The sequence below is a fragment of the Pradoshia eiseniae genome, from assembly GCF_002946355.1.
Taxonomy (GTDB): domain Bacteria; phylum Bacillota; class Bacilli; order Bacillales; family Pradoshiaceae; genus Pradoshia; species Pradoshia eiseniae.
This window is the reverse complement of sequence record NZ_PKOZ01000001.1, coordinates 403,701-519,043: the sequence shown is the minus strand read 5'-3', so window position 1 is coordinate 519,043 and position 115,343 is coordinate 403,701. Positions and strand designations below refer to the sequence as shown.

The window sequence follows — 115,343 nt, the reverse complement described above, 5'->3', positions numbered from 1 at the left end:
TCTCGAACCCGTTCGAGCCAGGCTAAGTCTTCCGTGAGGCCGCCTTGCGCCTTCAAGGTAATATGAGGCTCCACCCCTGACTTCGCGATCCACCGGTTCTGGAATTGCTCAATCCGCTCCCGATACACATCCGGCGGAACAATGCCGATGAAATATTCCATACCTGCTCCCCTCCATCTTCCTTACCATTCTCTGTCTTTCAACTCTTCCTCTAAAACAAGTCTTAAAAACGGCCATTTCGGGCGCCCATCTAACTCCAGGAAATCCGATACCGACTGTTCATCTGCCGGCACATACACCATGGAGGCGAATTCCGGCGTCAAGTCACGCTCACACAAAGAACGCTCAAACCGGCGATACCGCTCCTGAAATTCGGCTGCCCGCTCTTTAAGCATTATCACATAAACGAGGGAGATATTTCCCCAATAAACGATGTAACGCGGTTCCACCTGGAGCACTAGGCTCGTGTCATTGCCATCGATTCCAATCTCTTCTTCCATCTCCCGAAACAGGCTCCCACGGACATCCACCTTATTTCCCCTGATGTCCCTTCTGTCAATCCCGCCCGCGACGAACTGGACATAGCCCGGATTAGCAGTCTGCCCATTCATCTCTCCCATGACAAATTGGTTATCCGCCGTTAGAATCAGCCCGTTCACCGCTGCCACGCGGCATTTATAGCGATCAGGAAGGCCGCAATGCTTGCAATAGATGAAATGAGCGAAATCTGTCCGCTCCAAGACCACGCTCAGTTCATCTCCTGTCTCCTTCATCTCTTTGATGGAAAAGATATCGCCCCTGTAAAAGGAATGACCGCTTTCTTCAAGGGAGGTCCAATAGGAATCAATAGATTCTTGGATTGATGCCGGGATATGCATTGATTCTTCTGCAACAGTAATATTCAATCTGGCCGGCATTCTACGGATGTTGATGGCACTCATCTCCTTTTACTTCATTCTTCCTGACTATGGATTTCGCTGCCTTGATAGTTTAGTCCTTCTTTTAGTCTCTAAATCGCCGAATTGGATATAGTTAATTCCTTTTGTATCCCTATGCTGCCATAGCAGCAATGGATTCCAATTCGTTACCTGGAGTGGTTTTCGTAATATTCGACCATTACCTTTGATAATGAACTTCCTTGTTTAGTATATTTTAAATAACAAATAATATAATAAACGAGGTGTTCACTATGATAGCTTTCTCTGATTTAAAAAACTCGGATTTACTTCCAGGGGAAATTTACCAAGCGGGTTCAAGTAATAATTATTTTACAGATGAAGTAATCAGTAACATCTTCAAATTTGATAACTTGAAAGGGATTGGCAATCAAGCTGGCATACGACGGACAAAGATAGAGAAAAACAAGCAATTAAAGGCCGAAGATGCTTTTGTAGTAATTCTCAACACACATCAAGATCCAGAATGGCCCAATGAATATAATAAGTCTACGAGAATATTAAAATATTTTGGTGACAACCAAGATCCAAGTAAAGATTATTTAGATACAAAACAGCGTGGAAATTTAGCATTTAAAAAATATTTTTATAGAAGTTATAACTCTAATGAAGAGTATATTGCCCCATTCTTTTATTTTGAAAGAGTGAATTCAAAGGATGTTCGATATATTGGGATTGCAGTCCCATATGTACAAGATTTGGACCATGATTCAGCGTTAAAATTAAAAAAATTCACCAAGAATGGTGAAGAATATTATAATTATGAAGCATTATTTTCAATTCTTGAGGTCCCTGCCCCTAGACAGTGGCTATATGATTTAAAAATAGGAAACACTCACAGTAAATATGCTCCAACTGCTTGGTATGAGTTTTTGGAGAATCGAAACATAATAGAAATAAAAAATGAACAGGATATTGACTTTCAAATAACGATTAAGGATACTCATTCTAATACTGGTTATCGCATGACCGCATACCGGAAAACACAAACAAATTTCAGAGCAAAATTATTAAAACGAGAAAATCGTTGCCAACTTTGCAATCTTTCTTTGGAACCTTTATTGATTGCCAGCCATATTATCCCTTGGGCTGTTGCTGATGAAGCACAAAAAAATGACGTAAATAATGGTTTACTATTATGTATAAATCATGACGCTTTATTTGATAAAGGATATATTAGCTTTGATAAAAACGGAAAAATCATCATCTCTGATGTGTTACCATCTTCCTACCATGAAACTTTAAACATTCAAGATGATATGAAGATTATATTACTCCCTGAACAACAAGAATATATGGAATTTCACAGAAATTCTTTACTAAAGAATAGAATTGAAAATATAGATTAAGATAACTTCAAAAATAATAGAAGAGGAGAAAATATAGCGTTTTGATTTTCTCCTCTCATAATCATTGTAATACCTTTAAATGATATCTTCGCTTGGCATCCAATATTACTCCATCTAATTTATCCACAGTCCCATAAAAATCCCTCTTCAAATCATGCTCCCACACCCGATAAATATGCCAACCATTCCTTTCGTAATAGTCAGTAACTTCCTGATCATGCTCTTTATTCCGATTAAACTTGTTTAACCAGAATAACTGATTCTTATTCGGTAAGGTTCCATGTAGCTCACAGGCATGCCAAAAGCAAGAGTCAATAAAGATGACTACCTTATATTTTTTGATGGCTATATCAGGAGTTCCGTATAATGATTTGACATTTTTCCGAAAACGGTATCCCCTTCTCCAAAGTTCTCGGGAAACTCTATTCTCAAGCTTTGTTCCCTTCCCATGAATGGAGCCCATTATTTTTCTTCTTGTTTCATCTGACATTTGTGTATTCATAAAGAATCACATCACTGTCTGGTTTTACTATCCTATACCCGCTATTTTCCAAAATGACACAAGCCCCTCCATATCATGAAGGGGCTTGTTTTTGTATAATTATCTTTCACTAAACGGAGAGATATTCACAACATAAGGTCTAGAAGGAAGGAGCTTACCATTCCGATCCAACACAGGGCCATATACAATACATTGCCCTTTCTGAAGGTTGGTTAGCTTTGTTTCCCACTCTTTTCTTTCTCTATGGTCTGCCGCTATATTCGCTGCTATCGTAGATATTTCGTTTTCCACAGGCGAGAAGTAAATCTTCACGGCTGAATTTTGCAATCGGCTGATTTGATCTCCAGAGAATCCTTTTGTTGATTGGGTAGCGAACCAACCAGACCAGCCGAATTTCCGGCCTTCTGTTAAGATTTTGGCACTTGGAGAGTTATTGCTGAAATCAAGACGCTGAGATTCATCAAGCACTGCTGGGAATGGAGTCCGTTTATTCCCATGTTGTAGCTTGTAGTACCATAAGTCCCAAAGGATAAATTCAGTGATTAGTTTTTGGACATCAGGCGAATATCCTGTCAGTTGAATGATGAATACCTTTCCTTTTTCTTTCTCAAGGAAGGACCAGTCCATATCCTGACTTGAATCAAATGGATTCTTATCTATGAGCAGATTCATTTGTGAAAGGGCCGTTTTAGCAGGTCCTGATCCATCCTCCTCCAACAATTCACGGAGAATCTCAAAGTTCATCTTTTCATCATAAATGGACATACCTTTCATGACGGCTTGATAGATAGAATTTAGCTGTTGCGGCCCCAGGGTAGTATAGATGGAACCGATGACATTCTTCATTCTTTCTGCAACATCTGAATCATCTTCATCGATAAATAGGTCTTCATCCAATTCTTTCTTGTTCCTCTTAAAAGGATTAATCGGGAACTTCTTCGCAAGGACAATAAATTGCTCCAATCTGTCACCTAAGTTCTCCTTGAATTCCTCCTCGAGCTGGGACTTCTTGAAGCCATCCGTATAGTCAATGATAATACTGGATATATCATGTTTGGCTAACTCCCATAACAGGCATTGAATGAAGTATGTCTTCCCTTGGCCAGACCCTCCAGTGATGAATAGATGGCGATTGGCAAGGTTCTTATGTCCAAATTCCCAATTCACGACCTGATTAGAGCCCTGGATGACTCCAATAGGAACCCTGATATCTTCTAAAGATACTTGGGTTTCTAGGTCACTCGGTTGATTCTCTTCCTCGTTAATAACAACATCCTCTATTTGTTCAATGTAGACATCATCATTTGCACTTTCTACTTCATAAACCTCATCATGGTTATCTACAGATGCCTTATACTCATTTCCCGATTGGTCCTCCGCTACCTCATCATGCTGGATAGACTGATTTTCATCCTCTTCTTTCGTTACAGAATCAGCATAATTATCCTCACTCATATCTACAAGATAAGAATCCTGATAATCTGGGGATACGTATACATGACTATCAGGATGATATTGATTGGCGAGGAGCTTCCTTGGAATAAAATCCATATATCCCGTCTTCATCTTATCTACAATGGTTTCCATTGAAGTAGAAAGCCCGGCATAGGCATCCTCCTCAATAAACATCAGGTTCAGGATTTCATTATTCAATTCAGCGGTACGGAATCCACTGTTATTCCTAAAGTGAAGGACAGCTCCCTTACCTATATAGGCTTCTAAATGCTCTCCAATGGTGAAATCATCATTTAGCAACAATGCCTTCAACTCATGTATTTGATCATATTTTTCTTTTGTCCATAATCCATTGGAATATATCTTTTTCGCATTCGACAGTAGGATTTGAGCGAAGAAATTGCGATAAAATTTCTTTCTAAAGCAATGTTCTCCAGGCTTATCAATGAGAAACTCCTTAAATAATGCTGCTGTCTTCTCAATTTGAATATGAGCTTTGCTTGTCTGAAGTCGGCCTATCTTAACCTCAACAGGATAAAGGTACAGCATCAGTCGCCCTTCCCGCTCCTCAATTCCCATCATTAAAATATCATCACTATGCTTGCCGAATGATTTTAAATTCTTTGTTGAAAAGATTCCATCTCGTTTCGTCAGGTTAACCGCAGCCGCTACGCGAAGAATCTCTTCCAAGGATACTGGTACCCATGTAATTGATGGATGATAAAGATAACACTCCAAATACTTCATCGCTGATACGATGCTTATCTTCTCCCTAGCAAAGTGTCCCTTACTCCCAATGATACGTAATAGCCATTCTCCATTAATCGAATTAAACGCCTTGATGGCTTGATCGATATTATAGTCGGAAATCGTAGATGAGTGGTCATGAATATATTCCTTGATGACCTTTTTATATTGATTTGATTTGTCCGTTACCGTTATAGCGTCATATCGATCTGAGGAGGTATGTTGGTCATTATAGTGGATGACCAACAACTCATTGGTCGAGTCTTGGAAGAAATCCAAATCAACACCAGGTTCAATAAAGGTTACCCAAAAGGATGCCTTATAGAGATTTTTAAGCAACTCTTGGTTATGAGAAGATGTGCTCATCACGATTGATTTATTCTTACTATACGAACTCTTGCCTTCATTTTTCATATTAAAAGCAAGTTCATTATATCCGCTCGCTATCTCAACCAAATAACTAGGCCTTTCAGGTCCATTAAGTAGACCAAAACCCGTACGGTAATCAGACTCACTGGAAATCGCCGCTACAGATGAAAGCAATCCATTAAGCGATATACCCGTATCCATTTGATTCATTGGATGAGATACCTCAATGTCCTGAGTAGGGAGCTTAAAGAAGGAAATATGACTGTAATGGAATTCCATATTGTCCTTTGTCTCATTCTGATAATAGCGTATATTCTCCCTTATTAACCTTAATACGTCAGCGGCATCTAAATCCTTTGAATTAATGTCGATATTGAATTCCTCTTTTAAGTCAGCTGCTGTCTCGATTGCAGACAATAATTCAAAGGAGCTTTGAGAGTCATGACTTCTATAAAGAGCCACCTCGATTGGCAGGATATTATCTGGCCCTACTGTCTCAAGCTGTTCCTTCATGAAGTTGAAGATTCCACGTACCACTTCTTTATCATTGTTAATCTCTACAACGTTTAATAATAATGGAGATTTAGAACTACTCAGGAATAAGTAATCAAAGTGGGTCACGAATTGTTTTATCTTCTCTTCCACAACCTTTGCCAAGAACTCGTTTGCCGTACCGATAGATATTTGCTTCTCCGGCTCATATTCATGCCATTCTGCAAATTTATTCGTTAATGTCGGCCTGTATAGTTCATCATTAGGAGCATAGATAAATGGCAGTAGATTATTCGGATGCAAGCGGTTCAGAATGACATAATCCAACTCTTCGTCCTGAAGTTGCTCTTCCAAGTATAATTGGTAAGCCACATTCAACGGATGAACTGGTGTCAACCATAGTCGTTCATTGTCAATAAAGGTTCCTAGCTTGAACAGATTTAACTGCCTTTCCGTTAACAGAGTGTCTTCTTCAATCATAGCTATATGCTCAGATACATGAGTGATATATGATTTTGCAAGCTTTTTCAGCTCATCATCCATATAACTTAAGCTTGGTAAAAGTTGTTTAGTTGAGAAATAAGCTAAATAGGCCTCATATGCCTGAAGGACATTTTCTGGTAACTCCATATCCGTTATTAGGCTGTCACGTACCATTTGCTTGGCAAAAGAGTTCACCCATTTTTGTTCGATTAACAATTTTGTTTTAAAGTCATCATGTGGATAATACGTCGATGTTTCTTGTCGAATGGTATCATGTTCCAATACGAAGTGAGCTCTTTTTTCACGCTTAAGTTTAGCTACCCGTCTCGCTTCTATTGGGGTTGAGCGTACATCCGAATCTCTTATCTCAAATGGCAAAAAGCTTTGGTGAACTTTCATGTTAAACGCTAAACGATCGTCCTCCCATGCCCCTTGATCCATCTCTAATGCAACGGACACTCCTTCATCCTTTTCTATGGTTTCATAGGCTTCCCTAATTAGATGATGAACGCTAGCTTCACCCGAACCAATGACAAATTCTTCCCCGGTATAATGAAGGAAAATGGATGAATTGGCAGCGACATATTTCACCTCGTACTTTGTTTCTATTCCGGATAATATGTCTGGAGAAAAAGGGACTATGCAAAAATTGAATTCATAGCTGGATTTCGATTCATTATTATGCCTATATTTAATTTGGTGAAACTGTACTTTTCCATCTTCAACTGGTAAGGTTACTTTCAGTTTTCTGCCACTTGTCTCACAATAAGGTTCGCTCTTCTTGTGGATATACTGTTTCTTGAGATGATCATCAAACTCGAATTCCATTTCTACAGATGATTGAAATGGCTCATTGAAGACGATGATATGACGTTTTCTCATTCCTGTCTTCGTTTTAGCATGGGCTCTTTCCCAGAAGTCGACCTCTTTATTTAATTTTTTCGTTTGTGCATCTAGATAGCTTAGGTGGATTTTTTGATTATTATCAAAAGAAGTTTTCACTGGCATTAAATCATTAGTGTACCAATCATCCTTCTTAAGTTTCACAACCATCTTATCATCAAAGTATTTATCTAATTCCGTATCCAATGTTTCATAGTCATGGATTCTTTGAACTAGCTCATACAGCTTAGAATTCTCCTGCAACCTTGCTTGGATTTCCGCTGGTTTAATATAGGTTCCCTTATTTAGCTCAGGATCTGGGAAAAGATTGAGTGTCTTAAAATCAGATTGCTCAATTTTCCCTTTATAGAATAGGGAGATCACCTCGGCATAATCCCATATGGTCGTCTGCACGACAAGGTCTTCCAACTTCTTATCCAGATGAAAGTGGATAATTTCTTTTTCAGCTATTGAGAAAGAATCTCCATCGTTCAATTCATCTTTAATATATTGCGTTACCATCCTGATGTTAAATGGCATCCCTTTGCTTTGCAGGTCTTTACTTCCCCCTTGGATACTATCTAAGGAAAGATGCGACATACTAATTAGAGCTGTATTAACCCCTTCACCAGACTGTTCACTGACTAGATTTCGAATCGTCACTAAATAATCTGGTGTCACTCCATTAATGGTAGCTGCAATAATAACCCGGATACCATGGATATCAAGATAGAAAGTCTCATAGGGAGACCCCTGTTTGTGCTGGTATATAAAAGGGTGGGCAATTTCAGATGATTTAAGAACGGAATAAAAATCCCGAACATTGTCCAATTCATCAAACTGCAAAAAATACCTTTCTCCAGCCTTCACTTTCTCTTGCTTTAAATAATTTATGAGTTTTTTTGCCATATAGTTATAGAATTGGTTTAACATATTGAGCATCTCCACTATCACTTTTTTTCTCAATTAAGTTTAATTTGTTCAACAATTCAATGATTGACTCACGAGAATAACGATCGAAGTATACACCTCGTTTTTCATACTCAATGAATAATTGCTTCAGTGATATCTTTTCATACTTTACAGAAATGGCCGTTAATAGCAATAAGAAATCTTGTGTGACATTCAATGTATGCCCTAAAGAGCCCCGTGTCTTCAAGAAATACAAACGACCGATTTCTGTCAATGCTAGTGCATATCTGCTTTTCGGCCCTTGCATCGATCCTTTTTCATAGGCCTTTACAATTTGATGGTGTAGGATATGCGTGCATTGTTCTAAGGTCGCTGCCTCATCTATTCCCTCAGTTGAACCGATGGCCACATCCGAATACTCCACTATCCATTCATTAAAAGACACTATGATTTCTTTCTGCTCTACTTCATCTAACTCTTTAAATTTATCCATCAACTCTGCATAGTGTAGATTCTTGGTACCCATTAAAATATTTAATTGCTCTAATGTATTGATATGGATTAATAATCTTCGGGCTGATTCAAGGATTGTTTTAAATCCTTTCGTGACTGCAAGCCTGCTTCGATTAGAATTTTCCCAGTCGACATTATAGTATAAAGGTGTAGGAGTTGTCGGTTCCATATTCTCAAACTGATTTAACTTAAGGGTAAATTGGGTTACTGAGTAAAAATAATAATAAGCGATAAAGAGATTAATATGAGAAATAAAAAACTCTCGATTTCCTACAAGGAAGGCCAAATCTTCCTTGAATACCGATTCAACATAGGTAAAAGTAGGGGCATATTTATTACTGGTCTCACCCTTCGGTAATTCAGGCAAATTAGTACAAATTAGTCGTGTTAACACGTGCTCTTTATCCGTCAACGCCATAATACCTCGAAGGTCCTCACTATCTCCCAGCAAGGAATCAACTATATACTGGGCGATATCCTTTTCACCCACAGCTTCCTTATTAGAGGATAGAGAAATATAGTTGAAAATGAGTGGATGGAACATACGCATCGAGGAAGATTGACCAAGGTATGATGCCAGAATTCCTTGTAAGGATGGCTTATCTTCCGTATTGATTTCAACTTTACTGGTTATCTCCTCAATCAAACTTTCAACATCCAAGTTGTCATTGAGCTGACTACCCTCTAACTTACGAAAAACTTCACCCAGTATAGGGTCAAAGCCATTTCCGAACTTGGCTCTTTCGGGATTACGAGTCTGGAATGGGAGGAAATTAGCATGCTTCACTGAATGCTTCAGAGACTTCTTTCCATTGCTATTCTTAACATTCAATGCTGTCCTTAATTCTTTTATTCTGTCCATCTATTCAATTCTCCCTCCTGAATGAATACGTTTCAAAATCAGGATCATATTCAAGTAAGAATGCATGACCATTTTCCGTGTCAGTAATGAGGATCTCCTCCATTTGTCTACCGAACGGAAGGAGATTCTCAATAAATTCGATGAATTTTATAGAATCATCGCGATCCTTCTTATTTAATCGATATCCATTGTTCACACGCACAATCAAGCTATATAACGATAAATCAATCTCAACTTCATGGATTTCTTCAAATGGGTCACAGCGAAATCCTAATACTAACGAGGATGTGAATCTTTCAACTACTTCAAGATTGTTTGTAGGCAAGGCCTTGGGTGCATTCCTCAATTGTAGCCGCTCGGCAATGCGATATTGATGTCCCTCTTCATCGATGTAAAGATAGTTTGTCTTCGGTGCTCCCTTCCAAAGATAAATGGATTTATCTATATCAAAGTATAGATTTTGGAGCATCCTTTTCTGTCCTGTGTTATAGGCATATAAATATTTGGTGTAATTCATATAAACCTTATCTAAAAAGGCATCTTGCAAGGAAGATTCATATAAATAACAAGAACGAATAAATAATTCACTCAATTCTCTTTTAGTGTCCTTATCTAAATAAGCAATATCCTCAATTGACTCAAGATAACTAATCCACTCCTGTGCCGAGGAATCGTGAATTACATTTCGATAGGCGATATAATAACTCCCATTATTATGAAGGTCAATTAGACTTCTATCCACGTCAATAGAACGTTGATGAATTGGATCTTGTCTTGCCATCATTTTTAAGAATGGGGATTTATCAAACCCTTCAAAGACCAGGTTTGGCAGTAAGTTAGGAAGCATGTCCAAAAAGTCCGAAGTCATCATTTCCTCGGTTGTAATAGGGACCAAAATATCATAAATATAATTTAAGAGAATCCTTGATGATAGAATGATTTTATCCTTAATAATTGTTTTGATAATCAGTTTAATAATCTGTTCTTGAACAGTCTTTGATGAAAACATCTCATAATTCACAAGCAAAGTATTGATTTCATTTGTTTGTTTATCTTTTTTATACGCCTGATAGAATGGATTTTGAGCCACTGGATTTGTTATACGAGAGAACAAATCCGAAATATAGCTAGACACAGGTCCATTGGGAGTTAGCTCGTACATATTATAATCACCAAAATTTACAAGGCGAAAGTGAGGATGGTTTTTGGTTACTGAAATGGAGTTGGAATCAAACACATTTGCTTCTACTATATAATTTCTAATTCTCGTAAAATCATTGGTAGCATACTCGGATTCTAAAAAGTTATTTAAAACCCCTAAATTTATCGCAAGGATTAGCTTTTCATTGGAATGTTCAATACGAGAATCAGAAAACGGTTTTAATACCTCTGCTAGCGTATCTAATGAATTCTTCTTAGGATCAAAGCTTTCTGTCGCATCATTGTGTATCTCAAATTGCGCCAACTTTTCAGGGATTGTTGAGGATAAGTGACTTAACAAGTGGGATTTCCCATCCCCTACACTTCCACATACGAAGATAATTTGACTGACAGATGATTCAACTGCTTCATTGATATGTCTCTCCAGAATCTCTTCAAGGGGCCTCTTCACATGCAGATAACGCTTGAATTCACTTAAGCCTTTATATCCTTCCACCGCATCCTGAGATGATTCTCTTAATTTACTTAATTGGTACAGAAGATGCGACCCTTGGATAGTAGACATCTCATTTATCATAACCTCCGTCTGTAATTGTTCGCTTTTTTCTTCCTTAAATTGACCCATGTATTGAGGAACCATCTCTGAGATAATTTGTTTTACTTGCTCTGATAAATCTTGAGGATTATGAGGTTTTGCCTCTTGATATTCTGGTATCTTCGCCTCATAACTCTCGTATACCTCCACATACCACTTTAGGATTTCATATAAATTCCTATGAGCATGCAGACCATCTATAATGGCTATTTTCCCATGTTCGTGCGCAGCCGTATTCCCAAGACGACGGATACGATCAAAGGATTTAAACAATGTCTCATCCAGTACTTCAGTATTACGAAGTGCGGCCAAGGCTTCCACATGTTTCAGGAAACGACTATACTCAATTTTCTCTTTACGAAAAATATCCTCTACAATCAATTCACACAATTTGCGTGCCTTAATCAAGGAAGAATCTATATCAGAAAATAAGGTATTCTCGAATTCCTCAGCAAGAATACCCCATCCGCTTTTATATGGTTCTATAAATTCAAATGCATACTTTTGCAAATCTAGCACCTGCCTATTCTCTAGTAAAATCGACACTATTACAATCTAATAATATTTTACCATATGTACTAATTATGTCATTATAGGATATACATATCTCCATGATTAATAATGAAAATTAAAAAGCAGGCTACCTAAGCCTGCTTTATTAAAACAACTCTAATTGTTGAGGATTCTCTTGGATGGAAACCTGATCTTCCTCTTCAATATCCAATATTCGATTGGCCATTCTTTCAATCAGCCCTACGACTAAGGCATTACCCATACAGAAGTAACGCATCCGATCCGTCATGCCGCTTGTCCAATTATCAGGGAAACCATTCAACCTCTCACACTCTACAGGTGTCAGAAGTCTCAAGCGTCCTGTCTCTGGATCCTCCACGACATGGGTACTTCTGTTAGTCGTCCCCTCGCTAGTGAGCATCGTTCTTCCTGGCCTGTCCAATGGATCAGGAAAAGCCATACCACCCTCAGAAAATACATACTGATGGCCACTTGCAGAGATACGATTGATTTTCTTTGGGCCTTTAAGATATTTAAACTTTTCCAAAGCGGCATCATGAAGATAATATTTTTCATCGACACCTGCTTCCAAAATATCGCCTAATGTAATTGGTTCTTCAACATCAGGGAGAAGTTCCTCTGTATAGATAACCCCATTTCTCATGATTCCTGCATTACGATAATTCATGGAGAAGTTATCTGATACTTCTACTATATCTTCCTTAAGAAGGATTGTTGCCGGGCGATGCTTTTCGGCTATTTCTTCAAGCACGGGAAAAGCGTTGGCGAAAAAGCCCTTCTCATGCAACATGGTCTTACCGTCCACTTTTTCTCTATGCTTGATATAAGGAGTGTCGTTCCGAATCGCGAAGATGAAAATCCTTCTTCGTCTTTGGGCTTGTCCATATTCAGCCGCATTGATGACGCGCCACTCTACGGAATAGTTCTCATCCCTAAAACTCGCCAGCATGATGGAGAAGTCTCGACCTCTCTGTTTAGAAGGGGATTTCAATAACCGATCGACGTTCTCTAGCAAAACATACTTCGGGCGTATTTCTCTGACCAGTCGCATGATTTCCCAGAAGAGAACACCCTTCTTGCCCTGGATTCCCTTCTCTCCAGATAATGACCGGGCAACAGAATAGTCCTGGCACGGAAATCCCCCTACGATGAGATTGATTCCCTTATCCGTAAACTGTTTCTCATCAACGGTCGCAATATCTTCATTAGAATGAGTACCTTTATTATGAAATTGGCGTGCATAACAGTCAAAAGCATCCTGAGCTTTCTTAGATGGTTCCCACTGATTACCCCAAATTACATCAAAACCTTTTGTTGCTTCAAGTCCGAGACGAAACCCTCCGACCCCTGCAAATAACTCTATTGCTTTCATCATAAACCGAACATCCTTTCGGTATTTTTCGTGCATATCTCATATTATAATAAAAATTAGCCAAAAGATCAACTCTAAAATAAAGACAATTTTAATGCTAGATTATTACATTATTCATAAAATAGTTTTATAACAAAGCCTTCTATATTATAGTAATCACGGGAGTTGACCATATTGATTTATTATACAGCAGATGAAGTTTTAGAAAAAGCAAATGAAGCTATTGGTAAAACATTCGGTGAAATCGACAAGACCAATCGATTGAAAAAAGGAAATAAAGGCGGACTCGGTCAAGTCATAGAGGAAAGCCTCTTTGAATACAAAGTTAATTCAGATGCTCGTGCAGACTTCGAGGAAGCTGGAGTGGAACTGAAGGTCACAGCCTTCAAGCGGAATAAGAATGGAACCATCTCAGCCAAAGAACGTCTAGTGCTAAATATCATCAATTATATGGAAGAAGTTAAGACAACTTTTGAAACGTCTAGCTTCTGGAAGAAGAATGAAACCATCTTACTGATGATATATGAATGGCTTCCAAACACGAATCAGAAAGACTTCTATATCTATAAGAATATACTGCACCGATTCTCAGAAGCAGATCTTGAAATCATCAAGAAAGATTGGGAAACCATCATCAATAAAATACGCGCCGGCAAAGCCCACGAACTATCAGAAGGAGACACGAACTACCTAGGCGCATGTCCAAAAGGAGCAAACAAATCCTCCTTAAGAAAACAGCCCTACTCTGACATATTAGCTATGCAGAGGGCTTTTTCACTAAAATCTTCGTACATGACTGCTATCATGCGGAAATATATCTTGCAGGAAGATCTCGTTGGATTCGCTGCTGCGCATGAATTAAAAGAAAAATCATTAGAGGAATTGCTAGAAAACCGTTTCTCTCCATATACAGGGATGACTGTTAAAGAATTAGCAAAAAGACTCAATATTGAATTCAAGCCAAAAGCGAAACATTTCAACGCTAACCTTGTCAGTGCCCTGCTTGGAGTTAAAGGTACTAGACTAGATTCTATAGAAGAGTTCGCTAAGGCGAATATACAGTTTAAAACGGTTCGTTTAGAGCCATCTGGAAAGCCGCAGGAAAGTATGTCATTTGAGCAAATTGATTTCCATCAATGGACAACGGAAACATGGGAAGACAGTTTTATTCGTCATAAATTTTTAGAGACAAAATTCTTGTTCGTTGTTTTCGAATATAAAGAAACAAAAAAGCAAAATCCAAACAGAGACCTATATTTAAAAGGAATAAAGTTATGGAATATGCCCTTGCAGACAATTGATAAGGAAATTAGGCAGGTATGGGATGAAGTTAATAAGGTTATTAAGGAAGGCATACAGATTGAATGTAAGAAAAATGGAACTAAATACGTTGAACATAACAACCTTCCAAAAAGTAATTTCAATGGAGTTGCCCATATAAGGCCTAAAGCTAGGGATGGGCAAGATAAGGTGGAACTTCCAACAGGGGAAAGGATTACGAAGCAGTGTTTTTGGTTGAATAATACTTTTATTGCTGAAATCTTAACACATTAAGCCTTATGGCAAAATTCACATAATAAGCTAGCAATGAGTACACCTCTCTATAAGAGGTACTTAGATACAAATTATATTGATTACGTTTACTCTCTTACTCTTTTTATTAAACTTTAATATTAAATAATGGACATGTCTCCTTTCCACTCAAGGGCAAGGAGACATGTCCATTTACTATGCATAGATTCACGATAACCCATCTATTATCAGAGCTACAATCTGTTATAATAATGTCTTATCTTTTCAACGATGAACCTTCTTCTTTCCTCCAAGAAATGGCTGTAATCGGCTGATTCCATCTCAAAAATTGATTCTGGGATACAGTTCATTTTTAGATTTTCTTTAAGTTCATCCAAGTTATTAATTTCACCAATGCACAATTTCTCTCCATTTATCTGTTGCTTTACCAGCCCCATATACTCTTTAGGTGATTTGGCTCTAATCGCCAAGTTAACCACCTGTTCTGTATAGGCATAGTTTGCTATCTGATTATATTGCCCTCTACTGTTATAACCATTTGACTGCAAGTATTTTTTTGGAAAGACGTGGTGAACATCTCCTCGTTCTTCAATTAACTGTTGTACAGTAATTGATTTCGATAAGAAGGCATTATCTTTATCGTATATTTGAGACATCACAAACAAATTGAAGTACGGGCTGCTTGAGACTGAAGTGTTTAAATTAGTTATCATGATATTCTCCCAAAACGCTTCAGATAGTTCACCAGCTTCTACATTACGTACATATTCAAATGGATTTTCATGCATTGCAAACCGTTTTATATCAAAATCAAACATTGATTCTGGTGATCCTGAATAACGTTCCGTTAGTATAGATGCTACAAGCCATTTTCGTACAATTTGATTGATTAGTGAGTCATTTACATTTTTCTCTCGTAGTAACAAAAATAATGCATAAGCAAAGTTTAAAGCGTTCTGAGAACGAACAATTTTTTGGTTAATAACCCCAGCAGATTTTAATATCATGATGAACCTTTTGAAATTGGTTTCATTAACAAATTTTAATACGCCATCATGTAATTTCTCAAAGGACTCCTCAATTATTTCTTCTCGATATTCCCTCGTATCAAAATCCCTTCCAGATAATAAACTAACTAAGTTAGCTAATTTCCCTCGGAGGAACTTAAATGTAAAAGCGACTCTTAATAAATCTGAATAGCTAGGCTCATAAATATTTGTGTTATAATCTTTAACCCATTTTATTTTGTTAAAATCAGCTGATTGAACATAGTCACTGTCATTATTGATAATATTTTCATAAACAATTGGACTTTTAATTAAATGACAAAAATAATCAATGGTTTTCCGTATTAGTGGACCGTTATATTGATCATTTACCGATATCTTTGACATAGCAAAATCTGCTTGACTAAGATTAACACCCGCTGAATTTATCCTTATAAATATCTCGGTAACCGTCTCTATATCAAGTGTATAGGATAATTCAATTACCCCAATCGAACTATATCTAATACCAATAAGCTTTTGTAAAACTTCATTTAACTTATTATGACTTATATCTGGGTTTTTGGAACAAAAACTATTAATGAAACCAAATGTATCAAAACCATTGTTAAATACATCTGATATATCTGGTATCCACCTTTTATCTTTCATGATTGCCGGATTTTGGACTTCAAAGATTTCATCTATCGGGTTAAATGAAATTATGATTCGTCTTTTACTATATTCTTTCGTCACAATCTCTTTACCTGAAATGGCTGCCATAAGGGCTGTGATTCGTTGCTGGCCATCAATCAAGATTCTTTTACCATGTGAAATAGACCCATCTTTAAGCCGTGCATCAGGATTTTGCCACGTAATTATATAGCCTACTGGATAATCATTATATAAGGAATCTAACAAATCCCTTACTTTTGATGGTTTCCAAACAAATGGGCGTTGAATCTCCGGAATAGCTACAATACCTTGATCTATCCAACTCAATAGCGCATTAACAGTTGTATTATTGACTTGATAGTTTGACAAAGTACCACCAACCTAATCTATATTTATTTATAAAAAAGTCTCCAAATCACCAAAAACACATTTTTATAACCTTAAGTCGCTAAGATTTTATTTATTATACCCAGTGCAATCTTTCTCTAAATGGTACATTATCCTTAATTAACTGTATTTTTTCTCTCAAAATAAACCTGCAATCGATATTCACATATCTCTTTAGTCATATAATAAAGGCTTTCTTTATCGTATTCTTGAATATCCATACTCAATCTCAATTCCGTCCCATCAAGCAGCAACAGCCCATTCGAACTCCCGCTCCACTTCATCATCGGCATCCTCACTATCAGACCTGCTACCTTTCTCTCATCATATTCCCACATAGCTTTCGTCGTCTTGTCACTGAAATCAATCCGTTTGCGATACGGTTTTTCAGTGAGGTAATTATGGAAGAATGGAGCTGCTTCTTCAGCTGTAATAGGATCTGACCAGTGTTTTGGTCCCCTCTCAAGCATCGTCAGCAAGAGAACCATTTTATAGCTTTTCGCCATGCCGGTTTTCTCAACTTCATATAACCAATCCGCATAGGTCTCCACAACTCTTTTCTCATCAGCTGACAATTCATCAGCCCAATCAAGAAAACTGAAGTAGGATGTTTAAAGAGCTTGCTGTCTTCTGAGCCGTGCATGTGCATCTCCAAATAAGTCGGCCTTCTGCCAAGGTCGGCTTTAACTTGGTTATAGCTCTGTAGCAGCAGCTCTTTACGGGGCATTTTCTTCTTGCTCATCTCAATTAGCACATTCTTAGCTTCAAGGTCGAAATCCACCTCACATCCATCAGGTAAGACAGGAATGGTTCTCTTCGCGCCTTTTTGTTTTTCATGGAGGTAGAACAAGGATTGCTTCACGTCAGCATTGCGGTAATTGGCGATCAAGTCGATGATGACACAATGACTTTTCCCTTCCGCCAGTCGGAGGCCGCGGCCGATTTGCTGGGTAAAGACCGTCAAGGATTCGGTCGGTCTCACGAAGAGAAGCGTATCCGCTTCAGGTATGTCTACCCCTTCGTTGAAGAGATTGACTGTCATGATGGCATCAATTTCTCCCTTCTTTAGCTGCGAGATTGCCTTTTCTCGCAGACCGGGAGCAGATTGTGAATGAAGGCTGACAGTCCGATGTCCCTTCTGATTGAAATAATCGGAAAGGAAGTCTGCCTGCAGAATGCTTGAACAAAAGACAAGCGTCCTCGTTTGCTTGCGTGCCTCCCAAGCAGTGAGTATTTTCTTCGCAAGACTCATTTTCAACTGTGCCGCAGCTAACTCGTCCGCATCATATCTTGTACCGAGCCATCTGATGGTTGAATAATCCGTCTCATCATACACCCCATAATAAGAGAACGGGGCAAGCCATTTCTTATTGACCGCCTCGATAAATTCGATTCGATAGGCGACATTCCCCTCGCAAATAGCATAAATATCTCGGTAATCGTTTCGGTCAGGTGTGGCTGTAATCCCTAACAAAAACTCTGGATTGAAATGCTCCAGCACCTTTTGATAGGAATTGGCAGCTGCATGGTGAAATTCATCTACGATAATCAAATCAAAGGCATCTGGAGAGAATCTCTCCAGATGGGTTTTCCTGCTCAATGTTTGAATGGAGGCAAAAATGATATCTGCTGAAGGATTTTTTTCCTTGCCATTATAGATGCCTGTGCTCATATTCGGTAAAACACGCTTGAAGGATTTTTCTGACTGATGCAATATCTCTTCTAAATGGGCGATGAATAAGATGCGCTTAAAGGATTTTGCAAAGAATGCGGCCAAATAGGTTTTACCAAGTCCAGTAGCCATAACGACCATTGCCTTGTTATACCCTTCTTCCCTGCTGTTTTGCAGTTCTTCTAGCGCTGGCACTTGGGCAAATCTAGGCTGTATGATGCCATAATCAGTTTGTTTTTCAATGACCTTCCCTGGAATGCCAGCTTTCTCTTCATCAGATATGGTAAGATGAATCTCCTCTTGCTTTGTCCACTTGTTATGCAAGACAGGATACTTATGATGGAAGCTCTCGTATTCTTTTCGATAGCCCTCTATCGTGACCGCATTTACCGGAATGGTAGACTCATGATGGAAGATGGAGAAGTACTCCATTAAAGCCTGTTCAAAGATTTCAACACCTTCTTTATCCTTCACTTCAACATTCCACTCGATTCCTGACGTCAACGCCGAATTCGACATATTGGAGCTGCCTACATACAGGATATTCGTTGAATCTGATTCCAGCAGATAGGCCTTTGGATGAAAAGATACGCCATTACTTTTCCATAGGCGGATTTCGATGTTCTTATGAATGTCATACAAAAGCTGCAGGGCGTCTGGCTGGGTGATGAACAAATAATCACCCGTGCAGATTTTAATCTCCGTCCCCTGCTTAGCAGCCTCTTTAAGAATGGGTTCAAGCAACTTTACCCCTGATTTCATTACAAATGACGTCAGGATATAACAGGATTTAGCTCCCTTGATATTCTCCTTCAAGTGATGGAGCAAATCATGCGTTATTAACTGAACCTTAGTCATCCTCGACCTCGATCAAGAATACTCTTTCATCAAAGCCCCCGCGTTTCTTCGCTTTCTGCCGCCGCACTTCCTCCACCTTATTGAAATCCGCTCCATGAACCTTGCTTAATGCATGGATAATTTCCAATAGATCAGCCAATTCCTCAATAGCACTCTCTTCATCCTTGGCATCCAGATATTCCTGCAGCTCTTCCTTGCTTTTGATGCGCAGCTCTTTCACGTATTCTTCTTCATCCAAGATTCTTGTTGTGAATGCTTTCCCTGTTCCTTCTATTATATTTGGTATTAAGTCACGTACTAGCTTGTTATGTACTGGCATGTAAATGGTACTCCCTTCGAAATATAACTATATAGATTTTATCATTTCCTTTGCTTAATTAGGATACAAGTTCAACATCTTTCTACATAAAGTCTTTCACTAGTTCATTTTATGAGGATGGCTTATTTAGACAAAAAAAAGCAGACACTCCCTTAAATAAAAGTTCATGTCTGCCGTAAAAGGTCCAGTATCTATCAAAGAGTCTTTCATTTTTATCATAAGATACACATCAGTCACTGTAGTACTAAAGAATCTAAGCATTAGAAATCAACATTAATCCAATAAGAAATAGTAAAACATGTACTGTATACATACCTAATGTAACAAACAAGGAGATTTTTGTCTTACTTATCCTCTTAATGATTATTTCTGTAAAAAATAATACAAAAACCGCTATCTCAGACAAGATGGTTAAATTCCAGCCTTCCTGCGCGATAATTACTAAGCTAGTAATAAAGACAGGCAAATGGTAGTTGGCTATTTTTAATATCCAGGTAACAGTACCCCCCCATTCCCTTCCAATCAAGTCTGTGAGGATCATTAATGGTACACAGAAAAACAAGGTCATCCCTAGAATGACAAAGTAAAAAACCATATAGAATATAACAAAGGACATTGTATTCATAGGTGTAAAAAACGTGAAAATCCACGTATTTAGTAAACTAGAGATCAGAACTACAACAATGACTTTTCCCCAGTAGGTTTTATTAAACATAACCACCCCTCCAACTTACAGCATTCTGCCAGCTTTCCAAATATATGTCCGGATAATCGCTCTAAAGTAAATAGCAAGTATCTGAGAAAGTATCTTTTCTATTCAATACGTGTAAGTGATTCGAGTAAAGTATAGATGAACCCGAACTTTGGTAACTTTCTTAATTATGAATTGGCATTAGCAGAAATTCCAGTTTATTGTAAAATACTTTTAATTTCAACAGAATTCTCCACACTGAATCATCTCTCTGATTCTTCAACTATCCCAAATAAAAAAACAGCCTCCCAAATAGGCGGCCTTCTATGAAGATTGCCTATTCCAGGAAGCTGTAATAAGAAGTGATTTCTTATGACTTCTATATATCTTGTTATTGGGCGATAGATTCCTCATCCACATCGCCAGTAAGCATATGCTCCTTCCAATCCCCATGCGGGATATAGACAGCACTGCGATCAAAGAGTTCATCCTTATCCTTGTTGTAGAAATAAACAAAGCAAGGTTCTTTTTCGTTTGTCTCTAGGTTTTCGGCTTCGAGGACGACTTTATGGTATTCGTTCTCTGGGTTGCCCTCACTGATGAAGCCTTCCATTTCATCCATGGCGCGCATTGTTTCCTCATAGGTTTCTTCATTCAGAACCATGATCTCACCCATGACGGTGTCCTTGCCGAACATGATGGCTGGGTAGCCTTTGTAGGGCATATGGTACAGCTTCATGTTAGTGAGCCTGGCCGGTGCCTTTTCGGCGACATTGCCTTTGAGGTATTTCTCGTAGTTGAAGAAGCCTTCTCTCAGAGATCCGTAGACAAAGAGGTTGATGCGTTTCATCAGCAGATTTCTCCGCCGATCGCTTCGATGTCCTTGTCATAGATGACGCATGCCTCGATTGCGAGCTCTAGTCCGCGCACGATTTCCTCAAGGGACATAAACGGTGTGTTCTTCTTGTCCATTACTTGGGAAGTCATGTAAGGGATGTGGATGAATCCGCCTTTCATGTTCGGGTATTTCTTGTCGATCATGTAGAGGATTCCGTACATGACATGGTTGCACACGAATGTGCCGGCTGTGTTGGACAGGGTCGCTGGCATTTGATTTTCGTTCATATGCTTGACCATCGCCTTCACTGGCAGATTAGAGAAGTAAGCCGCTTGACCGTCTTCCTGAATGACGGCATCGATTGGCTGATTGCCTTCATTGTCCTTGATGCGGTAGTCATCGATGTTGATGGCAACGCGCTCAGGGGTGATATCGAATCTTCCGCCCGCTTGGCCGATTGAGATGACAATGTCAGGGCTGTGCTCTTCGATGGCACGCTCGATTGCTTGGACGGATTTCGTTTGCACGGTCGGGATGATGACCTTGATGATTTCAGCGCCACGGATGTTATCGCTGACTCGTTTAACGGCTTCTTCAGCTGGGTTGACGGGCTCTCCGCCGAATGCATCAAAGCCTGTAAGTAATACTTTCATCGTCTTGTCTCCTTTATACGCTTACTATCTTAAAATCCCCAGAAGTACATGAGGACGATATGAGCGGCCAAAAGCATCAGCGCGATTGGCGCTTGTGCCTTGATGACACCGTTCTTGTCTTTCATCTCTAGTAACGCTGCAGGGAGCATGTTGAAGTTCGCTGCCATTGGCGTTAGCAATGTACCGCAATATCCTGCTGTCAATGCAAGCGTACCGCAGATGATTGGGTCCCCGCCGACAGCAAATACGAAAGGCGCACCGATACCAACTGTGATGACAGCAAATGCAGCGAAGGCATTCCCCATGATCATCGTGAACAAGGCCATACCGACACAGTAGGTAATAACACCGATCAACGCGTTACCTGACGGGATAACATTCGAGATAATGGAAGCGATTTTATCGCCTACACCCGCGCTCGTGAATAATACACCCAAGGATGCCAATAATTGAGGCAGGATAGCGAATGAACCGATTGATTGATACGTTCTGTTTGTATCCTCAAGCAATTCCTTCGGTTTTGCTTTCGTAATCACAAATGCGATGATTAATGCACATATAGCGGAAATTCCGATTGCGACCGTTCCCGAAAAAGGAGTGAACTGGGCAACCAGCATCGCGATGATCGCGATAGATAAGGAAGGAATGAAGATTTTTAATCCTAGTTTCTCTGCCTTAAGCGTTGTAAATGTTTCATCCAATTGCTTCAATGTACCGATATTGATTTGCTTCGTTGCGGATAGGATCGCGATGATCACGACCAATATACCGACTATCATACTTGGAATATAGTTGCCTGCCATGAAGATGACAGCGAGGATTCCCCAGAATAGGGCCGTTCCAATTCTCGTTTTATGTTGTTTATCCTTTAACGTAAACACCATGGTAATTCCCATGAATAAACCAATCATAATATAAAATATTTCTAATAATAGATTAGACAGTTGTGTGATGTCCATTATTGCTCACCTCTTGCATTCTTGCGATTATCCGCGTATTTGGATTGCATTCTCTTATCCAATAGCGTATTTTGAATGGTCCAAAGGATAAAGGCGATGATGGCTACTGGAAAAGCCACTTTCGACACTTGAAGTGTGTCAACCGGCATTCCCATTCCCTCTAAGGTAGAGGCAATCAGCAATACACCGGCATTGGCGATAAAGACGTTTTGAGCAAAGAAGTTCCCGACATTATCAGATGCCGCTGAATAAGCTTTGATTTTTTCGATATCTTTCTCTTCCACTTTGTCACCGTACTTAGCAACGATTGCCCCTTCTGCCATTGGGCTTACGAGCGGGCGAACGAATTGCGGATGTCCGCCTAGTGTCACACCCATACCGATTGTCGTTTCACGAATGAGTGTATATCCGCTGAGAAGCTTCCCTGCAGATAGTTTGCTAGCTTTCTTGATAAGCATAACCGCTTTCTCTTTCAAGCCGTAACGCTCGCACAATCCAATGACCGGAATGGTGATCAAGAATAGGCAGGTTACGCGATTGGCTACGAATGCCTCTCCTAGCGTAGTGAGGATTTCAGCAATATTCATATTTGCGACTAATCCAGTCGAAATACCAGCTACAACGACTACTGCGATTGTATCCAGCTTCATTGCGAATCCAATGATGATAATAAGGATTCCGATTAATTCCATCTGAGTTATCTCTCCATTTCTAACTATTTTGTTATTTTAAGATAATTTTTATTTATTATACAACCGATGTTTTTAAATGGGAATGGCTAAAAATTGTCAATCTGGAATAAGCAAGGAATTTTATGTTTGTAAAAAGCAGATAATGCCCGTCCTTATTGGGATAGAGGTATTTTTCCAGCATTTTCAACCGCATGAAAATTTATGGTTGTCAAGTTTTTTTACGGATAAAACATGCATAACTATGCAGAAGATTGATAAAAACCGGGGGCTCAATTAAGATGGAAATACTATTTTTGCATAATAAAAAGAACTCATATTTCTTGAGTCCTTTACCCATTTGATACTGTGTTCCGGTTCACGAGCGCACCAATCGGGTTGATGAGCATCGCACCGATCCCCTGGATGACCGTCTTGACAATCACCTGTCCGACAATCGCGGCGGGAACCGCCTCCCATGGCAGCACTCCGGCTCCAATCGGGCTTAAGCCAATGATGACAAAAATCGCTGAATCGAGAAGTCCGCCGACGATTCCGCTATAAAACACGCGCCAGCTCATCGGAAGCCTTAGACGTGTATAAATTTCCGTGTCGGTTGTTTCCGCCACCGCAAAAGAGATGGCTGAAGCGAGGACGATGATGAGCGTGTCGCCTAGCGAATAAGAAACAATTGCAGACATCAGAAGTGCCAAAGCGATGAAATAATACGTCTTCCTCCTGCCATATTTGTTTTGGACAAGATCACGCAGGATAAACGTTGCCCCGATAAGAAACGTCCCCATCGGCACGATGAAAATGCCCATCATCAATGGCGCAAATGCTGCGGTCACGACATTGGCCGTGGTAATCGATAGCAAGTACAATAGAACTCTCATGTTTTCCCCCTCTTCTGTCTTTCCAATCATTTACTTTATCATTATATTACAAATTTATCCATGTTAAACTTTCATTTAATCGCTTCATTTGTTTATCATATATGAGCATAAGTTCAGTAGATACCTGCTTCATCTATTACAACAAGGTATGAAGGTTGTTCAAATGACAATGCTGAGTACAGGCAGATGATTGGGCAAAAGCACAGGATACCATTGAAAAATTGGATTAAGATGGTGTCTGTGCAACTGGTTATGCTTATGAGGGAACTTGCATCCCCCTGAGCCTTTCATGGAATGGCGGTCCGCCTATCAACTCCCTTTCATCCCATCAAAAAAGCCGATTCGTCTGCTGAATCGACAAATCGGCTTTCTATCTCTATTTATAGTAGTTTCCCCCCAGGCTTGGATAAGCGCCTGTTCTTCATTCCTTCTATCATTTTGCGCTGGATGCGCAAATACTCCTGCAGCTCGTCCTCTGTCAGTTCCTCAAATAATTCGAGGTAGATCTCCCGGCCGAGCTTTTGCGCTTCCGCTAAAGCCAGGCTTCCTTTATCCGTGATCTGCAAATAGACCGTTCGCCTGTCTTCTGGACTATACTGCCGTCTGGCAAGTCCATGATTGACGAGCTTGTTGGATATATGGGTCACCGCTCCCTTCGTATAGCGGAGCATCTCAGCCAGCTCACTCGCCCTGAGAGGTCCTCTCGATTGGAGCTCTGCAAGCACGAGGATGGCCGATACACCGACCGGATACGAGAACTGGGAGGTGAACCGGACGATATGCTCATTCGAGATGAGCTCGATTGAGTGGATCAAGTCAAATAGATTATCCCGCTCCATCTTCTGCCCTCTTAGCGAAGCTTCGTGGCTCCGCCGTCCACCATAATCGTTTGCCCAGTGATATACTGTGAATCAGCGCTCGCAAGGAAAACAGCGACACGGCCGATATCCTCTTCTACATCACCGAAGCGGCCGAGCGGAATTTTATTGACGACAGCTTGGTAGTATTCCGGCTGTGCTTTCGCCCAAGCCCTAACGCCCTCTGAATCAGCAATTGGGCTGATAATGTTGACATTAATGCCGTATTGTCCCCACTCATTGGCGGCCACACGCGTAATGCCGCGAATCGCTTCTTTTGCCGCCGCATAGGCTGCTTGCGTGACATCGCCATTGATACCCGCGCCAGAGGCGAAGTTAATGATATTGCCTTTCGTTTCTTTCAAATACGGAAGGGCTGCCTGCATTAAATAGAAGGTTGGGTAGAAGCCTGTTCCGAATGAAAGATCAAGATCCTCCTGTGTCGTATCTTCAATTAATTTTTGCTTACATGCATGCGCATTGTTCACTAGAACATCGAGCTTCCCGTATTTCTCGACAACCGTTTGGATGATGTTCGGCAATTTGTCGCGCTCAAGCAAGTTGGCTTGAACAAAGGATGATTCAGGAGAGATTTCCTGCAATAGTTTCTCACTCTTTTTCCCCGCTTCTTCATTCACATCGACAATTGCTAGTACAGCGCCTTCCTTTGCCATGGCTTTCGCCATGCCAAGTCCGATTCCTCCTGCACCGCCAGTGATGATGATGATTTTGCCGTCTAATTTTCCCATTGTAAACTCCCCTTTATATCATTATCTAACTATATTTTAACAGTAAACTATTTATCTGGAAACTAAAACGCTTACACATCCTCAAATAAAAAGAAAATGATGGCATCCTCGTGTGGATGCGCGTCATTCCTCTTACAATATATCGAGCCAGATTTTGACGGCTGTTGCCGCAATCAGCAAGGCTAAAATCATTTGAAGCATTTTCGTGTTCATGTTCTTCGAAACCTTTGCCCCGAGCGGAGCGGCTAATACGCTCGCGATAATCATGATCAGCGCCGGCCAATAATCGACTTGCCCTGTGAGCAGCTTGCCTGCTGTTCCCCCAATCGATGAGATGAACGTAACGGCAAGGCTTGTCGCGATGGTCATTCTTGTCGGAATCCCGAGGACGGTGAGCATGATCGGAACGAGCATGAATCCGCCTGCTGCGCCAACAATGCCGGAGCCAATCCCGACGACTAAGGCAAGAACCGCCGCAAGCGGCTTATTGAATGTCACTGCATCAAGCGGGATGTCATCAACCTTCTTCTTAGGAATGAACATCATCACAGCTGCAATGACAGCAAGCACACCGTAAACGATGTTCACGCCTTGTTCAGACAGGAACGATGATCCGTAGCTTCCGATGAAGCTCCCGATTAAGATGGAGACCCCCATATAAGCAATCAGTGATTTATTTAAATATCCGCCCTTCCGGAAAGCCCAGACGCCGGCAATGGAGGCGAACAGGACCTGTACCGCACTGATGCCGGATACCTCATGTGCCGAGAAGGCGGCCAGCCCGAATAATGGCGGGATGTATAAGAGCATAGGGTATTTGATGATGGAACCGCCGACCCCAAGCATACCTGAGACAAACGATCCGATAAAACCGATTAGAAAGATGACGACGATAAACGTCAAATCCATCTCCATTCCTCCTTTTTAGGAAAGACAGCGGGCTTCGAACAATGTTCGAAGACCCGCCTCATCCATTACGCTTTTTGAATATAGAATTTAAGGACGCCGTCTTCTTCTTTTTGATCAAGAATAGTGTGGCCAGCAGATCCTGCCCATGCTTTGAAGTCATTAAGGGCACCCTTATCAGTTGCTAGTACTTCCAATACCTCGCCTGAGTTAATCATTTCGATTGTCTTTTTTGTTCTTACGATTGGCATTGGGCAAGCCAAGCCTTTAGCATCTAATGTTTTTGTGATATTCATGATTCATTCTCCTTTATGGTTAAATTAATTTTATCGGTTGATTAGCGTACGGCACAGCGGTTCGGGCCGATTTCCATTTCGGTTTGCTCGTCATTATCAGGCGTGATTTTGCCCATATTGACTTGGCGGATTTGCTGATAAGCATTTGGCTGCGGAGGCAGGTTCTCTGTAACTGTCTTGCGGAACTCTTCCTCGTCCGTAATATTCAAGCCGTGGTTTTCTGCGAACAAATCTCCTAAGCGCTTAGCAACAGAGCCATTCTCATTCAGCTCGTCGATGATCATGAAATGTGCCGGAAGCACAATCAGGTCATCAGCCAATTCGCGGTAGCGCTTGTAGAGCGTGACGCGTAGGTCAGACACCCAATCCTCCGCTAGGCCAGCCAAGTCCGGTCTTCCGATGGAGTCGATGAAGAGGATATCCCCTGTCAGCAAGTAGCTTGAATCGATCACGAAGGATGTTGAGCCAATCGTGTGTCCAGGAGAATACAAGGCTCCCACTTCAATCTTGGAATCACCAAGGTTTACCGTGAGCCCGTCTTCAAGCGCTGTGTACTCGAATACGACCTCTTCTGCATCCTTAGGCGGCAGGTAGTAAGTCGCGCCGGTTTGCGCCGCGATATGGCGTCCACCAGAAATATGGTCTGCATGCAAATGCGTATCAAATACATGCTTGATCTCTACGCCCTTTTCTTTGGCGAAATCAACGAAAATATCTGCGAAACGGATCGCATCGATGATGGCTGCTTCTCCGCCAGAGATGGCCATATAAGAGAGACATCCTTTACCAAGACGGACAAACTGATACAATTCTCCGCCATTCTTCAAGTCGCCAACCTTAACCGGCTCAAGGTACATGCTCCATGATTTCATGCCGCCTACAAGGTACGCTGCATCACGTCCTGCCTCAGAGAGCATATCCGCTACCATGATGGATGAGCCTTCTTTCGCACAGACAACGAGAAGCTCTTTGTCTGCCGGAATTTGCGGAAGGATCTCTTCTACACCGTCAAGCAAATCAAAGTATGGTATATTTAGATACTCAAATTGATGGCCGTCAATTTTCCAATCCTCGAATGCGTCCTTGTTACGAACGTCCAGGATGAATAATTTCTTATCTTCGATTACGTAGCGAGCAACATCTGCCGCTGTCCACTTAGATACTGTCATATTACCATTACCCCCGTAGGTATATTATTGTTTTTTTGAAAGGAGGGCATGGATTTACCCTCCGTATTTGGTGATTATTCTGTTTCCTTCACAACTGGGCCGTTCCAATCCTTCATGCCAGGCAGGACATTATACACCTTTTTGAATCCCTTAGCTGCAAGCTTTTGGGCGGCTAAATCACTGCGTTTGCCGGTGCGGCAAATCACGTAGATCTCTTGTTCCGGATCCAGCTCGTCAAGACGTGCCTCTAAGTCACCCATTGGGATGGACTTCGCATTCTCGATATGGCCGAATGCATATTCCGCCTCTTCACGAACATCCAGGATGAGGCCGTCTTTATTCAAGATTTCCTCAGTAGATATGGTTGGCTCAAAGGATTTCTCTGCCACGTCTCCATCCGAGCACTTACGGATGTAATGATAGAGAACGCCGCCTTCCTCGTTCGTGCCGATATATTGATGGCCGGTTGATTGCGCCCATGCCGCAAGATCGGCCTTTGATCCTTTGTCAGTCGCTTGAATCTCAAGGACTTGACCTTCCTCAATATCCTTGATTGCTTTCCTCGTTTTGACGATAGGCATTGGGCATGCCAAGCCTTTTGCGTCTAATTGTACATCTGCTTTTATTGCCATTCATGATCCTCCTATACACCATAGGGTATATTTTTGATTAAAAATTTTTTAGATGGTTTCTCCTTCCCATGACATCATTCCGCCTGTCATGTTGATGACCTTATAGCCCTTCTCTTCCAAATAGGCTGTTGCCCTCCCGCTGCGTGCTCCAGAACGGCAAATCATGATATATTCCGTATTCTTGTCGAGTTCACCAATCCGCTCTTCCAATTCACCTAGGGGAATATGCGTAATCCCTTTGATATGGCCCTCTTCCACCTCGAACTGTTCACGCACATCTATCATATGAAGGGTTTCCCCTGCTTCTAGTTTTTGCTGTACTTCTTTTGCTGTCATTGCTGTCATATCCATCATCCTCTCCAGCTATTCATGCCGCCGCGCACATTGGTGACATTGGCATATCCTAATTTCTTCAATTGCTTGCAGGCTGTCTGGCTTCTCATGCCGCTTTGGCAAATGACGATGATTTCCTTATCACGCGGAAGCTTGGAAAAATCGCTGCCAAGCGGGATATTCTTAAATCCGCGAATGTTCCGCCCTTTGAATTCGCCTTGTGTACGTACATCGAGGAAGAATGCATTCTTATCATTCAACCGATCTTTAAGCTCTGCGGTCGTAATCGCATTGACTCCCTTTGCGCCCCTCATTCTGAGGATATAAAAGATAACAAGTGCGGCCGCCACAACAATCCACTCCATAGGCTCCTCCTTAGATGAACAGGTTTACCGCGCCATTCTCGGCATCCGCCAAGTATGCGGCAACGCCTGCATATTGAACGCCATCAAGCAATTCTTCCTTCTGCAGTCCCAAAAGGTCCATTGTCATCGTACAAGAGACGAGATTGATTTCTTGCTCCTGTGCCATTTCAATGAGCTGAGTCAATGTGAGTGCATTATGTTTCTTCATGACATGCTTGATCATCTTCGGACCCATGCCGGCCATGTTCATATTGGATAAGGCAAGCTTTTCTGCGCCACGCGGCATCATTTTGCCGAACATACCCTCCAAGAAGCCTTTCTTCACTTCAATTGACTCCTGCTTGCGCAAAGCGTTAATTCCCCAGAATGTGTGGAAGATCGTTACCTTATGATCATAGGCAGCCGCTCCGTTTGCAATAATATAGGCAGCCATCGCCTTGTCATAATCTCCGCTGAATAAAATAATATTGGTTGATTTCTGTTCCATGTTTCCTCCTTGAAATAACTAAAATACTTATACCCCTATGGGTACTAAAATAAACAAAAAAATTAAGATTGTCAAACTATCGACTCTTTACTAATAATTTGACTGCCTCAGCAATCGACTCATTCACCTGATCCTCGTTGCCATCGGCTGCCCGTACGCATTCTACCAAGTTCTCGCTGACGATCAGCCCAATTGCACGCTCGACTCCAGAACGGACGGCTGACAGCTGTGTAATCACATCTTGACAATCCTTTCCTTCCTCCATCATGCGCTGAATCCCGCGAAGCTGCCCCTCCATCCTGCTTAGACGATTCTTAACTTTATCATCATAGGTCATGGATAGTTGCCCTCCCTCCGTGTTCGTTTGTTAGAGCTATCATATACCCCTTAGGGTAATGCGGTCAATTGAAATGCTCAATCCTTTTTACACTAATAAGAGAGACTGTCGCCAGGTACATTCCGCGTTTACTTTAAACTTTGCGGCAAGCATTTTTTCCGTAAAATTGTCCAATCTGACAAAATATCGGGAGAATCATGCCGAAAAAACGGCAATCATGCCTTCCCGAGATTCGCAAAGCACGATAGAATCTCATCTTTTCGTTTGGCACGATACTTGCAATCTATAAAGGTGAAATCTACTTTTAGGAGGAATGATTAGTATGAAAGCAGCTGTTGTCAATGAATTTAAGAATAAGCTCGAAATCAAGGAAGTTCCAAAACCGACGCTTGAATTTGGGGAAGTATTAGTAAAGATTGAAGCATGTGGGGTCTGCCATACAGATTTGCATGCCGCACATGGAGATTGGCCGGTAAAGCCGAAGCTCCCTTTAATTCCGGGGCATGAAGGAGTCGGCATCGTCGAAGAAGTAGCCGATGGGGTAACCTCCGTCAAGGTCGGTGACCGGGTCGGGATTCCTTGGCTATATTCAGCGTGCGGGGAATGCGAGTATTGTCTGACAGGCAGGGAAACCTTATGTCCAGACCAATTGAACGGCGGGTATTCGGTTGACGGGGGATATGCGGAATATTGCAAGGCGCCTGCGGCATATGTGGCCAAAATTCCAGACGGTTTAGACCCTGTTGAAGTTGCCCCGATTCTTTGCGCTGGTGTGACAACCTATAAAGCATTGAAGGTATCTGAAGCTAAGCCTGGCGATTGGGTCGCCATCTATGGGATCGGCGGACTCGGCCATGTCGCACTTCAATACGCCAAGGCAATGGGCTTTAATGTCGTCGCGGTTGATATTGCCGATGAAAAGCTCGAGCTCGCCAAGCGTTTAGGCTCCGATATCACGATCAATGGCAAAAACACCGACCCTGCCCAGGCAATCATGGAGCAGGTCGGCGGCGTACAAGCGGCCGTCAGCGTTGCGGTAACCAAAGCGGCATTCGAACAAGCCTATCAATCCGTCAAGCGCGGCGGAACACTCGTTGTCGTCGGGCTGCCGCACGATGACCTGCCAATTCCTATTTTCAACACGGTCTTGAACGGTGTAACGGTCCGCGGTTCCATTGTCGGCACACGAAAAGATATGCAGGAGGCACTTGATTTTGCAGCTCAAGGCAAAGTAAAAACCATCATTGAATCCGCTCCGATGGATTCCGTCAACGAAGTATTTGATAAGATGGAAAAAGGCCAAATCAATGGCCGTATTGTTCTGACAATGTAAAGATAAGATGGATTGAATCATTGGGGCGCGGCTTTTTGGCCGTGCCCTAATTTTTTTCACTCAGCAAATAACGAAGCTGCCGAGTCGAGATCTTCAATTTATCAGCTGCCGCTTTACGATTGCCCATGGTTTCATTGATGGTTTTGGAGACAAAGGCTTTCCCGACCTCTACCTCAAGTGCTTTTACATGCAAAAGCACATCCTCTAAGTTGACCTCACAATCGTGATCCCATAAGCGGAGCATTTCTTCTGTCCATTCTTCCAGATAGGACTCCAAAACAGAGCCCTCGCATTTATCAGTAGATATGACGGACGGTTCCGGTGAGTGAAGCCGTATTTTCTCCGGCAAGTAATGGGGCGTAATCATAGCCGTCTCATCCTCGGCTAAGGTGACGGCCCGCTTGACGACATTGGCCAGCTCTCGAATATTACCCGGCCAAGGATATTTCATCAGCTGCTCAATTGCTTCATCTGAGAAGGACAGGGATGTATTATGCTGCTTGAGAAAATGCTTTAAAAATAGAGGAATATCCTGCTTTCTTTCCCTAAGGGGAGGAATCGTCAGCTTGACGACATCCAGGCGATAGAGCAGGTCTTCCCTGAAGGTATTTGCTTTGACGGCCGCAGCCAAATCCGCATGAGAGGCAGCAATGATGCGCGTATTCGTTCTTCTGAGCGCTTCATCCCCTATTCTCCTATACTCCCCTGTTTCAATGGTCCTAAGGAGCTTCACCTGTGTCGCCGGAGAGGCTTCGGCAATTTCATCCAAAAACAGCGTTCCTCTATCAGCGATTTCAAAAACACCCTTGCGTTCCTTAAACGCGCCTGTAAACGCCCCTTTTTCATGCCCGAATAATTCACTCTCCAATAAGGACACCGATAAAGCACCGCAGTTTATGGCGATGAAAGGATAGTTCGAGCGATGGCTCGCATGATGGATGAACCTGGCAAGCACATCTTTCCCGCTCCCCGTTTCCCCTTCAATCAGCACATTCAGGCTCTTTTTCGCAATCTTGTGAGCCAAGGTAAGCAAATGATGCATATCCTCGCATTCTCCGACCATTATTCCGAGCTCATCAGCGAGAAGGCTGATTTCATGAGCATACGGCGCATGATGATGATTCAATAAATGATCAAGCAGGGCCTCTAGTTCATCAATGCTGTCAAAAGGCTTCTCAATATAATCATTAGCTCCAAGTTTGATCGCCTCTACCGCGGTTTTGACGGTACTGTAACCGGTCATGATAATCGCTATGCAGTGAGGCACTGCTTGCTTTAGCTGTTTCAGAATATCCAGGCCGCTCGCATCAGGCAGCTTAACATCAATCAGCGCCAAGTCAGCGTCCAACTCAGGCAGCAGCCGCTCGAAGTCTTGCCCGCTCTCGCATAGTGTCACTCGATAGCCCTTTTGGGATAATAAATATGATAAGAAATGTCTGATTTCCGGCTCGTCATCAATGATTACGATTTCTTTCATCCTATCTCCTTTCCGCTTGATTTTTCGGCAATCTTAGCATGAAGGTACTTCCTTCCCCTTCCAGGCTCGTCATTTCAATCAACCCTCCATGTGCCTGGGCAATGCCAAGGCTGACGGATAAGCCAAGCCCCGTTCCCTGCCCGGCAGGCTTCGTTGTGAAAAATGGGTGAAAGACCTCTGATTGATGACTTGCACTAATGCCGACCCCCGTATCGGAGACGGTCAGCTGCACCCATTCATGATTATGGCTCGTTTTAATCAGGATTTGTTTCTCCCGAACGATGTCGGGCTCAAGTGCATCCTTGGCATTCAGTAGGAAATTGAGAACGATTTGTCCCAATTGCTGCAGACTGCCGTTGATCCTTGGCAGCGATTCATCCTTCTTTACAGCAATAGTGATGTTTTGCATCTCAATCTGGTATCCGACAAGGCTCACGACCTGGTCAACTGCCTCATTCAATGAGCATTCCTGGAAGAGATACTCCTCTTGCCTGGAGAAGGTGAGCAGATTCTGAACGATATTCCTGCATCGCTTCCCGCAATTCGTGATACCGACTAATAGATTGTGAGCGGCAGGTTCGAGCTTAGCATCCCTCACCAAGATTTGAGAGTTTCCGAGAATCGCCGTCAGCGGATTGTTGAGCTCATGAGCGACACCTGCCGCAAGTTCGCCAATGGCGGCAAGTTTACCAGAATGGATCAGCTGAGATTCTATCCGCTTTTTCTCTGATACATCCTTCATATATAGAATAAAGCCATACATTTGCTGTTCTTCATTAAAGACCGGATTGGAGAAGGTTTCAAAAATCCGGTGATCAGACAGCCGGATTTCACGATGAGAGGCCTGCTTCGTCTGAAGGCTTTCGCTTAAGAGTGCTGAGATGTCTTTAGCTTCATGGAACACTTCGTCTATTTTCTTCCCGACAAGCTGGTTGCCATAGGAGCGAAAATACTGGATGGCCTGTTCGTTCACCTTAACGATGTCGCCTTCTAAATCCACGACAAAAATCATATCGACCACAGCACGAAAGGTGTCCTCCCATTCCTTCTTCCTGCTTAATACTTCATTGTACAAACGGACATTTTCCAGGCAGACAGCAAACTGATCCGCTAATTGCTGGAGAAATGTAAGGTCAGATTCATCATAGCTGAGAATGCCTAGACTGCCGATGCTGACGATTCCCGTGATTATCCCTTTGCTATGGAGGGGGAAAAGAAGCGCACTTTGAATCCCATTTACTCTGAAAATCTGATTCTCGATATATTCATTTTCGGCTGCCTCTTGAGGAACCTTGTGATAATGCATTTTTCCCTTCTCGATTACCTGCCAATATAAGGAGTGTTCCTTGCTTAAGGTAACATTCCGCGGCAAATAGCCAAGTTTCTTTGGGTACACATTTGATAGGATTAATTCTTCACCATTCCGAACCGAGAGGCTGATTCGGTCAAAGGGAAAGATGGTTATGAGCTTGTCCATGATATTCTTCAGCATATCATCCATGGACATTTCCACATTTAAGTTCTTCATCACTTCATGAATAATCTCTAGCTGCATGTTCTTCTTCTGCAATTGGGCTACTGTATTTTTCAGCTCCGTATAGTAACTGCGCTTTGATGACTGTACACCTGTCAGCCGTTCAATCATGATTTGTCTCTCTAACACTGAATCACTCCTTATAAAGCCCGCCGAAACAAGTTCTTCACATCCTGCAGGGTAATATCGCGCGGGTTCGTGATCATGCATGCATCCTCAAGCGCGATTTGGCTCATCTCCTCAATCATGTCTCCATTCCATCCCATATCCGATAATCGCTGCGGTGCACCGATATCATGCGAAAGCTTTTTCACAAATTCAATAGCTTTCTCTCCTGCTTCAACCTGTGTCAGCCCTTCTGTGGCAATTCCACATAATTCAGCAATTTCTTTATATTTTCTCGGGACGGCCAAAAAATTGAATTCCATCACATACGGAAGCAGAGCCGCATTCACCTCTCCATGAAACAGCGGAAATCGTCCGCCTATCGCATGAGACATCGCATGTACCGCTCCTAATATCGCATTGGAGAAAGCCAGTCCTGCCTGCAGGCTCGCCATGGCCATTTGGGCTTTGGCCTCTTCATTCATGGTGGAAGCGACAGATGGACGGAGATAATTCGCTGTCAGATAGATGGCATTCTTCGCTTGTACATCGGTCAGAGGCGTGGCGGCAATGCTGACATAGGCTTCAATCGCATGGGTCAGGACATCCAAGCCGGTAGACGCCGTCAATTGCGGACTTTTCGTGGTGAGTGTGTGAGGGTCTATGATAGCGATATCAGGGACAAGGGACTTCGATACGATGGTCATCTTTTTCTTCCGCTCGGAATCGACAATGACAGAGAACTGGGAGACCTCCGAGCCGGAACCAGCAGTCGTTGAGATCATGACAAGTGGAGGCAATGGCTCCATGATCTTATCGACCCCTTCAAAATCATGGATACTCCCTCCGTTTGTGACAAGAACAGCAATCGCTTTCGCCGTATCAATCGCACTCCCGCCGCCAACCCCTATGACCGCATCACACTCATTCTCAACATAAACCCTGCTCCCTGCCGCCACCTCGTAATCCTTAGGATTTGTCGTCAAGTCAAAGAAAACCGAAGTTCTCAGGCCTGCTTTTTGACAGCTATCCAAGACAATATCGAGCCACCCGGCATGCAGCACCCCCTTATCGCTCACAATGAGCACTCGCTTCGCACCGAGCCTCGAGCAGCTCTCGCCGACCTGGTGAATAGCTCCGTTGCCAAAAATGACCTCAGGCATGACAAACTTATTAATCTTCATCACACTGCCCCCTTTTATGCTATTACATTCGGCAAACGCTGGTTGTTTTCCTTGCTTTTTGACGAGTTTCCTACTAACAAGGACATTATTCGGTATTTTCAGTAAATTAAACATACCCTTGCACAAATTACCTGTTAAAATGACATGAAGGACTTGTTTATTAGTCAATAAGAAAGGGGCGAAATCATGTCTTACAGTAATCTGACCGAGTTTCTGCTCTCAAAAGCAGACATCCAGCCAGCTTCTTCAATTTTGGACGTGGGATGCGGCACTGGGCGTGAATTGATCAAAATGGGCGAATTAGCTGGTGACAAGGCCAAATTAGTTGGAGTGGATAAAGCAGAACGGTGCATCGAACAGGCTAAAGCTGCAGTGAAGAAGGATGAGCGATATACGTTTATGGCCGCTGATTTAGCCCAGCAGCTCCCTTTCGAGGACGATACCTTTGACCTTATTTTCTCAAAGGATGTACTGGAGTGCATCGTAGATAAAAGGGGCTTCCTTGAAGAGATCCACCGAGTCTTAAAACCTGGCGGACAAATCGTCATGGCTCATTATGATTTCGATACCCAGGTATTTGACGGAAGCAATAAAGCCTTGGTCAGAAAGATGGTACAGGCCTACAGCGATTGGGAGCAAGCTTGGATGGATGATAGTGATGGCTGGATTGGCAGAAGGCTTTGGCGATATATCCATGGTACAGGCTTATTTTCCGGCAGCATGGATTCCTTTGTTTTAATCGAGACAACCTATAAGCCGGGGTATTTCGGCTATAACCGTGTGCAGGATTTTCAAGATATGATTGAAAAAGGCTTTATTTCAGAGGATGACTATGGAACTTTCAAAACAGAGATTGAAGAGTTAGCGGGGAAAGATCAATATCTTTATAGTATCAATAGTTATGTCTATTCCGGAACGGGTAAAAGATAAAAATAAAACCTACAATATTGGAGAGGAACATTGCCATGAAAACGATACTCGTGCTAGGCGGTACACGTTTCTTCGGTCGCAAATTAGTCGAACGCCTAATAGAAGACGGAAATAAGGTTAGCATTTTGACAAGAGGCCAATCGGGCAATCCCTTTGGAGACAAAGTCGAGCATCTGATTGCCGACCGCTCAAACAAAGAAGAATTGGCTCAAGCTGTTGAAGGACGGAAGTTTGACATCGTCTATGATAATATTTGTTACTCCCCGATAGATGCATATGAGTTTTGTGAGATTTTTAACGGCAAAATCAATAAACTTGTATTCACCTCCACTCTCTCAACCTATGAAATGGACGGGAAAGAAAAGAGCGAGGAGGATTTTGACCCGTATCATTACGAAATACAGATGGGCGATAAGCTTGAATTCACTTATGGGGAAGGAAAGCGTCAGGCTGAAACCGTGTTTTTCAAATACGCCAAGTTCCCGGTTGTCGCGGTCCGTTTCCCAATCGTGATGGGAGAGGATGATTATACACGCCGGCTGCATTTCCATATTGAGCGCATAGCCAATCGAGAGCCTATCGGGTTTGTCAATATGGAGGCAGAAATGTCCTACATCCAGGCGACAGAGGCAGCTGAATTCCTGAGATGGGCTGGTATGCCTGACATCGAAGGCCCGATCAATGCCACGGCGAACGGGAAAATCTCCTTAAACAAGCTCGTTCAGCTAATCGAAAAAGCGACTGGGGAAAAGGCCAGGATATCCCTCTTAGGAAATGATGAAATCCGCTCCCCCTATGCCATCCCGGCCTCCTGGTATATGACGAATGAAAAAGCGGTCAATCATGGCTTCCGCTTCAGTCATCTGGATGAGTGGCTAGAACCGTTAATCCATACGATTGCGAATCAGGGAAAATAAGTGAAAAGAGGGCCATCCGTCTCCGGACAGCCCTCTTTCTAATTTTCTATTACGCCTGCGGATTCAATTCAAGCTCAACATTGATTTTGATATCCTTGCCAACCAATACGCCGCCGGTTTCGAGCGCTGCGTTCCAGGTTAATCCGAAATCTTCGCGGTTAAGCGTTGTTTCCCCTTCAAAGCCGTATACTTCCACACCCCATGGGTTTGTTCCTTTTCCATTGTAGGTAACATCAAATGTGACCGGCTTTGTCACATCTTTGATTGTCAAATCACCTGTCACCTCATAGTCAGAACCTGATCCTGTTACAGATGTGGATTGGAATGTAATTTTCTCGTAGTTCTCTGCATCAAAGAAGTCTGGTGATTTCAAATGGTTGTCGCGGTCCTCGCTTTTCGTGTTGATGCTTGCGACATCAATCGTGAAAGCAATTTTCGCTGTTGTTAAGTCAGCAAGGTCTGCTGCCTCGACTTCCGCCGTATAGTTCTCGAAGCTCCCTTTGACCTTAGATACCATCATGTGTTTTACCTGAAAACCGATGTGTGAATGTGAATTGTCAACTGTGTATTTTGCCATTTTTCTTCTCCCCTTTGTTTTTTATCTCGAATTTGAGATATATAAGAATAAAAGAATTCTTCATTCGTTTATTCTGTTTGTTAATCATTTATATAGCTAACTATAATCCTCTTTTATCTCGAAGTCAAGATATTTTAATTCAAATTTTTATTTCATCATGATAATCGCACCAAAACTGAATCATAACAGTCAGGCAGACGGCCGGACAGCCTTATAAAACACCCCCATTCTCTATGAAACTTTTGCCTCCCCGACCTTTTTCAATGGATAGAAAAGAAATCTTTTCATTCTCGCGTAATGAAGAAGGTCCGGTTCGTTCATAGATGGATTGTCAGGAAGAAAGGCTAGCATCGTATTCTGATATATTTCTGCCTTCACATCTGATACTTTCCAGGCATCATGATGAATATCCCCTCTGAGAATATATTTCCCGTAATAGCTATACATGCAATACCGTTCAAGGAGCCAGAAGTCAATTGTGTCCGGCCACAGCTCTGTCATCCTCTCTGCGCGCTCATAGCTTGCCTCAAATTGATAGGCATCTTTCGCACCTGTCCGCACGCTCTTCATGTAAAACTCATGATTCCTTTGCTTAAATTCCATGGAAGCTAATTTATACGGAAGGGCCGATGCCGCCCTTGCCCCAAGCACATTTGCGAGACTATTGGCATCAAGGCTAAAGAAATAAATACCTGGCACCCCCTTGTAGACAACATAGGTACGCACATTAAGCTCAATATAGGTACTAATCCCAGGAAGCGACGGCATTTTCCGAACCCTGCTTCCCGTTATTCTTAACGGAATGATGCTAATCCAGGCTTTCCCGTTAAATGTATCAATTTCAAGCTCCTTCGGTACATGGGCACGAAGGATGTGAGGATCTATTGAATAATGCAAGAAGAGCAAATCATTCCAAACCTGGGTCATCACCCATGGCCTTCGCGGCAGCGGATATGGACGCTGATCCGTCTCTTTAAATGAATACATCTTAAGCATTCCTCCATTCTCGTTCCTAATCCTCCTACCCTTCTCCTTTATTTGAAAACCATGATGCAGAAAAATACCTCCTCCCTTATGCAAGCGCATTCACTCGAAGTATAGTAAAATAAATATGCACACCTAATCCAGGTGCCTGCTTACATATCATGGCTTGGAGAATGGACTTTACGCTAGCAAACTACTAAGTTCGTACTCATGTCACGCTTTATTAATAATCAGCTAGGAGGAATGAGCATGAAAAAACAAAGCCTTGGCAAAAGTGAATTAATGGTGCCATCAATCGCAGTTGGATGCATGAGAATCGATGCGATGGAAGATCGCCAATTAGATTCATACCTTGCCTTTTGTCTGGAAAACGGGCTGAACTTCTTTGACCATGCTGATATTTACGGCAAAGGGTTATGTGAAACGAAGTTTGGACAAGCGGTAAAACGTATGGGAATTCAACGAGAAGACCTCATTCTGCAATCAAAATGCGGCATCGTACCAGGGATTATGTATGATTTTTCGAAAGAGCATATCCTCAAGTCCGTTGATGACATTCTTAAACGTCTTGGTACCGAATACTTAGACGTTCTCGTTCTTCACCGTCCAGATGCATTGGCAGAGCCAGAAGAAGTAGCAGAGGCATTCAATAGCTTGGAGGATTCCGGTAAAGTGCGGCATTTCGGCGTCTCCAACCATAAGCCGATGCAAATCGAATTATTGAAGAAGGCTGTGAAGCAGCCCCTCCTCGTCAACCAGCTGCAATTAAGCCTTCCCTTCTCCACCATGATTGCCAATGGGCTGGAAGTGAATATGCAGACAGACGGCGCGGTCGACCGCGATGGCAGCGTACTGGATTATAGCAGGCTAAATGATATGACGATTCAGGCTTGGTCACCATTCCAGTACGGTTTCTTTGAAGGGGTCTTTATCGGCAATCAGGATAAATTCCCTGAACTGAATCAAACGCTCACTGAGCTAGCTGAGAAATATGATACAACGCCTACCGCGATAGCGACTGCCTGGATTTTGAGACATCCAGCTAAGATCCAGATGATTGCCGGCACGACCAACCAAGGACGGATGGAAGAGATCGTGAACGGAAGCGAGATTCAACTCAGCCGTGAGGAATGGTATCGCCTCTATATGAGCAGCGGTCATATCCTTCCTTAAGATGAATAAAGAAACAGGAGATGATTAAATGTTAGAGAAAACATCCGCTTTACGTTTATATAATAGCATTGAAATTCCTTGCATCGGCTTTGGTACATGGCAGACACCTGATGGCGAGACAGCTGTCACGTCTGTGAAAGCTGCCATTGAAGCCGGTTATCGCCATATTGACACAGCAGCTGCCTACGGCAATGAGGAAAGCGTCGGCAAAGCCATCCGAGAATCCGGCATCCCGCGCGCAGAGCTCTTTATCACAAGCAAGGTATGGAACACAGACCGCGGCTATGAAAGCACGCTCCAAGCATTCGAGAAGACACTTGAGAAATTAGGCACCGATTACCTCGACCTTTATTTGATTCACTGGCCGGCTAATCCGACCCAATTTGAAGACTGGGCACATATTAACCTTGAAACATGGCGCGCCATGACCGATTTATATAAGGCTGGGCGCATCCGCGCAATTGGGGTATCGAACTTTTTGCCAAAGCATCTTGCACCATTGATGGAGACAGAAGTGAAGCCAATGGTGAACCAGATTGAGTACCACCCTGGCCAAATGCAGGAGGAAACTGTTAGCTATTGCAAGGAAAACGGCATCCTCATCGAGGCATGGAGCCCGCTCGGCACCGGCAAAATGCTGTCCAATGAAACACTGATGGCTATTGCCGAGAAGTACAATAAATCGGTAGCCCATCTGTGTATCCGCTGGTGCATGCAAAATGGAACCCTCCCGCTTCCAAAGTCCATCACCCCTTCCCGAATCGCGGATAATCTAGAGGTATTTGACTTTGAGATTTCTGAAGAAGATATGAAAACGATTAATCAAATGGAGTACTTTGGCGGTTCTGGATTGAATCCGGATACGATTGATTTTTGATTCCAATATAGAAAAAGGATGCAGCGGCCTTAAGCCAACGCATCCTTTTCTATAGCTTACTTGGTTTTTATCCCTTCTATTCAGTCACCTGACGTATAATGACAGTTCATATTCATTATTTATCAGGCTTGATATAAGGTACGATTTGCGCAGTAGCACCAACAGAAGCCCCACGAATAAAACCCTCATTTTCTAATGGTTTAAAGCTTTCTGTCTTGCCAGTGAGCATTACTCCCAATATTTCCACATCATTAAAAGATTTACTCTTATTAATCTTTAAAAACTCTTGAATAGTTTCATCATCGCCATCGACATCATATTTTTCCAGGTTAGCAATAAAGTTCTCATATCCCGATGCCGGTTCATCCGTTGAATCAGCAAACCCGTATACCGGCATACCCGAAGGCCCGTGGCTTTCATCTCCAATGGACGAAGTCATATAGAACCATACGACGTTTACATTAGCGGGCAATTTATTTCTGATTTCGCCAAAAGTATAAGGCTGATCAAATGATATCGCCACTTCCGCGACATGATTCTTTAACTCTGAAAGTCCTTTAAGCTCGTTCGGAACATCTTCATAATATTTTTGAATCAAGGGGTGATAAAAAGTGGCAGCTTTAGTTTTGGTTTGTTTGTCATACTCATAAAATTCTCTATCAGACCAATGAAAGCCAGGGACTAACTCGTTATGATCAATCTTTACCCCAAACCAATTATATGAACTTGTGAGCGTGCTCCATCGAACTAGATAGCCATTAATATTTTTCGAGCGATTTGTCACAATATTTCCGCCGAACATAGACGAATTACTCGTCACTTGTGAGTCAATTTGAATATTCGGCTCCATAATAGCGTTATGAAGAAATAAAATGTCATGGAGCTTAAAAGTGCTTTTGGCAGCAAAGTAATTGCCAACCCTATTAAAGATAAATAATAAGACCATCAAGATAATAATCGAAGTTATGATCATTACTAACAATTGTTTGAATTTCGCCTTTCTTAAGGCTTTTTTCAGTGAAATGTCCATCTTTGCTTCCCTCCTACTTTGGAATGAATCGATTTACGCGCACGATATAATCTTTGTTTTACACTGATTGTTTGAATATCGAGAAGAAGTGCAATTTCCTCATAAGAAAAATCATAGTAATACTTCAAGAAGAAAATTTCTCTGTACTCTTTTTTTACATCTTTTAAGAGTGATAATATCTCATTTTTATGGAAAATTGCCTCGAGCTCGAAATCTGGCTGTGAAAGTTTTGCATATATTTTCTCCGTCAAATGGATATTTTTCTGCTCTTTCTTCCGCTTCACATCAATGTATTGGTTAAGTGATACTCTAAAAAACCATGGACGTAGATTATTCTCTGTTAAATCATCCAAAAGGGTATACACCTTGTAGAACGTATTTTGAATAATATCTTCCGCATCTTCTTTTTTTGCTCCTTTCGCCAATAATAACTTATACACTTCCTCTCCTAAATTGATAAGATAGGAGGCAAATACATCATCTTTTTTCATCTTTCAACCCTCCTGCACTTATACAACGAATGAGCAAAATAAAATGTATACACGTAAAACAAAAACATCTATCATTCCTATTAAAAAACGAGCTAAGAGTATAACCTCTCAGCTCGTTTTTATATTTGTTTCCTGATCCATTGGAGAATCCCCTAACTTGGCGACATAATCCATTAAAAAATGAATAAGGATGAGCGGTAAAATTGAATTCAATCCAATGTATATACAAGAGAAAAATATCCCGATAATGGATGTCCGAATTACGCCAGTGAATCCCTGGTAAGTATGTGCCAGCCCAAACAGCATGGAGGATAAAAGGATGACTAGCCAGATAGATAAATCGGGAAATAAAGTTGAGAAAGCAAAAATCAGAAACCCTCTATAGATGATCTCCTCCGTGACGCCGGCGGTTAGCGAGACATAATCCCATAACTTCTTTTCCTTATTCGTGACCGGAAGAATATCTGCATATGGAGCCGCATTTAATTCTTTTTCTTTCGCTTCGATAAATTTCATTCTCAGCTTGCTGCTGAAACGGTAGCCAATTAAATAATAGGAGAAAATCAACATATATATGACTGCTGCGATGATAATCGTATAGGTAAACTCTGTTCCTAACGTATCTAGATTGATGTTTGGCAGCGCAATGCCGATATCCATTAAATTCATCCCCGTCAAAGAAACTAATAGGAAGATGAAAAGAGTCGGCAGCCAAAGACCAATCATGATGTTTTTGTAATAATTTAATCTCGCATCCGCTTTTTCTTTCACATCATGCTTAAACCGTTGATACCCGAAATAGCCGATAATAGGCTCATATATAATAGTGAAAATGATGAGTAACCAGAGTCCTAAAAACATAGCATCCCCCGCCCTTACCTTAAATTTCTACATCGTGCTAGAAACGCAATATAGTTAATAGTTTACAAAGGTTGTTATCCCATACGGTGAAAGATATTTGCGATGACTAATCTTCTCAACCCGCTTTTTTTGGACTTAACTGATAAAGCCCATTAAAAGTCTGGTATATGTACTTCCCAATATTGATTTCAATCGGTTCAGGATGCTCGAGCAATCGTTGCTTGTCTTCATCAAAATCATTTTGGCTCGGAACATAATAGATTTCGAGTACCTCGCCTAATTCCATATACTTTTCTATGCATGCTAAATACAATCTGTGTCCAACCCCCTCTGCCTCATAAACATAAGGCATGGAAAATAAGCCCTTCATCTTTTCTTCTCCTAATCATCAATCTCTTGAACAGAGAAAAAGATTATGTCCTCTTCTCGATTAAATGCATGGCGGTTAATGTATTCTTCTATTTCATCGGGAATGTTAAATGGCTTAGATGAGGGCAAGATTGTAATCTCGGACATTTATGTCTTCCCTTCCTTTTATGAATAAAGCTTCTTAACTGATGATCAGCAAATTCAACTATTACTCAGAAGGAATTATCCTGTTTCATTGAGCCTTTAAGGAGAAAACTGATGATTATTAAAATAATCCCTACTATGCCCCCGATAAATTCTGCTATATAAAAATCTCCATCACGCACAAACCGAATCAAAAATCCCCCGCCCAAAATCATAGTGGTGCTAATCCCAAAGGAGAGCAGCCAATTTTTCAAATGATCATCTCCTAGCTAATATTCATTGATAGTGCAAATTTAAATAAATTCCCATTCCTCTCTCAGTAATCCCATTCTAATAGAATCATAATACTCATTATTATAGTAACGGCATTTCCTTAGTCTCGCTTCCATTTGCATGCCTAATTTCTCCCCAACCTTTATCATTCGATGATTTCCTGACCAGGTTGTGAATCCCACTCGCACTAAAGGCAACGTGTTAAACAAATGGGTAATCCAAAGCTTTAACGCTTTCGTGCCATAACCGTCGCTCCAATAATCCGGGTCATAAATGCCAATGCCCATTTCCAACCAATTTGACGGTTTATGCTCCCAATAATAACTGACGGTTCCAATTAACTTCCCATCTACCTCAATTCCCCAAATATTATCTTGATTGACGATTGTCTTCTTTTTATCCATGTATTCTTTATAGGAAAGTGATTGATGCTCGAAATAAGGGGCATCCCATTTTTTCCATTCAGGATTCTCCTCCTTATAGGTTAGTTCCCATAATGAATATAAATCTTCTTCTCCTATTGGGCGGATAACCAGCTCTTTGTCCTTATACATAGGCATAAATTAGCCTCCTTTATCCTGCTGTACAGGACGGATATACACATAGCTTGAAAAAAATATGTTTTCAGTTCATACATCTCTTATTTTACCATTTTATTGTATTATTTTTCTTTTTATATACAATTCTTTCTAAAAAAATGAGAGGCAGCTTTCACTGCCTCCCTGTTCTGCTAGATGCCATCCTTGGTTTGAGAATACTGGAAAACTACCGTAATTTCACGCTATAAAACCTCATTGCTTTTGGGATGCCTTGTATCTCAAAAACGCCATTCATTATTAAATGTCTGACTCTATACTCAATATAAAGATCACCAATGTATTGATTCAAATTCCCGATAGCTTCTCCAATTACGCGGGCTGACTTTAAAAATCCTTTAACCGGTTGTTCATTATGTAATCTTCGGGCAATATCAATGATATCGTCATCATAATAGTCTTCATCCACATGTTGTATTTCTCCTTTTTCCCATATTCTAAGAACCTCTTGTTCACCAGATCTCTTTCCCCATTCAGCCTCGAACCTTTTACGTTCCATTGAGGACAAAGAATGTGCCATCCTATTATCCTCATAAATCATTCTCAACTTCTCGGGTATAATTTCACCCGTATGTAAAGGATAGTGTTCGATATCTGGTCTATTAACCATTTTTTTATAACTTGCTGTTGTCTTCATTAAAATAATATGATTTGTTTGTTCTCTTAATAAATATAAAACAAATCTTAGGGCCGTTTGTTCGTGAGAGTTATCTCCTGTCCAAATGTAAATTGGTATATTTGGGTCAATAGATTGGATCTTTAAGATTGTCTGAGTAAAATGATCTTGGTACTTATCAATATATTCCTCATCTAAATTGATGTGATTTCGGAGCCATTCTGCCCTGTTAATCAGACCTGTCTCCTCGTGCAATCTCCAAATTGGACCAATCGAAAATAAATCCGAAAAATGGATAATCTCTTCACTGTCTTGTAATTTCATATCTTTTAAGACCATTCTCAAACTACCTGAAGCCGAATCACCAAAAACAATATGGGCAGCCTTATAATCTTTTTCATCCATATTAACTGTTTGCGCAGATTTATAGTTCAAGAAATCCTTATAAATCTTTTTCAAATTTTGGGTTAATTCCTCCTCCGGCATATTTGACTCTTCAACCATATTGATATTAAGCAGGATATGAAATAAAAGTGACTTCACTTCCTCTTCACTTGATCTTTCTACTAAACCCTTTAATTCATCAAACAATTCAGTTAGCTCCCTTTTAGTTGACCAGCCCTTTCGCCGCATAGAAAGAACCGCCCCATTTATTAGATATAATTCCCTACCAATGCTTTTTGATTTTCTTAATGATCCACCCTAACATGGCTATAAGAATGATGATTATACTGTTGTATAGCAAGATGGTAGCAAGGTGAAATCCGTAAAAAAAAAAGCAAATCCATCCTCTATGACCGCCACAGCCCAAAAGCCTTCAATCGCCCCGAATACACCAGCCAATATTAGGATAGCTAAAGCTGCCAAGTATAGATTTCCACTCTTTTTGAAGATGAGAAACCCTATCAAATTGGCTGTAACGGTAAAGAAGATGATAAGGATAATGAAGAAATCCATTTACACACCTCTTTTAAAATTAAGGTATTCCAGTCTTGCTCAAAAGCTGCCTTCTTTCGCTACGCCTGACTCAAAATTCAACTTCTTCTATAATAGAGCTTCCTTCCGTATTCTCCGCATCAAGCCATTTCCATTGCTCATGCAATCTTACTCTTCCATCAGGCAGGATTTCAGGGGTTGAAACACACTCCCCGCCCCTAATCTCATTCCGGCGATTGATGTGATTGTACCTGAATTGCAGGCAGCCATCTTCCATGATGAGGCCGATTAACATCCCCTGCACGATATTTCCCCCATGATAGGTAGCTGAAATGATATGATTGGTTTGTTTATATTCAAAAACAGTCTGTGAGGATACTTCTCCATTTGCTGTGTTTTCTGCAGAAACAAAGGTTCGTCCGTTATAATTAATCACTATTCTTTTCCCTCCTGCATACTTCATAAAAATTCAGCCATAAAATAATCTAGGGTTGATGTTAAGTCTATAAACTTCGATATGGAATCATTAAGCCTCACCCTGTTTCCACCCATTCATCCCTTCTCCTTCCCCAAGGAAAAACCTGCAAATAGCGTTCCGCCGTATGGCTGTAAAATATCTTCAACTAATTGTATGATTTTCTTTTTCTCGCCTGTCTGGTAAAAATGATCAAACGCATTCACAAATCGATTGGCAAATGATTCATCATACTGCTTTAATGAGCGTACGACCCACTTTGAGGAACCAATCCATTGACTGTTTATCCTAAGAACAAATTCACTTGCCAATTCAGCTAATGTATTGGCGATAAATAGCTCTTCCTCCCGATTAGTACTCCCCCGAAAATCATCAAGTGCATCTGTTAGAAAATAGCGCTTTATCCGAATTGTTTCTGCTGTCCATTTTGAAGGACCTCCATTCAGCAGCTCCCAAGCCTCTTTCTTGATTGGACTGATGGTTTTTTCCCCTTTCAGGATGATACCCTCAGCGACCATTCTAGGCAATGTAGGTCTTGCCCTTTGACAATCCTTTTCAAAGTACTCCTTATAGGAGGTTAGATTATGGACAAAAAGTTCAATCGGCCATTCAAAGTCTACTAATGACTCCCGGTAAGATGAAGACATAACATTGTCAAATATGATGATATCTAAATCAGATGTTTCGGTTGCTTCTCCTCTCACGACACTTCCTGCTAATATCGCCCCTTGGCAATCAGGGAAATACTTTTTCCAAAACTCATTTGCCGCTTCGATTGGCTGCATTCTGTGCACTTCCCGCATGCTCCACCTCTTCTTAACCAATTTGCTTTTATGTTATTTCGATAGAGGATTGCGTAAAACCTCTTTTCACCAAATAAAAACAGCCACCATTAAGCAACTAGTGGCTGTACAAAATATCTTAGGTTCCCATAATCTCATAAATAATCAAGCGTATTAACGATCAGTATCAGCCCAACGATGCACATGACCCATGAAAGGACTGAATTCGAGCTGCTTGACAGTTTATTGTGAAGATTAACCAAGATTGGCGTTATCCATTTCTTAAACAGCTTATTGCCCAAAAAGAGAACGATAGCTGGCAGGATCATCATCATATTATATGCTGCAAGCAAGGGTAACCACTGAATCATGGGCATATCGTTTGTGATAAATAATCCTATAGCAGCAAAGTATGGCAAGGCAGTACCAGCCTCTATCAGAAACGTTAGCACCCCGATCATTACCATTGAGGCAATGCTATGTGTCCGTGGGATGGGAATCGCACTTTTTTTGTTGGTGGTGATAAAGAAGCTAGCCACAAATAGAATCATTCCAATAACAAAAATAATCCAGCTGAATAGTTTGTTTTGAAACAGGCTTGAGAAGGTATCCATAATGTAGGTGAGCCCTAGCATCATGGATAGCCCTAAGGAGAAATACAAAATAAATACAGTGAATACAAAGGCAAACAATCTTGCGGTTACATTTTGGCTATCCGTCAATAACAAATATAGCGTTACACCAATAATGGCCGGACTTAACGTATCCAATAACGCTAATCCGCTCAAATAAAGCAACAGCTCTGCTCCCATTTATTCCTCCCGTGTTTTCGTATTCTCACTGTTTTTCCGTCTGGTAATAATCATAGGCTTTCTCCATAAACGTAAGAACCTCTTGATCGATGGGATAAAGGCTATACTTTTCTGACTCCTCTGGTGACATCCTTATATCCCAGAGTTTGTCTAAAAAGGCCTCCTCCTCACTGAAATCCTCCTCTATTTTGTCGCTCATTCTGCTAATGATAGTTTGTATGCGTGAATTACGATAGCCCAGGTGCATATACTTTTTTAGCTGCCCTATTAGAGCGATCCACTCTAATGAATCCGGATCAGTACTAGCCATATTTGGAAGCTTATCTAAAACTTCTTTATTATTCATTTCCAATTTATTAAGGTCATAGGTTAACATATCTCGTGAATCTTTCGTAAATAAACTTATAATATTCTTGATTTTATATTCTTCTCCCTCAATGGCTATGCCATTGATCAATTCTCTTAAATGAACCTCTAGCTTTGAGAGGCGATTCTTTTCACTCAATACATAGGATAGCTGCTTCATGAGACTGATTGACCAATCCCATTGCTCGTCCTCTAACATACTTTTGATTTCACTTAATGGGAACCCTATCTTCTTCAAGAATTGGATTTGCTGCAGTTTTTTCAACTCATTGTTCGAATATAATCGATGGCCGCCCTCCGTTTTGGAGGCAGGCTTAAGCAGGTCAATCTGGTCATAATATCGTAGAGTCCTAACAGACACTCCGCTAATCTTTTTCATTTCATTAATATGCAACAATAGAATTCCTACTTCCTTATTCTTTATTGGAATTTGTGAATAATAGAGACTTACATACGTAACCAATCCCCAATCCGATTAATACCCCTGGAATAGCCTTGTCAAAAAGAAGTCCAATTCCTGCACCAATGATGACGCATCCATAAATGATCATATCCCCTAATTTCAATGTTAACTCTCCTCCTGTAAATGCCCTTATATAACATGATTACTCACAGTATAAAAGATGACGTAAGGTCACTTTCAAGTCATTTCCAAATACTTCATCATAAGATTTGCAAGTGACCTTACGTCATCCTTTATTGTTAAATGGAAGGAGGCTAGGTTAATGAGTAAACATATATTCTTCGTTTTTTCTTTCTTTATCATGATTATCATTACAGGCTGTTCCCCTGTTCAGGAGAACGTAATCGGCCATACAGAGTCAATTGAAGGTGTGCGGGAAATTGTTATCGATTTTGCCAGTACTGATGTGACTTTCCAGCCAAGCGATGAAGGTGAACTAGAAGCTTATCTAACTGTTTATGATGACGGCCCCGGTGTAATTGCGGATCGGTCCTCACGACAATTATCAATTTCTTTAGGCAGTGATATGACGCGCTTATTAAACCTCGAAAAAAAACCGGCTTTAGAGGTTAGAATTCCGCGCCAATTTAGAGGCAAAGTCATTCTGGATGGAGCTTCGGGTAATGTTTCTGGACATAACCTTGACCATCATCAACTTGATATACGTTCCAGCAGCGGAAATGTTAATCTTCATTTTAGCGAATTAAATAATAAAGTTGAAATCAAAACCACAAGCGGAAACGCCTCTGTTGTATTTGATGAAGAACAGCCCAATGTTAATTTAGCGATTGATACAAACAGCGGGAGGCAATCAATCAACCTCTCTTTAGATAAACAATCACAATCAAAAAAAGGATTACATGGCTCCGCCGGGGACGCCGGCAATAAAATGATAATTCAAACTAAATCCGGAAACATACAGATAAATGAGTGAAAACTTGGATGTTTCATTTGCCCTCATACCAAAAGTTCCAGGTTGAATCCTTCTCTCATGCATATACAAAAAACGCTTGGGTAATCCCAAGCGTTTACATACTTAATTTATCTTTTAATAATAACCTTCTCGCCATTCAAGTCGAACCCTTGAACCGCTTCTTTGCTCGCAACCTGGAAGTCGCCAACAATAGTGTGCTTCAAAGCAAATGATGATAGAGCAAAATCCAATGTCTCTTGCAGACTGTAGGAATTCGCAAGACCGAATAATGCTCCGGCAACAAATGAATCGCCTGTTCCGATTCGATCAAGGACATTGACTCTAACCGGGCCAAGTTTATGATGCTCCGTAGCAGTGATGACTGCACAGCTTAAATTCTGGACATTATCATCAAGAATCTCGCGTTCAGTCGTAAAGATTTGGTCGAAGTTATATTCCTTTTGAAGCTCCTTGAGCAATTCGATCTTCTCATCAAAGGATTTTACCTTTCTTTTCTCTTGGCGAAGAGTGAGAACATCCATGTAGCTGCCGAAGCAAACATTTACGTAAGGCAGGATTTCAATGAATGCTTCTCTAGCTTCTTCAATACTCCATAGTTTTGCACGGTAATTGAAATCAAAGCTTACTTTGATTCCTTTTTGGCGGGCCAATTTCACAAGTGCCATTGTTGTTTCACGCGCTTGTTTGCTCACGCCTAAGCTGATTCCGCTGACATGCAGCCATTTCGCTTGTCCAAGCATCTCTTCAAGCTGATAATCATTAGGCACAGCATCGACAAATGCTGAATTTTGACGGTCATAGGTAACCTCTGTCGGACGGATGGAGTGCCCTTCCTCCACGAAATAAAGGCCCATTTTATGACCCTGCTGAATCACATAATCCGTATTAACTCCAAATTGACGCAATTGCATAATCGCTGCCAATCCAATGTTATTATCCGGAACACAGGTAGCATAAGACGTTTTTTCGCCCCAATTGCTTAAAGCGACTGCGATATTCGCCTCAGAGCCGCCGTAAACCATGTTCAATTGGCTGGCCTGAATAAATAATTGATGATTGGAGGGAGTAAGACGCAACAGCATTTCTCCAAACAACATGATTGACTTCATCATTACACCATCTTTCGAATTTGTCCAAAGAACGACTAGATCAAGAATCTAGCCGCTCTTCGATAAAGGTATATCAGGTTCGTGCAGTCTGCACACTGCTATTAGGCTTTTTTGATTTTTGTCAGCTCTTTGTTTAGCATGAACAGCAATTGTTCTGAGAATATCTCTGGTGCCAAGCTAGCCAGCATGTCGATTTGCATGCCTTCTGCCATACCATACATTGGATGCTCTTCTGAGAAGCCATTTAGGTATTTTTGCAATACTGCTTTTGCTTCTGGGTTCGCAAATAGTTCCCCAAATGTGCAGCGTGTAGAGTACACATCATCTGTGATTTCCAGCTCTTCAATTTCAACCTCGCCCATGTCTTCAGGCATTTCGAACCAGTTATCTACTACTCCGCCAGCCTCAGTCTCAGGAAGGACATAGCTTGGGTTAGCTTCTTCTACTTTATTGAAGAATGCTGTGTCTTCTACATCGCCAGATACAGCTCTTACTTCATTCAAACCTGGCTGCAGCGCAACATTTTCAAAGATGAAGACTTTATCCTCGCCTTTTTGTGTCGCTACTTCTGTTCCGTTCACATAAAGCGTTACTTCATCACAGTTGGAATAGATTTTCACCGTGATTGCCTCATCCGCACGGTCAATATAGCGTTTGCTTGTGATATGAAGAACTTTTTCTTCTGACCAGTTTGCTTTGTACATGAAGAAAGCATCTTTCTTAATTTTGCGGTCATAAGTGATTAAGCCTTTGTTGTTTCTTCCCTTTACGCCGCCTTCATCACGGATGTTCGCACCGAAGTCAAACATGTTCCATACATATGTTGACCAAAGGAATGGGCGCTCAGAGAAGATTTTCCACACTTTTTCGTGGTATAGTGCATGATATTCTTCTGTGTAGTCTTTTACCTTTGCATCATCTGTGTGATATTCGATAATTCCTTCTGCACCGTATTCAGAAATACCTAAAGGAACAGTAGGGTTTGTTGCATGGTACCCATCAATCCAAGGACCAAAATCTTCTGCTTCCCCTTGGTACCAGCCATAATATTTATTGTATCCAATAATATCAGTCATATAGTTATACTCATCATTATCTGGTACAAACATAACGTTCGCTTGTGTTGTTAAGCGTGTTGGATCTTCTTTTTTCGTTAATTCAGCAAGCTCTCTTACTAACTTTCTAACTTCTGGACGGTTACCGCCGATTTGGATCTCATTTTGCACGCCCCAGAACATAATGCATGGGTGGTTGAAGTTTTGTCTGATCAACTCGATCATTTGCTGTTTCGCGTTGATACCTTCTAGTTCAGTTTTAGACATAATTGAGATGAACGGAATTTCAGCCCATACAACCATACCCTCTTGGTCACAGAGATCATAGAAATATTGGTCATGCTGGTAGTGAGCCAGACGGATAGAAGTCGCGCCAACCTCTTTGATCAATTCCATATCTTCTTTATGTTCTTTCTTCGTAATTGCCCAGCCCATGTCTTTTCTATCTTGGTGACGAGAAACACCATTTAGGCGTAAAGGCTGTCCATTAAGGATGAATCCTTTGTCCGGGTCCACTTCGAAGTATCTTACACCGAATGGAATGGAAATTTCATCAATTGTGTCATTGAAGCTTGTTAAGCTCACGTTTGCTTTATACATGTAAGCATTTTTTCTGCCGTTCCAAAGAGTTGGGTTTTTAATAACAGCAGGCATTTCTACTTCTTTATTTTCACCAGCTGCAAGAACAACATCTTTCGCTGCATAAGCAACCACATTACCTTCAGCGTCAAATAGATCTGCCCAAAGGCGTACTTTCTTTTCTGTGTCAAGCTCGTTGACGAGTTTGGATTTAATCGTCAAAGCTGCCTTCTCTTCGTTTACTTCGTCCTGGATGATGTAAATACCTTGTGAACCGTAATCCATCAAGTCAAAGTGAACATGGTTTGTGATAACCAAGTTAACGTCACGATAGATACCGCCATAGAATGTAAAGTCAGCCATTTGCGGATATACATCTTCCACAACTGTGTTATCCACTTTTACCGCTACTGTGTTTGCTTTTCCAAACTCAACCACATCTGTAATATCAAAACGGAAAGTAGAATATCCGCCGCGGTGCTGTCCCATATGGTGACCGTTTACATATACGTCCGTAATGCTGTTAGAGCCGTTGAACTCAATGTATACACGGTTTCCTTGCTCTAGTGTATCAACCATTACTTCCTTGCGGTACCAGCACGCACCTTTGTGGAAATCGAACCCATTCGCTCCATCAATCGCATTCCAAGTATGCGGAACACTCACAGTTTCCCAGCTAGTATCATCAAAGCTTTTATTGTAAGCGTTAACTTCATCTTGTTTAATAAATTTCCATGAATCATTGATGTTTACGATCTTTCTCATGATTTACTCTCCTTAGGAAATAAAATTATTAAAATAATAATTTGTGAAAAAATGAGCAAATAAAATTTGTGTTTTCTTTCACAAATTGATAATCCTAGTATAGTATAGATTCCTAAATATTAATCGCACATTTTTGCTTATAGTAGTATAATTATTGCATCTTTTACGATAAACTAAATAAAAAACAAAAAGAGATGATGAAATGTTAGCAGCAGACCGCCTAAAGGACTTAAACAAAATCTGTCAAATCGTCTTTTCCATTAGCAAGATTGACGTAAGATATATTAATGAGGAAGATACGGCGCTTATCCAGAAGGTTAAGCAAAATATCCCCGCTGTCTTGCAGAACTTCGAGGATGATTTTAGACAAATAAACGATTATCTTAAAAGACATCCTACAAATTCTTTTTACTACTATATAAATTGTTTTCGACAGCAATATATCGCTGTCGGTATTTGGAATCAAACAACTTACAATGGCTTCATAATGGCCGGTCCTTTTTTATCAAGCGTACCCGGAACAGATTTTTTAAGCAGTATTATTTCAGAAAACAAAATACCAATTAGTGAACAAACAGCCCTGCAGGAATTTTATGAATCCCTTTCGGTCGTTCATAATAGTGCCAGTAATAGTATTGGTGAATTACTGGTTAATTTATGCTCGAATATCTTCATTGAGGCAAAATTAATTACCTCAGATCCGCCGCCATCCTCGCAAAGTAAGGAATCCATTAAAACCCTCATCGATGAAAATAAACACATCATTGAAACGGTTTATCGCCAAGAGCAGGAATTCATGCAAGCCATTATGACTGGCGACAAGGAGAAGATCCAAAATATTAAAGTTAATATCCATGATACTTATTTAGAAAACCGAGTACCTGAAAGCCCAATCCGAGCTTCAAAAAATTTGATACTTGTAGTGAACACGCTCTGCCGTGTAGCGGCCAAATATGGCGGTGTTCATCCTGTCTATATACATGAAATATCCGATAAATATGCCATCTTAATTGAGCGTGCACCAAATATGCCTCATTTAAACAAGGTGGTCGAAGTCATGCTGGATGAGTATTGTGATCTCGTAAAGGAATATTCCACTCTCCATTATAGTGAGCTGGTCAAAAAAGCCGTTGATTATATCCGCTTAAATATTGACAGCCCCTTAACCTTGCATGGAATAGCTGATGCCATTCATGCCAACCCTTCGCATCTATCCAGAAAGTTCAAGCAGGAGACCGGACAAAGCGTCATCGACTTCATTAATCACAAACGCGTAGAATCGGCGAAGATCTATCTCCATAACAAGCAAAATTCCATTACTGATGTTGCCTTTATCGTGGGGTTTAATGACGTCAATTATTTCAGTCGCGTGTTTAAGAAGTTTACTTCCATGACCCCTTCTCAATATATGAAACAGCATAAACGGAAAAATGATGGTGAATGATAAAAAATATCGCAAAAAGGATGCAAGGCCTATTTAGCCTTGCATCCTTCCTCATTCAAGACCGCAAATTGTTTTCGCCGATACACACTTAGCACAACCCCTATTAAGAAAGCATTAAATATCGTCGGCACCCCGCCATAGCTGATAAACGGCAAGGACATGGAGATAATCGGAACAAGCCCGAATATCATGGCGATATTGTAGAAGAATTGCAAGGAGAAGAGAGCCACAGCTCCCACTACGAGCAATTTTGCATATTGGCTTTTCACTCCAACAGTCATGGCGCCCATGCGTATCACAAACAGGAGCAAAACAATCATGACTGTAATGGACGCTGCATATCCAAAATGGGAGGTCAGGCCAACCAATGCATAATCAGTGTGCAGATCTGGTATTGGGTTCACTTGTTTAACAGTCTCACCGAACCAGCTAGCCTCAAGCATTCTCTCACGTAATTGCACATACATATATCCAGCTCCATTAGCATATTGCTTAGGATCAATAAATGCCTCCACACGCTGAATTTGATATTGCCTCCCAAGAAGATACAAGGAAGCAATCCCTGCCGTTCCTAGAGTGAATATTCCTGCAGTTAAAGAGAAAACGATTCTTTTGCTCAAATGGCTCCACCAAAGCATAATCATGACCATCATTCCATAGATAAATGTGATTGACAGGTTCGGAATCATTAGGAACAGATAAAGAGAATAGATAAACAGCAAGATAAGCTTCCAAGCTTTTATTCTTTTATCCCGAAAAAATTGCGCCCAGGCCAGGAAAAAGAATGGCAATGCTGCCCAACAGTCTAATGCTCCTAACCCTGGTAGATAAAATTTTGGCTCTCCGTTAGAGAATGTGTTAGGAAACCATCGCAGACCATACAAAATGGCCGTTCCCATTAAGAAAAATGCCCAGCCCCATTTTTGCAGCTTCCGGTAATCGAAAAACATGATACCAACAGCTAATGCTAATCCTGCTAACCCAAAAATACTCTTCTTCTGTAAAAATGAATCGCGCATTTCTCCATATGCTACAGCATCCAACGCCAAGATAGGAAGAATCCCTAAAGCCATCACAGCCGCTAAAAGAGAGAGCAGCAGCCAATCGACCTTTGGCCGGTGAAGCTTGTTCATTTTCACACCAAGCTTCTGCGGGTCACCCATTTGCTTAACGGCCTTCTCCTCCGCCTCTATTTCCGTCATTCCTTTATCCATCCAATACTTTTTGGTTTCCTTCAGATGATAATTCAATTCTTTTTCAACATGGATACGCGCTTCCCTTGAACGTATTTGCCCGGTAACAACAGCTAAGAACCGTTCCTTATACTTCATATCGCTCACCCCTCTGACTGTTCCTTGAAGGAAAAGCGGGCACGCGAAGCCCGTTTACTCGTTTTTTCAAGAACACGTCTCCCTTTATCTGTCAGTCGATAATATTTTTCTCCAGAAGAGCCCCAGGACGATGCAATAATACCCCTGTGCTCCTGTTCATGCAGAAGGCTATATAAAGAGCCTTCGTCGTCTTCATATTTTCGTATGCCTCTTGCTTGCAGCAGCCCAGTCAATTCAAAGCCTGTTCGTTCCTTGGCAAGCAGCTCAAGCAGACTAGTGAGAACATCCTGTTCGCTAATCGCTTCTTTCGCGATAGAATCATGAATGCGTTTCTTCATCATGCTTGTGAACTCAAGCTCTTGCATATATGTATTCTCCATCGCCTTCTTAAGTCCCCTCAGCCGTTTCTCCATTCACTGATCCCTCCTAAGCTTTTCTTTAGGATTGCTTTCCCGCGGCGCATCCTTGTCTTCACAGTATTCTCCTTCAAAGAAAGGACCTCTGCGACTTCCCTTATGGGCCTGTCTTCAAAATAATGAAGGTAAATTACTTCCCGGTAATTGACGGGCAGGTGCATGACTGCCTGCGCTAAGCGGGCGTCCTCATCTTGCTGAATGACGGTATGCTCTGTGCTTTGCGGGCTTTCACGTGAATAGAGCATTTCATCGCTTGTTGGGATGACATGATTGTTGTACCAGCTTTTCAAATAATCTTTGCAATGATTGATGGCAATTCGCCAAAGCCATGTCCTTACCTTTGCTTTTCCTTTATATGTATGCAGTGCTTTATAGCATTTCACGAAAATCTCCTGTGTGAGATCCTCAGCGAGATCGCGGTTATTGACATAGGAGTAAGCCAGCTGCAGAATCTCCTGCCCATATTGATGCATCAATTCATCAATGAGCACATCCCTATCTTCTCCGGCAATCCGCTCAATTGTTAGTTCCTCCACCATTTCCCCTCCCTCACATATATTGACGAGGCATTTGCCTGTTTGGTTTTAATTTCAAATAAAAAACAGCCGTTTCCATATAGAAAGCGGCCGCGCACGTCCTCCCTTTAGTTTGCGTATGGCGGAGCCGTTCCTTTTCCGCTCTTAACGGCTACTGAATCACGTTCCACTTCATAGGTCCAAATCCACGAACCCTTTTCAAGCCCTTTGTCCCATCTCTCCGTAAACGTAAGGATATATTTTTCATTACCGATTTCTTTAACAGATGTTTCTCGCTCGACACGATACCCGCCAATTATCCCTTGCCATATGCCAGCCTTTTTTGGGAAATCTTCAATAACCGAATCTTCTCCATCTGCAGCAAATTCAATAGCATCTTCCACTGTGAATGGCGGCATAGGCTCTGATACAAGCTGAAAATAGCCCCACATCAATCCGCCTGCCACGATTGGGGAAAGAAAGAGGAGCTTTATACTCAACGAATCATTCGCTCTCGCCCACATCCATCGATCAATGAAAGCATATAAGACAGCCACTGCCAACCCTATGACTGCCAAACTCGGTTCCTGAAAAAGAAAACCAAATAATAAACCAAAAAGACCATGATATAAAACATACAGCCAACTATGCTTAATAACCCCTTTCTTTTGCGCATATTCGATAGCGCCAGACACTAGATTCCCATATATCAGGACAACCGTACCCATATACATTGCGTAGAGGAATGTCCAGCCTAAAAAGTTCACTCCTAATTGATAGGAAGGTTCTCCGTTGGTTGGAGAAGACATATACCAATACGCTAAAATCATAGAGGTTATCATGGTCGCGAAAAAGGTCGCTGTCATTTTCCGCACGATTATACTTTCAACTTTCATTTTGTATCCCTTTCTTTATATGAAAATATCATTTTAAATTAGTAATAAGTGCCCTTAATCGGGCGTGACTGTATTTGACTCCTGCTGGTTCTTGAGCATTTTGGATATATGAAAGAATCCGTACATGCAAATAAGACCAATACTTCCGGTAATCACTCTCTTCGTTATGATGGACTTGCCGTAGGCATCGACTCCATGCTGGAGGATTAGCCATGCATCAATCCCAGCTTTCAAAAGGGATTGGATCACAAAACCATAGGTGATTAGCTTAAATACGTATAATATCTTCGGCTGATAGTAGCTCTCCTTTAACATCTGCCTGTCATAGCCCTGCATCTCCGTAAGATCGAGTGCAAAGAGCAAGGATGTGGGCTTGTTAATAAAGTTAGTCACAAGGAAAAAGACAGCGAGCCCGAGGGAATAGTACACATTGTTCCACATCATTTGCAGGGCAGAGCCTGAAAGCACATCAATGAGTGTTCCAATCATTAGCGTGCCAATCATGACAAGACCAAAGAAATTAATCCTCTTATATTCTATGAATCTCAAAATACTGTAAATAATGCCGGGTACCGTTGAAATAAGCATCGCATAATATTCATCGATGCGATCATTCAGCACGTTCCAAATGACAAGAGGGAATATGAGATAACAAATCAAGTCCCATAGAACTACTTTATTCTTCACGCGGTTTAGCTCCTTTCTAACGAACTTCCATATATTTTTGTTAAAATTGATTAAATATTCAAACAAAATGCGATATAATACATTCTAATCCTTACATATTTAAGGCTTTCTTAGCCAGAAAGGCGGCATATACATGGTGAACTTCTATCTCTTTGTCCTCATGTGCATTTTCCTGATTATTTTGCCTGGGCCCGATACGGCTGTCGCGACCAAAAACACGCTTAGCCACGGAAGAAGCGCTGGCTTTAAAACGGCCGTTGGCACTTGCTGCGCCTTAATGATTCATACTTCCGCCGCCGTGTTAGGTCTTTCCGCCATTATCGTGAAATCCGCTTTTCTTTTTTCTGTCTTCAAATACGTCGGAGCCATTTATTTGATATACCTAGGGGCCAAGACTTTATGGTCTCTTTGGAAGCGAGAAGAGGCAATGGTCACAGAAACGCAGCCTAAGGTACAATTCGAAAAAGCATCCTATTTCAAGCAAGGATTCTTAACCAATATCCTCAATCCGAAAGTGGCTGTCTTCTTCCTGACCTTCCTGCCGCAATTCGTTGAATCAGGCAGCAATACCCTACTTCCATTCCTGCTCATGGGAATCACCTATACCGTGTTGACGGCCGTTTGGTTCCTTCTATATGTTTATTTGATCAATCAAATCAGCGTCTTCATGAAGAAACCGAAAGCACAGGCGATGATTGAAGGAATTACTGGCACAATCCTGATTGGATTTGGGATTAAGCTAGCACTAGAGAAGGCGCAACACTAAAAGATTTATCCTTATCAGCTCAGAGCGAATCACTCTGAGCTTCTTTCATTTTCATCCTGCTTTTCAGGAAATCAATTTTTCTGCTATCTTTATGATTGTTTTGATCTGCTCGATAGCTATCCTTAGAAGATGCCTCATAAACTTTTATGTATTGCGGAATATTTAATAGGTAAAAATTAACCCCTCTATCCTGATAGATCTCTAACTCCTTTAATTCGACTCCAGCGAAGCTTGGCAACGTATCAATAATGCCAAATTCTACGCACAAGCCCTTATTAGAGAATGCATGCTCATGCAAATCAATGAGCGTATATCCCAATGACTCCATGACATCCATGATTTCCTCCCATTCGAAGATAGACTCCTCAGGCGGGACTTCCCATCCCCTTTTGTCGCCAGGCACATGAATATCTATATCCTCTGCATCCCAGCTTCTATCTGTGACTACTTCCAAACCTACGGAACCCATTAACAATGGAATAATGCCAATTTCATTTAGTTTTTTCGTGATTCTAAGAAACTCTTCATATTTTAGGTGCGCCATTGTCCATCATATCCCCGCTTTTTAATCAATGTCCAAATTATACCATGAAATAAATGGGAGATTTTCTTTTTCTATAAAAAAGCGGCTGATCTCTATTAAGACCAGCCACCTAAAACGAAATCATCCACGATGCGGCACTCGCTTCATCAAATATTCCACAAACTCATCATCCCTCACAAGCCATGCAGCATGCGTGCGTTTCAAATACCGCTCCCCCTCATCAAGGCTTTTGAAACGAATCTCGAGCACCTTATCATTATGGTCAATTCTCCATTCGCTTCCCTTCGGATAAAGGAGGTAGGTATCATTTTTGCTGCCATGATAAAGGGTGCCGAAAGAGGATTGCTTCACATTATAATGATTCCGTTTTGCATCCTCTCGCAAATGGGCAAGCGGAAAGGTTTTGGCCACATACTCCTTATAGGCCTCCTCTGTCAGCGAACAACCAGCAGCCTTTGCATGGCCGCCTCCCCCATGCTTGGCCGCAATCTCAGACACATCAATATCATCATGGATTGTGCGGAAGGAAATCCTTCTTCCGCCCATATTCATGATAGCAATATAATCAAGATGAGCAAATTCCTTACCGAGCTCGCTCCCCAGTTCTGACAGATAGGATTCCGCGTAAACAACCCCTGCAACCTGACCGCTTACCTCCGTTTGCACAACCTCACGTTTCTTCCGGCGAAGATAGCGTTCCATTTTGTCATATTCCATCCCTAATACCTTTTCTTCAAAATCATCGAAACTGAAGAGTTCACCACCTTGCAGCCTCTCTACCATTCTCTCCTCAAATTCATCAATCGAGGTTAAATAAAGAAGCGAATTCAAACGGTGCGCCCGCTCGTTCTCATTCTTCTCCCACTCCCATGTATCATATTGCCGGATAAGCTCTACGAAATCTGTTAACCCTTCTGCTGGCTGTAAAAATTCACGACGTATGAGATAATCATAGAAAAGCGATGTCGCACTCGTCCCCTTTCCCTCCTCATCAATTGAGAGGACGAATCCCCATTCATACTCATTCAGATGCTCAGCTGTCTTATGATGGTCAATCAGCTGAACCATTCCCTTACTCGCAAACCGCTCCTGCAGCTTCTTCTCGTTCTCTTCATTCGGAGACATATCGGTAATAAACAAATATGTATCCGAATCCTCTTCAAGGAAGGATTCAATCTCTCGATTCAGGCTGGCAATCGAATTGTAGCGCACTTTCACCCTATCCCCGAAGGCAATCCTCGCCAAAATGCCGCAGCCAACACCATCCAAATCATTATGCGTCAGTAGTTTATACATTGTGTTCACCTCATTGGTAGTATATGTTTTGGGGATAAAATTACTCTTTTGTGGGCTCTTCTTTCACTCATCCTTTACCCGCTTTGCCCGGTGTTAGGGTGGGGCTTTCTCTGGCGATGTCCACCCTTTGACCACCCTTTCCCCCTTTACATGCGGTTAGGGTGGGCTTTCTCTGACGATTCCCACCCTTGGTCCACCCTTTACCCCCTTTGCCTGGGATTAGGGTGGGCCTTCTCTGACGATTCCCACCCTTTGCCCACCCTTTACCCACTTTGCATGGGATTAGGGTGGGTTTTCTCTGATCTGCCGCCCGCCCAAATCCTCCTATCATGATAAAATAAAAACAATAATCAAAAAGGAGAATCAGCTATGTATCCAATCTGGCCAAAAACAGTCGATATGCGTGGTGAAACGCCAACACTTGTTCCATATTTCGCACCCCAAAACCCAACCCGGTCAGCCATCATTATTTGCCCTGGCGGCGGGTACCGAATGCGGGCCTGGCATGAGGGAGAGCCTGTGGCACGGTGGCTGAATACGCTTGGCATCACAGCGTTTGTCCTCCATTACCGAGTAGCTCCGGCTAAGCATCCGGAGCCCCTATCCGATGCGCAGCGGGCGATCCGTTATGTTCGCCATCATGCAGATGAGTGGGGGCTTGACCGTGAAAAGATTGGCATCCTTGGCTTTTCAGCCGGCGGTCATCTAGCAGCCAGTCTCTCCAACCTGCATGATTATCCAGCCTATCAGAAAATCGATGCAATTGATGAAGAGTCATCCCGACCGGATATCGCGATTCTCTGTTATCCGGTCATCACAATGCTTGAGCATACCCATGCCGGTTCTCTTCTCTGTTTGCTAGGGGATGAACCGAATCAAGAGAAACGCGAACTTCTGTCGCTGGAGAACCATATCAGCAAACAAACACCGCCGACCTTCCTTTGGCATACAGCAGATGACCAATCTGTTCCTGTAATCAACAGCCTGATGTATGCAACCGCATTGAGTATGGCTCATGTTCCGTATGAGCTCCATATATTCGAGCATGGACGTCATGGGCTCGGTCTTGCAGAGGAGGAACCAGACGCGGCCAAATGGAATAGACTCTGCGCAAGCTGGCTTCAAAGGCAAGGCTATGGTAAAAGATAAGACAATGTCATCCCCAAAATTTCTCACATCTTTTTAATCATTATGTTACAATTTAACAGTCTGATAATTCAGATAAAAAACGAACTATCTTTATATAGGGGGTAGATATTATGACAAATAGCAGAAATGTTTGCATAAAAATCGAAACGGGGATTTCGACTAAGTAACTATGTTGTTTCCCCATATATTGAAAGGGGATAATAATTTGAATCAAACATTATTAATCATTGATGCTCAACAGGAATTAATCGATGGAAATCAAGAAGAAAGTGAAGTCTTCAATAAAGAGCAGCTTATCAGAAATATTAACCTACTGATTAAACAAGCAAGGGAGTTTGATATCCCAGTTGTATTTGTCAGAGATTCAGATGTTGCTGATGGCAAAGGAGCAGGCTTTCAAGTTCATGATCAAATTAAGGTCCCTGCTGATGCTTTATTTTTTGATAAAGCCGCAACGAATTGCTTCCATGGAACAGGGCTTCTAAATCATTTGAAGTCTCAAGAAATAGGCCATATTGTTATTGCGGGTTGTAAAACACAGCATTGTATTGATAGTGCTGTCAGAACTGCAACCATCAATGGTTTCGATGTTACATTAGCCGGTGATGCCCATTCTACAGAAAACAGTGATTCTTTAAGGGCAGAACAAATTATTAATCACCATAACGAAACTCTTCATGGCCATTACAATGTGGAGCACTTTTCACTGGTCAGGAATACAACGGAAGACTTGTTTCATCCGCTTCATGACTCATACAGAGAATGATCATTAATAAACGAGGAGAAAACTATATATGACATTGGAAATGAGAAAAAAATGTGAGAGTTGCACCTCATTGTTAAATGATCATTCAATCGCATATATTTGTACCTATGAATGTACATTTTGTAAGCCTTGTACAGAAGCTATGAAACAAATATGCCGTAACTGCGGCGGTGAACTAGTTAGAAGACCGAGAAAACAATAAAATAGGTTCAATCACTTTAAGATAAGCAGGTGAATTTTCCTGCTTATTTTTCATTGCGATGTATTGCCCAAAAAAGACTGAAGACTTCGTCTCCAGTCCAGTCGATTACCCTCTTCCTCCTTGGAAGCTCGGGTACAGCGTCATACCGCCATCGGCATAAAGCGATAATCCTGTCACATAGCTTGCTTCATCAGAGGCGAGCCAGACGGCACAAGCCGCGATTTGCTCTGGGTTTCCAATCTTGCCAAGCGGAATCATGTCCTCCACTTGTTTTCTTTGTTCAGGGTCATCGAACTTCTCAGCATTGATTGGGGTTTTAATGGCACCCGGGCAAATACTATTGACCCTGATGCCATGCGGGGCATATTCCATCGCCAATGTTTCAGTCATCAGCTTCACGCCGCCCTTGCTTGCTGCATAGTGAACGAATTGCGGCCAAGGAATCCGGTCATGCACAGACGACATATTGATGATCGAGCCTTTAATATTGTTTTCTACCATGTATTTGAGTGCTTCACGGCTTCCGAGGAAAGCGCCCGTCAGATTGATATCAATGACCTTCTGCCAATCCTCCAAGGATAATTGATGAGATTCTACTTGATTTTCCATTCCGGCGTTATTGATCATGACATCTAGGCTGCCGAATGTCTCCACGGCAAAGTCTATCATTTTCTTAACGTCCTCTTCGTTCGAGACATCGCCTTGAACAGCCGCGGCATCACCGCCGTATGATTTTATCGTATCAATGATGGCGTTGTAGTCATGCTTATCTGAGTGATAATTGATGACAACCTTGGCTTGTTCTTTCCCAAACCGCTCCGCCATTCCTCTGCCAAGACCTGATGCGGCACCTGTGATCAAGACTACTTTATCTTTTAAACTATCATACATCCTCTATTCCTCCTTCATTATTCTTTCGTGAATCCAAGCATGACTCCGCCAGCGATGACAAGCGCACATCCGATGATGATAAACGTCAGCTGCTTTTTCGATTTCTTCTCGCCAAGAAGGAAGATGCCCCCCAATGTGGAGATGACTATTCCCATTTGTGAGAAAGAGAAACCTATCGCGACGCCGACTAGCGGATTGGCAAGCAAAAGACCAATATTCCCGATTGCCCACATAATCCCGGCCAGCACATTGCGGACCATATACTTATTGAACGGATTATCCTTGATGGAGAGCAGAAGTGTGGCAATGAACATCCCGACCCCCTGCGGCAGGATAGCTGCCCATCCATCAATGTCATACCAGCGGACAATGACGACATAGAGGACAAATCCAACCGTTGATATGCCAAGGAACATGGCCCCTTTTTTCTTGCTGCCTTCCTCTGAATCCTTCCCTTGGCCCACACCGGTCATGATAATACCGGCGATGATGGCGGCAATCGCCAACAGCCCAAGAATAATCGTCATTGTGCCGGACCATTCCTTGAAAATGACAACCCCGAAGAAGGTTGTCCCGAGTAATTGAAGACCGGTAGATATCGGTACTGTCTTCGATACACCCATATTCTGAACGCTATTAAATTGATTGAGCTGTCCGATCGCCCAGCCCGCCCCGGAAATCAACCCAACAATCCATACCGTCATGCTCATCTCCGGCTGCTGGATGAAATACATGACGAGACCGAATAGAAGCGAACCCGTCGTAATCCCTAATGTCTGGGATTTCGGATCACCTCCCAGTTTTTCACTGACAAGCACCAGGCTTCCCCACGCAAGCGCGGGCAATAGTGCGTATAAGATTCCTTCCATGTGCAATACCTCTCTCAACTTTTATCAATTCTAGAAAAAAATGCGGTATTATCCGCGAATAGTATTCCATTCCCTTATACGTGATAAAGGAAACATGTAAGACACTTAGCCTCTAATAGTCGGAATTAAATGGTAAAATAAATCTCTAATAGATTGTTTAAAGAAAGGATGCTGAATCATGAAGAATTGGGAAGAGGAATACAAGAATAGCGAATTATTATGGGGTCTAAACCCCAACAGCACACTAACTCAGTATGCGGAACTCGTTCCCGCTGGCGGCAAGGTGCTGGACATTGGAATCGGGGAAGGAAGAAATGCTTTCTTTTTTGCGCAAAAAGGGTTTTCAGTGGAAGGTATTGATCTATCAGAAACTGCGATTGAACGTTGCTCAGCCCTTTCAAAAAAACATCATTTGGATGTCGTCGCCAAGGTGGCTGATATTACGACATTTGATATTGAGCCTAATCATTATTCTTTCATCATCCTCTCCAATGTTCTCAACTTTTTTCCTGAGGAAGAGATTGCGCCAATCATCGACAAGGTCAAGAAGGGATTGGTCAAGGATGGCTTGGTCTATGTGAATGCATTTGATATCAATGAACCAAGCAGGAAAAAGGCAATCGACAAGTATAAGCGATTAGGCAGAAACTCATTTTTTGATGCAACGAATAATATGTTCCTTCATTACTTTACGAAAGATGAATTTGAAGGATTATTCCCCACATATAGAACCATTAAGACTGGTCATTCATACGCAATGGACCTGAGCCATGGTGAGCCTCATTACCATAGTACACTCGAACTATTAGCTCAAAAACAATGAATTAGTAAGACAACATAGATACAGCAGAATTAAGCAATACTATGTCGAATACAGAATAAATGTAATAGGCCTTTTTCCTTATTTTACCTAAACGTAATATCGAATCTCTCTAAAACTATTTATAATCAGAATGTAGGCCATGAATATGGTCATATTGAATCAAAGGGGAGCGGTATATGAGATTTCGATTGAAATTCTATCGTATGTTAGCCATCGTCACGATGATTGTAGCTCTTGGCGGAACATTAATCGTGCCTGCTGCAGGTGCAAGCACAGCAGACCGGCAAAGTGATGCTCGTTTCATTCAGGAACTGGGCATTTCACAAAAGAGCGCCAAAAAACAGAGTTCCATCAGCCGTGAAGACGCTGCGAGCTTGATGGCCATTGCCTTAAAGCTCGATAACAAGAAGGCGCCAAACGCCGGATTTCAGGATGTGCCAAAAGCATCCGAAAAAGCGGTGAACAGCTTAGTTCATGCCGGCATCATCGAAAAGAATGGCAATAAATTCGGCAGCAAAAATGCGCTAACACGCGGAGAACTTGCTGTCTGGATTGCCAAGGCTTTCAACTTGAAGGGCAGCACAGATACTGATTTCACCGATGTACCAGCAAAATATAAAGAATTGATTGGTTCTATTGTGCTATATGACATTGCAGATGGAATCTCTGAAACAGAATTTGGTTACAGCCAAAGGGTAACCTTATCTGAATTCATCACGATGCTTCAATCAGCTATTAAATCTCCTGACTATCAACTGCGTGTCCTTCATGTAAATGACACACACGCCAATATCGAAAACACACCGCGCCAGATCAGCGCAATCTATGAGCACCGTAAAGGCAATACGAATAATCTCCTGCTCCATGCAGGTGACGTATTCTCCGGTACTCTATATTTCAACGAATTCAAAGGACTTGCTGACCTTGAATTAATGAACCTTGTCGGGTTTGATGCCATGACATTCGGCAATCATGAATTTGACCTTGGTTCAGAGGCTTTAGCACCGTTTGTGCAAAAAGCCGAGTTCCCATTCGTGAGCTCAAACGTTGATTTCAGTGCCGATGCACTCATGAAGGACCTCCAATCGAGCACATATACGAAAAAGGCTAAGGATGGAAAAATCTATGACGGCATCATCAAAACGATCAACGGCGAAAAAGTTGGTATTTTTGGCTTAACAACAGCTGAGACGGCGAGCATCTCTAGCCCAGGTGATGTGAAATTTGAAGATTATATCGCTTCAGCAAAAGCCTCTGTAAAAGCCTTCAAGAAGCAGGGCGTTGATAAGATCATCGCGCTCACCCATATCGGCTATAATGATGGCGGCGGGGACAATGACCTTGAGCTTGCCAATCAAGTTGATGGCATCGACGTCATTGTCGGGGGCCACTCTCATACACAGCTTGCTGAGCCTGTCGTAGTCGAAAAGTATAAAGAACCAACCGTTATCGTCCAAGCGAATGAATATTCCAAGTTCCTCGGCGAGCTTGATGTCAGCTTTGACAAAAAAGGAAAGGTCATCGCCTATGACGGTGAACTGATTGAAATTGACGCAAAAAACGAAGATGGGTCCTTTATCTTCGCAGATGACCCAGAAGCAGCTCAAATTCTTGGCAAGTACAAGCCTATCGTTGATGCCAAGAAAAAGCAGGTCGTCGGGTCGACAACGGTTGACCTAATCGGGGGCAACCCTGCGGCAAGAACAGGCGAGACAAACCTCGGCAACTTAATCGCTGACGGTATGCTTGCCAAGGCAAAAACGATTAACCCGAACACCGTGATTGCTCTTCAAAACGGCGGCGGTGTCCGTACAACTCTACAGGCAGGTCCAATCACTTTAGCTGACGTGATGACCGTTTTGCCATTCAGCAATGCACTGGCGATTATGGAAATTACCGGTTCAGAGCTAAAAACAGCGCTTGAACACAGTGTGAATGCCGCACCTAGCGCAAGCGGCGGCTTCCTGCAAGTAGCAGGCATGCGCTTTACGTATGACAGTTCTAAAGCATCAGGCAGTCGTGTCCAATCAGTCGAGGTACTGCAAAATGGCGAATACACAGCCCTTTCTGACACGGCAACCTATTATGCAGCCACAAATATCTTCACAGCAAAAGGCGGCGATGGCTACGCAGTCTTCGCAGATATTTATGCAGATGGCCGTGTAAGTGAACCTGGATTCGTCGATTGGGAGATTTTCTCTGATTACATTCAATCCTTCCCGGACCAAACCGTTTCACCAAGCGTGGAAGGACGAATCACTGATGCAGCAAAACCATAATAAGCTTTGAAAATTGAGCTGACCCTAAAAAAAGCACTGCATAGCAGGCTTTTAGGGTCAGCTTTTTTTGGGGCTTTTCTGCTTCGTGTAGTGAGCTGTTATTATGCTCTTTCTCTATTGAGTTATTTACCTAAATATCCCCATGATTATACTACTGTCTGATTTGTAGCAATTCTTATTTCAATACCTTCAATGTAAAGTAGATCACCGGAAATAAGGTAAAGAAGTTGTTTATAATTTTTTGACTCCATATGTTAGGAAACCATATATTCTCCATGCCAACTTATTAAATGCAATTTAGCGGTTTATGATAAAATATCATTATATCGTAATAATATTCTGATAATTGGAGGTATTTTCACTATGGAACAATATCTGAAAGTATATGATGCCTTACATAAGGTAAATATTCCATATGAGATTGTTGAACATCCTCCTGCTTTGACAACAGAAGAAGCAGATAACTATATTGTTGGAAAAGAGGGAGTACGCACGAAAACACTTTTTCTTACTAACAAAAAAAAGACCGCGTATTATTTAGTTATTATGGATGATGCAAAGCGTCTTGATATGGAATACCTCGCAGAAATTCTTAATGAAAAACGAATTAGCTTCGGATCACCAGAAAGGTTAATGAAAAAAATGGGGCTGCCTCCTGGTGTAGTTTCCATTTTTGGATTGCTAAATAATGATGAACAAGATATAAAGGTCTATTTAGATAAAGAGATGCTCTCAGAAAGATTGATGAGCTTTCACGCAAATGACAACACTAAAACTATCTTTATATCCACTGAGGATATGTATAAATTTATAACTTCAATTGGTTATGAGTACAATATTGTTGAACTCTAAAAAACCAGCATTTTGAATGTTTCCACTTAAACTATCAGGGCAATTACGGAAGATGACCGGCTGTCAACTTAACAGCCAGTCATCTTCAATTTTTCAATAAATCAAGAATATCCATTGGTTCCTTCAATATAAAGTCTGCTGATTCAAACCCTTCTATCTTTTTGGCTCCCCAGAAGGCTAAGGCAAACTTCACGCCTGCGCTATGAGCACATTGCAAATCATAGATGGAATCCCCAATGTATATGGCCTCATCCTTTTCAGCCTCCAATTCTTCCAAACAAACCAATAACGGTTCCGGATGCGGTTTATGTTTAACAGTGTCTGTTGCACAGATAATACTTTCGAAATAGCTGCTGATTTCAAAGAGCTCAAACCCATCCATTAATTCTTGTCTTGTTTTAGACGTGACAATACCTGTTCTAAGCGGGCTTTCTGATAGTGTATGTAAGACCTCTTTTATATCTTTAAATAGCTGCACTTCTTTTAGGAATGCTAATTCAGCCTTGGACCACTTCATATGCACGCGCTCAATATCCTGGACATTAAGTCTTCGCAGTGTTTCTTTTCCTGGTATTCCTAAAGCAAATTTCAAATCCTCTGACTGATACTCTCTTCCTTCTTCCTTTAAAACTTGCTGCAAGGATTTTAATATAGCACTCTCAGTATCTAGTATGGTTCCATCTACATCAAAGATGATATATTTAATCATTCCTCATCTCTCCTTAGTGTCCCTTCAATACAAATTCTTCACAGTCTCTTCCTATGTGATATTGCCCGACCAAATGAGTATTGGTTAAACATATACTATTCTCCTTCCAATACATCCCCAATTTCCATTAAACGTTGATTAAGCTCATCCCAATCATACATATTAGATAAACCATCCCTAATTGCTCCGGAAATCATCATGCCTGAAATGAGAATACATATAGCTAAAATGACAATGGCAGCTGGCAAAGATAATTTATTCACATAACTCCCCCTTTAACAGATTCCCCCATTAATATTACTCTCACAAGAACCAAACAGAACCTTCTTTCAGTGAAAAAACCATAGGGAATTCAGAACATTGTTAGGTGATAAATTGACTTATTTTACACTCTTTGTCAGCTGCCTGATTGCTCCTAAATGATAAGCAGCATGAGCTAATGCCCCTAGGACAACGGTGACCTCGGACGAAGATAGCTCTTGCTTGGCATTAATAAAGTCTGTCATCTTCCTGTATTCAAGATGAAGGTCTTTCATTATTCGCTTCCATTCATGCTCCCCAACGGCAGCGATTTCCCAGCTCTCATCCCAATTGAATTCCAGCTTCTTCCCTTCCAATGTTTGATTACATGCCCATAAGTGATAACGTGTATGATCTGTATGCGCAGCTATTGTCACCCCGCCAACCAATATGGAAGCTTCTTCAGCCCTCAAGGAATCAAGGGTGCCAAATAATCCGCTCCCTGGCTTTGATTCTGTGAATAAGCTTCTATTTCCTTTCGGCCCGTCAAAAGTTTCGCTAAATAGAATTTTGATTTCTTCATTCATCCGTTCATCAACCTTTCTTTTATACTCCAATTTACGATTGAAGGAGCCTTTTTTTAAGATACATTTCGATAATCGGATATTCATCCCCTGCTTCTTTTTGTTCCTTCTCGTTAAGATTATAAAAAAAGACCGAGCATGCTCAGCCGCTAATATACACCATAGAGTATTCCTTGCACTCCATGGCGTAAAGTTACCATTTTTTCTAACTGTCATTATTATTGTAAAGGTTAAATACAAGCCGATTAAACCAGAGCTGTTCATAAAAACCAATGACATATCCCAAAAAATATAACCATCCAGTGCCATGAATGGGATGCATCCTTGTTTAACTCATTTTCCCTTCTCCTCTTTCATCCAGATTGACTAGCCTTAGCCCAACTCTTCACTTAGCGGGCATCGCTTGGCATCGTCACATCCTTTACTACTGAAATAGTCCAAGTAATAATTGTCGTGCTATCTCTTACTCCATTGTCACTGATTTTCTCTAAAATGGCCTGAATGCTGGCAGTTCCTGCCTTGTCGAATACAGACTCATAAACGCTTGAAGGATGGACAAACGGTTCATTCGGGCATTCAATCAGTCCATCTGTCGTTAAGAACAGGCGGTTTTCACCCTTCCTCAGTTCCCTGACACCGATACTATAGCAAGGGACCTCAGTTGCGAATGTATTCACCTGGCCTATCCATTCATAGAATTGACGTTGGTTCAGCTGGTACTGTCCGAGCGCAGCCAGGTCTGGATGGAAGAGGCAGAGGATGCAGTCACCGACGGAGAACCACCAAACATACTTATCTCTTCTCACCACGATCAAGCAGGCTGTCTCGCCTTGGACTCGTTGACATCTGGATAAGAATTCAGTTGATTGAAACATGCTGAGTATTTTCTCTTCCACCCTTTTAAAGCTTTGTTGAATAGCCTGCATGGATAATAGCTGGCTGATTTGCCCTTTTTCTTGATTGAATAAATCAATGATGATTTCAGCACTATCCGCCGTATTATGTGCATCTAATAACAGCGTAAATTCCCAATCTTCCTTTCTGTTCACCCAAACGAGGCAGCCGTCTTCATTTTTATGCTGTCCTGCGCTAGAATTGCCGCCAAAGCGTCCGATGACCACATGATCGGCTGTATGTACATGAATCCGATCGACAAAATGTTCTTCGCTTCCCACCCAGTTGAATTCATTACTGCTCATAGTGATGATTCTCGAGGTATGTCTTTAGGCGATGGCATAGTGCGACCACCTCATCATTGGTTCCCATCGGCGCTTCTTCCCAATCATATACATCCATTGCGCCCCAATAGTTTAGAGGTGTATTCGGATATCGCGCGACCAAGTGCATATGTAGATGCGGCACCGAGTTCCCTGAGACAAGTGAGTAAATATGCTCAGCTCCCTCTGACTCCTTCAAAGCCTTGCTTATCCTCGCCATCATGACACCGAATGCCTCGGCTTCATGAACAGACATCTCTGCTAACGTGGGTACATGCCTCTTCAAATCAATCATGATATGGCCTAAGTAATTCGGTTTGCCGTCCCGGTCAATATGGCCGACATAAATGAACTCATCTTCGTATATAACTGCTACGGCCGTAGCAATGTTCCCCGCATGCTTCTCACATATAAAACAGTTTGGCATCAGTATCACCTCTTCTATGTTTGCAAAAATCTTACCATATAAATGGGGAATATTCTGTATTTTTATGACAAAAAGAGAGCACGTCGTTTATGACGTGCTCTCTAATTTAATGATGATGGTGATGATGGTGTCCAGCCTCACCCTTCGCCTTGCAAAGCAGGGAATCGTCATGGAGATGGGAGGATGTTTCAAGCTGAATGGTAACATGCTGAATACCGATATGACCGAGATTATGTTCAATATCCTGGAGCAATTTTTCGCTTTCGACAATGGTTAAATTGCTGTCAACAACCGCGTGACAGGACAACGCATTATAACCGCTCGTTATGGACCAAATGTGAAGGTCATGGATTCCTTGGATTTCCTTTTTCTCTTTAATCGTTTGGATCACGCTCTCGACATCCACATTCTCCGGGGTGCCCTCCATCAAGACATGAAGGCTGGATTTCGTGACATAATAACCGCTTCGCAGTACAAGCACTGCGACGATGACACTTGCAAGCGGGTCAGCCCATCCCCATCCGAAGAACATCATGAGAAGCGCTGCCGCAATTGCACCGACAGAACCGAGCATATCGCTTAACACGTGCAAGAAGGCTCCGCGCATATTCAAATTATCTTCCGTGTCTCCTCCTCGTACCATCCACCATGCCACGAAAATATTGACCAAGAGCCCAATGATACTGATCGCAAGCATCCCGGAAGTAGCAACCTCAGGCGGATTGGCAAATCGCTCAATCGCCTCGTAAAAAATATAGAACGCAATCAAGATTAATGTCACACCATTTAAGACAGCTGCCAGTATCTCAAACCGTTTATACCCATATGTCTTGCTTTGGCTCGGTGTTTTTTCTCCTAATATAAATGCCAGAAGAGCAATTCCAAGGGAAACTGAATCACTGAGCATATGGCCGGCATCTGATAGCAAGGCTAAGCTATTGGTCAAATATCCGCCAACTGCTTCGACAAGCATGAACGCCGTTATAATGATAAAGGATACGAGCAGCACCTTTTTATTCGCTGAATGTGCATGAGAATGGCCATGATCATGTGCCATACATATCTCCTCCTCGATGTTCTTAATGATGGGCAGCGTGTTCAATTGCCTGCATTAAAAGATGCATGATGTGATCATCATCCTTTGAATAATATAGCGTCGTGCCCTCTCTTCTGAATTTGACTAACCGGAGCTGTTTCAAGAAACGCAATTGGTGGGATACCGTTGATTGGCTTAGATTTAGTTTCTCCGCGATTTCGGTTACGGAATGCTCTTCTGTGCACAGTAAATTCAATATCCGAATTCTCGTCGGGTCACTCAATGCCTTAAAGGTTTGTGAAACAAGGAATAGCGTCTCTTCATCTAAATCCTCGTATCGATTCTTTTCATCCATCACCGTAGTTTACACCTCCACCCCATTACTATGTATATGTGAGTATATGAGTATGTGTTCATATATTAATTATATATTTTATCTCTAGATCCCACAAACAATCCCTTACGTTTTTATTCAATGGAAGTATATTTCAACCTAAAAATCACTTCTCGTCGTACAAAGAATTAGCATAAGCATTAATTTTGCAAATATTGATACACAATGTATATAATAAAAACATCATCTTACGGGGTATTAGCTTAGCTGGTAGAGCAGTTGACTCTTAATCATCAGGTCGTAGGTTCGAGTCCTACATACCCCATACATATGAAATCGCCAGCTCTTCAAAAGAAGCCGGCGATTTTTTTATGGCAACTAATAAGGAATTGTCTCTTAATTTATATAGCGAAATAGTTAGCGGATATAAACAGTTTACCCTTCATTTCCCTGGAAATATCTTCAAGCCTATGACTATCATATATCGGCATAATTCTTCCTTTTTCGAGCCAATTCAATCTCATTTATTACTTTCCGTAAAATTGATAGGCCTTAATCAGGTTGGCTCTAATTCCGTTTACGCCTTTCCAGTCAGCATAGTCCTTAGGATTCTCTAATCGAACGAAGAAATCCTCTGCTTCTTCCTCCCTTTCATGCGCCTCTTTTGCTTTCTCTGTCAGGAAGACTAAATACCCCTGCAAGGTTTTAACCAAAGAAAGATCACTCACCCGCCCGTGCCCAGGCACAAAGGTCTCAATCATCATTTGGTTGACTCTTTGAAGAATGACTTGGAACTGTTCCGGGTCAACGATTGGCAAGTGCAGCTTCTCTGTCAGCAAATCGCCCATGAAAGCTATTTTTTCATCTGGTATATACATGAATGTATCACTAGGGGTATGACCTCCTCCAAAACAGAGCAGCTCCACCTGCCGCTGGCTCCCTCTGATGATAAGTTTTTCCTCAAAAATCAAGGACGGGAGAACAATTTCCAGTTCAGGCAGATCATCCAATACTTTGGCCATCTCCTCATATTGATTCATCAGACTCTGTTTGATGATATCATCCTTGGCTGAAGCTATTTTCCCCTTTATGTCAGAAAGATATTGCCGCATCTCTTTCACTTCGCTATTGAAGTCATCCATTTTATGCTTTTCAGCACATAATCTGAGCGTCTCTGACGTCGCTATGATGGCTGCATCCTTGAATGCCTGATTGCCAAATACATGGTCACCATGGTAATGGCTATTCACGAGGTATTGGACGTTTTTACCGGTTATGTCTTCCGCCTGTCTCCTCAGCTCTTTCCCAGCAGTAGGGGTTCCGAATGAATCAAATACAAGCACTGAATCACCTAAATTGACGATGCCAGCATTGCTCCATGCACCTTGTCCAGGTTTGGCCATTGCGGCATAGATTCCATCACCTATAGCATATAGGTTGAAATAATCTGTCTCCCTTAATAAGCTTCCCATCCCTCACCCACCTATTATCAGTCTCTTTACAGGTATAATTATCCATAACTGTATATTCAAAATCTAGTGCAGAATGGTAAAATAAAATTATTCTCTGCTTTATCAGTGCCCTGATTTTAGTACCAATCCTATACGGAATCCGCCCAGCGATCATCTTGAATTTTATGTACGGACTTATTATGCCGCCACTCAGCCTAATTACGTCGATGCTTTTCCCCCTGATAGGTATCCAGTCTGGCCGTGCCGGCAGGCGGCTGCTTATCCTAATTGGTTTTTCAAGGTTTTGAAGGAGGATTTTCTATTGAAACAAAAGCTTGGTTATGTTCTCATGATTCTTATACTCGTGCTTGGCATCTGGTTGTTCGTAAGCGGAAAGCCAGCAGAATGGTTTTATTTTTTAATGGTGGCCGTATTGTTAATAACGGTCCTTTTCTTTACGAGAAAGAATCCGTTCGATAAATTAACCAAAACCCACAAGTTTTTCATAAGTGTCTTATCCGTCTTTATCGTGCTCCTAGGCTATGAGCTAAATCATTCCCCCTACTATTTACTATTCATTTTCTTGCCTGCATGTTTCATTTTCTATGCCTGGGAGGAGCGCCTTTATGAGAAGGAAATAACAAAAGCCGTGGAGAAGGCCTTTTCCGAAAAGAGACGAGAGGATATCCAGTTGGCTCTGGAGCTGTTATCCTACGAGAATCGTTATTTGCGATTCGAGAATGGACCTATCTGGTTTAATGAGCTTCAAAAAATGACTAAAGAGTGATGTACAGTGAATAAAAGGCTTTTCTATCTATTGGGGATTATTAGTTCAATGATTTTAGGCTTGCTATCGAGAAAGGCTGGTGACACATTCCCTGCCTTCCTTGCAGACCATGCTGGTGATGCACTATGGGCGATGATGATTTACTTCGGTTTCAGATTCCTGCTTCCGAATAAGCCGCTCGGATTATCACTTTTTTTAAGTGCCTGCTTTTGCTTTTCCATTGAATGGAGCCAAATTTATCAAGCAGACTGGATCAACTCCATCAGAAACACGGCTCTCGGTGCGCTTGTTCTAGGAAGAGGGTTTTTGGCAATCGATCTTATTCGGTATACAGGCGGGATTCTTCTGGCAGGTCTGGTTGACTGGACGATAATTTTCAAAAGAAATGAGGAGAACGATGGAATTCAGAAAAGCAGTCCCCGCTGACCTTAAACAAATCATGGAGATTATCAAGGATGCACAGGGCTATTTGAAGGAACTTGGCATTGACCAATGGCAAAATCAATATCCATCCGAGGAAACCATTCTCACCGATATGCACAACGGTCACGGCTATGTCCTCTTAGATGAAGGGAACATCATTGCAACGGTTGCAATCTCGTTTGATGGAGAGCCAACATACGAGCCTATTTATGACGGAGCCTGGCTCACTAATGAGGACTATGCTGTCATCCACCGCCTCGCTGTTGGAAAAGACAACAAAGGAAAAGGCATTTCAAATGATATCATGAAGCTTACAGAAGAACTGTGCAAAGAACGTGGCATTCCTAGCATCAAGATTGATACCCATGAACAAAATCTCGGCATGCAGCACATTCTCAGGAAAAACGGGTATACCTACTGCGGTGTGATTTATGTGGAGGATGGGACAAAGCGATTGGCTTATGAGAAATTACTAACTTAAAATGACACTTGTGTTTTCCGTGACATGCTCACGCTGTTTCATCCCGACCATGGCAGCAAGAATGCCGTCTGTATGAATGATGCCGGAAAGGATAGTCTTTGCATCATCCCTTACTAGCGCCCTTCCAGCCTGTAGCGGCGCACTCACGGTTATATAGAGGCCAAGTTCCGTTGCAGCCTCCAAGGCTGTGAGCCATTTGCCTTTTACCTGCTGATTTTTCATCTGAGCAGCTGCCAATCTACCTGGACTATAAGGCAATTGGATAAAGGCGCAATGGTGACCATCCCCTCCGGCTTCCCTCGCACAGGCCACCAGCTTTTCAAGAGACAAGTAGCCTTCTGCAGCTGGCGAGCTAATCAGCCCGTCCCATGTAGCAATTCCATAAAACCTGATATGCCCCTGTCTCACTTGTTCTTCAAGCCTCCCAAACAATCTCACAAGCTGCCGGTAGAATTCTCGTTCACCAAGCGGGATGAGTGAATACTCCGGGTTATGAACATAGTAAATATCGATGGTCTCCAAATTCAAATGCTTTCGGCTTTCCCCAATCGCGAAATCAAAATAGGAGGGGCTTAACACATGCCTATGATGCCGAAAAGAATGGATATCCTCAGGATGGATAATCTCTCTTTTCAGCAAAATGTTCTGAAGATAATCCTTCGGCACAAGGCCGGCATCAATATCCCCTGGTAAAATGCCTGCTTTCGTGGAAATCACAAGCTCTTCCCTTCTTAATACGGCAACATCCACAATAGCCTTCATCAAACAGATCCCAATATCCCGCTCCGAGCGCATCCCGCGATAATTCAGGGCAGTGTCGATCATATTTATGCCCTTGTTAAAAGCATGCATAATTGCCTCTTGGTACCGAAGCGAATCCTCCCCATTCATTTCCCCAAGATGGGTACCAAGCGCAAGCGGAGAAACAAAAAAGGATGCCGTTTTTCTAAACAAAATGCCTCTTCTCTGAAGAAATGCTTTCGAATCCTCTTCCTGTGCATGACCTGGAATCATCTGAGCCATCACCAGCCCCTCCTCTTCAGCAAAGAGGTTATATGTGCAAGATGATGCTTCCCATGCCATGCATACATTCCGATGTTTTTATAAAGCAATACTTCCCCTAATTCCGGATGAGTGAATGTTCTCTGTAAATCGTTTAGATTTAAATTTCGCAATAGGTCAGCCCAGTGATTATGTAACCCTTCTAAAACCAGCAGAGAGCCTTCAACAGGGAATGAATAATCAGTCAATTCAGCCCATGCCGTTTCATCGTACGTTTTTACGAGAGGGCTGTCCTCCGTTAACGCTAGCTTCAAGCGTATGTAAGCATTCATATGGCTATCGGCCAGGTGATGAATGACCTGACGAACTGTCCATCCATTCGGCCGATAAGCTGTATCAAGCTGATTCTCATCTAAATCTTTGACAGCCTCCTGCAATAAGCCAGGTAACTCTTCAATCTCCCGAATCCACTTACTAATCACCTCCCTGCTTAATTCCCCTTCATATTGAAACGTGCCGATTGGATATCGCAAGTCCATCTTTCATCCCCCTAGAAAACTAGTTATTATGAAACAAGGCTTTTGAAAAACCAGTACTCTTTTGTTCATAGCCCATTTGGGCATAGAATCTATGGGCCGCTAATCGTACTGAGCGGTTGCCGCTGTTAAGGCCAATGGCGATAGCCCCCTGTTCTATAGCCCATCTTTCGGTTTCTAGCAGCAGCTTTTCGCCAATTCCTCTTCTTCGGTAGTGTGAATCCACCACAAATGCGACAATTCGCACATAAAATCCATTATATTCATAGAACAGGCCCTTACATAATCCAGCCATTCCCTGCACTTTTCCATCTAATTCAGCTACAAGAGTATGATAATGACTGTCTTCCTCTATATTAGTATATCTGCTCTCCATCTCTTCTGTGGTCGTCGGATATCCTAATTGCTCCATCAAACCGGCTAATTGCGGGATATCTTTCTTGCTTGCCGGCCGTATTTTTATATGATTCTCCATTTCTCATTGCCTCCTATAAGCTGCTGCCCTTATGAATGGATCGCCGACAAACTCCAAACTGTCCATACTAAATCACCATAAGAGGAACAACAGAATAAAAAACAGCAAAAAGGATTGCTGCAAATACAATCATGATACCTTGACCGATTAAGAATGTATTCAGCATCCCTTTCCCTTTGCTTCGGGAATATACTTCAACTAATGATAGAACAAGCGGAACACATACTATTGAAAAACAAATGCCGGCGCTTAAGCAAACCAATATCCATTGGACAAATCTCGGTAACCCTGTTTCATATAAAATCACCGGCATAACAAATAAGGGAATTCCGCCCCAGAAACCAACCGTGATGGTCAATAGCATGATGGTGACCAAAAATGGCATGATAATTGATTTCATATACTGAAAATAGCAGGACATCTGACTCCTCCAAGACTTATGACTTAAAGCACTTAGCTATATAACCATTCCACTTAAATGAGGAAAAGTCCTTCTGCCTAAATCTAAAAAGGGAATATTACATGTTTTGTCGAATGATTATCTTAATAAGTTATGGGGGTGCCTTATGGGGGAAATTCACTATCGAAAGAATAAAAAAATCACCGCAAATCAGCTGGCAGAGGTATTCAGGGCTTCCGATATCCGCAGACCTGTTGAGGATAAGCCAAGACTTGAAAAGATGCTTAAGCATGCGGATATTCTGGTTACGGCCTGGGACGGGGAAAAGTTAATTGGAGTAGCAAGGGCGCTGACCGATTACAGCTATTGCTGCTATTTATCTGATCTGGCAGTGGATCAAGGGTATCAGCATAAAGGCATCGGCAAACAGCTTGTCAATGAGGTAGAAATGGAAATTGGCGAAGAAGCTGCCCTTATCCTGCTTGCCTCCCCAACCGCTATGGATTATTATCCGAAAATCGGCTTTAATCAAATTGAAAACGGCTATATGATTCCAAGAAAACGCTAAGAGGCTGACCCAAAGAATCGTTGAATCAACGACCTTTGGAGTCAGCCTCTTTTTCTTTGATTTATATTTCATAGTTTTGAGAAAAAAAGCTCTCATCATGCCTCCCTATGTGGTGATCTCCTCTTGATTTGAAGATGGTGCCATCCTTCATTACACTAAAAATCACTCACCACACCTCCATCAATGCTCATTCCTTCGATTGAGCATTTTTTGTCATCCAACTTGTATCATCTTTGTATAATCTTTTAAGCAAATTATTTTACAAGCATTCTGAAATCAATTAGGATATGTAACAAATGTCGATTCATTCAAAATATATGTACGAAAGGAGATGGAACTCGTGGAATTACCGTCTTTGCATGGCCATTACTACATTCAGCAGGTAGCTGATATTACAGGGCTTTCCAAACAGTTGATCCGCAAATGGGAAACAAGATATGAGCTGATCCATCCACAAAGGTTGGACAATGGCTATCGGGTATACAGCGAGATGGATGTGAATGTTCTATTGCATGTAAAAGCGCTTGTTGACCAAGGGCAATCTGTCAAACAGGCTTCCGAAGCTGTGAAAGCCGAACAACAATCCCATTCATTAGAACGTATGACGAGGAATTTGGATACCACTGAATTCGTAGAGATGAATGATTTCGTACTGCGATTGCTCGAAAAAGGTGCGAATTGTGATGAGCAAGAAGTCAATTACCTTCTGCAGCAGGCACATCATCATTATGGGTTGGAACACTTTTTGGATGATGTCATTATACCTTTTATGAGAGAAGTCGGTAATCGCTGGGAAAGCGGACAGTGGGATGCCTATCAGGAATCACTTGTCAGTTTTGCCGTTCGAGATTACCTGATTCAGATTCGTCGAAATTTCAAATATAAGGAGGACGCTCCACTCGTCCTGGGCGCATGCCTTCCCTATGAGCTTCATGAGATGCCAGTTCATTTGCTGCTGCTGCATGCGATGCTAAAGGGGTGGAAAACGATTCTGCTTGGGTCTTCACCCGCTCCAGGTTCGATTGAATTATTTGTTGAAAAAGCAAAGCCTAGGATTGTACTGCTGTCAGTGTCCACAACATTGCCATTTGAGAACGATCCGGAGCAACTGATTCGATTAGATCAGTTTGCCAAGACACATCCGGAAACAGCGTTTTATATAGGGGGACCCGGCATCCATATGTATGAAGGTATTGAACTACAATCAATCTCCATCAAAAACAGGCTGAATGACATAGATGCCTTTTCATCCCCTTTTAGGATGAATACATGAAGTTTTGCGAACATTTGGGCGCTGACGAATACAGCTAGAGCTGAATATAGATACTGCTCATTGCCCTACCGTTTTCAACATCAATCAGGCAGAGAAAAATTAGGCTCGAACATGGCAGATCAAGGGGGATAATCATGAGAGTTTTAGCAGAAAAGCAACTAAATCAAATTGAAAATGAAGTGTTGTACAACGCCCATTTGGCTGGGGCGATGGAAGTAATCAAATATAAACATGAACTGAACGCCATGAATGTGTTTCCTGTTGCGGATGGAGATACTGGTACAAATCTGGCGATCACCATGAGTGGAATCATAAAAAAAACCAAGTATTTGTCCACTGTCCGGGATACGTTTCATTCAATGGCTGATGCCGCCTTGGAATCCGCCAGAGGCAATTCTGGAACAATCTTCTCTCAATATATTACCGGGTTCAGCAACAGCCTTCCTGCTACTGATTCCGTGACACTCGATGAAATGGCAGAGAGTATACAAGCAGGTGTACAGGCGGCTTATGAGTCGATTCAGAATCCGGTTGAAGGCACGATGATGACTGTTATGAAAGACTGGTCGCAGACCATCCAAAAGAAAAAAACAATATCCGATGATATTATCGCCGTGTTGACGGAAGCCCTGCACGAAGCGCTCAAATCATTGAACCGGACTCCAAGCCAGCTGGCTGTACTAAGAGAGAATGGTGTTGTGGACTCAGGAGCGAGAGGATTCACCCTCTTTCTCCTTGGATTTATGCGTTATTTACAGACAGGAGAACAGAACGAATCCCTTTTGACAGAGGAAGATCTAGGATGGGAAGACGTCTTTGAACACGCTCACTCTGATGAATCTTCACATTTAACCTATCGTTATTGTACAGAAGCTTTGATTGAAGGCGACATGATTGATTTGCCGAAACTAAAGGGGGAACTGGAACGATTCGGAGATTCAATCGTGGCAGCAGGGACAAATAAGAAAGTGAAGCTCCATATCCATACAGACATGCCAGCCTCCTGCTTTCGTGTCCTTCGGAAATATGGCAACCTTGTTGAGCAGAAAGCCGAGGATATGGTCATTCAGCATATGGTCGCCCATAAACGAAAGTACCCGATTGCACTCATAACCGACACAATTGCTGATATCCCGAGAACGTTTTTAGATGAGTTTCAAATCCATCATTTCCCTTTGAACCTACAGGTTGGCGGCAACACCTATCTCGACCGCATCACGATTCAGGCTGATGATGTATTTCAATTGTTAAAAGAACAGGAATATGACATTTCCTCTTCTCAACCAACCAAAAAAAGTATTGAAGGGTTGTATTCCTTTTTATCCAGCTATTATGAATCCATCATCGTCATCACCGTATCGAAAGCGATGAGCGGAACCTACTCAGCCTTCCAGAAAGCCGCTGACATCTTCAAAGAAAAGGATACGACAATCTCAGTCATCGATTCGAAACGCAATTCCGCTGCTCAGGGATTAATCGTCATGAAAGCTGCCGAGGCGATTGCTGATGGACTGTCTCACGATGAGATCATAGATGTTATAAAAGAAACAATCGAAAAGAGCTCAATTCTAGTATCTGTTGATAACCTGAAAGGGATGATTTCTTCCGGCCGCATCAGCAAGACAGCTGGAGCGATTGGAAGCATTGTTAATTTGAAGCCGATTGTCTCAATCGATGAAGACGGGAACGGCATTCTGCTTGGGAAAGCCTTCAGCACAAAAAACAATACGAAACAAATCTTGCATATGGTGAAGGAAATTCATGAAAAAGACGGAATCGAACGGTACGCGATTGTTCATGGAGATGGATCGGACCGAATCAAAGACTTCAAAAGCAGCCTAACAAGCATCATCGGTCATCCCCCTTCCTATATCGAAGAAGTTTCTTCTATTGTCGCCAGCAGTGCAGGCAACAATACAATTGCGGTCGCTTTTCTGAAGAAATAGGCATTTTCCGTTTAGGATGATTCTAAGGAATAGGAATAATGCCAAATAAAAAAATTAGCTAAGACGGGGTCTATTTAAGGAGGAACATTCATGGAAAGTATTTATCTGTATGCTGCGTTCATTGTCACCATTTATTTTTTACTCTTCTTCATCCTTGGCCAATTGCTGCATGATAATTCGATTGTCGATATTGGCTGGGGTTCTGGTTTCGTTTTTTTAGCTGTCCTTTTAGCGGTTCGGGATGGTTTTGAAAGCATAGAAGGTCTCGTCGTTCTTACTTTAACAGTTTTATGGGGAGGACGATTGACGATTTATTTATTTAATCGTAATAAAGGGAAACCGGAAGATTACCGCTACGTCAATCTTCGGAAAAGATGGGGTCACAAGTGGGCACGTCTGAAAGCATTCTTGAATGTATATGCCCTTCAAGGTGTAATGCTATATCTGATTTCCCTGCCTATCATCCACATTTTTGATAAAGGGGAAACAGAGCTACTCCTCCTTGATTACATCGGCATTGGCATTTGGGTGATCGGCTACTTTTTTGAAGTCGTCGGTGACAGGCAACTCAAGCAATTCAAAAGCAAGCCTGAAAATAAAGGGAAAATTATCCAATCTGGATTGTGGAAGTATACACGCCACCCAAATTACTTCGGTGAGGCAACGATGTGGTGGGGCATATTTCTAGTGGCCCTCTCCCCTTCCGGATTATTCACGATCATCAGCCCAATCGTCATCACATTATTACTGTTATTCGTGTCCGGTGTTCCTTTACTCGAAAAAAAATATAAAGGTCGTCCTGATTTCGAAGCATATAAAAAAGTGACGCCAAAGTTCTTCCCCTGGTTCCCGAAAAAAAGCGAACATACATGATCGAGTGTGAGTCAGCACCAGACAGCTGTTGGGATTAATTCTAAGATACAGCACAGATTTCTACATTGCTGTATCTTAGTTACCGCCAGATTTTTTCTCCTAACATTCAACTATATGTGTTAGCAATCATTCTTGATTAGCTCCTCATAACGGCCGTTCCACCTTGGTCAGCATCACCTTTGGTCATGCTAACTCTAGTTAAGTTCTTCTAGTTTTCTTTAATGTTCGTCCATGCAAAGCTCACTAGAAAAGCCCCAAAGCTGCGATTGGCACTTTGGGGACACTCTCTATGTATTTTATTGACGCGAGCTAATGAACTCAATTACGCGGTCAAGCTCCATATCCTTTTTCGAATTCAAGCGCAAGGCAACCCTCTCGTCAAAGACTAGCCCTTTTGTCACCTCATTCGGCACGATGACGCACGGGATATTGGCACGGATTGCTGCAAGCGATCCGTTCGCGGAATCCTCAAAGACAATTGCCTCACCCGGTTCAATGTCAAAGTGACTTAGCACCTTCTCATACAGCTCAGGGTCTGGTTTCACGTTTTTCACGTCATCAGATGTACAGATAACATCAAATAACGCGACGTCCAATCCGATCACAGCGAGGTATTTCTCAATCCATTTCCTTGATGAGCTGGAGGCAATCGCGATTTTAAGCCCTAGTTCCTTCCCTCTCTCAATATATTCTTTCACACCCTCCCTCACTGTTTCTCCTTCTACGATTTTCTCAAATAAGGCGGCATACTCAGCCATAAGATCATTTTTCATTAATTGGGGATGAGCACCTGTCAATGTTTCATATGGGTCATATGTGGAGATGGTGCCGACAATCCTCAGCCACTCATCTTTCGGAAATTCCACTCCGTATTTCTCATAAAGCTGCTCAAATGATTTCAGCTCACAGGTTTCCGTATCAAAAATCAATCCATCAAAATCAAAAATTATCGCTTTTGTCGTCATGTCTTCCTTCCCCTCTAATTGATGTCGCCCAAGTAGAATGGACCTTTCTTTGTGTTGGAGAGAATGGTGCCGAGCTTCTTCGGATAAAAAGGGATCTGTTCCAGCTTGTTTAATGAAATCCATTCGACACCAACCTGATAATCATCTGGACGGGCTGGCTGGTCTTGGTCATTCCATGGAGAAGCAAGGTCGCACGCAAAGAAAAACTCCACCTGATGTACCCGGTGGTCAAAGAAGGCATGCTCATGATTCTTCCCGATATATTCCCGAATATGAAGCAGCTCTCCGACCACGACCTCCTGCCCGATTTCCTCGATGCATTCCCGTTTCACAGCCTCCTCCAACGTCTCACCGTGTTCTTGACCGCCTCCCGGGAATAAGTAGAAAATTTCTTGCTCATGCTGATTCTTTGTCAGCAACACACTACCGTCCTTTATAATGACCGCTTTCGCCGAGTTTCGCACTGGCATATGTATCTCATCCCCTCTTCAAATTGACCGTCCCCACCCGAAAAACTGTTCCTCTTCTTCATGATGCAAAATCAAGATTTTCTCTGTCAAGCCATACGTAAATATATTACCAAAATATAGTATAATACCTGTATATTAGATTGATAAATGGGAGGTAATCATGATTGAAATTAAACTAGCTGACTTAACCCATGTAAAAGGCATTCAGGATGTGTGCTCTCGAGGCTACCGTGCAACATATCCCGGCCTGCGTTCTAAGGACTATATCGAGAAGGTCATTGAAGAGTTTTACAATCAGGAGAGAATCACAAAAGAGGTAACGGAGCATTCCCGGCACTGGGGCGGGTACTTCGTTGCGGTCGAAAATGGACAGGTGATCGGTGCTGCAGGAGGCGGTATGGAGAGTGACACACTCGGTGAACTGTATGTCCTCTATCTGGATCCAAACCGGCGCGGCGAAGGAATTGGCACTCTCCTCCTAGATGCCGTCACAGCCCAGCAGAAGGAATGGGGAGCGACCGAACAGCGCGTGGCTGTCGCCAAGGACAATCAAAAAGCCATCCCCTTCTATGAGGCACGCGGTTTCCGCTTTCTATCAGAGAAGGAAAGCTACTTCAGCGCTAAACAAGAAGGGTATGTAACTCTGCATTATATAAGGCAGATTTAAGGGTTACCTTTTTATCCTCTCAAGAATCCGCCTTCCGAGTGAATGACCTGACCGGTAATCCATCCGCCCTCCTCACTTGCTAAAAACCCAATCAGCTTGGCTATATCGCTTGGCTGACCGATCCGCCCCATCGGAAATTTGGGCAATAGATGCTGCCTGATGCCCTCATTCATCCAGGTGGAATCCGTCGCTCCCGGGTTAACCGCGTTCACAGTTATGCCAATAGGTGCGAGCTCTGCTGAAAGTGATTTCGTAAAGGCAGAAATGGCGCCTTTTGTGGCTGCGTAAGCAAGCTCGCCTGGCATCGGGCCCAAATCTTGACCTGATGTCAGGTTAATGATTCTACCAGATTCTGCTCCTGATGCTTCAAAACGGCGGGCAAACTCCACGGAAAGAAGAAATGTTGCCCTCATGTTCACTTGATAATGTTCATCTAAAATTCTCGCATCCAATTCCCTATATCCATCCCGGACGGAATGCGCGGCGTTATTGACCAATATGGACGGTAGGCCTATCGTTAACTGGGCGGCATCTAGAATCTGAAAGGCGGCATCCGCTTCAGATAAATCAATTTCCGCACTTCCGCTATTTATGCCTGCCCGTTTCAATTCATGATGGAATTCCTCTATCCAATCCGGTTCTGCCTTCCAATGCGTAAAGAACAGGTCAAATCCCTTGCCTGCCAGCTGGCGGCAAATGGCTGTCCCGATATCCCTTCGATTACTCGCACCTGTGACAAGAGCGACTTTATGGTTACTTTGTGTCAAATTTGTTACCTCCCCGTTTCTTAATTAGCAAGCTATCAGTCTTGCTGTTAGACATTCCCACTTGGCATCTGCTACGATTATTTTGATTTGTCTAAAATCTACATACAAAGTAAAAATATGTCAAGAGGAGATTCGTATGATTAGAAAAATAGCTGGCATCCTTGCCTTAGCCTTCCTTTTGTTTGCTAACGAAGCATGGGCCCATACAGCCCTGAAGGAATCTGCTCCTGCAGCAGGCGGGGAAGTGACAGAGCCTATCCAAGAGCTTACCCTGATTTATTCCACGAAGATTGAAGAGAATAGCAGTTTCACCGTTACGGGATCAGATGGCAATACAGAACAAATCGAGACAGTCTACCTTGACCAGGACACGGTCACCATCGCGATGGCTGAACCTTTGGCCAATGACACGTATAAGATCGCATGGGACATCATTGGCGCCGATGGGCATCCAATCCAGGATTCCATTGAATTCACAGTGAATGTGCCAGTGAATGAGGAAACCGAGCAGGAGACAGACCGGACAGAAGAAGCGACACCAGAATCAGAAGTGACTGATAATGAAAATGTCGAGGCTGATGATGACTCTGTGATTGTTCCTGTTGTCATCGGTATCGTCGCCATCATCTTAGCCGCCAGTCTTTGGTTCATGTTTAGAAGGAAGAAGTAAGCATGCTGTTCTTCGTTATCATCAGTCAAGCCCTGCTCTACATCTGCTTTGCGATTTTAATGGGGAGCCTCATTCTCCTGCTTATCCCCGCTGCCTATCGCCCTGAAATTCGTATCCGTAAAGCGTGGCTCTTGGCTGCATCCGCCGGCATTGCGTTCCTATCATTCATACCGGTCTGGCAAATCATCGCCTACTTATATGATGGAATTAACCTGGGCTCAATCGTGCAGTCCGTTCTGTTCACCTTTGAAGCAGGAAAGTCATGGTTATTGACTTACTTCATCGCGACATTCCTGTTTTTATTTCTTGTCTGGTTTGATTATGACAAGAAACCGGCCTATGCCTGGGTCGGAATTATGATGACGCTGGTACTGATCATTGCGATGGGATGGTCAAGCCATGCCAGCTCCTATGACCAGATTGTCGGCTTCCTGAGTCATACGGCACATGTTACTGCTGTCAGCATTTGGGCAGGAATCCTGCTTGTGGTCAGCTGGTTTTCGAAAAATCATGCCAACTGGGACAAGTTCCTCACCTGGTTCACACCGGCAGCCGTCATATGTGTCGTGGTTACCACGGTATCAGGTATTGTATTAATGAATTTTGCCATCGAATTCAAGGATTATGTAAACAGCTGGATGCTGCCATACGGACAGTCCTTGCTGCTGAAGCATTTATTAATTATCCCGTTAATCATCTATGCCTTTATCAATAGCATGCTGATGAAAAGGAAAGTGAAATTGGCGCCAGAATGGAATCCGCGCCCATGGGCAAAGGCAGAGAGTATTATTATTCTGCTAATCTTCACGGCAACCGCGGCCTTAGGACAGCAGGCACCTCCGCATGAGGTCATAATCACGGAAAATGTCGTATCTAATCTGTTCCTTCTATTCTATCAGGGCACGTTCCAAGCCAATCTCATCATCCATTGGGCACCTGGCGCTACAAGCATCGCCCTCTTCCTGCTGGCGATTGTGTTCGCTGTGCTAATGGTCATTGCCTATTTAAGAAAGCTCCCTCCCCTCAGCACCTTTTTAATGGGGATGATGGTTGTTTTATCCGGATACTTCGGATTGATTTGGAGCCTGCAGTCATAATGAAGACGAACAAATCGTTCGTCTTTTTTTGTCCTGTTATTGTAGTAACTCACCTTCATTTTAAGAGGCAGGAGCCGGTAATTCATCAACCCTTATACGAAGCAGGCTATACGGCTTTTGCCTAAGGTCTCTTCCATAATGAAATCTTGCCTGCCGGTGCAATTGGTTCACGATGACATACAGATATTGATCCGGACCAATGGATAATGTATCCGCCCATAAGATCCTCGGGTCATGAGCGATAGTTACGATCCGGCCATCCGGCTCTATCTTTCGAATACTATTATTCTCATAATCCCCCGCATAAATCGCTCCCTTTGCATCGGTAATCATGCCGTCAGACGCGCCTTTTTCTCCCCAATACTCCACATGATAGCTTAGCTCTTCATCTGGTATCGTTCTATCTCGCAGAGCTTTCGTAGATATCGAATAGAGATGGCGGCTCGTCAATGGACAATAAAACAATTTCTTTCCATCAGGAGAAATGGCTATTCCATCCGCCGACATGCTTAACGGGGAAGTGGAACCATCTTCCCGCCGGTTCATCAAAACCTTCCCCTCCACTTTCGGCAAAAAATATGGGTCAGGTGTGGTGGATGGAGCTCCATTTAACCGTCTAAAGGCAGCCCCGCTGTCCAAATCCACGACAATGATGGCCCCTGGGCCTTCAGACGCTGAATCCGTGATATAGGCAAATCCCGCTTTGCCAACTCGAAAATCAAAGCGGACATCATTCAAGTAGGTTGTTGGCAGTACCACATCCTCCGCGAAAGTATATACTTTACTGATTGTATTCATTTCCAAATCTACTGCGACAAGTTTAGCTCCCCCTATTTTAGGCGGCGAAAAATTGGGAGATGCGGTATCTAAAACCCACAGGGTGCCTAGCCCATCCGCAACAACGCTTTGGACACTGATGAAGGAAGCGGCCATATCTCCCTGTCCATCCAAATTGACCTCTATATTGGGGTAAGCCTGTAATCGGTCATCCACAAGCTCTGCGACCGTATACGGAACGTCGTCTCCCCATTTCGGAAAACAAACGAAGATACGGCCTGTTTCTGAAACCGTTAAACCAGTAGGCATAGCACCATAAAATTCATATACGAGCTCTAACTGACCAAAGTATTTTTCTAACGGTAACACGGGCAAACACATCCTCCTCAATAAGTCATATGTCACCTATATATGATAAAAGTCTTTCCTAGTGCCTGTTTTCAGACGTTCTAATGTTTCCAGCCAATAAAAAAAGAAGCTTAAAAGGAATTTATCCCCTTCAAGCTTCACTTCTGATTAATACAGCAAATATTTCGACCGAACCTTCAAGAATCCTTTCAAATCCCTATCCCATTTCTGTTTGATTTGCTTGACTGATTTGCCCGCTTCAATATCATCACGAACCCAGCCATTTCCTATGAGTGAGTCGAAAAAGGAAATGCCCTTGCTGTCCTCTGCCCGGAATTCAAAATCATCCGGATACAGGTCATGAACCGTCTTCACGATATGGAGTCCGGTCTCTAGCGGTACGAAATCATCATAATCTGTGATATGCACCTCAACTCCATGGCTCAAAACTCCGCTATGCTTCGAGAAAGTCGGCGTGAAGGAGGCAGCGCGGAATTCAACACCCTTCAGCTTCAGCTTGTTTAGCTCTCTTGCAAGCTCAGCACCGTTTATGAACGGGGCTCCGAGTAATTCGAAAGGCTTCGTCGTACCGCGTCCCTCAGATAAATTCGTCCCTTCAATCAGCCCGGTTCCAGGGTAGGCGTATGCTGTATCAAGTGTTGGCATGTTCGGAGATGGGAGGACCCACTCTAATCCTGTATCCTCATAATTCATATACCTTTTCCAATTCTTCATCTTGACTACAGTGAGATCTGCTCCGATTTCAAACTCCTTATTAAACAGCTTAGCCAGTTCACCGACAGTCATCCCATGCCTGAGCGGGATCTCATATTGGCCGATAAAGGATGCATACTCTGGCGCTTCAAGAATCGGTCCCTCTACCTTCAAGCCGCCGATTGGATTCGGGCGGTCAAGGACGATGAATGGGATTCCCTTTTCCTTTGCTGCTTCCATTGCCAGGGCCATTGTGTATATATACGTATAGAAGCGTGTGCCAACATCCTGAATGTCAAACACGAGCACATCAACGTTCTCAAGCATTTCAGGCGTTGGTTTCCTTGTTTTTCCGTAAAGGCTGTAAACAGGAAGTCCTGTTTCTTCATCAATATAGAAATCTACATAGCTTCCCGCCTGGGCATCACCCCTCACCCCGTGCTCCGGGCCATATAAAGCGGTGAGGTTGATATCCTTGTCATTATAAAAACGGTCAACGATGCTGTTTAAGTCTTGGTCGACTCCGGTCGGATTAGTAATGAGGCCGACTCGTTTTCCTTTTAGCAGCTTTTTCTCACTGCTCAAGACAACATCCACGCCGAGCTTTAGTTCCTTTGATTTATGCTTCCCCTTGTGGCCTGCTTGTACGAAAGAGATGGTCGATAAAATCAGGACAAATGTGAATAGAAGAGCGACACTTTTCTTCAGCATATAAAGCCTCCTTCAAAATGGATTAATAGGATAAGCCGTGACCAAATGGGTAAAGGATTTCACCTTGTCCAGCTGGGATTGTGACTGGCAGCTTCCCGCTCGGATTGATTTCACCGAATATGGCTGCAGCGGTCGCGTTGAAGCTTGCGGTACGGAACCCATATTGGGCAATATAGGCATCCACCTCTGGATAGGACATGATGTCATATGGGTTTCGGATGGCGACCGCAATTGCTGGTGCCTCATAGTTCGCAATCAGGTCATTGATTCGCTGCATTTGCGGATGGCTTGGCAATCTTTGTGCCACATTCGATGTATGGCTGCCGATGATGATATAGTCCGCTTCGCGAAGCTGCTCTTTCTGTGGCTCTGTCAACTGATAATCCGCTGGCAGATTGATGACACTTGTGTTCGTATGCTTGCTCTTTATGGCATTGAATAAGTCTTGGTTATAAGTCGCTCCGATGACAACAAGCTTTGCTGAATCCTCCAGGCCACTTAATGGAAGGACATCATCATTTTTGACAAGCGTGATGGATTTTTCAGCTGCTGTTTTTTCGATTGCTTTATGTTCCGGGGAACCAACGGTTTGAACGGCCTTCGCGATTCGTTCTTCAAGCGGTTCAGGTGATTCTTCCTTGAAGATGCCGCGCTTGATTTTCAAGGAAAGAATCCGTTTCACCGAGGCATCAATTCGTTTTTCCTTAATTTCTCCACTAGCGATGGCCTCAAGCAAGCCCGCCCTCGAAGCCTCAAGACCAACCGGCATGAGCACGATATCTGTTCCAGCCTTAACGGACATGATAGCCGCGTCAACGGTTCCGTAATGCTCAGTGATGGCGCCCATATTCATGGCATCCGTGACAATCAATCCGTCATAGTTCATTTCCTCCCTGATTAGCCCGGTCAGTATTCGATGAGACAGTGTAGCAGGCAAGGAGATTTCCTCTCCTGTCTTCTTCGAAATCACCTTTGTTTCATCGATTTTAGGGAAGGTAATATGGGCTGACATGATGGCATCGACACCCGCATTCATCGCCTGCTGGAATGGATAGAGCTCCACTTCCCTTAAGCGGTCCATCTCATAGGGAACTTCTGGCAGTCCTACATGGGAATCAACCGCTGTATCACCGTGCCCCGGAAAATGCTTCGCTGTTGCAATCGTGCCAGCTCCTTGCATCCCTTCAATATAGGCTGTACCAAGCTCCGCAGTCAGCTCGGGGTTTTCGCTGAAGGAGCGGACGCCAATGACTGGGTTGTCTGGATTATTGTTGACATCTAGTGTTGGAGCGAAGTTCGTGTTGATGCCGAGTGAAGCCAGTTCCTCTCCGATAGCGCGTGCTACGTCTTTCGTAATTTCAGCGGAGCGAGTCGCGCCAAGCGCCATATTTCCAGGCATGTCTGTACCTGATTGAAGCCTTGTCACGATTCCTCCCTCTTGGTCGATGGAGACAAACATCCCGTACTTTTCTGACGCCTGCTGATAGGCATCTACCAGTCTGGCGGTTTGCTCAGTCGTGACCACATTCTCGCGGAAAAGGATAACACCGCCCAAGTCGAAATCCTTAATTTGCTGTTCGATTTCCGGAAGCATCTCCGTTACATTTTGGCCGTTCCAATTCCGATAATCAGGCATAAGCATTTGCCCGAGTTTCTCTTCCACCGACATCTTGCTGATGGCATAATCAGCGATTTTATAGCGCTTATGCTTCATTGTGCGGAAGGACGCTTTTCCCCTTTTATCGACTACTAAAAAGGCAGTATCGATTTTCTTGCCTGATATAGAGAGAATTGGTGCAATCCCAGATTTCCCCGTCAGCGTCAATTCTCCATCGGAGGATATCCTTGCTACCTTTTTATTAGCCGCAGACCATTTCACATCATCGGTCTTGGTAAAATGACCGTCCTTATATACCTTAATCGCTTCCATCTGTACCGTTTTTCCACTTATCGTTTTATCAGCTTCAGGCAGATTTTGATAAATGACCACATCACGCACATCATCCTGCGGTTTTGGCGGTTTCTTCTTGGATGGACTGCTGAAACCGGCTGTCACGATTACGCTTATCGCAAGTAATAGCAAAAACCATTTTCTTTTCCTCAATATAAGCCCTCCCCATTTAATCTTTTCTTCGTTCAAATCCATCAGCTTCAAATTTCAGCTTCTTCTTGCCGTGCTTTGTCTTTAAGCTGGCATCCTGTACATACCAGCCGCGCCCATTCACGCTTGCGTCCGTCTTATAAGAAAAACGAATGAATTTCGTGCCGGCAGGAATCAAAGCTTTCTCCTTATCCCAATCATCACTCTTTCCGGTGAAGCTTCTAATGCTCGTAAACGTCTTTCCATCCTCAGATATTTCCACATCCCCCGAATCACTTCCATCTTCAATCCGGAACCACGTGCTAAAGCTTAAAGATGCTTCTTCTTTTATGTCTACTTTGGCCGTCAGCGTGTTGTTCAATTGGTCGCCATAGCCGGCAAACCATGTCTCGCTTCCTTTCTTGACGTGAACAGGGATGCTGTCCCCGACCACTCTGGCGAAGCTTCGTCTTACGGGGTTAATGGAAGGCGTGTTGCGGGTCGGATGCACCCGGTTGGTAAGAACAATCGCGATGGTCTGATTGGCGGGACTCATCACTAATGCCGTTCCTGTGTAACCCGTATGACCGGCAGAGAAAGTATCAGCGAGCGAATCCATATACCAGCCTTGATTCAATTCGAATCCGAGTCCATGGTCATCCCCTGGGAAAGCTGTATTGTAGTTCTTCATGATTAAGTCAATTGTCTTCTTCTTCAGGATGCGTACCTTTCCATATTTGCCGTCATTTAGATAGGCATGGGCGAGAATGGCCAAATCCTTGGCTGTGGAGAAAACACCGGCATGTCCGGCCACACCTTCAAGCGACCAGGCATTCTCGTCATGGACCTCCCCCCAGACAAGCCCGCGGCCAATATTTGGCTGGTATTCAGTGGCAGCAATTCGTTTCTTTAATTGGGCGGGCGGATTATACATCGTGTCTTTCATGCCAAGCGGGTCTGTGATGGCTCTCTTGACAAACTCATCCTGTCTGAGACCGCTCCATGTCTCAACCAGCGCTCCTAGCGTAATCATATTTAAGTCACTGTAAAGATAAGTTGTCCCCGGCTCATTGATCAATCCGTGACTGAGAACAGATTGGATGCGGCTTTCGCGTGTTCCCTCTTCCGCATATAAAGCTTTTCCGGCAGCGAATCCAGACGTATGAGTCAAAAGCTGCCTGATGGTGATATCCTCCTTGCCCTTTGCTGCGAATTCAGGCAGATGCATCGCAACGGGATCATCCAGCTGAAAATGCCCATGCTCATAAAGCATCATGACCGCAGTCGTTGTAAAAAGCTTGCTGATAGATGCTACATCAAATATTGTATCCGTTTTCATTTTGACAGGCTGCTCCATCTCGGTGAACTTATCATCCGTATAAACAGCCGCATAGCCATAGGCATCTCTTTGAACGATATGGCCGCTTCGTGCGACAAAGGTGACGGCGCCTGGGGTTAAGCCGCTCTCGATGTATTGCCCGATTGCCCCGTCAATATCATTAAGGGCAGACTGTTTCATGCCGGCCATTCTGGCATTCGACGGTATAAGAATCGGGAGCACACGGCCTGGCTCATCCCAATAATGGGCCGACTCGGAATGACCTTTCGCATTTGTCATCATTTGACCTCCGGACGGGATAAATACCGAAACAGCAATAAGCGTACTCAGCACAATAGGGGTTCTTTTTTTCATATCGTTCCTCCTCTTATTTAGATGACAAAACGAAAGAAATGAAGTTGATGAATATTTGACTCAAGGGGAAGGGTCTCCGGGGAAGTTCTGGGTGGATTCCTCTATTTTCAGAATACCCTTATTTTACTAATATTTCCATCTGACATAAGTACTTGTTTGTCTCGCAAGCTTTAGGTCAAACTTATGTTTTTCATCAACAAAGGACAATCTTCTACAAAATACCCCCATCCTTAATGCTTACGTGTCACTTGCATCATCCTCTTCCCATTCTATGCCTCAACCTATGTCCGCTTTGATACTGCATAAAATGACAATTTGCTATAATGATATTGTAAAGGGGGATCCATATGCTGCATCACATTGAAATCAATGTAAGTAATTTGAAGAAATCTGCAGAATTTTGGGGATGGTTCTTACATGAGCTGGGATATACTCCATTTCAAACATGGGATAAAGGATTCAGCTATAAGGAAGGGAATGCCTACATCGTGTTTGTGCAAACCGAGGACAGATTCATGGATATCCCGTACCACCGAGGAGGCACCGGTCTCAATCATCTCGCCTTTCATGCTGAATCTAAGGATCAGGTAGATGAAATGACGAGAAAACTAAAGGCGAGGAGCATCCCGATTCTATATGAGGACAAGCATCCATATGCAGGCGGGCCTGAGCATTATGCTGTTTTTTTCGAGGATCCGGATAGGGTGAAGGTGGAATTGGTCGCTGAATAATGAATGACTGCCCCGCTTTATTGCGAACGACAGTCATCTTTTTTATTATTGACTCTTCTCACTCTGAATCAATAAATAGACCATAGAGCCCCAAAAGAGGATTTCAGACATTCGAAATATGTTTACCAAACTATCATTCATTTCCCCATAACCAAATAGGATATGAGCAAAAGTGCCGATGCCACCCAATATCATCAGAATCAACGCAATAAGCAAGTTTATCACACTTTCTCCACTAGAGTTAAAATCCTGCAATGACAGTCTTGAGCAAAAGGTTTCTTGGGTGCAATCGATTTAACATCATTAACCTCAAAAGGTGGCTATCGAATAGATTGTATAGATGTATCTGTTTGGATATTCGCGTTTCTTTCTTTTAATTCACTTATGAACGCAGTTTTATTTTCCGGAGAAATAGAGACGAAATCATATTTACCATAATAAATCTCTATCTTGTGCATTGACAAAGCCGGGGCTGTAAAGGGATTTTTTGTTTCCCTTATCCGGTAGATTTCGTCCATTAGAATTTCCTTCTTAAAGGGGCCGGATCGTATGATGAGTGAATTCCCTTCAATCCTGTATCCAGTTTTGGACCAAATCCATATTAAAACCAACCCGATTGGAAATAAGACCATGATTTTTATCCATTGCTTATCCAGGAAATCAGGGGTCATCCATACGCCAAAATCAGGTAAGAAAACAGGCGGGATCATAAAAAACCCAGCACATAGCCAGATAATTATCGTCATCCACCAATCTTTCTTTGATGGGAAATACATCTTGTCACTTCCTTTTATGGATAATGTTTTTCTTGCAGACCTAATCTAGTCAAAATCAATTAAAATGTTATCAGTACTTATATACATGAGGGCAAATACAGCAAGCATCCAGTAAAAGAATCTAAAAGATAGCGCCATTTCTCTGATCTACTCTCTCCTTCCACTACTATATTCGAAACGTTTTCAGGAATTGCATAAATTCAATTGTCTTCGCATCTCTATCCTTCATAATGGCATATGTACCGGCACTCGGCAGATTGGTTAATGCATGACATGGGACCTCCATGACGCTTCCCTCTAAGAGTTCCCTTCTGACGGTTGAGGCTGGCAGAAAGGAGACACCGAGCCCTTCGATAATAAATCGCTTCGTTATATGAATCTGTGATACTCTCATCATCTTCACCCTAGGATATCTCAAACGGATTTGCTTCTTTAATCCCTCCCAGTATACCGGGTGATTATCCGTGAGAAGAAGGTTCTCGGTGAGGATTTCCTCCTCATCAGGCAATGGCCCCCTTTCAGCGTCCATGCCATCATGCCGGGCAATCAAGAGTACAGGGTCGTTGTAGAGCGTTTCGTAATGGACCTCCGAATGATTCGGAACGAGACAGGATAAACCGATATCCACCTGATCATCAGATACCTCACCTTCTATATCCACAGAATCGGTCACTTTTACCGAGACTTCCATCTCCGGGTGCTTGATCATGTATTTCTTCAGCACATAGGGAAGAATCGTATCGGCAACCAAGGGAGAGATGGCGATTGCAAGCTTTGATGTGTAACGCTGCCGAAAGGCTTGCATATCATTCATCCCTTGCTCACAGTCATCAAGAATTCGCTTTGCATGGATGATGAATCTCCTCCCCTCCCTCGTCAGCTTCACCCGTTGGCGTTCCCGGTCAAAAAGCTTAACCCCAAGCTCCTGTTCCAAATGATGAATATGGACCGTTACTGAAGGCTGGGATATATACAAAAGCTCGGCTGTCTTTCTGAAATTCCCGCATTCAGCCGCTGTCAGGAAAGTTTGAAGCCAGGTGAGCTCCATTTATCCACCCCCATTAATAAAAAATACTAATCAATTCAATTAAATTTATTTAATATTCCTAATAATAAGAATTATATACAATTACTGTAAATACAGAAAGGGGTAGATGAAATGAAATATCCAGGATTAAAAGGTGTCATTGCCGCTGAGACGGAAATCAGCCATATTGACGGGGTTAGGGGAGAATTATGGTACAGGGGCTATGATGTGCGTGACATCCTCGAAGGCGCAACCTTTGAACAGATCGCCTATCTCCTTTGGAACGGTCGCTTTCCTAACGAGGAGCAGCTGGCCTGCTTGACAGCTTCATTGAAGGAGGCAAGGGAATTGGCGCCTTATATGAAAAGTATCCTTGAACAATTGCCAGAAAACATGAACATGATGGAGGTTTTGCGCACCGTCATGTCTGCTGAAGGAATATCAGATTACCAATGGAAACCTACTTCTTTACAAGCAATCCGGCTGACTGCGATTGTCCCTGTCATCATCGCCTATCGTAGTAGATTGATAGAGAATAAGGAACCAATCCTTCCTGAACAGTCTTTCAGCCATGTAGAAAATTATTTGTACATGCTGAATGGAACCATACCGACGCAAGCCCAAGTAAACGCCCTGGAATCCTATATGGTCTTAACGATGGAGCATGGGATGAACGCCTCGACCTTCGCAGCAAGGGTCACCTCCTCAACCGAATCCGATATGGTCTCCGGCATCACCTCTGCCATCGGTACGATGAAGGGACCCTTGCATGGCGGAGCGCCGATGGGTGTCATCGAGCTGCTTGAGGAAATTCAGGAGGCAGGCAATCTGCGTGCCGTTCTGCAGAAAAAGCTAGCGCAGGGAGAAAAGCTGATGGGCTTTGGCCATCGGGTCTATCAAACACTTGATCCAAGAGCCCTGGCACTTAAGGAACGCCTGCTCCCGTTTGCGGGAGGCGACCCATGGCTTGACCTCGCCATCGAGGTCGAGGAAGCAGCCATTGAGATGTTAAAGGAATGGAAGCCAAACAGAGCCCTATACACGAATGTCGAATTTTACGCCGCTGCCATCATGAAGGCGATAGACATGGACCCAGAGCTCTTTACCCCAACCTTCACCGCAAGCCGCATGGTCGGCTGGACCGCCCACATCTTAGAACAGGCCCAAAACAATACCATCTTCAGACCGGAAGCACACTTTATTGGTACACCGCGAAAGTTGCCTCAAGAATGATAAGTATGCTATTTCCTTTATATTGAGATAAGAACATCAAAAAAGAAGATGACATGCTCAGGTATGTGTCTTTTTAGCAGGCACCATAAAGAAGTATACAAGCAAATATTTTAATAACTTAAAAGATATATCGTATAATGATAGCCATATCTAAATATGAATAAGGGAAGTCCCCATTACAAATAAGCCTAGATTGTTTGGACTTATCGGATATGGGGCTTTTATTATAAAATGAGGTGTTTACGATAATCTATAAAGCCTTAGCTGATAGTGTCGAGATTAAAATGAATGGACCCAGACCAAATTTAATCAATTATAGCCAGGATCTAACACTTATTGGGACAGGCAGGAGTGCTTATGTATTCAAAATAAAAGAGAAAGCCTTGGCCTTAAAAGTATACTTTCCTCAAAAAGAGAAAATTGCTGTTGAGGAAGCGATGATTTACCGTAAATTGCAGCATATAGAGTACTATCCGACATTATATGATAGTGGTAAAAATTATATTGTCATTGATTATATTGAGGGCCATACATTGTTCCAGTGCTTAGAAAGAGGTATTTTTGTACCAAAAAAGAGATTTCAAGAAGTAAGTGAAGCTTTAGAAATGGTGAAGGAAGTCGGTTTAAATCCTGCTGATATTCATCTTAAAAACATCATTCTTACTTCAAGCCACGAGGTAAAAGTAATTGACGTTGCCCGATTCATGCAGCAGGAACAAGATAATCAGTGGAAGGATCTAGAGCGTGCCTATCATCAAGTGTACTCGAAATTTTATTTCCCTAAAAAAATTCCTACGTTCATTCTCAATTTTATTTCATTCATTTATAAAAAAAGATTTCTTCCAAAACCAATACGAGTTTTACTTGATCCTACTGAATAGAAATTGTATGCCCGGTACAATCTAAGCCAGAGGGGAATAAATCATATGAGACCGTAATCAAATTGCCTTAAAGACATCCTGAATACACATGGTTTTTGGATGGAATGCGCGGAAAAGGATACTATTAAATGAGTTTGGCCCCGACCGTCTTTTCGTAAAATTCTATCGGCCCTGCCTGCTCAATCACTGCATAGGCATAACCCCGTTCAGCCATATCCAGTAAACTTCTATGCAGCAATTCCTTTCCGGCCGAGCTTAACCGCTTTCGGCTAGAGGTTCCCATCGGACCAAACATCCCCTTTTTCTCCATATCAAAACAGGCAAAGCCGATGATTTCCCCTTTCTCTTCGGCTAGGAATACAGGAAGCTGACCTCTCGCTTGAAGATGGTCTATCCTTTTGATCCAGCGGTCTCCAAACTCAGCTTGTATGAATCGTTTCAACTCCGGCATATCCGCATACACCGCTCTGCGGATTGAATTTTTATAACTCAAATCCTCTTTCCTCTTAACAACTGCCAGTTGGACGATCATATCCCTCGGCACGCAAGCTATTTGGATGATGGCTTCTTTCATCTCCTTGGTCAACATATCATTCACCACATTATCTATTTCTACTATACTCTCAATAAGATGTCCCTCATTGATAAGTGTTTGGCGATAGTATTTTCTTTTCTCATCTGCTTTTTCAAATATGTTTTGGATATCCACAGACCCTTGATGATGCTTTTTGAATTGGCGAAGATAATCAGGTCCTAATTGGCTCTGCAAATAGAGGTGTATTTCTCCGCAAACGCCCGTAGACTCCCTGCAAGCTGCCATAAACAAATGATGCGGACAGATAACCCCATCATCATATTCAGCAGCTAGTTGAAGGATTCGGTTTCCTCTATTAGTAAAATGATAGTTATCTAGTTCCAAGCTGTTTGCCTCCTAATTCCTTATATTAATAGCCCCCTGATATTCTGGTCATCAGGGTCTGACCGCACTGTTTATATCCATTTCTTTAGATTAATGTCCCGAAGAAAAAACGGACAAATTAACTACCTGTCCGCTTAATCATTCTCTATAAAATCACAATTTCCTTCAGTTTACTTATATGTTCTTTCCTATTATCACTCTCACACAAGGCGGAAATGACCGCCACTCCATCCGCTCCAGCTTTCAATGGAATATAGGCATTGCTAGCCGTGATGCCGCCAATCGCTACAATCGGCAAATCCGGAAACAAAACTTTAGTTTCAGCGATCAGGGCAGTCCCTGCAGGTGGCGGGGCATTTTCCTTCGACTGTGTTCCAAAGACCGGACCAATCCCGACATAATCAGCCTTTGCGTGATAGGCAATCTCCGCCTCATCTCTGGAATGCACGGATACGCCTAGCCATCTCGAACCAATTCGTTCACGGATTTTCTCCACTCTGCCATCCTCCTGACCGATATGAAGACCATCGGTATCCAGCTTCAGCGCAAGCTCGACATCATCATTGACGATGAACGGCACGCCATATCGTTGGCAAAGACGCTGGCATTCTCTTGCCAGGGATTCATATTCCGCACCCTTTTTAGCGCCTCTGCCCTTCTCCCTGAACTGGAACATCGTGATACCGCCCTTCAAGGCGTCCTCTAAAACGTTAAGAAGGTTGGATTCCTTAACATTGACTGATCCCATTACAAAATAGATCTGCAGCTGTTCATGCTTCAACGATTTCCACCTCACATTTCTCCTGATTTAGCTTGTAGGCAAAATGATTCGTCGGGCCATTACCGCTTCCGAGCCCAAGTTCCTGTTCAATCGCCTGCTGGATGAAGTGCTTTGCTTCGAGAATGGATTCCCCTACGGTCCTTCCTTGCCCTAAAAACGCTGTGATTGCTGCCGAAAAGGTGCAGCCTGTCCCATGAGTATGCCTCGTTCTGACTCGCTTTGTCGTCATCTTAAAGGAACGGCCATTGGCAAAATAAACGGCGTCCGTCGCAAAATCCGGGTTATCCATATGCCCGCCCTTTATGACGACGCAACCTGCCCCTAGCTCAAGCAAATGCTCTGCCGCCTTTTCGACTTGACTGTCATGGCGGATGGACATCCCCGTCAAAACCTCGGCTTCGGGTATGTTTGGCGTAATGACCGTACTAAGCGGAATCAAATGATCCCGCAAGTCACGCACAGCCTCCATCCCGAGCAATTGTGCCCCTCCCTTTGCGACCATGACCGGGTCCACAACAAGCTGCAAGTCTCTCTTTCTCAGAATCTCCGCTATCTCTTGAATGATTTCACCGGAGGCAAGCATCCCGGTCTTGACTGCTCGCACAGGCAAATCATTTAAGACTGCCTCCGCCTGCGACCGGACAAATTGCGGAGTCGTTGTCAAAATATCATGAACACCCATCGTGTTTTGAGCGGTTAAAGCTGTAATGACGGAAGTACCAAACACCCCCAGCTCTTGGAACGTTTTCAAGTCAGCCTGAATCCCTGCACCGCCGCCAGAATCAGATCCGGCAATTGTCATCACTACATTCATGCTTCCCCCCTCCCGCTCGCATGGACAAATAATCGATCCAAAAAGGCAGCTTGAAAAGAAGCTGGATAAGGACTTGTTTGATAGGCTTCCTCACTTGCTTTTTTATACAGGAACAGTCCTTCAGCAAGCCTGTCTAATCGATGACTGTCACATGATGCCAGGATGGCTGTGCAAACAGAGCTGAGTAAGCACCCGCTGCCCGTGACTTGAGTAATCATCTCATGTCCGCCCTCTACCCAGCGTTCTCGTTCACCGTCCGTGAGATAATCCTTCTCTCCGGTCACAATAACTAGGCATCCATGTTCCAATGCTACCTTTTTTGCCTCCCTTTCCAGATGAATGGCTCCCGTGCCGCTGTCCACTCCCTTTTGCTCCCACTCAGCTCCCACGAGTGCAGCGAGCTCGCCAAGATTACAGCGAATGGCATCAATATGAACCTCTTGAAGTAACTCTCTTACTGCTTCCTTCCTATACGTGGCAGCCCCGACAGCGACCGGGTCAAGCAGTACAGGCATTCCCCTCTTATTGGCAGCCTTGCCCGCTTTCAGCATCGCCCGCCTCATCTGCGGATTAAGGGTGCCGATATTGATGGAAAGCGCCGATGCCACTTCGACAATCTCCTCCACCTCATCCGGTCCATCCGCCATAACCGGTGATGCCCCAATCGCAAGCAGTCCATTTGCCTGGAGATTGGCCGCTACATAATTCGTGATGCAATGAATGAGTGGATTCCTATCCCGGACTTGTGTGAATACAGTTGTTCCTTCAAATAAATAGTTCATCTTCTCTCCTCCATTTTGTCGATGGACGCAAGAAAGAAAAAGCCCCTCTATCTCACTAGCAAGAATAGAAGGGCCTAGCATCAGAATCGCTTCTGATGTTTATTGCTCCCTACGCCAGTATTAACTAAGACAGGTTCTAAGGGTCAGGTTTTAACCTTCTCAACTCCATAAGAGTCCCCCCGCAATCAAATTATTTAGTTTTAGGAAACAAATAAAGCTCTCCAAATAATAGATGGAGAGCTAAAATATACACAAATTAAGGCGTGTTATACTTTGCTCCCTACGCTAGTGTTAACTAAGTCAGGTTCTAAGGGTCAGGTTCTACCTTCTCAACTCCTAAGAGTCCCCCTGCAAATCATTTGATTGGTTTTACCTTATCAAAATCTTGTATCTTTTTCAATAATATATGGAAAATAAAAAACATATTGATTAATTATTTTACATAGTTTACCATATAGTTAAATTATTTTTAACCGAATAAAAATATATAACAGAGGAGCGAAAAAATGAAACCCATGTTAACCTTGACGGATTTCAGCCAAATCAAAGCCCTATCCGATCCTTTTCGGGCAGAGATTATGATGCGTCTCATGGAAAAACCTTATACAGGCCAGCAATTATCCGAGCATTTCGGCATGTCACGAGCCAAGATTCATTATCATATTAAGGACTTAGAAAAAAACGGGTTAATTGAAATCGTATATACCGAGGAAAAGAACGGAATCATCCAGAAGTTCTATCAATCAGTCGCCGCCGGATTTATACCGGCCGATCAACTATTACCATATAAAGAGGTTAGCGAATCTGCCAGGCAGTTAATCTTACAAATGAATGAACGATCTAAAAAACATATCCTGTCTGCTCCCGAGGAATCCTTTATCATGGATAAAGCTTCAGAAGACCCTTCCGAATGGAATTTTGTCGGTTCACTTTGGGAATTCACTGCAACAAGGGTGCAATTTCAAGCATGGGTTAAAAAATACCATAATTTGATGAACGAATTAACTAGCTTGGCAAAGGACGCTGAAAAGAATCCTGACAGTAAGGTGTACTTTGTTTCCACTACTGCCCTGCAGATTGATGAGCCATCCATGGATCGATATAAGGAGAAAGAAAAGAATCAAGATTGATTCTTTTTTTATCACCAACAGTCAGTTTTTATTTAACCGATTAAATAATTTTTAAGGAGATTAAATATGAATTTCTTCCGAGCAAACAAAAACTTTTCCTGGCTTTTATTAGGTAGAATCATTACGAATATTGGGGACAGCCTATATTACATAGCCGCCACATGGCTAGTCTATGACCTTGGCGGAAGCGCTTTTTATTCTGGTTTAGCGGGTTTCTTGATTTTATTTCCCAAAGTTCTTCAATTTTTATTCGGTCCCTTCATTGATAGGTGGCACCCCAAGAAAATCCTCACTTGTACTCAGTTGTTACAATGTATCCTTCTGCTCATGATCCCTTGCGCTTATTTTTTCAATCTATTAACCATACAGTTTTTGCTCATCATCATGCCCCTTATCGCTATCATCGAACAGTTCTCTTATCCAACTCAGAATAAACTCTTGCCTTTAGTGCTCAAGAAAGAGGACTTACTAAAAGGCAATACCTATTTTTCGTTTGCTTATCAAGGAATCGATCTTATCTTTAACGCCTTTGCGGGCATACTTGTAGCTTTGATTGGTGCCATCTCTTTATTCTTGGTCGACTCCATCACTTTTGCCACCTGCGCAATGATATTTAGTCTTTTAAAACTTTCTCATCTTCCAATAGACAATACACCTGTGAAACATTCGTATCATACATACATAAAAGAATTATCAGAAGGCCTGTCACTCGTATTCAAGGCATTGCTTCCTCTTTTGGCAGGAGCAATAGCTATCAACTTTACTATCGGTGCAACTTATGCCCTTTTACCGTCCTTTGCAGAAGAAAAAGGGGGCGCTCATATATACGGATATTATTTAACAAGTATCTCTGCTGGATTATTGCTTGGTGCATGGGCTGTACAGAAACTAGGAAAATTTAAAGTTGGAAGGTTAACCATATACGGGTATTTCTTAACTACATGTTTATGGGTTTTCTCTGCTCTTGTCCCTAATACTATTCTCAGCGTATTGTTATTTGGACTTGCATGGATACCAATCGGATACCTAAACATCTTCTTTGGGACGCTTAATCAAATTATTATTCCAAATGAACTGCTTGGACGAGTTACCTCAGCAAGCTATAGTCTTAGTGCCCTATCTTTACCCTTCGGATCATTGATAGGTGGTTTTTTCACGACAGCGGTTAATAACGAGATAATGTTTATGTTAACGGGAGCAGGCAGCCTAATAGCAGGTTTAATCTGGTTAATGAATGCCAGACTAAGAAACCTGCCTGAAGCAAGTAAAATTAATCATGAAACATTCCCGATTGGCGAGTACCCAAAAGAAATACAAGCAAGAGAAACCAACTAATTGAAGTAAAAGGAGCTGCATATAGATAGTAAATCATGCACACTAATATGAGACGGACATTTTATGCCCGTCTCTTGGGACATTAAATAAACCCATAATAAGAACGCTGACTATTCGCATCATGCGCCCAGCGAATGAGCGTCATGAAATCAAATACAGGCAACTGCACTGCTTGCTGGACATGAAAAGCGTAAGGGGGCAGGTCGCTGCATTCTAAGAGGATAGCTCCAATCTCTGGGTGTTTTTCTGTAATCTCAACTGCTTTCTGCACGACTTCAGCTCGCAGCCTCTCATTATGAAAGGCGCTTGCGCCGTTAGTAATGGTCGAAAACTCTTCTCCCTTGCTTAAGTCTCCAATGATTAAGTTCGACTCATCCGTTATCCCGCAGCTTTTTAGCAGTGAGTTGGTCAATCCTTTTTCATAGGCGGTCAGGATGCCAATCTTTTGCCCAGGCTTTAAGCCAATTTGAATCATATTCAGCTGCACCAGGCTGGATAGATAAACAGGGATATCAAGGGCACTCGCTGTTTGAGCTTGGAAATTCCCGAAAAAACCGCACGCACTTGATATGACCTTCGCCCCTTCACTTTGCAGCTGCAAGGCCGCCTCGATGATGCCCTTTTCCAAAGCCGGATCTCCATTCAATAGGCGCTGACCCGTACAGCCAGGAACTAATTTATAATGGACTGGAAATGGATAACTGGAATAATTGGCCACATTCCCTGGAATGACCGGATAATTATTTTCATCTGTATAGAGGATTCCAACCGAAAAACCCGTTATATTGCGGCCTTTTTTCTGCTCAATCTGCCCTGAATGGGTCTCTGGGCCGATATATCCATATTTCATTTATATTCTCCCCCTTTCATGTAAGGGTTAGTTTTTGATAAAGAGGGTTATTTATTCAAACCAGCAAATTAAAAAGGACCCCTATCAAATCAGGGGTCCTTCAACTATTATTTAAATTCTCGAAATCTCCTCCGAAACCACTCGTACAATCAGTCCAAGCTCATCCTCACTCACGCAAAGCGGCGGCGCCAAGGTCAGTACATTATTGTATCCTGCGACCGTTGCTCCATTCTTCCCGATCAACACACCTTTTTTCTTGCAGCCGCCAATGATTTGATTGACTAGACTGACATCGAGGGGCTCCTTTGTTTCTTTATCCTGAACAAGCTCTATTCCGATAAGCAAACCCTTACCGCGAATATTGCCGACATTGGAATGTTCACCGATTGCTTTTTCAAGGCTTTCCTTTAATTGGAGACCTAGCTTTTTAGAGCGTTCATACATGCCCTCTTGTTCCAAGATTTCAAGATTCTTCAAAGCGAGCGCACAAGCGGCAGGGTTTCCGCCGAATGTATTAACATGCCGGAAATAATCATATTCATCTGACCCTTTGAATGCTTCGTAAATTTCTTTCTTAACAGCCGTCGCTGACAATGGAAGATAAGCGCTCGTGATTCCCTTCGCCATCGTGATGATATCAGGCTTCGCTCCGTAATTCATAAAGCCGAATGGTTCTCCGGTCCGACCGAAGCCGCAGATTACCTCATCAACGATCAGCAAAGCGCCGTGCTTCTCGCACACTTCCTTGACACCGGCCATATAGCCGTCAGGGGGCATAAGTACTCCTCCGCCTGTAATGATCGGCTCCATGATAACTCCAGCAATCGTTTCGCCAAGCTCCCATGTCATGACCCGATCCATTTCCTGAACCGATTGTAAATCAACAGGCTTACTGTCCTGCTTCTCCGGCGAACGGTAGGAATCAGGCGGAGCCACATGGATGAAGCCTGGTGCGAGCGGCTCATATTTGTATTTTCGCTGTGCCTGACCTGTTGCGGCCAGCGCTCCCATGGAATTGCCATGATAGGAACGATAGCGCGAGATGAATTTATAACGGCCATGCTCACCCCTTTGCTGATGATATTGCCGCGCAATTTTGAAGGCTGCCTCATTCGCCTCAGATCCACTGTTGGAGAAGAAGATAACATAATCTCCCCCAAGCATCTCATTTAGCTTCTCAGCTAGAGCAATCGCCGGTCCATGGCTTTGACTGAGGGGGAAATACGACAATCGTTTCAGCTGCTCGTAGGCAGCTTCCGCCAATTCCTCCCGTCCATACCCGACATTCACACACCATAGACCTGACATCGCATCAAGCAGCCGGTTTCCGTCAGCATCCGTTACCCAGCAGCCCTTTGCCTCATCTGCAATAACGGTGGCTTCCGGGCTGTACGGTTTCATCGAGTGCCATACATAGTCACGGTCCTTTGCCAGCAAGCCAGCCTCTTCCTTCACCTCTGTCATCTCTTTTCCCCCTTCCCTTAATAATCAAATCGTGACGTGATCATTTTCTTGCGCGTGTAAAAGTTGACCCCGTCCTTGCCGTTCACATGGAGGTCACCATAGAAGGAATCCTTCCAGCCGGAGAATGGGAAGAAGGCCATTGTCGCCGGCACCCCGACATTAATGCCAAGCATGCCTGCATCTGCCTCCTCACGGAATTGCCTAACCGCCTTGGCATCCTTTGTATAAATCGTTGCCCCATTTCCATAGCGTGATTTGCGGATGAATTCCAATCCTTCATCAAGCGTCTCTGCTCGAAGCAGGCTCAAAATCGGCCCAAACATTTCCTCCTTGGCGACGGTCATCTCTGGCTTCACATGATCAAAGATAGTTGGACCCATGAAATATCCTTCCTTCAAGTCATCGGTCCCTTTTCTACCATCACAGATGAGCTTAGCTCCTTCTTCCAAACCGCTTTCAATATAGTTGAGCAACTTTTCCTTCTGTGACTCCCTGATCACCGGCGTTAATAAAACCTCATCATCCATACCGTTGCCGACAATCAGATTGTCTGCCTGCTTTTTCAGCTCCTTGACGAACTCATCCCCATCACCGACAACCACGACAGCACTGCAAGCCATACAGCGCTGACCAGCACTTCCGAACGCTGAACTGATAATATTTCCGGCAGCTTTCTTTAAGTCAGCATCCGGCATGACAATATGATGATTTTTTGCACCTGATAGAGCTTGTACACGCTTTCCATTTGCAGCGGCACGGCTGTACACATATTTCGCAACAGGCTGGGAGCCGACGAAGGAAATGGCCTTCACATCTTCATGGTCCAGAAGGCCATTTACGACATCATGCGCTCCATGCACAACATTTAAGACACCACGCGGGGCACCTGCCTCCGTGAACAGTTCAGCCAGCCGATTTGCGAGCATCGGCGTCCGTTCAGATGGCTTCAAGATAAAGGTGTTACCGCAAGCGATGGCAAGCGGGAACATCCAAAGCGGAACCATCATCGGAAAATTAAATGGCGCAATCCCGCCGACCACCCCATGCGGATAGCGGAACATCTCCGAATCAATTTCCTCAGCAATGTTGGACAAGGTTTCCCCCATCATTAAGGTAGGCGCGCCTGCGGCAAATTCTACGCATTCAATTCCCCTTTGTACCTCCCCATATGCTTCCTTGTACGCTTTGCCATTTTCGGCTACGACAAGTTTAGCCAGCTCTTCATGATGCTCCGTCAATAAATAATGGTATTTATAGAGAATTCGCGCCCGTTTGGGAACCGGTACATGCCTCCATTCCTTGAAGGCTTCCTTCGCAGCAGCCACCGCTTTTTCGACATCTTCAGTATTTGAGATTGGTACCTTTGCAATCACCTCGCCTGTCGCAGGGTTCGGCACGTCGATGGAATTCGTCGCGATTGGCTCCACCCATTCTCCATTTATATAATTCTTCAAAACTTTCGTTTCTTGTTTAATCATTGACATTGCGCTCCCTCCTAGTCTCTCTATTACGAACATCTGGCCAGTCTTATGAGATTAGTAATCCGGTTCCAACATGACTTTTACTTGCCTTTCAGTCTTTTAAGCATGATTTGGGTTCAATGACCTCTGCGAAGATAATGACTGATAGTCAGTTTGCTTGCAGCTCCATAACCGCTTCAAGCAAAACGTTCACACCATTCTCGCATTCTTCCCAGGAAGTCTGTTCTACTTCCGTGTGGCTCTTCCCATTTTCACTAGGCACGAAAACCATCGCAGTCGGGATGTAGGATGCTATGAACTGGGCGTCATGACCCGCTCCGCTTACCATTTGTTTAGAGGAGACTCCAAGCGTTTGCGCAGCTTTTTCAAGCGTATCGCATAGCTTGTCATCAAACATCACCGTATCCCGCCCCCACAGTTTATTAATCTCCACCTTACAGTCATGCCCGCTAAAGCTTTCATGTACCTGTTTAATAACTTCTTCGACCTTTGCCATCACAGCAGGGTCCTTATGCCTCGCCTCGAGCGAAAAAATGACAGAATCGGGGATGACTGTATGAATATTCGGATGGACATTCATTCTTCCCATCGTATACACAAGTTCAGCATCAAGCTCTCCTAATTGCTCCCTGATGGCAGTAATGATGTCATTGGCGGTAAATAAGGCATCCTTTCGCATTGTCATTGGTGTGGTACCAGCATGGTCAGCCTCTCCCTTAATGGTCCATTCGTAACAAACCATGCCAACCACGCAGCCGACGATTCCAATCGATATAGATTCCAGCTCTAGGATCGGCCCTTGCTCAATATGAAGCTCCAAAAATGCCTTCCCTTCTTTCAGGCGCTCACTTTCTTCACCATCATAGCCAATCTTCTTCAGTGCTTCCCCAAAGGTTATGCCATTCACATCCTTCTTTTGAAACATGACCTCCTTATCAAACTTTCCGGATAAGATGCCAGAAGCCATCATGGAAGGCTCAAAACGAGCCCCTTCCTCATTTGTGAAATTGACTATTATAATAGGGAAGCGAGGTTTCAGGTCGTTTTCTACAATTGTCCTGACGACCTCAAGCCCTGCCGCTACACCGAGCACCCCGTCAAATCGTCCGCCCCTCTTCACGGAGTCGAGATGGGATCCAATCAGAATAGGCGGGCCGCCTTCTGTTCCCTCTAATGTGGCGTACATATTTCCAAGATCATCATAGGTCACCGAAAGTCCAAGCTCTTCACAGCTTTCCCGCAAGTACTCACGGGCCATCCGATCTTCCTCGGTTAGGGATAGGCGGCTAACCCCGTTATTTTCCGTCTTTCCGAATTCCGCGAACTTCTCCAATGTCTCTCTTAGTCTCTTTCCATTGATTAATAGCTTTTGTCCTTCCAATCTAGGTCACGCTCCTATCGATTATGATAAAGGCATTATTTCTGTAAAGTTTTGCTTTGCGCCTGGCTCTCAATCAATTTGACCGAGAAATACTTTCTGGCATCCGGATTGGTGATGTGAAGAATATGCTTTTCATACGCTGCTCCATCATCCTCTCCTTTAGTGAATTCCACATATGCCCCGTCCAAGTTCTCGACCACACGCTGAATCGTGAATCCTTGTGCAAGGAACGAATTAATTTGCTTACGTTCATCCACATACTGTGCGTAATCTGACATATTGCTGCCTCCTGTCTCTTTTACTCAGATATTGCTTTCGCCTCAGGGGTTGGTACGAGCTCTCCCTCACTGATTTCCCAATCCCTTCCAGCTGTAATTCCAAGATATTTCTCATCACTCGGGTCTTCAATTTCTGCTTGCGGATACATTTTAAACCACCAATATTTCGCGAGCACATAATAGAGGAACGCTCCGCATGCGAATCCGACAAGGGAAGAATAAGCTGAAAGTATATTCGCGATTGCCCCGCCGACAATCCAAGCAATGAACCCTGCTAAATTAATCCCTTTCCAATATTTAAATTGGCCTTCTAATTCATAGAGATCTGTTACATGGACACGCCTTTTGCGGAGTAAATAATAATCAGCAAATAAAATACCGACAATCGCCGTCAGGATGCCTCCAATGATGAGAAGGGCAGAATTCAGGACATCAAACAAGCTCCAGGGCTGGGCCACAATTCCAATGATGCCGGCAATTATTACCCCGACCCAAAACGGGACTTTCGGTCCGCCGACATTGGAGAATATCGTGGCAGCCGGAATGACGTTAGCAGATGTGTTGGTCGACCATTGCGCGAGAACAATCATCAGCAGTAGAATGCCCAAGACAATTCCACTGGCCGATTCCTGCAAGGCCACAATCGGGTCAGACGTTCCGACAGCCATGTAAGAAACCGCTCCGATAACAATCATGAGCGTATTAAAAATCGGCATAACCACAATGCTCCCTAGAAGCTGTGTCTTATTGCGCTTGAACCAATTCCTCTCATGCCTGGGAGCCTTGAAGAATCTGGACAATGAAGGCATATCTGCAGCAAGGGTTGCCCAAAAGCCCATATTGGCCATGACAACAATCATGAACGCCGTGAAGGCAGATCCTCCTGCAGCCGGACTTTCCACCCATGACCAGATGTCTTTTCCCTCCGCCCCAGCCTTATCAGCGAGGGTGATGTACATCCAGCAGGATATCAGGATGATAATCGGAGCAGCAAGGTCTGCGAAGCGTTCGATAGACTTGATTCCCATTGCTGTATTGATCAATTGAAATGCCGTAAATAACAGGAAGCATAGAATCCAGTTATCAAAGCCGAACAAGAGGTTCAGCACCGCATTAATGGCTGTTGACCCAAAATAGGTGTTGATGCCGAACCAGCATGATGCCGTAACTCCTCGGACAATGGATGGAATATGCGTTCCGATAGTTCCAAAGGGTGCTCTCATATAAACCGGAAAAGACAGTCCATGTTCCACGCCAATATCCCCAATGATTGTCATTAAAATCCCAATGGCGACAGACCCGATAACGGTTGCCAGAATAACTGTTCCAAGCGGCAGCTGGATAATACCTCCTCCGCCAATCGCAAACGCGGCAAGCACAATCGCCATCCCGACCCAGATGACCGCAAAGCCAAATGGCCCGATCTTTCGATTCTCATAACTAATAGGTAATAAATCTGGAGACTTCAAATAATTTGGCTTCTTTTCCATTAAGACACCCATCCTTTATTCATTTTTTATTTTGAGGGAACAGCGTCCTCCTTCTTAATAAGCGCTTCGTTATAGTTCGCCCGCTTGATGTACTGGCCTCTGCCGGGCTCTGCGACAAATTCCTTATCCTTGATGACGTAATCCCCGCGTGACAGCACGGTGACCGGCTCCCCTTTTACCTTCATTCCTTCAAATGGATTGTAGTCAACCGCCATATGGTGGGTTTTCGCGGAAAGCACCCTTTCTACATTTGGGTCAAACAAGACAATATCGGCATCTGCTCCAACAGCGATGGTGCCTTTCTTCGGATAGAGTCCAAATAGCTTCGCTGCCTTTGTGGAGACGAGGTCGACGAATTGATTAAGGCTGATTCTTCCTTTATCGACTCCCTCCGAGTAGAGAATGCTCACGCGATCCTCGATAAGCGGCCCTCCATTCGGGATTTTCGAGAAATCATCCTTGCCAAGGTCCTTTTGTCCGTTAAAGTCAAAGGAGCATTGATCAGAGCCAATCGTTTGCAGCTGACCGGACTTGAGCGCATTCCAGAGGCTTTCCTGGTTCCATTTCTCTCGAAGCGGCGGTGACCAGACATATTTTGCCCCTTCAAAGTTCGGCTTTTCTAAATATGATTGATCGAGAACCAAGTATTGCGGGCATGTCTCGCCCCAAATATCGATTCCCTTCGAGCGAGCCTCAGCAATCCTCTTCGCTGCGTCTTCACAGGAAACATGGACCACATACAGCTGTGAATCGGCCAAGCCCGTCAATGTTGCCGCTCTCCCTGTCGCCTCACCTTCTGCTTCAGGCGGCCTTGTCAGGGCATGGAAGATTGGCTCCGTATTCCCTTCCTCTAGCGCCTTTTTCACCAAATAATCAATAACATCGCCATTTTCTGCATGGACCATAACAAGAGCCCCCAGCTCCTTCGCTGTAATTAGCGTCTTGAACAATGTCTCATCATCTGCCTGGAATTGGTTTTTATAGGCCATGAAGACTTTAAAAGAAGTAATTCCTTCCTCCTTCGATATGACCGGCAGCTCCTTCAGCACGCTTTCTGTCATTTCAACGATTTGCAGATGAAAGCCGTAATCGATGACCGCCTTGTCCTTCGCCTTGTTATGCCAGGTCTGTACGGCATCCTTCAAGGGAACTCCTTTGCTCGTCAGGCAGAAATCAATAATCGTCGTTGTTCCCCCGAAAGCCGCAGCCCTGGTTCCTGTTTCATAATCATCTTTTGTCACGGTGCCTCCAAACGGCATGTCCAAATGGGTATGTGGATCAATACCGCCCGGGAAGACATAGCATCCTTCTGCATCTATGACTTCTGCCTCTTGGCTGTAAAACCCGCTTCCAATCTGGGTGATTACTCCGTCATTGATTTCGATATCTGCCTTGTAGGTATCCGTAGCCGTTACGATTGTTCCATTTTTGATGATTTTTTTCATACGATTCCCTCCATTGTTTTATCTCTATTTGATAATTACTTTCCAATTACATCTGGCTGTATGGCACTAAGATTCACTGCTGCCTGACGTTCATTCCATGTCATCGGCGGAAGCCCGGACGGCAATTCGATCATATCGATGGCATCATCCACCGGACAGACGATGGAGCAGAGATTACAGCCCACGCAATCCTCTTCCCTTACCTTGACATAGCTCGCACCCTTCTCGTCCTTCAACAAATCGATGCATTGATGGGATGTATCCTCACAGGCAATATGACATTTATTGCAATGGATGCATGTATCCTGATTGATGCGGGCGACGACTTTGTAATTAAGATCGAGTTCTCCCCAATCTGAATACTTCTCAACAGACTTTCCGACAAGCTCCATGACCGAGCTGATTCCCCTGTCATCCAGGTAATTGGAGAGCCCTTCAATCATGTCCTCGACAATGCTGAACCCATGGTGCATGGCCGCTGTGCATATTTGCACCCCAGTTGCACCCATCAACATAAATTCAACCGTGTTTTGCCAATTGGAGATGCCGCCTATACCGGAGATTGGCACATTAATATGCGGGTTCCGTGCACATTCGCCAACCATATGGAGCGCTATTGGCTTTACTGCCGGACCGCAATATCCGCCATGCGCACCTTTGCCGCCGACATGCGGAACTGTATTCCATGTATCAATATCTACGCCAGCAAGGCTGTTGATCGTATTGATGAGGCTGATGGCATCTGCCCCGCCATGCACAGCTGCCTCAGCAGTGGCGGTAATATCAGTGATATTCGGAGTTAACTTCACAATGACTGGCGTCGTTGCTGCTTCCTTGACCCAATAGGTCTGGCGTTCGACCAGTTCAGGGACCTGTCCGGAGGCTGCGCCCATCCCTCTTT

Annotated in this window: 119 protein-coding genes, 1 tRNA gene, 1 pseudogene and 2 riboswitches (2 of these 123 cut by a window edge); of the genes and pseudogenes, 32 read left to right on the top strand and 89 right to left on the bottom strand. The window is 42.9% G+C overall.

Annotated elements, in window-relative coordinates:
* On the bottom strand, nucleotides 1-161 hold the 5' portion of the coding sequence (locus CYL18_RS02560) for a 2'-5' RNA ligase family protein (protein ID WP_104847886.1). It extends 385 nt beyond the left edge of the window; the window shows 161 of its 546 coding nt (coding positions 1-161); it begins with the start codon at nucleotides 159-161; its stop codon lies off the left edge, out of view.
* A 21-nt stretch (nucleotides 162-182) separates the two neighbouring features.
* Nucleotides 183-941 carry an NUDIX hydrolase gene (locus tag CYL18_RS02555; protein ID WP_146102802.1) on the bottom strand — a complete coding sequence of 253 codons (759 nt, stop codon included), beginning with the start codon at nucleotides 939-941 and terminating at the stop codon, nucleotides 183-185.
* Between the two features lie 248 nt (nucleotides 942-1,189).
* Here CYL18_RS02555 and CYL18_RS02550 point away from each other — a divergent pair, with 248 nt between their 5' ends.
* On the top strand, nucleotides 1,190-2,305 hold the full coding sequence (locus CYL18_RS02550) for an HNH endonuclease (RefSeq protein WP_104847884.1): 1,116 nt from the start codon (nucleotides 1,190-1,192) through the stop codon (nucleotides 2,303-2,305).
* A 61-nt stretch (nucleotides 2,306-2,366) separates the two neighbouring features.
* Here the strand turns inward: CYL18_RS02550 and CYL18_RS02545 are convergent, their stop codons facing one another.
* From CYL18_RS02545 to dcm, 5 genes are all read right to left on the bottom strand, one after another.
* Nucleotides 2,367-2,807: a very short patch repair endonuclease gene (locus tag CYL18_RS02545; RefSeq protein WP_104847883.1), complete on the bottom strand. Its 441-nt coding sequence runs from the start codon at nucleotides 2,805-2,807 to the stop codon at nucleotides 2,367-2,369.
* 99 nt (nucleotides 2,808-2,906) lie between these two features.
* Nucleotides 2,907-8,168: a DNA phosphorothioation-dependent restriction protein DptH gene (dptH, locus tag CYL18_RS19440; RefSeq protein WP_236636197.1), complete on the bottom strand. Its 5,262-nt coding sequence runs from the start codon at nucleotides 8,166-8,168 to the stop codon at nucleotides 2,907-2,909.
* Nucleotides 8,149-9,522 (bottom strand): DNA phosphorothioation-dependent restriction protein DptG, encoded by a 1,374-nt coding sequence (gene dptG / locus CYL18_RS02535; RefSeq protein WP_104847881.1) that lies wholly within the window; start codon nucleotides 9,520-9,522, stop codon nucleotides 8,149-8,151. The genes dptH and dptG overlap by 20 nt, the downstream gene beginning before the upstream one ends.
* A gap of 4 nt (nucleotides 9,523-9,526) precedes the next feature.
* On the bottom strand, nucleotides 9,527-11,788 hold the full coding sequence (dptF, locus tag CYL18_RS02530; protein WP_146102801.1) for a DNA phosphorothioation-dependent restriction protein DptF: 2,262 nt from the start codon (nucleotides 11,786-11,788) through the stop codon (nucleotides 9,527-9,529).
* A gap of 148 nt (nucleotides 11,789-11,936) precedes the next feature.
* Nucleotides 11,937-13,187, bottom strand: a complete 1,251-nt coding sequence (dcm, locus tag CYL18_RS02525; protein ID WP_104847879.1) for a DNA (cytosine-5-)-methyltransferase — start codon at nucleotides 13,185-13,187, stop codon at nucleotides 11,937-11,939.
* Nucleotides 13,188-13,358: 171 nt separating this feature from the next.
* On the opposite strand from dcm, the gene CYL18_RS02520 reads away from it, so the two are divergent.
* Nucleotides 13,359-14,738: a Sau3AI family type II restriction endonuclease gene (locus CYL18_RS02520; protein ID WP_104847878.1), complete on the top strand. Its 1,380-nt coding sequence runs from the start codon at nucleotides 13,359-13,361 to the stop codon at nucleotides 14,736-14,738.
* 212 nt (nucleotides 14,739-14,950) lie between these two features.
* Here the strand turns inward: CYL18_RS02520 and CYL18_RS02515 are convergent, their stop codons facing one another.
* From CYL18_RS02515 to CYL18_RS02425, 19 genes and pseudogenes are all read right to left on the bottom strand, one after another.
* Nucleotides 14,951-16,747 carry a GmrSD restriction endonuclease domain-containing protein gene (locus CYL18_RS02515; RefSeq protein WP_104847877.1) on the bottom strand — a complete coding sequence of 599 codons (1,797 nt, stop codon included), beginning with the start codon at nucleotides 16,745-16,747 and terminating at the stop codon, nucleotides 14,951-14,953.
* 134 nt (nucleotides 16,748-16,881) lie between these two features.
* Nucleotides 16,882-19,295, bottom strand: a pseudogene (locus CYL18_RS02510) (DEAD/DEAH box helicase family protein).
* Nucleotides 19,288-19,614, bottom strand: coding sequence for a nucleoside triphosphate pyrophosphohydrolase (locus CYL18_RS02505; RefSeq protein ID WP_104847876.1), 327 nt, complete (start codon nucleotides 19,612-19,614; stop codon nucleotides 19,288-19,290). Before CYL18_RS02505 ends, CYL18_RS02510 begins: the two are co-directional and overlap by 8 nt.
* A gap of 253 nt (nucleotides 19,615-19,867) precedes the next feature.
* Entirely contained in the window at nucleotides 19,868-20,329 is a 462-nt protein-coding gene (locus CYL18_RS02500; protein WP_104847875.1) for a hypothetical protein, read from the bottom strand.
* A gap of 367 nt (nucleotides 20,330-20,696) precedes the next feature.
* Entirely contained in the window at nucleotides 20,697-21,155 is a 459-nt protein-coding gene (locus CYL18_RS02495; protein WP_104847874.1) for a gamma-glutamylcyclotransferase family protein, read from the bottom strand.
* Nucleotides 21,155-21,796 (bottom strand): pyroglutamyl-peptidase I, encoded by a 642-nt coding sequence (pcp, locus tag CYL18_RS02490; RefSeq protein ID WP_104847873.1) that lies wholly within the window; start codon nucleotides 21,794-21,796, stop codon nucleotides 21,155-21,157. Before pcp ends, CYL18_RS02495 begins: the two co-directional genes overlap by 1 nt.
* A 29-nt stretch (nucleotides 21,797-21,825) precedes the next feature.
* Entirely contained in the window at nucleotides 21,826-22,755 is a 930-nt protein-coding gene (locus tag CYL18_RS02485; protein WP_104847872.1) for a DUF979 domain-containing protein, read from the bottom strand.
* Nucleotides 22,755-23,447 (bottom strand): DUF969 domain-containing protein, encoded by a 693-nt coding sequence (locus tag CYL18_RS02480; protein ID WP_104847871.1) that lies wholly within the window; start codon nucleotides 23,445-23,447, stop codon nucleotides 22,755-22,757. The genes CYL18_RS02485 and CYL18_RS02480 overlap by 1 nt, the downstream gene beginning before the upstream one ends.
* Nucleotides 23,448-23,776: 329 nt before the next feature.
* Nucleotides 23,777-24,319 (bottom strand): VUT family protein, encoded by a 543-nt coding sequence (locus CYL18_RS02475; protein ID WP_104847870.1) that lies wholly within the window; start codon nucleotides 24,317-24,319, stop codon nucleotides 23,777-23,779.
* A gap of 380 nt (nucleotides 24,320-24,699) precedes the next feature.
* On the bottom strand, nucleotides 24,700-25,158 hold the full coding sequence (locus tag CYL18_RS02470; RefSeq protein WP_104847869.1) for a MarR family winged helix-turn-helix transcriptional regulator: 459 nt from the start codon (nucleotides 25,156-25,158) through the stop codon (nucleotides 24,700-24,702).
* Nucleotides 25,159-25,169: 11 nt separating this feature from the next.
* On the bottom strand, nucleotides 25,170-25,925 hold the full coding sequence (locus CYL18_RS02465) for an SDR family NAD(P)-dependent oxidoreductase (protein ID WP_104847868.1): 756 nt from the start codon (nucleotides 25,923-25,925) through the stop codon (nucleotides 25,170-25,172).
* 132 nt (nucleotides 25,926-26,057) lie between these two features.
* The gene (locus CYL18_RS02460) at nucleotides 26,058-26,834 is read right to left on the bottom strand and encodes a sulfite exporter TauE/SafE family protein (RefSeq protein ID WP_104847867.1); all 777 of its coding nucleotides are present in this window, start codon (nucleotides 26,832-26,834) and stop codon (nucleotides 26,058-26,060) included.
* Nucleotides 26,835-26,899: 65 nt separating this feature from the next.
* Nucleotides 26,900-27,127: a sulfurtransferase TusA family protein gene (locus CYL18_RS02455; protein ID WP_104847866.1), complete on the bottom strand. Its 228-nt coding sequence runs from the start codon at nucleotides 27,125-27,127 to the stop codon at nucleotides 26,900-26,902.
* A gap of 41 nt (nucleotides 27,128-27,168) precedes the next feature.
* Nucleotides 27,169-28,296, bottom strand: a complete 1,128-nt coding sequence (locus tag CYL18_RS02450) for an MBL fold metallo-hydrolase (RefSeq protein ID WP_104847865.1) — start codon at nucleotides 28,294-28,296, stop codon at nucleotides 27,169-27,171.
* A gap of 74 nt (nucleotides 28,297-28,370) precedes the next feature.
* The gene (locus tag CYL18_RS02445) at nucleotides 28,371-28,928 is read right to left on the bottom strand and encodes a sulfurtransferase TusA family protein (protein ID WP_104847864.1); all 558 of its coding nucleotides are present in this window, start codon (nucleotides 28,926-28,928) and stop codon (nucleotides 28,371-28,373) included.
* A 48-nt stretch (nucleotides 28,929-28,976) separates the two neighbouring features.
* On the bottom strand, nucleotides 28,977-29,273 hold the full coding sequence (locus CYL18_RS02440) for a rhodanese-like domain-containing protein (protein WP_104848337.1): 297 nt from the start codon (nucleotides 29,271-29,273) through the stop codon (nucleotides 28,977-28,979).
* 5 nt (nucleotides 29,274-29,278) lie between these two features.
* Nucleotides 29,279-29,626: a rhodanese-like domain-containing protein gene (locus CYL18_RS02435; RefSeq protein ID WP_104847863.1), complete on the bottom strand. Its 348-nt coding sequence runs from the start codon at nucleotides 29,624-29,626 to the stop codon at nucleotides 29,279-29,281.
* A 10-nt stretch (nucleotides 29,627-29,636) separates the two neighbouring features.
* The gene (locus CYL18_RS02430; RefSeq protein WP_104847862.1) at nucleotides 29,637-30,113 is read right to left on the bottom strand and encodes a DsrE/DsrF/DrsH-like family protein; all 477 of its coding nucleotides are present in this window, start codon (nucleotides 30,111-30,113) and stop codon (nucleotides 29,637-29,639) included.
* Between the two features lie 76 nt (nucleotides 30,114-30,189).
* Nucleotides 30,190-30,450, bottom strand: a complete 261-nt coding sequence (locus CYL18_RS02425) for a metal-sensitive transcriptional regulator (RefSeq protein ID WP_104847861.1) — start codon at nucleotides 30,448-30,450, stop codon at nucleotides 30,190-30,192.
* A 322-nt stretch (nucleotides 30,451-30,772) separates the two neighbouring features.
* Between CYL18_RS02425 and adhP the strand changes: the two genes are divergently transcribed.
* Nucleotides 30,773-31,783, top strand: a complete 1,011-nt coding sequence (gene adhP, locus CYL18_RS02420) for an alcohol dehydrogenase AdhP (protein ID WP_104847860.1) — start codon at nucleotides 30,773-30,775, stop codon at nucleotides 31,781-31,783.
* A gap of 46 nt (nucleotides 31,784-31,829) precedes the next feature.
* Here the strand turns inward: adhP and CYL18_RS02415 are convergent, their stop codons facing one another.
* From CYL18_RS02415 to CYL18_RS02405, 3 genes are read right to left on the bottom strand one after another with little or no spacing between them, the layout of a single operon-like run.
* The gene (locus CYL18_RS02415; protein ID WP_104847859.1) at nucleotides 31,830-33,260 is read right to left on the bottom strand and encodes a sigma-54-dependent transcriptional regulator; all 1,431 of its coding nucleotides are present in this window, start codon (nucleotides 33,258-33,260) and stop codon (nucleotides 31,830-31,832) included.
* Between the two features lies 1 nt (nucleotide 33,261).
* Nucleotides 33,262-34,923, bottom strand: a complete 1,662-nt coding sequence (locus tag CYL18_RS02410; protein ID WP_236636196.1) for an ATP-binding protein — start codon at nucleotides 34,921-34,923, stop codon at nucleotides 33,262-33,264.
* An 11-nt stretch (nucleotides 34,924-34,934) separates the two neighbouring features.
* Nucleotides 34,935-36,083 carry an iron-containing alcohol dehydrogenase gene (locus CYL18_RS02405; protein WP_104847857.1) on the bottom strand — a complete coding sequence of 383 codons (1,149 nt, stop codon included), beginning with the start codon at nucleotides 36,081-36,083 and terminating at the stop codon, nucleotides 34,935-34,937.
* A gap of 186 nt (nucleotides 36,084-36,269) precedes the next feature.
* On the opposite strand from CYL18_RS02405, the gene CYL18_RS02400 reads away from it, so the two are divergent.
* Nucleotides 36,270-37,013, top strand: coding sequence for a methyltransferase domain-containing protein (locus tag CYL18_RS02400; protein ID WP_104847856.1), 744 nt, complete (start codon nucleotides 36,270-36,272; stop codon nucleotides 37,011-37,013).
* Between the two features lie 35 nt (nucleotides 37,014-37,048).
* The gene (locus CYL18_RS02395) at nucleotides 37,049-37,930 is read left to right on the top strand and encodes an NAD-dependent epimerase/dehydratase family protein (protein ID WP_104847855.1); all 882 of its coding nucleotides are present in this window, start codon (nucleotides 37,049-37,051) and stop codon (nucleotides 37,928-37,930) included.
* Between the two features lie 49 nt (nucleotides 37,931-37,979).
* Here CYL18_RS02395 and CYL18_RS02390 read toward each other — a convergent pair whose 3' ends face one another.
* Both CYL18_RS02390 and CYL18_RS02385 read right to left on the bottom strand, forming a co-directional pair.
* Entirely contained in the window at nucleotides 37,980-38,507 is a 528-nt protein-coding gene (locus tag CYL18_RS02390; RefSeq protein WP_104847854.1) for a YceI family protein, read from the bottom strand.
* Nucleotides 38,508-38,738: 231 nt separating this feature from the next.
* Nucleotides 38,739-39,494: a YqjF family protein gene (locus CYL18_RS02385; protein ID WP_161497062.1), complete on the bottom strand. Its 756-nt coding sequence runs from the start codon at nucleotides 39,492-39,494 to the stop codon at nucleotides 38,739-38,741.
* 246 nt (nucleotides 39,495-39,740) lie between these two features.
* Between CYL18_RS02385 and CYL18_RS02380 the strand changes: the two genes are divergently transcribed.
* Together CYL18_RS02380 and CYL18_RS02375 are read left to right on the top strand one after the other, a co-directional pair.
* Nucleotides 39,741-40,664, top strand: a complete 924-nt coding sequence (locus CYL18_RS02380; RefSeq protein WP_104847852.1) for an aldo/keto reductase — start codon at nucleotides 39,741-39,743, stop codon at nucleotides 40,662-40,664.
* 28 nt (nucleotides 40,665-40,692) lie between these two features.
* Nucleotides 40,693-41,541 (top strand): aldo/keto reductase, encoded by an 849-nt coding sequence (locus tag CYL18_RS02375; protein WP_104847851.1) that lies wholly within the window; start codon nucleotides 40,693-40,695, stop codon nucleotides 41,539-41,541.
* A 115-nt stretch (nucleotides 41,542-41,656) separates the two neighbouring features.
* On the opposite strand, the gene CYL18_RS02370 is transcribed toward CYL18_RS02375, so the two are convergent.
* The 14 genes from CYL18_RS02370 to CYL18_RS19345 all read right to left on the bottom strand — a co-directional run bounded on the left by CYL18_RS02370 (nucleotide 41,657) and on the right by CYL18_RS19345 (nucleotide 49,858).
* Nucleotides 41,657-42,571 carry a sigma factor regulator N-terminal domain-containing protein gene (locus tag CYL18_RS02370; RefSeq protein ID WP_104847850.1) on the bottom strand — a complete coding sequence of 305 codons (915 nt, stop codon included), beginning with the start codon at nucleotides 42,569-42,571 and terminating at the stop codon, nucleotides 41,657-41,659.
* Nucleotides 42,556-43,062, bottom strand: a complete 507-nt coding sequence (locus tag CYL18_RS02365; RefSeq protein WP_104847849.1) for an RNA polymerase sigma factor — start codon at nucleotides 43,060-43,062, stop codon at nucleotides 42,556-42,558. Before CYL18_RS02365 ends, CYL18_RS02370 begins: the two co-directional genes overlap by 16 nt.
* Before the next feature lie 108 nt (nucleotides 43,063-43,170).
* The gene (locus tag CYL18_RS02360) at nucleotides 43,171-43,923 is read right to left on the bottom strand and encodes a CPBP family intramembrane glutamic endopeptidase (RefSeq protein WP_104847848.1); all 753 of its coding nucleotides are present in this window, start codon (nucleotides 43,921-43,923) and stop codon (nucleotides 43,171-43,173) included.
* A gap of 115 nt (nucleotides 43,924-44,038) precedes the next feature.
* Nucleotides 44,039-44,293 carry a hypothetical protein gene (locus CYL18_RS02355; protein WP_104847847.1) on the bottom strand — a complete coding sequence of 85 codons (255 nt, stop codon included), beginning with the start codon at nucleotides 44,291-44,293 and terminating at the stop codon, nucleotides 44,039-44,041.
* Nucleotides 44,294-44,304: 11 nt separating this feature from the next.
* Nucleotides 44,305-44,439, bottom strand: a complete 135-nt coding sequence (locus CYL18_RS19585; protein ID WP_269089181.1) for a hypothetical protein — start codon at nucleotides 44,437-44,439, stop codon at nucleotides 44,305-44,307.
* A gap of 65 nt (nucleotides 44,440-44,504) precedes the next feature.
* Nucleotides 44,505-44,690 (bottom strand): hypothetical protein, encoded by a 186-nt coding sequence (locus CYL18_RS02350; RefSeq protein WP_104847846.1) that lies wholly within the window; start codon nucleotides 44,688-44,690, stop codon nucleotides 44,505-44,507.
* A 39-nt stretch (nucleotides 44,691-44,729) separates the two neighbouring features.
* Nucleotides 44,730-45,263 (bottom strand): GNAT family N-acetyltransferase, encoded by a 534-nt coding sequence (locus CYL18_RS02345; RefSeq protein ID WP_104848336.1) that lies wholly within the window; start codon nucleotides 45,261-45,263, stop codon nucleotides 44,730-44,732.
* A 211-nt stretch (nucleotides 45,264-45,474) separates the two neighbouring features.
* Complete coding sequence (locus CYL18_RS02340; protein ID WP_104848335.1) at nucleotides 45,475-46,512, bottom strand: DUF1835 domain-containing protein; 1,038 nt, start codon at nucleotides 46,510-46,512, stop codon at nucleotides 45,475-45,477.
* Nucleotides 46,513-46,647: 135 nt separating this feature from the next.
* Nucleotides 46,648-46,878, bottom strand: coding sequence for a hypothetical protein (locus CYL18_RS02335; RefSeq protein WP_236636195.1), 231 nt, complete (start codon nucleotides 46,876-46,878; stop codon nucleotides 46,648-46,650).
* 70 nt (nucleotides 46,879-46,948) lie between these two features.
* Nucleotides 46,949-47,293: a n-acetylglutamate synthase gene (locus CYL18_RS02330; protein WP_201741225.1), complete on the bottom strand. Its 345-nt coding sequence runs from the start codon at nucleotides 47,291-47,293 to the stop codon at nucleotides 46,949-46,951.
* 116 nt (nucleotides 47,294-47,409) lie between these two features.
* On the bottom strand, nucleotides 47,410-48,135 hold the full coding sequence (locus CYL18_RS02325; RefSeq protein WP_236636194.1) for a nucleotidyltransferase domain-containing protein: 726 nt from the start codon (nucleotides 48,133-48,135) through the stop codon (nucleotides 47,410-47,412).
* A 134-nt stretch (nucleotides 48,136-48,269) separates the two neighbouring features.
* A complete protein-coding gene (locus tag CYL18_RS02320; protein ID WP_104847845.1) occupies nucleotides 48,270-48,926 on the bottom strand; it encodes a GAP family protein in 657 nt (218 codons plus the stop codon).
* A 25-nt stretch (nucleotides 48,927-48,951) separates the two neighbouring features.
* Nucleotides 48,952-49,689 carry a MerR family transcriptional regulator gene (locus CYL18_RS02315; protein WP_104847844.1) on the bottom strand — a complete coding sequence of 246 codons (738 nt, stop codon included), beginning with the start codon at nucleotides 49,687-49,689 and terminating at the stop codon, nucleotides 48,952-48,954.
* Nucleotides 49,690-49,705: 16 nt separating this feature from the next.
* The gene (locus tag CYL18_RS19345) at nucleotides 49,706-49,858 is read right to left on the bottom strand and encodes a hypothetical protein (RefSeq protein WP_201741224.1); all 153 of its coding nucleotides are present in this window, start codon (nucleotides 49,856-49,858) and stop codon (nucleotides 49,706-49,708) included.
* Nucleotides 49,859-50,017: 159 nt separating this feature from the next.
* Between CYL18_RS19345 and CYL18_RS02310 the strand changes: the two genes are divergently transcribed.
* Nucleotides 50,018-50,689 (top strand): DUF4097 family beta strand repeat-containing protein, encoded by a 672-nt coding sequence (locus CYL18_RS02310; RefSeq protein WP_104847843.1) that lies wholly within the window; start codon nucleotides 50,018-50,020, stop codon nucleotides 50,687-50,689.
* Between the two features lie 107 nt (nucleotides 50,690-50,796).
* Here the strand turns inward: CYL18_RS02310 and CYL18_RS02305 are convergent, their stop codons facing one another.
* The gene (locus CYL18_RS02305) at nucleotides 50,797-51,801 is read right to left on the bottom strand and encodes a sugar kinase (protein WP_104847842.1); all 1,005 of its coding nucleotides are present in this window, start codon (nucleotides 51,799-51,801) and stop codon (nucleotides 50,797-50,799) included.
* Nucleotides 51,802-51,899: 98 nt separating this feature from the next.
* Entirely contained in the window at nucleotides 51,900-54,197 is a 2,298-nt protein-coding gene (locus CYL18_RS02300) for a glycoside hydrolase family 2 protein (protein WP_104847841.1), read from the bottom strand.
* A gap of 202 nt (nucleotides 54,198-54,399) precedes the next feature.
* Here CYL18_RS02300 and CYL18_RS02295 point away from each other — a divergent pair, with 202 nt between their 5' ends.
* Nucleotides 54,400-55,641, top strand: a complete 1,242-nt coding sequence (locus CYL18_RS02295; RefSeq protein WP_104847840.1) for an AraC family transcriptional regulator — start codon at nucleotides 54,400-54,402, stop codon at nucleotides 55,639-55,641.
* Nucleotides 55,642-55,670: 29 nt separating this feature from the next.
* Here the strand turns inward: CYL18_RS02295 and CYL18_RS02290 are convergent, their stop codons facing one another.
* The 5 genes from CYL18_RS02290 to CYL18_RS02270 form a co-directional block, all read right to left on the bottom strand.
* Nucleotides 55,671-56,972 carry an FtsW/RodA/SpoVE family cell cycle protein gene (locus tag CYL18_RS02290; protein WP_104847839.1) on the bottom strand — a complete coding sequence of 434 codons (1,302 nt, stop codon included), beginning with the start codon at nucleotides 56,970-56,972 and terminating at the stop codon, nucleotides 55,671-55,673.
* Between the two features lie 5 nt (nucleotides 56,973-56,977).
* The gene (locus CYL18_RS02285) at nucleotides 56,978-57,385 is read right to left on the bottom strand and encodes a PadR family transcriptional regulator (protein ID WP_104847838.1); all 408 of its coding nucleotides are present in this window, start codon (nucleotides 57,383-57,385) and stop codon (nucleotides 56,978-56,980) included.
* Nucleotides 57,370-57,924: a sigma-70 family RNA polymerase sigma factor gene (locus CYL18_RS02280; protein WP_104847837.1), complete on the bottom strand. Its 555-nt coding sequence runs from the start codon at nucleotides 57,922-57,924 to the stop codon at nucleotides 57,370-57,372. Before CYL18_RS02280 ends, CYL18_RS02285 begins: the two co-directional genes overlap by 16 nt.
* Nucleotides 57,925-58,031: 107 nt before the next feature.
* Nucleotides 58,032-58,799 carry a hypothetical protein gene (locus tag CYL18_RS02275; protein WP_104847836.1) on the bottom strand — a complete coding sequence of 256 codons (768 nt, stop codon included), beginning with the start codon at nucleotides 58,797-58,799 and terminating at the stop codon, nucleotides 58,032-58,034.
* A 54-nt stretch (nucleotides 58,800-58,853) separates the two neighbouring features.
* Nucleotides 58,854-59,486, bottom strand: a complete 633-nt coding sequence (locus CYL18_RS02270; protein WP_104847835.1) for a VC0807 family protein — start codon at nucleotides 59,484-59,486, stop codon at nucleotides 58,854-58,856.
* A 133-nt stretch (nucleotides 59,487-59,619) separates the two neighbouring features.
* Here CYL18_RS02270 and CYL18_RS02265 point away from each other — a divergent pair, with 133 nt between their 5' ends.
* Nucleotides 59,620-60,252 (top strand): LysE family translocator, encoded by a 633-nt coding sequence (locus tag CYL18_RS02265; RefSeq protein WP_104847834.1) that lies wholly within the window; start codon nucleotides 59,620-59,622, stop codon nucleotides 60,250-60,252.
* Between the two features lie 19 nt (nucleotides 60,253-60,271).
* On the opposite strand, the gene CYL18_RS02260 is transcribed toward CYL18_RS02265, so the two are convergent.
* Entirely contained in the window at nucleotides 60,272-60,796 is a 525-nt protein-coding gene (locus CYL18_RS02260) for a phosphoribosylanthranilate isomerase (RefSeq protein WP_104847833.1), read from the bottom strand.
* A gap of 120 nt (nucleotides 60,797-60,916) precedes the next feature.
* Nucleotides 60,917-62,092, bottom strand: a complete 1,176-nt coding sequence (locus tag CYL18_RS02255) for a DHH family phosphoesterase (RefSeq protein ID WP_104847832.1) — start codon at nucleotides 62,090-62,092, stop codon at nucleotides 60,917-60,919.
* 369 nt (nucleotides 62,093-62,461) lie between these two features.
* On the opposite strand from CYL18_RS02255, the gene CYL18_RS02245 reads away from it, so the two are divergent.
* From CYL18_RS02245 to CYL18_RS02235, 3 genes are all read left to right on the top strand, one after another.
* A complete protein-coding gene (locus CYL18_RS02245; protein ID WP_104847830.1) occupies nucleotides 62,462-63,241 on the top strand; it encodes an alpha/beta hydrolase in 780 nt (259 codons plus the stop codon).
* 205 nt (nucleotides 63,242-63,446) lie between these two features.
* On the top strand, nucleotides 63,447-64,007 hold the full coding sequence (locus CYL18_RS02240) for an isochorismatase family protein (RefSeq protein ID WP_104847829.1): 561 nt from the start codon (nucleotides 63,447-63,449) through the stop codon (nucleotides 64,005-64,007).
* 28 nt (nucleotides 64,008-64,035) lie between these two features.
* The gene (locus CYL18_RS02235) at nucleotides 64,036-64,209 is read left to right on the top strand and encodes a DUF1272 domain-containing protein (RefSeq protein WP_104847828.1); all 174 of its coding nucleotides are present in this window, start codon (nucleotides 64,036-64,038) and stop codon (nucleotides 64,207-64,209) included.
* Between the two features lie 105 nt (nucleotides 64,210-64,314).
* Here CYL18_RS02235 and CYL18_RS02230 read toward each other — a convergent pair whose 3' ends face one another.
* Together CYL18_RS02230 and CYL18_RS02225 are read right to left on the bottom strand one after the other, a co-directional pair.
* Nucleotides 64,315-65,100 (bottom strand): glucose-1-dehydrogenase, encoded by a 786-nt coding sequence (locus CYL18_RS02230; protein WP_104847827.1) that lies wholly within the window; start codon nucleotides 65,098-65,100, stop codon nucleotides 64,315-64,317.
* Between the two features lie 17 nt (nucleotides 65,101-65,117).
* The gene (locus tag CYL18_RS02225) at nucleotides 65,118-65,969 is read right to left on the bottom strand and encodes a GRP family sugar transporter (protein ID WP_104847826.1); all 852 of its coding nucleotides are present in this window, start codon (nucleotides 65,967-65,969) and stop codon (nucleotides 65,118-65,120) included.
* Nucleotides 65,970-66,147: 178 nt separating this feature from the next.
* On the opposite strand from CYL18_RS02225, the gene CYL18_RS02220 reads away from it, so the two are divergent.
* The 3 genes from CYL18_RS02220 to CYL18_RS02210 all read left to right on the top strand — a co-directional run bounded on the left by CYL18_RS02220 (nucleotide 66,148) and on the right by CYL18_RS02210 (nucleotide 69,923).
* Nucleotides 66,148-66,792: a class I SAM-dependent methyltransferase gene (locus CYL18_RS02220; protein WP_104847825.1), complete on the top strand. Its 645-nt coding sequence runs from the start codon at nucleotides 66,148-66,150 to the stop codon at nucleotides 66,790-66,792.
* A gap of 176 nt (nucleotides 66,793-66,968) precedes the next feature.
* Complete coding sequence (locus CYL18_RS02215) at nucleotides 66,969-69,071, top strand: bifunctional metallophosphatase/5'-nucleotidase (protein WP_104847824.1); 2,103 nt, start codon at nucleotides 66,969-66,971, stop codon at nucleotides 69,069-69,071.
* Nucleotides 69,072-69,434: 363 nt separating this feature from the next.
* Nucleotides 69,435-69,923 (top strand): prolyl-tRNA synthetase associated domain-containing protein, encoded by a 489-nt coding sequence (locus CYL18_RS02210; RefSeq protein ID WP_104847823.1) that lies wholly within the window; start codon nucleotides 69,435-69,437, stop codon nucleotides 69,921-69,923.
* Nucleotides 69,924-70,008: 85 nt separating this feature from the next.
* On the opposite strand, the gene CYL18_RS02205 is transcribed toward CYL18_RS02210, so the two are convergent.
* From CYL18_RS02205 to CYL18_RS02180, 7 genes are all read right to left on the bottom strand, one after another.
* Nucleotides 70,009-70,632, bottom strand: coding sequence for an HAD family hydrolase (locus CYL18_RS02205; RefSeq protein ID WP_104847822.1), 624 nt, complete (start codon nucleotides 70,630-70,632; stop codon nucleotides 70,009-70,011).
* A gap of 95 nt (nucleotides 70,633-70,727) precedes the next feature.
* Entirely contained in the window at nucleotides 70,728-70,895 is a 168-nt protein-coding gene (locus tag CYL18_RS19180) for a hypothetical protein (RefSeq protein ID WP_161497061.1), read from the bottom strand.
* A 117-nt stretch (nucleotides 70,896-71,012) separates the two neighbouring features.
* On the bottom strand, nucleotides 71,013-71,543 hold the full coding sequence (locus CYL18_RS02200; RefSeq protein WP_146102800.1) for a hypothetical protein: 531 nt from the start codon (nucleotides 71,541-71,543) through the stop codon (nucleotides 71,013-71,015).
* 302 nt (nucleotides 71,544-71,845) lie between these two features.
* Complete coding sequence (locus tag CYL18_RS02195) at nucleotides 71,846-72,655, bottom strand: protein phosphatase 2C domain-containing protein (RefSeq protein ID WP_104847820.1); 810 nt, start codon at nucleotides 72,653-72,655, stop codon at nucleotides 71,846-71,848.
* Complete coding sequence (locus CYL18_RS02190) at nucleotides 72,645-73,100, bottom strand: HIT family protein (protein ID WP_104847819.1); 456 nt, start codon at nucleotides 73,098-73,100, stop codon at nucleotides 72,645-72,647. The genes CYL18_RS02195 and CYL18_RS02190 overlap by 11 nt, the downstream gene beginning before the upstream one ends.
* A gap of 106 nt (nucleotides 73,101-73,206) precedes the next feature.
* Nucleotides 73,207-74,157: a cation diffusion facilitator family transporter gene (locus CYL18_RS02185; protein ID WP_104847818.1), complete on the bottom strand. Its 951-nt coding sequence runs from the start codon at nucleotides 74,155-74,157 to the stop codon at nucleotides 73,207-73,209.
* A gap of 22 nt (nucleotides 74,158-74,179) precedes the next feature.
* Nucleotides 74,180-74,491 (bottom strand): ArsR/SmtB family transcription factor, encoded by a 312-nt coding sequence (locus CYL18_RS02180; RefSeq protein WP_104848332.1) that lies wholly within the window; start codon nucleotides 74,489-74,491, stop codon nucleotides 74,180-74,182.
* Between the two features lie 231 nt (nucleotides 74,492-74,722).
* Here CYL18_RS02180 and CYL18_RS02175 point away from each other — a divergent pair.
* Nucleotides 74,723-74,795: transfer RNA gene (locus CYL18_RS02175), tRNA-Lys, on the top strand.
* 202 nt (nucleotides 74,796-74,997) lie between these two features.
* Here the strand turns inward: CYL18_RS02175 and CYL18_RS02170 are convergent.
* Nucleotides 74,998-75,942: an MBL fold metallo-hydrolase gene (locus CYL18_RS02170; RefSeq protein WP_104847817.1), complete on the bottom strand. Its 945-nt coding sequence runs from the start codon at nucleotides 75,940-75,942 to the stop codon at nucleotides 74,998-75,000.
* Nucleotides 75,943-76,243: 301 nt separating this feature from the next.
* Between CYL18_RS02170 and CYL18_RS02165 the strand changes: the two genes are divergently transcribed.
* The 3 genes from CYL18_RS02165 to CYL18_RS02155 are packed head-to-tail and all read left to right on the top strand — an operon-like array spanning nucleotide 76,244 to nucleotide 77,612.
* Nucleotides 76,244-76,708 carry a hypothetical protein gene (locus CYL18_RS02165; RefSeq protein ID WP_104847816.1) on the top strand — a complete coding sequence of 155 codons (465 nt, stop codon included), beginning with the start codon at nucleotides 76,244-76,246 and terminating at the stop codon, nucleotides 76,706-76,708.
* 6 nt (nucleotides 76,709-76,714) lie between these two features.
* The gene (locus CYL18_RS02160; protein WP_236636193.1) at nucleotides 76,715-77,134 is read left to right on the top strand and encodes a ribosomal maturation YjgA family protein; all 420 of its coding nucleotides are present in this window, start codon (nucleotides 76,715-76,717) and stop codon (nucleotides 77,132-77,134) included.
* A complete protein-coding gene (locus tag CYL18_RS02155; RefSeq protein ID WP_104847814.1) occupies nucleotides 77,106-77,612 on the top strand; it encodes a GNAT family N-acetyltransferase in 507 nt (168 codons plus the stop codon). Before CYL18_RS02160 ends, CYL18_RS02155 begins: the two co-directional genes overlap by 29 nt.
* Here CYL18_RS02155 and CYL18_RS02150 read toward each other — a convergent pair.
* The 4 genes from CYL18_RS02150 to CYL18_RS02135 all read right to left on the bottom strand — a co-directional run bounded on the left by CYL18_RS02150 (nucleotide 77,604) and on the right by CYL18_RS02135 (nucleotide 80,046).
* Complete coding sequence (locus CYL18_RS02150; RefSeq protein WP_161497060.1) at nucleotides 77,604-78,635, bottom strand: aldo/keto reductase; 1,032 nt, start codon at nucleotides 78,633-78,635, stop codon at nucleotides 77,604-77,606. The two genes, CYL18_RS02155 and CYL18_RS02150, sit on opposite strands and share 9 nt — an antisense overlap.
* The gene (locus CYL18_RS02145) at nucleotides 78,635-79,153 is read right to left on the bottom strand and encodes a YfiT family bacillithiol transferase (RefSeq protein WP_104847812.1); all 519 of its coding nucleotides are present in this window, start codon (nucleotides 79,151-79,153) and stop codon (nucleotides 78,635-78,637) included. Before CYL18_RS02145 ends, CYL18_RS02150 begins: the two co-directional genes overlap by 1 nt.
* 19 nt (nucleotides 79,154-79,172) lie before the next feature.
* A complete protein-coding gene (locus CYL18_RS02140; RefSeq protein WP_104847811.1) occupies nucleotides 79,173-79,625 on the bottom strand; it encodes a GNAT family N-acetyltransferase in 453 nt (150 codons plus the stop codon).
* Nucleotides 79,626-79,692: 67 nt separating this feature from the next.
* The gene (locus CYL18_RS02135) at nucleotides 79,693-80,046 is read right to left on the bottom strand and encodes a hypothetical protein (protein ID WP_104847810.1); all 354 of its coding nucleotides are present in this window, start codon (nucleotides 80,044-80,046) and stop codon (nucleotides 79,693-79,695) included.
* 145 nt (nucleotides 80,047-80,191) lie between these two features.
* On the opposite strand from CYL18_RS02135, the gene CYL18_RS02130 reads away from it, so the two are divergent.
* From CYL18_RS02130 to CYL18_RS02115, 4 genes are all read left to right on the top strand, one after another.
* Nucleotides 80,192-80,593, top strand: a complete 402-nt coding sequence (locus tag CYL18_RS02130; RefSeq protein WP_104847809.1) for a GNAT family N-acetyltransferase — start codon at nucleotides 80,192-80,194, stop codon at nucleotides 80,591-80,593.
* 340 nt (nucleotides 80,594-80,933) lie between these two features.
* Entirely contained in the window at nucleotides 80,934-81,866 is a 933-nt protein-coding gene (locus tag CYL18_RS02125; protein ID WP_236636191.1) for a MerR family transcriptional regulator, read from the top strand.
* Between the two features lie 134 nt (nucleotides 81,867-82,000).
* The gene (locus CYL18_RS02120; RefSeq protein ID WP_104847807.1) at nucleotides 82,001-83,812 is read left to right on the top strand and encodes a DAK2 domain-containing protein; all 1,812 of its coding nucleotides are present in this window, start codon (nucleotides 82,001-82,003) and stop codon (nucleotides 83,810-83,812) included.
* A gap of 90 nt (nucleotides 83,813-83,902) precedes the next feature.
* On the top strand, nucleotides 83,903-84,685 hold the full coding sequence (locus tag CYL18_RS02115) for a DUF1295 domain-containing protein (RefSeq protein WP_104847806.1): 783 nt from the start codon (nucleotides 83,903-83,905) through the stop codon (nucleotides 84,683-84,685).
* 296 nt (nucleotides 84,686-84,981) lie between these two features.
* Here CYL18_RS02115 and CYL18_RS02110 read toward each other — a convergent pair whose 3' ends face one another.
* Complete coding sequence (locus CYL18_RS02110) at nucleotides 84,982-85,650, bottom strand: HAD family hydrolase (RefSeq protein WP_161497059.1); 669 nt, start codon at nucleotides 85,648-85,650, stop codon at nucleotides 84,982-84,984.
* 14 nt (nucleotides 85,651-85,664) lie between these two features.
* Nucleotides 85,665-86,120, bottom strand: coding sequence for an NUDIX domain-containing protein (locus CYL18_RS02105; RefSeq protein ID WP_104848331.1), 456 nt, complete (start codon nucleotides 86,118-86,120; stop codon nucleotides 85,665-85,667).
* Nucleotides 86,121-86,280: 160 nt separating this feature from the next.
* Here CYL18_RS02105 and CYL18_RS02100 point away from each other — a divergent pair, with 160 nt between their 5' ends.
* Nucleotides 86,281-86,787, top strand: coding sequence for a GNAT family N-acetyltransferase (locus CYL18_RS02100; protein ID WP_104847804.1), 507 nt, complete (start codon nucleotides 86,281-86,283; stop codon nucleotides 86,785-86,787).
* 11 nt (nucleotides 86,788-86,798) lie between these two features.
* Here CYL18_RS02100 and CYL18_RS02095 read toward each other — a convergent pair whose 3' ends face one another.
* A complete protein-coding gene (locus CYL18_RS02095) occupies nucleotides 86,799-87,554 on the bottom strand; it encodes an SDR family oxidoreductase (protein ID WP_104847803.1) in 756 nt (251 codons plus the stop codon).
* Nucleotides 87,555-87,690: 136 nt separating this feature from the next.
* Here CYL18_RS02095 and CYL18_RS02090 point away from each other — a divergent pair, with 136 nt between their 5' ends.
* Together CYL18_RS02090 and CYL18_RS02085 are read left to right on the top strand one after the other, a co-directional pair.
* A complete protein-coding gene (locus CYL18_RS02090) occupies nucleotides 87,691-88,224 on the top strand; it encodes a copper resistance CopC family protein (RefSeq protein ID WP_104847802.1) in 534 nt (177 codons plus the stop codon).
* A 2-nt stretch (nucleotides 88,225-88,226) separates the two neighbouring features.
* Nucleotides 88,227-89,321, top strand: coding sequence for a copper resistance D family protein (locus CYL18_RS02085; RefSeq protein ID WP_104847801.1), 1,095 nt, complete (start codon nucleotides 88,227-88,229; stop codon nucleotides 89,319-89,321).
* 60 nt (nucleotides 89,322-89,381) lie between these two features.
* On the opposite strand, the gene CYL18_RS02080 is transcribed toward CYL18_RS02085, so the two are convergent.
* The 4 genes from CYL18_RS02080 to CYL18_RS02065 all read right to left on the bottom strand — a co-directional run bounded on the left by CYL18_RS02080 (nucleotide 89,382) and on the right by CYL18_RS02065 (nucleotide 95,644).
* Nucleotides 89,382-90,479 (bottom strand): L-dopachrome tautomerase-related protein, encoded by a 1,098-nt coding sequence (locus CYL18_RS02080; RefSeq protein ID WP_104847800.1) that lies wholly within the window; start codon nucleotides 90,477-90,479, stop codon nucleotides 89,382-89,384.
* Nucleotides 90,480-90,614: 135 nt separating this feature from the next.
* Nucleotides 90,615-91,871 (bottom strand): exo-beta-N-acetylmuramidase NamZ family protein, encoded by a 1,257-nt coding sequence (locus tag CYL18_RS02075; RefSeq protein WP_104847799.1) that lies wholly within the window; start codon nucleotides 91,869-91,871, stop codon nucleotides 90,615-90,617.
* 22 nt (nucleotides 91,872-91,893) lie between these two features.
* A complete protein-coding gene (locus CYL18_RS02070; protein WP_104848330.1) occupies nucleotides 91,894-94,017 on the bottom strand; it encodes a glycoside hydrolase family 3 protein in 2,124 nt (707 codons plus the stop codon).
* Nucleotides 93,992-95,644: a serine hydrolase domain-containing protein gene (locus CYL18_RS02065; RefSeq protein ID WP_104847798.1), complete on the bottom strand. Its 1,653-nt coding sequence runs from the start codon at nucleotides 95,642-95,644 to the stop codon at nucleotides 93,992-93,994. The genes CYL18_RS02070 and CYL18_RS02065 overlap by 26 nt, the downstream gene beginning before the upstream one ends.
* A gap of 347 nt (nucleotides 95,645-95,991) precedes the next feature.
* Between CYL18_RS02065 and CYL18_RS02060 the strand changes: the two genes are divergently transcribed.
* Complete coding sequence (locus tag CYL18_RS02060; protein ID WP_104847797.1) at nucleotides 95,992-96,375, top strand: VOC family protein; 384 nt, start codon at nucleotides 95,992-95,994, stop codon at nucleotides 96,373-96,375.
* A 320-nt stretch (nucleotides 96,376-96,695) separates the two neighbouring features.
* On the opposite strand, the gene CYL18_RS02050 is transcribed toward CYL18_RS02060, so the two are convergent.
* Both CYL18_RS02050 and CYL18_RS02045 read right to left on the bottom strand, forming a co-directional pair.
* Nucleotides 96,696-97,151, bottom strand: coding sequence for a PH domain-containing protein (locus CYL18_RS02050; RefSeq protein WP_104847795.1), 456 nt, complete (start codon nucleotides 97,149-97,151; stop codon nucleotides 96,696-96,698).
* A 166-nt stretch (nucleotides 97,152-97,317) separates the two neighbouring features.
* Nucleotides 97,318-98,199 carry a LysR family transcriptional regulator gene (locus tag CYL18_RS02045; protein WP_104847794.1) on the bottom strand — a complete coding sequence of 294 codons (882 nt, stop codon included), beginning with the start codon at nucleotides 98,197-98,199 and terminating at the stop codon, nucleotides 97,318-97,320.
* Between the two features lie 111 nt (nucleotides 98,200-98,310).
* Between CYL18_RS02045 and CYL18_RS02040 the strand changes: the two genes are divergently transcribed.
* Together CYL18_RS02040 and CYL18_RS02035 are read left to right on the top strand one after the other, a co-directional pair.
* On the top strand, nucleotides 98,311-99,411 hold the full coding sequence (locus CYL18_RS02040) for a citrate synthase/methylcitrate synthase (protein ID WP_104847793.1): 1,101 nt from the start codon (nucleotides 98,311-98,313) through the stop codon (nucleotides 99,409-99,411).
* A gap of 284 nt (nucleotides 99,412-99,695) precedes the next feature.
* Entirely contained in the window at nucleotides 99,696-100,292 is a 597-nt protein-coding gene (locus tag CYL18_RS02035) for a protein kinase domain-containing protein (RefSeq protein WP_104848329.1), read from the top strand.
* A gap of 124 nt (nucleotides 100,293-100,416) precedes the next feature.
* Here CYL18_RS02035 and CYL18_RS02030 read toward each other — a convergent pair whose 3' ends face one another.
* From CYL18_RS02030 to thiM, 4 genes are all read right to left on the bottom strand, one after another.
* Nucleotides 100,417-101,211: a GNAT family N-acetyltransferase gene (locus CYL18_RS02030; protein ID WP_104847792.1), complete on the bottom strand. Its 795-nt coding sequence runs from the start codon at nucleotides 101,209-101,211 to the stop codon at nucleotides 100,417-100,419.
* Between the two features lie 145 nt (nucleotides 101,212-101,356).
* Nucleotides 101,357-101,992: a thiamine phosphate synthase gene (gene thiE, locus CYL18_RS02025; protein ID WP_104847791.1), complete on the bottom strand. Its 636-nt coding sequence runs from the start codon at nucleotides 101,990-101,992 to the stop codon at nucleotides 101,357-101,359.
* On the bottom strand, nucleotides 101,982-102,806 hold the full coding sequence (gene thiD, locus CYL18_RS02020) for a bifunctional hydroxymethylpyrimidine kinase/phosphomethylpyrimidine kinase (protein ID WP_104847790.1): 825 nt from the start codon (nucleotides 102,804-102,806) through the stop codon (nucleotides 101,982-101,984). The genes thiE and thiD overlap by 11 nt, the downstream gene beginning before the upstream one ends.
* The gene (gene thiM / locus CYL18_RS02015; RefSeq protein ID WP_104847789.1) at nucleotides 102,803-103,588 is read right to left on the bottom strand and encodes a hydroxyethylthiazole kinase; all 786 of its coding nucleotides are present in this window, start codon (nucleotides 103,586-103,588) and stop codon (nucleotides 102,803-102,805) included. The genes thiD and thiM overlap by 4 nt, the downstream gene beginning before the upstream one ends.
* An 89-nt stretch (nucleotides 103,589-103,677) precedes the next feature.
* Nucleotides 103,678-103,779, bottom strand: a riboswitch (TPP riboswitch).
* Between the two features lie 69 nt (nucleotides 103,780-103,848).
* Nucleotides 103,849-103,948, bottom strand: a riboswitch (TPP riboswitch).
* Between the two features lie 146 nt (nucleotides 103,949-104,094).
* Between thiM and CYL18_RS02010 the strand changes: the two genes are divergently transcribed.
* Nucleotides 104,095-104,718, top strand: a complete 624-nt coding sequence (locus tag CYL18_RS02010; RefSeq protein WP_104847788.1) for an ArsR/SmtB family transcription factor — start codon at nucleotides 104,095-104,097, stop codon at nucleotides 104,716-104,718.
* A gap of 66 nt (nucleotides 104,719-104,784) precedes the next feature.
* The gene (locus tag CYL18_RS02005) at nucleotides 104,785-106,053 is read left to right on the top strand and encodes an MFS transporter (RefSeq protein ID WP_104847787.1); all 1,269 of its coding nucleotides are present in this window, start codon (nucleotides 104,785-104,787) and stop codon (nucleotides 106,051-106,053) included.
* An 82-nt stretch (nucleotides 106,054-106,135) separates the two neighbouring features.
* Here CYL18_RS02005 and CYL18_RS02000 read toward each other — a convergent pair whose 3' ends face one another.
* The 8 genes from CYL18_RS02000 to preA form a co-directional block, all read right to left on the bottom strand.
* Nucleotides 106,136-106,903 (bottom strand): aspartate/glutamate racemase family protein, encoded by a 768-nt coding sequence (locus CYL18_RS02000; RefSeq protein WP_104847786.1) that lies wholly within the window; start codon nucleotides 106,901-106,903, stop codon nucleotides 106,136-106,138.
* Between the two features lie 111 nt (nucleotides 106,904-107,014).
* Nucleotides 107,015-108,367 (bottom strand): aspartate aminotransferase family protein, encoded by a 1,353-nt coding sequence (locus CYL18_RS01995; RefSeq protein WP_104847785.1) that lies wholly within the window; start codon nucleotides 108,365-108,367, stop codon nucleotides 107,015-107,017.
* A gap of 17 nt (nucleotides 108,368-108,384) precedes the next feature.
* The gene (locus CYL18_RS01990; protein ID WP_104847784.1) at nucleotides 108,385-109,851 is read right to left on the bottom strand and encodes a CoA-acylating methylmalonate-semialdehyde dehydrogenase; all 1,467 of its coding nucleotides are present in this window, start codon (nucleotides 109,849-109,851) and stop codon (nucleotides 108,385-108,387) included.
* A 145-nt stretch (nucleotides 109,852-109,996) separates the two neighbouring features.
* Nucleotides 109,997-111,229, bottom strand: a complete 1,233-nt coding sequence (locus tag CYL18_RS01985; protein ID WP_104847783.1) for a Zn-dependent hydrolase — start codon at nucleotides 111,227-111,229, stop codon at nucleotides 109,997-109,999.
* Nucleotides 111,230-111,264: 35 nt separating this feature from the next.
* Complete coding sequence (locus CYL18_RS01980; RefSeq protein WP_104847782.1) at nucleotides 111,265-111,507, bottom strand: hypothetical protein; 243 nt, start codon at nucleotides 111,505-111,507, stop codon at nucleotides 111,265-111,267.
* 20 nt (nucleotides 111,508-111,527) lie between these two features.
* Nucleotides 111,528-112,997, bottom strand: coding sequence for an NCS1 family transporter (locus CYL18_RS01975; RefSeq protein ID WP_104848328.1), 1,470 nt, complete (start codon nucleotides 112,995-112,997; stop codon nucleotides 111,528-111,530).
* A gap of 26 nt (nucleotides 112,998-113,023) precedes the next feature.
* Complete coding sequence (gene hydA / locus CYL18_RS01970) at nucleotides 113,024-114,442, bottom strand: dihydropyrimidinase (RefSeq protein ID WP_104847781.1); 1,419 nt, start codon at nucleotides 114,440-114,442, stop codon at nucleotides 113,024-113,026.
* Nucleotides 114,443-114,477: 35 nt separating this feature from the next.
* A protein-coding gene (gene preA, locus CYL18_RS01965) for an NAD-dependent dihydropyrimidine dehydrogenase subunit PreA (RefSeq protein WP_104847780.1) crosses the window boundary here: on the bottom strand, nucleotides 114,478-115,343 show its 3' portion. It continues 421 nt past the right edge of the window; only the last 866 of its 1,287 coding nucleotides appear in the window; its start codon lies off the right edge, out of view; its stop codon occupies nucleotides 114,478-114,480.

Bases quoted from the DNA above. Each gene is read 5' to 3' on its own strand.
- CYL18_RS02555 (WP_146102802.1), bottom strand. From the start codon at position 941: ATGAGTGCCATCAACATCCGTAGAATGCCGGCCAGATTGAATATTACT.
- CYL18_RS02550 (WP_104847884.1), top strand. From the start codon at position 1,190: ATGATAGCTTTCTCTGATTTAAAAAACTCGGATTTACTTCCAGGGGAA.
- CYL18_RS02545 (WP_104847883.1), bottom strand. From the start codon at position 2,807: ATGAATACACAAATGTCAGATGAAACAAGAAGAAAAATAATGGGCTCC.
- dptH (WP_236636197.1), bottom strand. From the start codon at position 8,168: ATGTTAAACCAATTCTATAACTATATGGCAAAAAAACTCATAAATTAT.
- dptG (WP_104847881.1), bottom strand. From the start codon at position 9,522: ATGGACAGAATAAAAGAATTAAGGACAGCATTGAATGTTAAGAATAGC.
- dcm (WP_104847879.1), bottom strand. From the start codon at position 13,187: ATGATGAAAGCAATAGAGTTATTTGCAGGGGTCGGAGGGTTTCGTCTC.
- CYL18_RS02505 (WP_104847876.1), bottom strand. From the start codon at position 19,614: ATGCCAGTACATAACAAGCTAGTACGTGACTTAATACCAAATATAATA.
- CYL18_RS02500 (WP_104847875.1), bottom strand. From the start codon at position 20,329: ATGTTTAATAAAACCTACTGGGGAAAAGTCATTGTTGTAGTTCTGATC.
- CYL18_RS02495 (WP_104847874.1), bottom strand. From the start codon at position 21,155: ATGAAACGCATCAACCTCTTTGTCTACGGATCTCTGAGAGAAGGCTTC.
- pcp (WP_104847873.1), bottom strand. From the start codon at position 21,796: ATGAAAGTATTACTTACAGGCTTTGATGCATTCGGCGGAGAGCCCGTC.
- CYL18_RS02485 (WP_104847872.1), bottom strand. From the start codon at position 22,755: ATGGACATCACACAACTGTCTAATCTATTATTAGAAATATTTTATATT.
- CYL18_RS02480 (WP_104847871.1), bottom strand. From the start codon at position 23,447: ATGGAATTAATCGGAATCCTTATTATCATCATTGGATTCGCAATGAAG.
- CYL18_RS02475 (WP_104847870.1), bottom strand. From the start codon at position 24,319: ATGAGAGTTCTATTGTACTTGCTATCGATTACCACGGCCAATGTCGTG.
- CYL18_RS02470 (WP_104847869.1), bottom strand. From the start codon at position 25,158: ATGGAGCGGGATAATCTATTTGACTTGATCCACTCAATCGAGCTCATC.
- CYL18_RS02465 (WP_104847868.1), bottom strand. From the start codon at position 25,925: ATGGGAAAATTAGACGGCAAAATCATCATCATCACTGGCGGTGCAGGA.
- CYL18_RS02460 (WP_104847867.1), bottom strand. From the start codon at position 26,834: ATGGATTTGACGTTTATCGTCGTCATCTTTCTAATCGGTTTTATCGGA.
- CYL18_RS02455 (WP_104847866.1), bottom strand. From the start codon at position 27,127: ATGAATATCACAAAAACATTAGATGCTAAAGGCTTGGCTTGCCCAATG.
- CYL18_RS02450 (WP_104847865.1), bottom strand. From the start codon at position 28,296: ATGACAGTATCTAAGTGGACAGCGGCAGATGTTGCTCGCTACGTAATC.
- CYL18_RS02445 (WP_104847864.1), bottom strand. From the start codon at position 28,928: ATGGCAATAAAAGCAGATGTACAATTAGACGCAAAAGGCTTGGCATGC.
- CYL18_RS02440 (WP_104848337.1), bottom strand. From the start codon at position 29,273: ATGACAGCAATGACAGCAAAAGAAGTACAGCAAAAACTAGAAGCAGGG.
- CYL18_RS02435 (WP_104847863.1), bottom strand. From the start codon at position 29,626: ATGGAGTGGATTGTTGTGGCGGCCGCACTTGTTATCTTTTATATCCTC.
- CYL18_RS02430 (WP_104847862.1), bottom strand. From the start codon at position 30,113: ATGGAACAGAAATCAACCAATATTATTTTATTCAGCGGAGATTATGAC.
- CYL18_RS02425 (WP_104847861.1), bottom strand. From the start codon at position 30,450: ATGACCTATGATGATAAAGTTAAGAATCGTCTAAGCAGGATGGAGGGG.
- adhP (WP_104847860.1), top strand. From the start codon at position 30,773: ATGAAAGCAGCTGTTGTCAATGAATTTAAGAATAAGCTCGAAATCAAG.
- CYL18_RS02415 (WP_104847859.1), bottom strand. From the start codon at position 33,260: ATGAAAGAAATCGTAATCATTGATGACGAGCCGGAAATCAGACATTTC.
- CYL18_RS02405 (WP_104847857.1), bottom strand. From the start codon at position 36,083: ATGAAGATTAATAAGTTTGTCATGCCTGAGGTCATTTTTGGCAACGGA.
- CYL18_RS02400 (WP_104847856.1), top strand. From the start codon at position 36,270: ATGTCTTACAGTAATCTGACCGAGTTTCTGCTCTCAAAAGCAGACATC.
- CYL18_RS02395 (WP_104847855.1), top strand. From the start codon at position 37,049: ATGAAAACGATACTCGTGCTAGGCGGTACACGTTTCTTCGGTCGCAAA.
- CYL18_RS02390 (WP_104847854.1), bottom strand. From the start codon at position 38,507: ATGGCAAAATACACAGTTGACAATTCACATTCACACATCGGTTTTCAG.
- CYL18_RS02385 (WP_161497062.1), bottom strand. From the start codon at position 39,494: ATGTATTCATTTAAAGAGACGGATCAGCGTCCATATCCGCTGCCGCGA.
- CYL18_RS02380 (WP_104847852.1), top strand. From the start codon at position 39,741: ATGAAAAAACAAAGCCTTGGCAAAAGTGAATTAATGGTGCCATCAATC.
- CYL18_RS02375 (WP_104847851.1), top strand. From the start codon at position 40,693: ATGTTAGAGAAAACATCCGCTTTACGTTTATATAATAGCATTGAAATT.
- CYL18_RS02370 (WP_104847850.1), bottom strand. From the start codon at position 42,571: ATGGACATTTCACTGAAAAAAGCCTTAAGAAAGGCGAAATTCAAACAA.
- CYL18_RS02365 (WP_104847849.1), bottom strand. From the start codon at position 43,062: ATGAAAAAAGATGATGTATTTGCCTCCTATCTTATCAATTTAGGAGAG.
- CYL18_RS02360 (WP_104847848.1), bottom strand. From the start codon at position 43,923: ATGTTTTTAGGACTCTGGTTACTCATCATTTTCACTATTATATATGAG.
- CYL18_RS02355 (WP_104847847.1), bottom strand. From the start codon at position 44,293: ATGAAGGGCTTATTTTCCATGCCTTATGTTTATGAGGCAGAGGGGGTT.
- CYL18_RS19585 (WP_269089181.1), bottom strand. From the start codon at position 44,439: ATGTCCGAGATTACAATCTTGCCCTCATCTAAGCCATTTAACATTCCC.
- CYL18_RS02345 (WP_104848336.1), bottom strand. From the start codon at position 45,263: ATGTATAAGGACAAAGAGCTGGTTATCCGCCCAATAGGAGAAGAAGAT.
- CYL18_RS02335 (WP_236636195.1), bottom strand. From the start codon at position 46,878: ATGGATTTCTTCATTATCCTTATCATCTTCTTTACCGTTACAGCCAAT.
- CYL18_RS02325 (WP_236636194.1), bottom strand. From the start codon at position 48,135: ATGCGGGAAGTGCACAGAATGCAGCCAATCGAAGCGGCAAATGAGTTT.
- CYL18_RS02320 (WP_104847845.1), bottom strand. From the start codon at position 48,926: ATGGGAGCAGAGCTGTTGCTTTATTTGAGCGGATTAGCGTTATTGGAT.
- CYL18_RS02310 (WP_104847843.1), top strand. From the start codon at position 50,018: ATGAGTAAACATATATTCTTCGTTTTTTCTTTCTTTATCATGATTATC.
- CYL18_RS02305 (WP_104847842.1), bottom strand. From the start codon at position 51,801: ATGATGAAGTCAATCATGTTGTTTGGAGAAATGCTGTTGCGTCTTACT.
- CYL18_RS02300 (WP_104847841.1), bottom strand. From the start codon at position 54,197: ATGAGAAAGATCGTAAACATCAATGATTCATGGAAATTTATTAAACAA.
- CYL18_RS02295 (WP_104847840.1), top strand. From the start codon at position 54,400: ATGTTAGCAGCAGACCGCCTAAAGGACTTAAACAAAATCTGTCAAATC.
- CYL18_RS02290 (WP_104847839.1), bottom strand. From the start codon at position 56,972: ATGAAGTATAAGGAACGGTTCTTAGCTGTTGTTACCGGGCAAATACGT.
- CYL18_RS02285 (WP_104847838.1), bottom strand. From the start codon at position 57,385: ATGGAGAAACGGCTGAGGGGACTTAAGAAGGCGATGGAGAATACATAT.
- CYL18_RS02275 (WP_104847836.1), bottom strand. From the start codon at position 58,799: ATGAAAGTTGAAAGTATAATCGTGCGGAAAATGACAGCGACCTTTTTC.
- CYL18_RS02265 (WP_104847834.1), top strand. From the start codon at position 59,620: ATGGTGAACTTCTATCTCTTTGTCCTCATGTGCATTTTCCTGATTATT.
- CYL18_RS02260 (WP_104847833.1), bottom strand. From the start codon at position 60,796: ATGGCGCACCTAAAATATGAAGAGTTTCTTAGAATCACGAAAAAACTA.
- CYL18_RS02255 (WP_104847832.1), bottom strand. From the start codon at position 62,092: ATGTATAAACTACTGACGCATAATGATTTGGATGGTGTTGGCTGCGGC.
- CYL18_RS02245 (WP_104847830.1), top strand. From the start codon at position 62,462: ATGTATCCAATCTGGCCAAAAACAGTCGATATGCGTGGTGAAACGCCA.
- CYL18_RS02235 (WP_104847828.1), top strand. From the start codon at position 64,036: ATGACATTGGAAATGAGAAAAAAATGTGAGAGTTGCACCTCATTGTTA.
- CYL18_RS02230 (WP_104847827.1), bottom strand. From the start codon at position 65,100: ATGTATGATAGTTTAAAAGATAAAGTAGTCTTGATCACAGGTGCCGCA.
- CYL18_RS02225 (WP_104847826.1), bottom strand. From the start codon at position 65,969: ATGGAAGGAATCTTATACGCACTATTGCCCGCGCTTGCGTGGGGAAGC.
- CYL18_RS02220 (WP_104847825.1), top strand. From the start codon at position 66,148: ATGAAGAATTGGGAAGAGGAATACAAGAATAGCGAATTATTATGGGGT.
- CYL18_RS02215 (WP_104847824.1), top strand. From the start codon at position 66,969: ATGAGATTTCGATTGAAATTCTATCGTATGTTAGCCATCGTCACGATG.
- CYL18_RS02210 (WP_104847823.1), top strand. From the start codon at position 69,435: ATGGAACAATATCTGAAAGTATATGATGCCTTACATAAGGTAAATATT.
- CYL18_RS02205 (WP_104847822.1), bottom strand. From the start codon at position 70,632: ATGATTAAATATATCATCTTTGATGTAGATGGAACCATACTAGATACT.
- CYL18_RS02200 (WP_146102800.1), bottom strand. From the start codon at position 71,543: ATGAATATCCGATTATCGAAATGTATCTTAAAAAAAGGCTCCTTCAAT.
- CYL18_RS02195 (WP_104847820.1), bottom strand. From the start codon at position 72,655: ATGAGCAGTAATGAATTCAACTGGGTGGGAAGCGAAGAACATTTTGTC.
- CYL18_RS02190 (WP_104847819.1), bottom strand. From the start codon at position 73,100: ATGCCAAACTGTTTTATATGTGAGAAGCATGCGGGGAACATTGCTACG.
- CYL18_RS02185 (WP_104847818.1), bottom strand. From the start codon at position 74,157: ATGGCACATGATCATGGCCATTCTCATGCACATTCAGCGAATAAAAAG.
- CYL18_RS02180 (WP_104848332.1), bottom strand. From the start codon at position 74,491: ATGGATGAAAAGAATCGATACGAGGATTTAGATGAAGAGACGCTATTC.
- CYL18_RS02170 (WP_104847817.1), bottom strand. From the start codon at position 75,942: ATGGGAAGCTTATTAAGGGAGACAGATTATTTCAACCTATATGCTATA.
- CYL18_RS02155 (WP_104847814.1), top strand. From the start codon at position 77,106: ATGGAATTCAGAAAAGCAGTCCCCGCTGACCTTAAACAAATCATGGAG.
- CYL18_RS02150 (WP_161497060.1), bottom strand. From the start codon at position 78,635: ATGGCTCAGATGATTCCAGGTCATGCACAGGAAGAGGATTCGAAAGCA.
- CYL18_RS02145 (WP_104847812.1), bottom strand. From the start codon at position 79,153: ATGGACTTGCGATATCCAATCGGCACGTTTCAATATGAAGGGGAATTA.
- CYL18_RS02140 (WP_104847811.1), bottom strand. From the start codon at position 79,625: ATGGAGAATCATATAAAAATACGGCCGGCAAGCAAGAAAGATATCCCG.
- CYL18_RS02135 (WP_104847810.1), bottom strand. From the start codon at position 80,046: ATGTCCTGCTATTTTCAGTATATGAAATCAATTATCATGCCATTTTTG.
- CYL18_RS02130 (WP_104847809.1), top strand. From the start codon at position 80,192: ATGGGGGAAATTCACTATCGAAAGAATAAAAAAATCACCGCAAATCAG.
- CYL18_RS02120 (WP_104847807.1), top strand. From the start codon at position 82,001: ATGAGAGTTTTAGCAGAAAAGCAACTAAATCAAATTGAAAATGAAGTG.
- CYL18_RS02115 (WP_104847806.1), top strand. From the start codon at position 83,903: ATGGAAAGTATTTATCTGTATGCTGCGTTCATTGTCACCATTTATTTT.
- CYL18_RS02110 (WP_161497059.1), bottom strand. From the start codon at position 85,650: ATGACGACAAAAGCGATAATTTTTGATTTTGATGGATTGATTTTTGAT.
- CYL18_RS02105 (WP_104848331.1), bottom strand. From the start codon at position 86,120: ATGCCAGTGCGAAACTCGGCGAAAGCGGTCATTATAAAGGACGGTAGT.
- CYL18_RS02100 (WP_104847804.1), top strand. From the start codon at position 86,281: ATGATTGAAATTAAACTAGCTGACTTAACCCATGTAAAAGGCATTCAG.
- CYL18_RS02090 (WP_104847802.1), top strand. From the start codon at position 87,691: ATGATTAGAAAAATAGCTGGCATCCTTGCCTTAGCCTTCCTTTTGTTT.
- CYL18_RS02085 (WP_104847801.1), top strand. From the start codon at position 88,227: ATGCTGTTCTTCGTTATCATCAGTCAAGCCCTGCTCTACATCTGCTTT.
- CYL18_RS02080 (WP_104847800.1), bottom strand. From the start codon at position 90,479: ATGTGTTTGCCCGTGTTACCGTTAGAAAAATACTTTGGTCAGTTAGAG.
- CYL18_RS02075 (WP_104847799.1), bottom strand. From the start codon at position 91,871: ATGCTGAAGAAAAGTGTCGCTCTTCTATTCACATTTGTCCTGATTTTA.
- CYL18_RS02070 (WP_104848330.1), bottom strand. From the start codon at position 94,017: ATGGATTTGAACGAAGAAAAGATTAAATGGGGAGGGCTTATATTGAGG.
- CYL18_RS02065 (WP_104847798.1), bottom strand. From the start codon at position 95,644: ATGAAAAAAAGAACCCCTATTGTGCTGAGTACGCTTATTGCTGTTTCG.
- CYL18_RS02060 (WP_104847797.1), top strand. From the start codon at position 95,992: ATGCTGCATCACATTGAAATCAATGTAAGTAATTTGAAGAAATCTGCA.
- CYL18_RS02050 (WP_104847795.1), bottom strand. From the start codon at position 97,151: ATGTATTTCCCATCAAAGAAAGATTGGTGGATGACGATAATTATCTGG.
- CYL18_RS02045 (WP_104847794.1), bottom strand. From the start codon at position 98,199: ATGGAGCTCACCTGGCTTCAAACTTTCCTGACAGCGGCTGAATGCGGG.
- CYL18_RS02040 (WP_104847793.1), top strand. From the start codon at position 98,311: ATGAAATATCCAGGATTAAAAGGTGTCATTGCCGCTGAGACGGAAATC.
- CYL18_RS02035 (WP_104848329.1), top strand. From the start codon at position 99,696: ATGAATGGACCCAGACCAAATTTAATCAATTATAGCCAGGATCTAACA.
- thiD (WP_104847790.1), bottom strand. From the start codon at position 102,806: ATGAATGTAGTGATGACAATTGCCGGATCTGATTCTGGCGGCGGTGCA.
- thiM (WP_104847789.1), bottom strand. From the start codon at position 103,588: ATGAACTATTTATTTGAAGGAACAACTGTATTCACACAAGTCCGGGAT.
- CYL18_RS02010 (WP_104847788.1), top strand. From the start codon at position 104,095: ATGAAACCCATGTTAACCTTGACGGATTTCAGCCAAATCAAAGCCCTA.
- CYL18_RS02005 (WP_104847787.1), top strand. From the start codon at position 104,785: ATGAATTTCTTCCGAGCAAACAAAAACTTTTCCTGGCTTTTATTAGGT.
- CYL18_RS02000 (WP_104847786.1), bottom strand. From the start codon at position 106,903: ATGAAATATGGATATATCGGCCCAGAGACCCATTCAGGGCAGATTGAG.
- CYL18_RS01995 (WP_104847785.1), bottom strand. From the start codon at position 108,367: ATGACAGAGGTGAAGGAAGAGGCTGGCTTGCTGGCAAAGGACCGTGAC.
- CYL18_RS01990 (WP_104847784.1), bottom strand. From the start codon at position 109,851: ATGTCAATGATTAAACAAGAAACGAAAGTTTTGAAGAATTATATAAAT.
- CYL18_RS01980 (WP_104847782.1), bottom strand. From the start codon at position 111,507: ATGTCAGATTACGCACAGTATGTGGATGAACGTAAGCAAATTAATTCG.
- CYL18_RS01975 (WP_104848328.1), bottom strand. From the start codon at position 112,997: ATGGAAAAGAAGCCAAATTATTTGAAGTCTCCAGATTTATTACCTATT.
- hydA (WP_104847781.1), bottom strand. From the start codon at position 114,442: ATGAAAAAAATCATCAAAAATGGAACAATCGTAACGGCTACGGATACC.